The organism is Duodenibacillus massiliensis (genome assembly GCF_928721995.1).
GTDB classification, from domain to species: domain Bacteria; phylum Pseudomonadota; class Gammaproteobacteria; order Burkholderiales; family Burkholderiaceae_F; genus Duodenibacillus; species Duodenibacillus massiliensis.
The window spans coordinates 461,111-576,453 of record NZ_OV788642.1 but is presented as its reverse complement, the minus strand read 5'-3'; the positions used below and the strand labels follow the sequence as shown (position 1 = coordinate 576,453).

Annotated in this window: 91 protein-coding genes and 2 pseudogenes (2 of these 93 running past the window's edge); 54 read left to right on the top strand and 39 right to left on the bottom strand. The window is 56.5% G+C overall.

Annotated features, from left to right (window positions below; genetic code table 11):
* A protein-coding gene (locus NXF97_RS02535; RefSeq protein ID WP_274956359.1) for a heavy metal translocating P-type ATPase crosses the window boundary here: on the top strand, positions 1-480 show its 3' portion. It extends 2,310 nt beyond the left edge of the window; only the last 480 of its 2,790 coding nucleotides appear in the window; its start codon lies off the left edge, out of view; its stop codon occupies positions 478-480.
* Positions 481-496: 16 nt separating this feature from the next.
* On the opposite strand, the gene NXF97_RS02530 is transcribed toward NXF97_RS02535, so the two are convergent.
* The 8 genes from NXF97_RS02530 to NXF97_RS02495 all read right to left on the bottom strand — a co-directional run bounded on the left by NXF97_RS02530 (position 497) and on the right by NXF97_RS02495 (position 9,956).
* A complete protein-coding gene (locus NXF97_RS02530; RefSeq protein ID WP_274956358.1) occupies positions 497-1,330 on the bottom strand; it encodes a hypothetical protein in 834 nt (277 codons plus the stop codon).
* Between the two features lie 52 nt (positions 1,331-1,382).
* Positions 1,383-1,931 carry a putative toxin-antitoxin system toxin component, PIN family gene (locus NXF97_RS02525; RefSeq protein WP_274956357.1) on the bottom strand — a complete coding sequence of 183 codons (549 nt, stop codon included), beginning with the start codon at positions 1,929-1,931 and terminating at the stop codon, positions 1,383-1,385.
* Positions 1,932-1,938: 7 nt separating this feature from the next.
* The gene (gene acnA / locus NXF97_RS02520) at positions 1,939-4,641 is read right to left on the bottom strand and encodes an aconitate hydratase AcnA (protein WP_274956356.1); all 2,703 of its coding nucleotides are present in this window, start codon (positions 4,639-4,641) and stop codon (positions 1,939-1,941) included.
* Positions 4,642-4,786: 145 nt separating this feature from the next.
* Positions 4,787-5,875, bottom strand: coding sequence for a tetratricopeptide repeat protein (locus tag NXF97_RS02515; RefSeq protein ID WP_274956355.1), 1,089 nt, complete (start codon positions 5,873-5,875; stop codon positions 4,787-4,789).
* 3 nt (positions 5,876-5,878) lie between these two features.
* Positions 5,879-6,376 (bottom strand): hypothetical protein, encoded by a 498-nt coding sequence (locus NXF97_RS02510; protein WP_022373933.1) that lies wholly within the window; start codon positions 6,374-6,376, stop codon positions 5,879-5,881.
* An 87-nt stretch (positions 6,377-6,463) separates the two neighbouring features.
* Positions 6,464-6,646, bottom strand: coding sequence for a hypothetical protein (locus NXF97_RS02505; RefSeq protein ID WP_274956354.1), 183 nt, complete (start codon positions 6,644-6,646; stop codon positions 6,464-6,466).
* 52 nt (positions 6,647-6,698) lie between these two features.
* Complete coding sequence (locus tag NXF97_RS02500; protein WP_274956353.1) at positions 6,699-8,102, bottom strand: ISAs1 family transposase; 1,404 nt, start codon at positions 8,100-8,102, stop codon at positions 6,699-6,701.
* 462 nt (positions 8,103-8,564) lie between these two features.
* Positions 8,565-9,956 carry an alanine/glycine:cation symporter family protein gene (locus NXF97_RS02495; RefSeq protein ID WP_274956352.1) on the bottom strand — a complete coding sequence of 464 codons (1,392 nt, stop codon included), beginning with the start codon at positions 9,954-9,956 and terminating at the stop codon, positions 8,565-8,567.
* Positions 9,957-10,245: 289 nt separating this feature from the next.
* Here NXF97_RS02495 and NXF97_RS02490 point away from each other — a divergent pair, with 289 nt between their 5' ends.
* The 3 genes from NXF97_RS02490 to NXF97_RS02480 all read left to right on the top strand — a co-directional run bounded on the left by NXF97_RS02490 (position 10,246) and on the right by NXF97_RS02480 (position 11,964).
* Positions 10,246-10,728 (top strand): peroxiredoxin, encoded by a 483-nt coding sequence (locus NXF97_RS02490; protein WP_274956351.1) that lies wholly within the window; start codon positions 10,246-10,248, stop codon positions 10,726-10,728.
* A gap of 20 nt (positions 10,729-10,748) precedes the next feature.
* A complete protein-coding gene (locus NXF97_RS02485; RefSeq protein WP_274956350.1) occupies positions 10,749-11,201 on the top strand; it encodes a very short patch repair endonuclease in 453 nt (150 codons plus the stop codon).
* Positions 11,202-11,316: 115 nt separating this feature from the next.
* A complete protein-coding gene (locus NXF97_RS02480) occupies positions 11,317-11,964 on the top strand; it encodes an FABP family protein (RefSeq protein ID WP_022373938.1) in 648 nt (215 codons plus the stop codon).
* Positions 11,965-12,038: 74 nt separating this feature from the next.
* On the opposite strand, the gene NXF97_RS02475 is transcribed toward NXF97_RS02480, so the two are convergent.
* The 3 genes from NXF97_RS02475 to NXF97_RS02465 are packed head-to-tail and all read right to left on the bottom strand — an operon-like array spanning position 12,039 to position 15,492.
* Positions 12,039-12,980 (bottom strand): hydrogen peroxide-inducible genes activator, encoded by a 942-nt coding sequence (locus NXF97_RS02475; protein WP_074010008.1) that lies wholly within the window; start codon positions 12,978-12,980, stop codon positions 12,039-12,041.
* A gap of 24 nt (positions 12,981-13,004) precedes the next feature.
* The gene (gene recG, locus NXF97_RS02470; protein ID WP_274956349.1) at positions 13,005-15,095 is read right to left on the bottom strand and encodes an ATP-dependent DNA helicase RecG; all 2,091 of its coding nucleotides are present in this window, start codon (positions 15,093-15,095) and stop codon (positions 13,005-13,007) included.
* Positions 15,096-15,102: 7 nt separating this feature from the next.
* Positions 15,103-15,492: a Rid family detoxifying hydrolase gene (locus NXF97_RS02465; protein WP_274956348.1), complete on the bottom strand. Its 390-nt coding sequence runs from the start codon at positions 15,490-15,492 to the stop codon at positions 15,103-15,105.
* 758 nt (positions 15,493-16,250) lie between these two features.
* Between NXF97_RS02465 and NXF97_RS02460 the strand changes: the two genes are divergently transcribed.
* The 5 genes from NXF97_RS02460 (at position 16,251) to NXF97_RS02440 (ending at position 22,317) form a co-directional block, all read left to right on the top strand.
* The gene (locus NXF97_RS02460) at positions 16,251-18,233 is read left to right on the top strand and encodes a fumarate reductase flavoprotein subunit (RefSeq protein ID WP_022373942.1); all 1,983 of its coding nucleotides are present in this window, start codon (positions 16,251-16,253) and stop codon (positions 18,231-18,233) included.
* A 20-nt stretch (positions 18,234-18,253) separates the two neighbouring features.
* The gene (locus NXF97_RS02455) at positions 18,254-19,057 is read left to right on the top strand and encodes a fumarate reductase iron-sulfur subunit (RefSeq protein ID WP_022373943.1); all 804 of its coding nucleotides are present in this window, start codon (positions 18,254-18,256) and stop codon (positions 19,055-19,057) included.
* A gap of 228 nt (positions 19,058-19,285) precedes the next feature.
* Positions 19,286-19,735 (top strand): tripartite tricarboxylate transporter TctB family protein, encoded by a 450-nt coding sequence (locus NXF97_RS02450; RefSeq protein WP_022373944.1) that lies wholly within the window; start codon positions 19,286-19,288, stop codon positions 19,733-19,735.
* A 22-nt stretch (positions 19,736-19,757) separates the two neighbouring features.
* Positions 19,758-21,260 (top strand): tripartite tricarboxylate transporter permease, encoded by a 1,503-nt coding sequence (locus NXF97_RS02445; RefSeq protein WP_074010013.1) that lies wholly within the window; start codon positions 19,758-19,760, stop codon positions 21,258-21,260.
* 106 nt (positions 21,261-21,366) lie between these two features.
* Positions 21,367-22,317, top strand: a complete 951-nt coding sequence (locus NXF97_RS02440) for a Bug family tripartite tricarboxylate transporter substrate binding protein (protein ID WP_235836795.1) — start codon at positions 21,367-21,369, stop codon at positions 22,315-22,317.
* A gap of 22 nt (positions 22,318-22,339) precedes the next feature.
* On the opposite strand, the gene NXF97_RS02435 is transcribed toward NXF97_RS02440, so the two are convergent.
* The 3 genes from NXF97_RS02435 to NXF97_RS02425 are packed head-to-tail and all read right to left on the bottom strand — an operon-like array spanning position 22,340 to position 23,765.
* Complete coding sequence (locus tag NXF97_RS02435) at positions 22,340-22,804, bottom strand: hypothetical protein (protein WP_274956347.1); 465 nt, start codon at positions 22,802-22,804, stop codon at positions 22,340-22,342.
* The gene (locus NXF97_RS02430; protein ID WP_274956346.1) at positions 22,734-23,585 is read right to left on the bottom strand and encodes a hypothetical protein; all 852 of its coding nucleotides are present in this window, start codon (positions 23,583-23,585) and stop codon (positions 22,734-22,736) included. The genes NXF97_RS02435 and NXF97_RS02430 overlap by 71 nt, the downstream gene beginning before the upstream one ends.
* 15 nt (positions 23,586-23,600) lie before the next feature.
* Positions 23,601-23,765, bottom strand: a complete 165-nt coding sequence (locus tag NXF97_RS02425) for a hypothetical protein (protein WP_154666326.1) — start codon at positions 23,763-23,765, stop codon at positions 23,601-23,603.
* Positions 23,766-24,367: 602 nt separating this feature from the next.
* Between NXF97_RS02425 and NXF97_RS02420 the strand changes: the two genes are divergently transcribed.
* The 11 genes from NXF97_RS02420 to NXF97_RS02370 all read left to right on the top strand — a co-directional run bounded on the left by NXF97_RS02420 (position 24,368) and on the right by NXF97_RS02370 (position 35,504).
* Entirely contained in the window at positions 24,368-25,768 is a 1,401-nt protein-coding gene (locus NXF97_RS02420) for an aspartate ammonia-lyase (protein ID WP_022373887.1), read from the top strand.
* 240 nt (positions 25,769-26,008) lie between these two features.
* Positions 26,009-27,334: an anaerobic C4-dicarboxylate transporter gene (locus NXF97_RS02415; RefSeq protein ID WP_204207021.1), complete on the top strand. Its 1,326-nt coding sequence runs from the start codon at positions 26,009-26,011 to the stop codon at positions 27,332-27,334.
* 252 nt (positions 27,335-27,586) lie between these two features.
* Positions 27,587-28,249: a site-2 protease family protein gene (locus NXF97_RS02410; RefSeq protein WP_022373885.1), complete on the top strand. Its 663-nt coding sequence runs from the start codon at positions 27,587-27,589 to the stop codon at positions 28,247-28,249.
* A gap of 13 nt (positions 28,250-28,262) precedes the next feature.
* Positions 28,263-28,820: a class I SAM-dependent methyltransferase gene (locus tag NXF97_RS02405; protein WP_022373884.1), complete on the top strand. Its 558-nt coding sequence runs from the start codon at positions 28,263-28,265 to the stop codon at positions 28,818-28,820.
* Positions 28,821-28,835: 15 nt separating this feature from the next.
* A complete protein-coding gene (locus NXF97_RS02400) occupies positions 28,836-30,200 on the top strand; it encodes a bifunctional folylpolyglutamate synthase/dihydrofolate synthase (RefSeq protein ID WP_274956345.1) in 1,365 nt (454 codons plus the stop codon).
* A 30-nt stretch (positions 30,201-30,230) separates the two neighbouring features.
* Entirely contained in the window at positions 30,231-31,094 is an 864-nt protein-coding gene (locus NXF97_RS02395; protein WP_274956344.1) for an SPOR domain-containing protein, read from the top strand.
* A gap of 9 nt (positions 31,095-31,103) precedes the next feature.
* Positions 31,104-31,604, top strand: coding sequence for a CvpA family protein (locus NXF97_RS02390; RefSeq protein ID WP_274956343.1), 501 nt, complete (start codon positions 31,104-31,106; stop codon positions 31,602-31,604).
* A gap of 96 nt (positions 31,605-31,700) precedes the next feature.
* On the top strand, positions 31,701-33,197 hold the full coding sequence (gene purF / locus NXF97_RS02385) for an amidophosphoribosyltransferase (RefSeq protein ID WP_274956342.1): 1,497 nt from the start codon (positions 31,701-31,703) through the stop codon (positions 33,195-33,197).
* Between the two features lie 71 nt (positions 33,198-33,268).
* Positions 33,269-34,423 (top strand): MFS transporter, encoded by a 1,155-nt coding sequence (locus NXF97_RS02380; protein WP_274956341.1) that lies wholly within the window; start codon positions 33,269-33,271, stop codon positions 34,421-34,423.
* Positions 34,424-34,497: 74 nt separating this feature from the next.
* Entirely contained in the window at positions 34,498-35,175 is a 678-nt protein-coding gene (locus tag NXF97_RS02375; RefSeq protein WP_274956340.1) for a hypothetical protein, read from the top strand.
* Positions 35,175-35,504: a hypothetical protein gene (locus NXF97_RS02370; RefSeq protein WP_274956339.1), complete on the top strand. Its 330-nt coding sequence runs from the start codon at positions 35,175-35,177 to the stop codon at positions 35,502-35,504. Before NXF97_RS02375 ends, NXF97_RS02370 begins: the two co-directional genes overlap by 1 nt.
* A 51-nt stretch (positions 35,505-35,555) precedes the next feature.
* On the opposite strand, the gene NXF97_RS02365 is transcribed toward NXF97_RS02370, so the two are convergent.
* Entirely contained in the window at positions 35,556-36,284 is a 729-nt protein-coding gene (locus NXF97_RS02365; RefSeq protein ID WP_274956338.1) for a hypothetical protein, read from the bottom strand.
* 465 nt (positions 36,285-36,749) lie between these two features.
* Here NXF97_RS02365 and NXF97_RS02360 point away from each other — a divergent pair, with 465 nt between their 5' ends.
* Positions 36,750-41,519: an ESPR-type extended signal peptide-containing protein gene (locus NXF97_RS02360; RefSeq protein ID WP_274956337.1), complete on the top strand. Its 4,770-nt coding sequence runs from the start codon at positions 36,750-36,752 to the stop codon at positions 41,517-41,519.
* Between the two features lie 275 nt (positions 41,520-41,794).
* Positions 41,795-42,082, top strand: coding sequence for a hypothetical protein (locus NXF97_RS02355; protein ID WP_274956336.1), 288 nt, complete (start codon positions 41,795-41,797; stop codon positions 42,080-42,082).
* A gap of 178 nt (positions 42,083-42,260) precedes the next feature.
* Here NXF97_RS02355 and NXF97_RS02350 read toward each other — a convergent pair whose 3' ends face one another.
* The 3 genes from NXF97_RS02350 to NXF97_RS02340 form a co-directional block, all read right to left on the bottom strand.
* Entirely contained in the window at positions 42,261-43,154 is an 894-nt protein-coding gene (locus NXF97_RS02350; RefSeq protein ID WP_274956335.1) for an ABC transporter substrate-binding protein, read from the bottom strand.
* 10 nt (positions 43,155-43,164) lie between these two features.
* Positions 43,165-44,826 carry an ABC transporter ATP-binding protein/permease gene (locus NXF97_RS02345; protein WP_274956334.1) on the bottom strand — a complete coding sequence of 554 codons (1,662 nt, stop codon included), beginning with the start codon at positions 44,824-44,826 and terminating at the stop codon, positions 43,165-43,167.
* A gap of 73 nt (positions 44,827-44,899) precedes the next feature.
* The gene (locus NXF97_RS02340; RefSeq protein ID WP_274956333.1) at positions 44,900-46,927 is read right to left on the bottom strand and encodes a TonB-dependent receptor domain-containing protein; all 2,028 of its coding nucleotides are present in this window, start codon (positions 46,925-46,927) and stop codon (positions 44,900-44,902) included.
* A 439-nt stretch (positions 46,928-47,366) separates the two neighbouring features.
* Here NXF97_RS02340 and NXF97_RS02335 point away from each other — a divergent pair, with 439 nt between their 5' ends.
* The gene (locus tag NXF97_RS02335; protein ID WP_274956332.1) at positions 47,367-50,735 is read left to right on the top strand and encodes an autotransporter domain-containing protein; all 3,369 of its coding nucleotides are present in this window, start codon (positions 47,367-47,369) and stop codon (positions 50,733-50,735) included.
* Between the two features lie 383 nt (positions 50,736-51,118).
* Here the strand turns inward: NXF97_RS02335 and NXF97_RS02330 are convergent, their stop codons facing one another.
* Positions 51,119-52,546, bottom strand: coding sequence for an ammonia-forming cytochrome c nitrite reductase subunit c552 (locus NXF97_RS02330; protein WP_274956331.1), 1,428 nt, complete (start codon positions 52,544-52,546; stop codon positions 51,119-51,121).
* On the opposite strand from NXF97_RS02330, the gene NXF97_RS02325 reads away from it, so the two are divergent.
* Positions 52,521-53,006: a hypothetical protein gene (locus tag NXF97_RS02325; protein ID WP_274956330.1), complete on the top strand. Its 486-nt coding sequence runs from the start codon at positions 52,521-52,523 to the stop codon at positions 53,004-53,006. The two genes, NXF97_RS02330 and NXF97_RS02325, sit on opposite strands and share 26 nt — an antisense overlap.
* Before the next feature lie 76 nt (positions 53,007-53,082).
* Positions 53,083-54,197: pseudogene (locus NXF97_RS02320) on the top strand (IS256 family transposase).
* Between the two features lie 444 nt (positions 54,198-54,641).
* Here the strand turns inward: NXF97_RS02320 and NXF97_RS02310 are convergent.
* A complete protein-coding gene (locus NXF97_RS02310; protein ID WP_274956328.1) occupies positions 54,642-55,031 on the bottom strand; it encodes a hypothetical protein in 390 nt (129 codons plus the stop codon).
* 366 nt (positions 55,032-55,397) lie between these two features.
* Between NXF97_RS02310 and NXF97_RS02305 the strand changes: the two genes are divergently transcribed.
* The gene (locus tag NXF97_RS02305; protein ID WP_274956327.1) at positions 55,398-57,200 is read left to right on the top strand and encodes an FAD-dependent oxidoreductase; all 1,803 of its coding nucleotides are present in this window, start codon (positions 55,398-55,400) and stop codon (positions 57,198-57,200) included.
* Between the two features lie 315 nt (positions 57,201-57,515).
* On the top strand, positions 57,516-57,770 hold the full coding sequence (locus NXF97_RS02300; RefSeq protein WP_274956326.1) for a hypothetical protein: 255 nt from the start codon (positions 57,516-57,518) through the stop codon (positions 57,768-57,770).
* A 162-nt stretch (positions 57,771-57,932) separates the two neighbouring features.
* Here the strand turns inward: NXF97_RS02300 and hydG are convergent, their stop codons facing one another.
* Positions 57,933-59,357, bottom strand: a complete 1,425-nt coding sequence (gene hydG / locus NXF97_RS02295) for a [FeFe] hydrogenase H-cluster radical SAM maturase HydG (RefSeq protein WP_022372407.1) — start codon at positions 59,355-59,357, stop codon at positions 57,933-57,935.
* 203 nt (positions 59,358-59,560) lie between these two features.
* Positions 59,561-60,733: an MFS transporter gene (locus NXF97_RS02290; RefSeq protein WP_274956325.1), complete on the bottom strand. Its 1,173-nt coding sequence runs from the start codon at positions 60,731-60,733 to the stop codon at positions 59,561-59,563.
* 169 nt (positions 60,734-60,902) lie between these two features.
* Here NXF97_RS02290 and NXF97_RS02285 point away from each other — a divergent pair, with 169 nt between their 5' ends.
* Complete coding sequence (locus NXF97_RS02285) at positions 60,903-61,292, top strand: hypothetical protein (RefSeq protein WP_274956324.1); 390 nt, start codon at positions 60,903-60,905, stop codon at positions 61,290-61,292.
* Between the two features lie 37 nt (positions 61,293-61,329).
* Here NXF97_RS02285 and NXF97_RS02280 read toward each other — a convergent pair whose 3' ends face one another.
* From NXF97_RS02280 to NXF97_RS02245, 8 genes are all read right to left on the bottom strand, one after another.
* Positions 61,330-62,502, bottom strand: a complete 1,173-nt coding sequence (locus tag NXF97_RS02280; RefSeq protein ID WP_274956323.1) for an AI-2E family transporter — start codon at positions 62,500-62,502, stop codon at positions 61,330-61,332.
* A 27-nt stretch (positions 62,503-62,529) separates the two neighbouring features.
* On the bottom strand, positions 62,530-63,522 hold the full coding sequence (iscB, locus tag NXF97_RS02275; protein ID WP_274956322.1) for an RNA-guided endonuclease IscB: 993 nt from the start codon (positions 63,520-63,522) through the stop codon (positions 62,530-62,532).
* 431 nt (positions 63,523-63,953) lie between these two features.
* Complete coding sequence (locus NXF97_RS02270; RefSeq protein WP_274956321.1) at positions 63,954-64,952, bottom strand: ABC transporter substrate-binding protein; 999 nt, start codon at positions 64,950-64,952, stop codon at positions 63,954-63,956.
* A gap of 27 nt (positions 64,953-64,979) precedes the next feature.
* The gene (gene iscB / locus NXF97_RS02265; RefSeq protein ID WP_274956320.1) at positions 64,980-66,245 is read right to left on the bottom strand and encodes an RNA-guided endonuclease IscB; all 1,266 of its coding nucleotides are present in this window, start codon (positions 66,243-66,245) and stop codon (positions 64,980-64,982) included.
* Positions 66,246-66,547: 302 nt separating this feature from the next.
* Positions 66,548-67,498, bottom strand: coding sequence for a siderophore ABC transporter substrate-binding protein (locus tag NXF97_RS02260; RefSeq protein ID WP_274956319.1), 951 nt, complete (start codon positions 67,496-67,498; stop codon positions 66,548-66,550).
* A 19-nt stretch (positions 67,499-67,517) separates the two neighbouring features.
* The gene (locus NXF97_RS02255) at positions 67,518-68,273 is read right to left on the bottom strand and encodes an ABC transporter ATP-binding protein (protein ID WP_274956318.1); all 756 of its coding nucleotides are present in this window, start codon (positions 68,271-68,273) and stop codon (positions 67,518-67,520) included.
* A gap of 4 nt (positions 68,274-68,277) precedes the next feature.
* A complete protein-coding gene (locus NXF97_RS02250; protein WP_022372472.1) occupies positions 68,278-69,255 on the bottom strand; it encodes an iron chelate uptake ABC transporter family permease subunit in 978 nt (325 codons plus the stop codon).
* Positions 69,252-70,298 (bottom strand): ABC transporter permease, encoded by a 1,047-nt coding sequence (locus NXF97_RS02245; protein WP_274956317.1) that lies wholly within the window; start codon positions 70,296-70,298, stop codon positions 69,252-69,254. Before NXF97_RS02245 ends, NXF97_RS02250 begins: the two co-directional genes overlap by 4 nt.
* Positions 70,299-70,748: 450 nt before the next feature.
* Between NXF97_RS02245 and NXF97_RS02240 the strand changes: the two genes are divergently transcribed.
* The 11 genes from NXF97_RS02240 to NXF97_RS02190 all read left to right on the top strand — a co-directional run bounded on the left by NXF97_RS02240 (position 70,749) and on the right by NXF97_RS02190 (position 84,038).
* Positions 70,749-72,827, top strand: coding sequence for a TonB-dependent receptor domain-containing protein (locus tag NXF97_RS02240; protein WP_274956316.1), 2,079 nt, complete (start codon positions 70,749-70,751; stop codon positions 72,825-72,827).
* A 99-nt stretch (positions 72,828-72,926) separates the two neighbouring features.
* The gene (gene exbB, locus NXF97_RS02235; RefSeq protein ID WP_274956315.1) at positions 72,927-73,349 is read left to right on the top strand and encodes a TonB-system energizer ExbB; all 423 of its coding nucleotides are present in this window, start codon (positions 72,927-72,929) and stop codon (positions 73,347-73,349) included.
* 8 nt (positions 73,350-73,357) lie between these two features.
* Positions 73,358-73,750: a TonB system transport protein ExbD gene (gene exbD / locus NXF97_RS02230; RefSeq protein WP_074010152.1), complete on the top strand. Its 393-nt coding sequence runs from the start codon at positions 73,358-73,360 to the stop codon at positions 73,748-73,750.
* Positions 73,710-74,534, top strand: coding sequence for an energy transducer TonB (locus NXF97_RS02225; RefSeq protein ID WP_274956314.1), 825 nt, complete (start codon positions 73,710-73,712; stop codon positions 74,532-74,534). Before exbD ends, NXF97_RS02225 begins: the two co-directional genes overlap by 41 nt.
* A gap of 44 nt (positions 74,535-74,578) precedes the next feature.
* Positions 74,579-75,517 (top strand): ABC transporter substrate-binding protein, encoded by a 939-nt coding sequence (locus NXF97_RS02220; protein ID WP_274956313.1) that lies wholly within the window; start codon positions 74,579-74,581, stop codon positions 75,515-75,517.
* 108 nt (positions 75,518-75,625) lie between these two features.
* Positions 75,626-76,279 (top strand): carbonic anhydrase, encoded by a 654-nt coding sequence (locus NXF97_RS02215; protein WP_274956312.1) that lies wholly within the window; start codon positions 75,626-75,628, stop codon positions 76,277-76,279.
* A gap of 46 nt (positions 76,280-76,325) precedes the next feature.
* Positions 76,326-77,009: a hypothetical protein gene (locus NXF97_RS02210; RefSeq protein ID WP_274956311.1), complete on the top strand. Its 684-nt coding sequence runs from the start codon at positions 76,326-76,328 to the stop codon at positions 77,007-77,009.
* 267 nt (positions 77,010-77,276) lie between these two features.
* Positions 77,277-80,867, top strand: a complete 3,591-nt coding sequence (locus NXF97_RS02205; protein WP_274956310.1) for an autotransporter domain-containing protein — start codon at positions 77,277-77,279, stop codon at positions 80,865-80,867.
* A 343-nt stretch (positions 80,868-81,210) separates the two neighbouring features.
* Positions 81,211-81,624: an IS200/IS605 family transposase gene (gene tnpA, locus NXF97_RS02200; RefSeq protein ID WP_274956309.1), complete on the top strand. Its 414-nt coding sequence runs from the start codon at positions 81,211-81,213 to the stop codon at positions 81,622-81,624.
* Between the two features lie 109 nt (positions 81,625-81,733).
* Positions 81,734-82,801, top strand: coding sequence for an RNA-guided endonuclease InsQ/TnpB family protein (locus tag NXF97_RS02195; RefSeq protein WP_274956308.1), 1,068 nt, complete (start codon positions 81,734-81,736; stop codon positions 82,799-82,801).
* 346 nt (positions 82,802-83,147) lie between these two features.
* Positions 83,148-84,038, top strand: a complete 891-nt coding sequence (locus NXF97_RS02190) for a carcinine hydrolase/isopenicillin-N N-acyltransferase family protein (protein WP_274956307.1) — start codon at positions 83,148-83,150, stop codon at positions 84,036-84,038.
* Here the strand turns inward: NXF97_RS02190 and NXF97_RS02185 are convergent, their stop codons facing one another.
* The 3 genes from NXF97_RS02185 to dcuC all read right to left on the bottom strand — a co-directional run bounded on the left by NXF97_RS02185 (position 84,039) and on the right by dcuC (position 87,480).
* Positions 84,039-84,758: an aminotransferase class I/II-fold pyridoxal phosphate-dependent enzyme gene (locus NXF97_RS02185; RefSeq protein ID WP_274956306.1), complete on the bottom strand. Its 720-nt coding sequence runs from the start codon at positions 84,756-84,758 to the stop codon at positions 84,039-84,041.
* Between the two features lie 173 nt (positions 84,759-84,931).
* Positions 84,932-86,077, bottom strand: a complete 1,146-nt coding sequence (gene iadA, locus NXF97_RS02180; protein WP_274956305.1) for a beta-aspartyl-peptidase — start codon at positions 86,075-86,077, stop codon at positions 84,932-84,934.
* A gap of 23 nt (positions 86,078-86,100) precedes the next feature.
* Positions 86,101-87,480: a C4-dicarboxylate transporter DcuC gene (gene dcuC, locus NXF97_RS02175; RefSeq protein ID WP_274956304.1), complete on the bottom strand. Its 1,380-nt coding sequence runs from the start codon at positions 87,478-87,480 to the stop codon at positions 86,101-86,103.
* A 133-nt stretch (positions 87,481-87,613) separates the two neighbouring features.
* Between dcuC and NXF97_RS02170 the strand changes: the two genes are divergently transcribed.
* The 6 genes from NXF97_RS02170 to moaA all read left to right on the top strand — a co-directional run bounded on the left by NXF97_RS02170 (position 87,614) and on the right by moaA (position 93,591).
* Positions 87,614-87,799, top strand: a complete 186-nt coding sequence (locus NXF97_RS02170; RefSeq protein ID WP_274956303.1) for a hypothetical protein — start codon at positions 87,614-87,616, stop codon at positions 87,797-87,799.
* Between the two features lie 334 nt (positions 87,800-88,133).
* Positions 88,134-89,519, top strand: coding sequence for an MFS transporter (locus NXF97_RS02165; protein WP_274956302.1), 1,386 nt, complete (start codon positions 88,134-88,136; stop codon positions 89,517-89,519).
* A gap of 170 nt (positions 89,520-89,689) precedes the next feature.
* Complete coding sequence (fabZ, locus tag NXF97_RS02160) at positions 89,690-90,139, top strand: 3-hydroxyacyl-ACP dehydratase FabZ (RefSeq protein WP_022373165.1); 450 nt, start codon at positions 89,690-89,692, stop codon at positions 90,137-90,139.
* A gap of 115 nt (positions 90,140-90,254) precedes the next feature.
* Complete coding sequence (gene lpxA / locus NXF97_RS02155) at positions 90,255-91,046, top strand: acyl-ACP--UDP-N-acetylglucosamine O-acyltransferase (protein ID WP_022373164.1); 792 nt, start codon at positions 90,255-90,257, stop codon at positions 91,044-91,046.
* Positions 91,043-92,227, top strand: coding sequence for a lipid-A-disaccharide synthase (lpxB, locus tag NXF97_RS02150; protein ID WP_274956301.1), 1,185 nt, complete (start codon positions 91,043-91,045; stop codon positions 92,225-92,227). Before lpxA ends, lpxB begins: the two co-directional genes overlap by 4 nt.
* A 248-nt stretch (positions 92,228-92,475) precedes the next feature.
* Positions 92,476-93,591, top strand: a complete 1,116-nt coding sequence (gene moaA, locus NXF97_RS02145) for a GTP 3',8-cyclase MoaA (RefSeq protein ID WP_274956300.1) — start codon at positions 92,476-92,478, stop codon at positions 93,589-93,591.
* 68 nt (positions 93,592-93,659) lie between these two features.
* Here the strand turns inward: moaA and NXF97_RS02140 are convergent, their stop codons facing one another.
* Both NXF97_RS02140 and ppsR read right to left on the bottom strand, forming a co-directional pair.
* Positions 93,660-94,646 carry a malate dehydrogenase gene (locus NXF97_RS02140; protein WP_022373161.1) on the bottom strand — a complete coding sequence of 329 codons (987 nt, stop codon included), beginning with the start codon at positions 94,644-94,646 and terminating at the stop codon, positions 93,660-93,662.
* Positions 94,647-94,895: 249 nt separating this feature from the next.
* Positions 94,896-95,738 carry a posphoenolpyruvate synthetase regulatory kinase/phosphorylase PpsR gene (gene ppsR / locus NXF97_RS02135; protein ID WP_022373160.1) on the bottom strand — a complete coding sequence of 281 codons (843 nt, stop codon included), beginning with the start codon at positions 95,736-95,738 and terminating at the stop codon, positions 94,896-94,898.
* A gap of 256 nt (positions 95,739-95,994) precedes the next feature.
* On the opposite strand from ppsR, the gene ppsA reads away from it, so the two are divergent.
* Together ppsA and NXF97_RS02125 are read left to right on the top strand one after the other, a co-directional pair.
* The gene (gene ppsA / locus NXF97_RS02130) at positions 95,995-98,376 is read left to right on the top strand and encodes a phosphoenolpyruvate synthase (protein ID WP_074010063.1); all 2,382 of its coding nucleotides are present in this window, start codon (positions 95,995-95,997) and stop codon (positions 98,374-98,376) included.
* Between the two features lie 111 nt (positions 98,377-98,487).
* Positions 98,488-98,751: a hypothetical protein gene (locus NXF97_RS02125; protein WP_022373158.1), complete on the top strand. Its 264-nt coding sequence runs from the start codon at positions 98,488-98,490 to the stop codon at positions 98,749-98,751.
* On the opposite strand, the gene NXF97_RS02120 is transcribed toward NXF97_RS02125, so the two are convergent.
* The 3 genes and pseudogenes from NXF97_RS02120 to NXF97_RS02110 form a co-directional block, all read right to left on the bottom strand.
* Entirely contained in the window at positions 98,748-99,494 is a 747-nt protein-coding gene (locus NXF97_RS02120) for a TenA family protein (RefSeq protein ID WP_274956299.1), read from the bottom strand. The two genes, NXF97_RS02125 and NXF97_RS02120, sit on opposite strands and share 4 nt — an antisense overlap.
* A gap of 282 nt (positions 99,495-99,776) precedes the next feature.
* Positions 99,777-100,154: pseudogene (locus tag NXF97_RS02115) on the bottom strand (transposase); the annotation flags it as partial.
* A 286-nt stretch (positions 100,155-100,440) separates the two neighbouring features.
* Positions 100,441-101,649: an IS256 family transposase gene (locus NXF97_RS02110; protein WP_423767306.1), complete on the bottom strand. Its 1,209-nt coding sequence runs from the start codon at positions 101,647-101,649 to the stop codon at positions 100,441-100,443.
* 233 nt (positions 101,650-101,882) lie between these two features.
* On the opposite strand from NXF97_RS02110, the gene NXF97_RS02105 reads away from it, so the two are divergent.
* Both NXF97_RS02105 and NXF97_RS02100 read left to right on the top strand, forming a co-directional pair.
* Positions 101,883-103,484 carry a transposase gene (locus NXF97_RS02105; RefSeq protein WP_274956297.1) on the top strand — a complete coding sequence of 534 codons (1,602 nt, stop codon included), beginning with the start codon at positions 101,883-101,885 and terminating at the stop codon, positions 103,482-103,484.
* A gap of 206 nt (positions 103,485-103,690) precedes the next feature.
* Complete coding sequence (locus NXF97_RS02100) at positions 103,691-104,974, top strand: ATP-binding protein (protein WP_274956296.1); 1,284 nt, start codon at positions 103,691-103,693, stop codon at positions 104,972-104,974.
* A gap of 582 nt (positions 104,975-105,556) precedes the next feature.
* Here NXF97_RS02100 and NXF97_RS02095 read toward each other — a convergent pair.
* The gene (locus tag NXF97_RS02095; RefSeq protein ID WP_074010067.1) at positions 105,557-107,338 is read right to left on the bottom strand and encodes an AAA family ATPase; all 1,782 of its coding nucleotides are present in this window, start codon (positions 107,336-107,338) and stop codon (positions 105,557-105,559) included.
* 493 nt (positions 107,339-107,831) lie between these two features.
* Here NXF97_RS02095 and NXF97_RS02090 point away from each other — a divergent pair, with 493 nt between their 5' ends.
* The 5 genes from NXF97_RS02090 to NXF97_RS02070 form a co-directional block, all read left to right on the top strand.
* Positions 107,832-109,145: a putative bifunctional diguanylate cyclase/phosphodiesterase gene (locus tag NXF97_RS02090; RefSeq protein ID WP_274956295.1), complete on the top strand. Its 1,314-nt coding sequence runs from the start codon at positions 107,832-107,834 to the stop codon at positions 109,143-109,145.
* 112 nt (positions 109,146-109,257) lie between these two features.
* Complete coding sequence (locus NXF97_RS02085; protein ID WP_274956294.1) at positions 109,258-111,384, top strand: sensor domain-containing diguanylate cyclase; 2,127 nt, start codon at positions 109,258-109,260, stop codon at positions 111,382-111,384.
* Positions 111,385-111,744: 360 nt separating this feature from the next.
* A complete protein-coding gene (locus tag NXF97_RS02080; protein WP_274956293.1) occupies positions 111,745-112,923 on the top strand; it encodes an ISAs1 family transposase in 1,179 nt (392 codons plus the stop codon).
* A 319-nt stretch (positions 112,924-113,242) separates the two neighbouring features.
* Positions 113,243-114,973, top strand: coding sequence for a hypothetical protein (locus tag NXF97_RS02075; protein ID WP_274956292.1), 1,731 nt, complete (start codon positions 113,243-113,245; stop codon positions 114,971-114,973).
* Positions 114,973-115,343: the 5' portion of a hypothetical protein gene (locus NXF97_RS02070; protein WP_274956291.1), read on the top strand. The gene runs 181 nt beyond the window's last position; only the first 371 of its 552 coding nucleotides appear in the window; its start codon is at positions 114,973-114,975; the stop codon falls past the right edge of the window. Before NXF97_RS02075 ends, NXF97_RS02070 begins: the two co-directional genes overlap by 1 nt.

Below are 115,343 nucleotides of genomic sequence, written 5' to 3'. Positions count from 1 at the left end.
GAGCGCCCCGAACCGCAGAAAGAACAACAGCCCGAAACACCGTGCGATGCGAAGCTCATTGTGGAAGGCATGCACTGCCCGCACTGCTCGGGGCGCGTCGAAAAGGCGCTCGCAGCCACGGCCGGCGTCACAAAGGCCGAGGTGGATCTCGCAAAGAAAACCGCCTTGGTCTGGGGGAGCGCTTCGGCTGAAACGCTCAAAGCGGCTGTTGTTGCCGCGGGTTACACTGTTTCTTCAACTACAACCAAAAAGAAGGAAATCAAAATGACAACCTACGTTCTCACAGTTAACGGCATGCACTGTACCCACTGCAGCGGCAGTGTTCAGAAGGCGCTCTCGGCCGTGGCGGGCGTCACCAAAGCCGCGGTGGATCTTGAAAGCAAAAAGGCGACGGTCGAAGGCGAGGGTGTGAACCCTGAGGCGCTTAAAGCGGCCGTGACGGATGCGGGCTTTGAAGTTGCCGACATCCGCTCCGAATAAAGAAGAAAACGCTCAATCAGCTGCCCGTAAAAAGGCGGCTGATTTCTTCCGGGCGCGGCAGGGCGCTTGCTTCTTCCGCGCTTCTTAACCACTGGTGCACGGGCTTCAGAATTTCGAGCTTTACGCGGAAGCGGTCGGCTTCCGAGACCACAAGCCCCTTCTTTTTGAGGCTTGTCATGCTGCGCTCAAGCGCTGCGCTTGAACAGTTCACCACGTATCTGAGCGCTTCGCCGCGCAAAATGAGCGGCATATCCACCCAGGTTTCGCCGTCAATCTCGGTGAGCTTACCGTAAACGGATGCCCAGGACATAAAAAACGCGAGCACGCGCTCATCAATGTCGAGAAGGGTCTCTGCGGCAAAGCCCAGGCGGTCAGAGAGCGCCGCAAGCTCAAACTGTGCGGCAATCAAAAGGAGAAACTCCGTGTTTTTCTTCGCAAGGCTCATCACGAGTTCCTGCGGAACCGACACGACAACACTCGGCACCAGCGCAAAATAGCGGCCCACGCAGGGGCGGCCCGTGAAGAAATTGAGGTTGCCGCAGGCCAGGCGCCCGGGGAGCCCTATCGCAACCGACAGACGGCTTTGTGCAAAGGGTGAACTCACACAGCGCGCAGTGATGCCGGATTTGACCATCACAAGCTGATCGACGCGTTCAGAGGTACCCAAAACCGGGGCTTTGGGCGCAAGCGTCCGCTCAACGCCCCAGCGTTCGATAAGCGACTTGATTTCCGGGTGCAGCACGGGGTGAATCCAGGGCATCACCGGGGACTTGGGGCCGGATAACCCGTCCCAAGGGGCGTCGCGCGTATCGGCGATGTCCTTAAACCACTGTCCTGAAGGTGCCCGCATGGCCGCTGCTCCTCTCAATAAAACAAACCGCTCAGTCGAAAATTCGAAGTGACTACAGAATAGTGCCTGCCGCTGCGGGCGTCAATACGACGGTGCCGTTGCGTTTTGCGCGCTTGCCGGCCTTTAAAACGGCCTTATCCTTGGTGACAACAAAGTCGGCCTTCACAAAGTCCGCAAGCCGCAGAAACTTCACGTCATCGCGGTCCTTGCACCGGAGTGTTGTGGCGAAATCAGCAGGGATGGTGATTCCGAAAGAGAGGCTGTGCCAGAGCCTCAGAATCTCACACTGATTCGCCACCGTCAGTTCAAACTGAGGGCGTCGGATCACGTCGGCAAGTTCGTCCACCGTGTCGTCGCTTCGCACCGCCCAGAAGCGGTCGTAATAGAGCGCGTCTTTAACGGGGGCGGCAGTTTTGTCTTCCCAAAACCAAAAATCCAGAAGGACATTCGTGTCAATCACCGCCACGGGCCGCGTGCGCCGGCCAGGTGCCAAAGCGAGGTCGGCTTCAAGCGCCGCCCTGCGCTCCGGTGTCGGGTGGTGTTTTTGGCGCAGATCCAGGAGAAACTGCGCCGTGGGAAGCGTCGCGGCAAAGGGTGTCACCGGTGCCTCACGCGTTTTCGATGCGGCTGATCATGTAGGGCATGATGCCTCCCGCCTTCACGTAGGTGAGTTCTACGGGGGTGTCGATTCTCACCGTAAGCGGCACGCTCTTAACCGTGCCGTCCGGGTAGTGAATCGTGAGCGTCACGTCGCCCAAGGGTTTAATGGCGTCAACCCCTGTGATGTCAAAGGTTTCGCGGCCGGTAAGCCCCAGCGTCTGAGCGCTTGTGCCCGGCTTAAACTGCAGCGGCAGAACTCCCATACCGATGAGGTTGGAGCGGTGAATGCGCTCAAAGCTCTTCACAATGACGGCTTTGACCCCCAACAATTTCGTACCCTTGGCGGCCCAGTCGCGGCTTGAGCCCGTGCCGTATTCTTCACCGGCAAACACAACGACCGGGATGTGCTTGGCCTTGTAGTCGCAGGCCGCTTCAAAGATCGTGGTCTTTTTGCCTTCGGGCATCTCAAGCGTAAAGCCCCCTTCCACGGGTGTGCCGTCGGGGTTTGCGGGAACCATGAGGTTCTTGATGCGGGCGTTGGCAAATGTGCCGCGCATCATCACTTCGTGCTGGCCGCGCCGCGACCCGTAACTGTTGAAGTCGGCCTCCGCCACGCCCTTGCTTCTTAACCACTTTGCTGCCGGCGTGTCCGCGCTGATGCGGCCTGCGGGCGAAATGTGGTCGGTCGTCACGGAGTCACCGAAAATGCCGAGCGCGCGGGCGCCTTTGATGTCGCCCATCGTGTCGGTTGCTTCCATAAAGGGAGGCTCAGCAATGTAGGTCGAATCCGGCCAGTTGTAGCAGGGACCGGTGGTGCCGGTCACGGCCTGCCACAATGAACCCGGTTCCGTGCGGATCTTGAGGTAGGTCGAGCGGTAGGCTTCGGGCTGCTGAGCCGCGGGCAGCATCGCTTCGATTTCTTCCGGCGCGGGCCAGATGTCCCTGAGATAAACGGGCTTGCCGTCCTTGCCGGTTCCGAGCGGTTCTTCCGCAAGATCACGGCGCACGCTGCCCGCAATCGCGTAGGCGACCACCAAAGCGGGCGAGGCAAGGAAATTGGCCTTCACCGCCGGGTGAATACGGGCTTCAAAGTTGCGGTTTCCGGACAAAACGGCGGCCGTTACGAGGTTTTCGTCTTTGACGGCTTTCAAAATGTCGGGTGCGAGGTCACCGGCGTTGCCGATACAGGTGGTGCAGCCGTAGGCAGCGACATTAAAGCCGAGCTTATCAAGGTAGGGCAGGAGCCCGAGCTTTTCAAGGTAGGCCGTTACAACGCGGCTTCCCGGCGCGAGGCTCGTTTTGACGCGCGGCGCGGTCGTAAGCCCCGCTTCCACGGCCTTTTTCGCGAGAAGCCCTGCGGCAATCAGAACCGAGGGGTTGGAGGTGTTCGTGCAGGAGGTAATGGCCGCAATCACGATGTCGCCGTGATTGAGTTTCCTGCCGTCAGCCAAAGTGCCCGCGGCATGCGTGCGGTCTGCGGGCTGCGAAAAGCCGCCATCGGCAACGGGTGTCGTGAGAAGCTTTTCAAAGGTGGGGGTAAGCTCCGTGAGTTCAATTCTGTCCTGCGGACGGCGGGGGCCGGCCAAAGACGGCCGGACTTTGGCAAGATCGATTTCTACCGTGTCGGTGTAGTCGTGCACACCGGCCTCGGCAATGCCGAAAAGCCCCTGCGCCTTAAAGTAGGCTTCAATGCGGCTGCAGACCTCTTCAGTGCGCCCCGTTTCCTTAAAGAACGCAATCGTTTTGTCGTCCACGCCGAAGTAGCCCATCGTGGCGCCGTATTCGGGGGCCATGTTGGCAATCGTGGCGCGCTCGGGCACCGCCAGAGACCTTGCGCCGTCACCGAAAAATTCCACAAACTTGCCGACCACTTTCTTGGCGCGCAGCACCTGCGTGACGGTAAGCGCGAGATCCGTTGTCGTGCAGTCGGCGGGGAGTTTCCCCTTAAGGTGCACGCCCACGACGTCGGGGGTGAGCATGTAAATGGGGCGCCCGAGCATCGCGGCTTCGGCTTCGATGCCGCCCACGCCCCAGCCGATGACACCGAGCCCGTTTACCATCACCGTGTGGCTGTCGGTGCCCACAACGCTGTCGGGCCAGAGCGTGTTGTCCTTGCCGCAGAAGACACCGCGGGCAAGGTACTCGAGGTTGACCTGATGCACGATCCCGAATCCCGGCGGCACAATGCCGAAACTCTTAAAGGCCTGCATGCCCCACTTGAGAAAGCTGTAGCGCTCGCGGTTACGCTTGAATTCAACCGACATGTTGTCGGTGAGGGCCTTGGGGTTGCCGAAGTTATCGATCATCACCGAGTGGTCCACGACCATATCCACGGGAACGAGCGGCTCCACACGTTCGGGATCAAGCCCCCGGCGTGCGGCTTCGCTGCGCATGGCGGCCAAGTCCGCCAAGAGCGGAACACCGGTTAAGTCCTGCAGAATCACGCGGCTTACCACAAACGGCGTTTCTTCACGCGGGGCGTTGGCTTTCCAGCCCGCGAGCTTTTTCACGCTCTCGGCGTGAATCGTTTCTTCGTCGCAGTTTCTGAGAATGCTTTCAAGCACAATGCGGATCGTCACCGGGACGCGGGTGAGATCAACGCCGAGCTCTGCGGCGAGTTTGGGAAGGCTGTAGTAGCGGTAGTCCTTGCCGCCTGCGGTGAGCGTCGCAAGCGTGGAGGCGCGCAGGCTCTCTTTGGCGTTCTGGGTCATCTGGTTTTGTCTCCCGGGATGTGCGGGCGTGTGTCTCCCAGAATGGAGCCGCCCGGTCTTATGCAAAGTGGAATTGATTTTAGCCGCGCACCGCGCAGGCTAAGGCTTTCACGGGGTAAAAATATGTGAAATCTAGGCAGAACGTCTAGGAAAAAAGTGCCTCAGCGAGGATTTCGGGCGTTGCGTGCGCCTGCGCCATCCGTTTGGCGCGTTCAATTTCCGTCGCTGAGAGTTCGGCCGTGAGTTCATCACAGCGGATGCGGCACTGCGCGAGAAGCTCCGCCGTGTCTTTGCCGTCGCCGCGGGCATCACGGTCGGTCAGAACGCTTCTCACCTTCATCAGAAGCGCCAGGGCTTCAGCGGGCAGCCGCCCCGCGCGTGTTTCGCCCTCCGTGAGAAGCTTTGCCAGAAAAAGAAAAGCCGGGAGGTAGCTCTGCAGGGCACTGCGCCGGGCCCAGTCGCAGGCCGTGTCCGCGGACTTTCTGACGCCGTCACCCCGCCAGTGGAAAAACGCAAGCTGCAGCTGTGCGGCAGCGAGCCCCCCGCGGGCGGCTTCCGCGCACCAGTGAAGGGCTTCAGCGCTGTCGGCCTGCGGGTTGTCCGGTCTGAGGTTGAGTTCACTTAAGGCAAGTGCCGCTTTGGCGCTGCCCTTTAAGGCCGCACGTTTAAGCCGCTGCTGGGCCTGCCGCAGGTCCGTCGGACAGCCGCGGCCGGTGGCGTAGGCAATACCGGACTCGTATTCAGCCTCGGTGTGCCCCTGGGCTGCGGCAAGCCGAAACCAGGTGAGGGCCTCGGAGGGATTTTCTTCGCAGCCGAACCCCCAGAGGAGGGCTCGTCCGAGATCGTACTGGGCGTCTTTGTTGCCCATGACTGCGGCTTTGCGGAAAAGTTCCACGGCTTTTTCCGGATCGGGCCTCACCCCCTGACCGCGGGCAATCAGTAGTCCCAGCAGGTACTGCGAGGCCGTATGTTCTTTTTCCACGGCTTTTCTGAGCCACTTGACGGCCGCACGGTTGTCGGCGGAAATGACGGCGGTCTGCGCGAGCGTCCTCGCAAGCTCGTACTGCGCCTGCGGGGAGCCCTGGGCGGCTTCGCGCGTCCAGAGATCAACCTGAGTTTTTTCCGGCCGTGCCTGCGTTACGTCCCCCCGTAAGAGCGCAAGAACCCCGGCGGAAGCCGTATCAGCCCCCGTGCGTTTGGGAAGTTCAAAGCGCGTCTCAACGTTGGTGCGCATGGCTTACTGCTGCAGAATCGGAGCGTCCGCAGGCAGCGGATCAATCCCGGTTAAATGCAGGAAAAGAACAAGTGTCAGGGCAAAAGCGGTGTAAGCGACCCAGCCGAAGGCGCCGATCATGATTGCGCGGCCGAAAAATTTCCCTTTGTAGGCGATGCGGTTGCGGCGGATGTAGGTCACCTGGCGGATTCCCATGGAAAGCGTCCAGGAAATCCAGAAACCGATAAAAAGCGCAATCATGAGATAGCGGCAGACGGGAATGTCGCGGATAAAGGGTTCGGCAATCGTGTAGGCAACGAACGTGAAAAAGCTCACGCGCACCCAGGCCATGCTTTTTTCCGCGAGGACCGGTTCATTTAATGTCCGCCAGTTAAAGCCCTGCAGCAGTGCCCCGAACATCGGAGTGAAGATGAGTGTGAGAATAATGCACACCACGGGGTTATAAAGGCGCAGCGGCTCTTCAGCCGTTTGGACAGAGGGGTTCTGAATGGTTTCAGGCATTTCGTTGTCTGAGGGCGGCGCTTGCCGGCACGCCCTGAATTGAGGTTGAGCGAATTGTAGGTGGAAATCGGCGGAAACGCCCAAGGCTTAAACGGGCTGCGGCACTTGCAGCGCTTCTTCTAAACAACCCGCGCTTGAAAGCGCGGGGTTTCCTGACACGGTGCAGGCTTTCCCGCAAACAGCCAAGGTGTTTGAGGCCTTGTCTGCCCGGGCGTCCCCTGCGCCACAGGAACATTTAAAACGCAACCACTCTACGGGTTCGGGCTTCATCAGCTCGATCCGTTGGTTCCGGCGAAGGACCAGGGCTGACGATTACTCATCCTTATCGTTTGACGTGCCGGTATAGTTTTGCAAAAAGCTCCATGGCAGAGGCAGGCGTTGAAAGCCTGACTTTCCAGGACGGTTTGTGTGCGGCCTGGCGTCCGGTTTCTGCTTCTTGCCCGGACTGAGCCTTACTGATCAGGTTGAAGATAATTTTGCGGATTCCGGTTACTCCGGCCAAGAAATCGGCGTTTCTGCACTGGGTTCTGTCCTGGTTAAAAGTCACATCCAGCACCCAGTGCAACCCGTTTTCAATCATCCAGTGTCTGCGGATCACGCGCGCCAGCGTGGCAGCAATGTAGAGCTTGTCGAAATGCAGGCTCGTAATGAAGTAGCGCACTTCATCAGAGTTTTTCTCCGGTGCGTCTGCGAATTCGCGTTTGATTCTGGCCATGACGATGCACCCGTCTTCCAGTCCGGCCCATTTATCCAAAACATCCTGGGCAAATTCTTTCATGAGAGAGGCCGGCAACACGCTGATTTCCCGTGTTTCAGTGCGGCCGTGCCCCAGCTCAATACGGGCAAATTCTTTTGCAGCGCTTCGGCCTTGTTTGGTTTTAAACCAACCGCAAACCTGGCTGTGAAGTTCCTTGTGGTTGCCTTTGACGGCAAAGCAGTAGTCGCAGTGTTTTTCGTAAAGAAGAAACTCCGCCAGCTTTTTCTGCGTATTCATCGCATCGCAGGTGAAGATCGCACCGCTGAGATCCATGGACGTCACGATGTTGACGGCCTGAGTGATCTCGTTCTCTTTTTCCTCGATAAGTACCTGCTGAAGGCACATTTCATTGTCAGTATCGAAAAGGTTCAGCACATAGCGGCTGTGAGCCTTGTGCTCCAGGCTTGATGCGGCGCATACGGCCTGGCCGTCCAAGGCAACAATCCGCGTCTGGTACTTGGCCGGCAGAGGGATCGTGTACTGCTCAATGAGCTTGTTGACGTCACCTTTGCCAAGGATTCGGATGACATTGCGGACCGTATCGTGAGAAATATCCTGATCAGGGAAATCGGCAAACCATGCCTTAAATACAGGACGATGCAGTTTCCAGTACTCAGCAATCTGCCGGCAGGAAAGGAAGCCGCCAAGCCCGGCCAGGACGATAACCAGCAGGACAATATCGAGAGGATATTGAACAAGCGGTCCCTGACGGGAGTCTGTGATGACGGGAATTTCCCGGGCCAACGCGGCCTTTTTCTTCGGACCTCTTTTCCCGTCGCTGGGAATGAGCTTGCTGAGATCAGTTTCCCCAGGCGGAAGGATTCCTTTGGTCGTAGAGCTGATGACCTTGCTGTTTTTCGTCTTGGGGTCGTAGATGCTTCTGACCTCCTGCACATAGCGGGATCCGTCAGGACGCTTGCGCTTAACGATAGAGATGTGAATTTTTCCGTCGCTTCCGAGCTTTGGCATGACTGCCTCTTATCCGTGGTGTGTTATTAAAATTATATAACACACCACGATGAAATCAAGAAAAAAGCTGGAAATCAATCGACTTCCAGCAATATTTATGAATTAGTATGCGTCAGCCCTGCAGAATTGGAACCTTTTGGGATTATGTTCCTAAAAAAGCGTGAAATTTTGGGAATATAGTACCAAAATTTACCGAAAATGCCTGTCTAGGTGTTTGCAACCATGCAAACGTTCTCGAAATCGCAGGTTTGAGCGCCACATCCTGCCCAGCTAAACAACCCCGCGCTTTCAAGCGCGGGTTGTTTAGTGCAGGCAGACATCGGGTAAGCCCAGCCTTTGCGGCAGCCCTGCCGGAATCAGAAATCCGCAGCATCACGCCCGAAAACTTTTCGGAGACAATGAAAAACCCGGCATGTTGAATGAGCCTGCCGGGTTTTAGAGAATCCTCAGAAAGAGGTCGGCTTACTTCCCTGCCAGTTCCTTCTGCGTCTTTTCCACCATCGCGAGTTTGGCTTCAAAGTCGTTCAGAGAATTCACAACGACCTTGTTGAGAGCCAGAAGGGCAATGAGGTTAGGGATCACCATCAGGCCGTTAAAGAGGTCGGCCAGAGACCAGACGAGGTCAACCTTGAGTGTTGCGCCCAGGATGATGAAGGCGCACACCAAAAGGCGGTAGGGGAGAAGCCCGCGGCCCTTAAAGAGGAAGCGGACATTCTGTTCACCGAAGAAGTACCAGCCGATGATCGTGGAGAAGGCAAAGAAGAAGAGGCACACCGCCACAAAGCTCATGCCGATGCTGCCTAAGCCCACGTTGTAGGCATGCTGCGTGAGTTCGATGCCCGTTGTCTTGTAGTCAAGAACGCCGGTCACAAGAATCACAATACCCGTAAAGGTCACGATGATGAGGGTTGCAGCCACACCGAAGATGGCGACAAGGCCCTGTTCCACCGGGTGCTCAACCTTCGCTACGGCGTGCGCGTGGGGCGTCGAACCCATACCGGCTTCATTAGAAAAGAGCCCGCGGGCCACACCGAACTGCATCGCTTTGGCAACCGTGAGACCCAAAGCGCCGCCGGCGACAGCCTGGGGATTAAAGGCCGCTTCGATGATGAGTTCAAAGGCCGGAATAATCTGCGCGGCGTGCATGCAGATCACCCACGTGCCGCCCACGATGTAAATGGCAGCCATGGCGGGAACGATCTTTTCCGTGACGCTCGCAAGCCGCCCGATACCGCCGAAGAAGACGAAACCGGAAAGCACGGCAACCACAACGCCCGTGATCAGAAGCGGCATGTCAAAGGCCGTCTTCATGGCCATTGAAATAGAGTTGGACTGTACGGCGTTACCGATGCAGCCCAGGGCAATGATGATGGCAATGGAGAAAAAGACAGCCATCGGACGGAATTTTTCGCCCATACCCTTGGTGATGTAGTAGGCGGGGCCGCCCACGATGTGGCCGTTGGCGTCCTTGTCACGGTAGGTCTGGGCGAGCACGGCTTCCGCAAAGATCGTCGCCATACCGAAAAAGGCCGCTACCCAAAGCCAGAAAAGGGCACCGGGGCCGCCCGAAACGATGGCTGTGGCTGTACCAGCGACGTTACCGGTACCGACCTGAGCGGCAATGGCGGTCGCGAGAGCCTGAAACGAACTCATACCGGTCTTGTCGGCGCGCTTACCGAAGAGCGATGCGCCGCCGAAAAGGATCTTAAGCGCGAGGCCGAACTTTCTGACTTGAACGAAACGCAGACGGATCGTGTAGAAGATACCGGTACCGCACAGCAGGGGAATAAGACAGAAAACACCCCAAAGTACGCTGTTGACGTCGCCGACAAGGCTGTTTAGCCAGTCCATCATTTGGAAATCACCCTGTGAAAATTGGTCAAGGAGCGGATACGTCCTTCGTATCCTTTTGTAAGAATTCCGCGCAGAATGTTAGCGCGAGTGGCTGAGTCTATAGAAGCGCAGGCCCGATCTGTGCGGATTTGCGCCAAAAATTTTGATTTTAATCGTCGGACTATGACTTCCTGCGGGATCGGCTGAGCAATTTCCCGTAAGCGAGTCAAAGTGGCTGTAAGACAAAACAATTAGAGTCTCAAGCGAGCGGTCTTAACCGCAAAAAATAAAAAAACGAAAGGAAAGAAAGATGACTGACGGGCGGGACTTAAAGGCGGGCGACAAGGCGCCGGATTTTGAACTGATGACGGACGCCGGGGAGTCCGTGCGGTTGTCAGAGCTTCGCGGGCACAAGGTGATTCTTTACTTTTACCCGGAAGACAATACGCCGGGGTGCACCGCACAGGCACAGGATTTCCGCGACACGATCAAAGAGTTTAAGGCCCTGGGCTACAGCATCTACGGTGTCTCCAACGACAATCAGGCAAGCCACTGCGATTTTCGTGACCGCTATAAGCTCACGTTCCCGCTTTTGTGTGACACCGACCGCACGGTGAGCAACCTCTACGGCGTGATGACCGAGCAGATTAAAGACGGCAAGCCCCGCATCCGTATCGAGCGTTCGACTTTCGTGATCGACGAAAACGGTGTTCTCACGCACGTGCTGCGTAACGTCGTGGCGCGCGTGCATGTAGGAGAGCTCTTAAAGCTTCTCTCCGGCAAGGATGCCTGATTTTTTGCGGCTCCTGCGTCATGGACATCAAGTCGGCTTCTGAGCGAAGCGCCAATATGGCAGCGATCCGCTCGAAAAACACAAAGCCCGAAATCATTGTCCGAAAGGCGCTCACCGCCGCAGGCTGCCGCTACCGGTTAAACCGTAGCGACATTCCCGGAAAACCGGATATCGCCATGATCGGCCGCCGCATCGCGATCTTTGTGCACGGCTGTTTCTGGCACGCGCACGCGGGTTGCCCGAGAGCGTCGGTGCCGTCTGCGCACCACGCTTTCTGGGTTGAAAAGATTGCCCGCAACAAAGCACGCAACGCGGCCGTGCGCGATAAGCTGCTTGAGAGCGGCTGGCGTGTTCTCCGGGTCTGGGAGTGTGCTTTAAGGACCAAAGCCGAGCGGGACGCCCTCGGCCGCAAAATCCGGGCATGGATCGAAAGTGACGCGGGGTTTGGTAATATTGCCGGGAGCCGCCATTAAGCCCGTGTTGTTCCCTGTACAGATTGTTGCGAAATTATCCGAAAGTGCCCGACGGTTTGCGCGAAACCTTTTAGAGTGCGGTCAAGAAAAATTGTTTTCGAAAAGGAATTACACCATGGCCATGCATAAGGACATTTACACGGAAGCCCCGTCAAGCGCGGATACGCTTGCCAACCTCGGGCCTTTGGCGCGCCTTGCCGGCACCTGGTACGGCGATCAGGGCGTTGACACGCACCCGCAGGCTGACGGCCCGGAAACCGAGCCTTACATCGAGCGCATCGTGATGGAGCCGATTGACGCACAGAATAACGGTCCGCAGGTTCTCTACGGCCTTCGCTACCACGTGCATATCGTTAAGCCCGGGGAACTTGCCGGTTTCCACGATCAGGTGGGCTACTGGCTCTGGGAGCCCGCGACCGGCCGGATCACGCATACGCTTGCGATTCCGCGCGCGCAGGTGGCGATGGCAACGGGCGTTGCCAAACCGGGCGACAAGACGATTACGGTGAAGGCCGAGCGGGGGTCGCTCACAAACGGCATCATCTCCGGCCCCTTCCTCGAAGAAGCTTTTAAGACCGTTGAGTGGACGATGAGCATCACCTTTAACGACGACGGTACCTGGAGTTACGATCAGGTCACCAAGCTCATTGTTCCCGGTGTTGAAGGGGAGTTTCTGCACACCGATCACAACACCCTTCGCATGATCGAATACCCGCGTCCCAATCCGCGCGGTATTGACGAGGGTATTTTCCTGCGCCGTTAATTTTTAAACGGGCAGTAAAAAGCCTCCGTGCGTTTTTAAAGCGCCGGAGGCTTTTTTAACTGGCCGTCAGAGCTTTAGGCCGGAACCGCCGGGAGGCTTGTGAGCATGCGGCAGCCGTGAAGATTGCGGATGAGTTCCACGCCGTGCTGCACGGCCTGCACGGCGGGTACACGCGGGAAGGTCTTGCGCCAGGCAAGCACCACGCGGCGCTTGGGGACGCTCGGGCGCTCAAAAGGCACGATGCGGATCAGGGGGTTGTGATCGTAGAAGGGCACCGCGCTTGACGGGAGAATCGTGACGCCCAGGCCCTGCGCGACCATGTAGCAGATTGTCTGCAGCGAGCTGCCTTCGACGCTTTTTTTGGCGTTGGGGTCGCTTCGGAGCGTATCGGCACAGAAATCAAGTACCTGATCGCGGAAGCAGTGGCCGGACCCCAACAGAAGCATCGGTTCATTTTTGACGTCCTGGCGCGAAATCGCCGGCCGGTGCGCGAGCGGGTGGTTTGCCGGCACCACAGCCACAAATTCTTCGTCGTAGAGGGGCTGAATCATGATGCCCGGCTGATCAATCGGGAGCGACACGATCGCAGCGTCAAGCTGACCGCTTTTAAGCTGCTCAAGAAGGTTCGCGGTGAGGCCTTCCGTGAGAATAAGCGGCATGTTGGCAGCCACTTTGTGCATGCTGCTCACGAGATCCGGAATGAGGTAGGGGGCGATCGTGCAAATCGTTCCCAGGCGCAGCTCCCCGCTTAAGGGATCTTTACCCTGCTGGGCGCAGACGCGCAACAGGGCGGCGTCTTCCAAAACCCGCTGGGCGCGTTCAACGATCAGTTTGCCGATCGGCGTGACGGTGACGTCTGAGCTCTTACGCTCAAAAATCTTGACGCCCAGTTCCTCTTCGAGCTTACGCACGGCCACGGAAAGAGAAGGCTGGGAGACGCTGCAGCTTTCGGCCGCCCGTCCGAAATGGTGTTCCTGCGCAACGGCAAGGACATATTTGAGTTCAGTCAGTGTCATAGTAGGGACTCATTTGGGGTGTGCTTACGCTTGTAAAAAATTTCGGGCGGGATCAAACCACCGGCTGGCAAACTTTTCGGCTGCCGCCGCATCCTCACGCATCCAGTCTTCGGCCGAGCGCCGCGCCCACTCCAAAAGATCCTTGTCGTTTAAGGGATCGGCAAAGCGCATGGCGGGGCTGCCGGACTGGCGCGCACCTAAAAACTCACCCGGGCCGCGAAGCCTTAGGTCCTCGCGCGCCACGGCAAAACCGTCGGTCGTCTCGCGGATCACACGCAGACGTTCCTTGCCGACGTCACTTAATTCGGGGTCAAAAAGCATGAGGCAGGTACTTTTGGCGGTACCGCGCCCCACTCGGCCGCGCAACTGATGCAGCTGCGACAGGCCAAACCGCTCGGCGTGTTCAATCACCATCACCGAGGCGTTCGGAACATCCACACCCACCTCAATCACGGTGGTGGAGACGAGAATGTCAATTTCTCCCGCGGCAAAGCGCGCCATTACGGCTTCTTTTTCTTCTGCGGGGAGTTTGCTGTGCAGTAGCGCTGTTCTTAAGTCCGGTTCGCTTTCGCGGATCATGCGCTCGCGGTCGGTTGCGGCGGTTAGGTCCGCCTTTTCGCTTTCTTCAATGAGGGGACAGACCCAGTAGCACTGCCGCCCTTCGCGGATGTCGCCTGTGACGGCCTTTAAAACGTCCGCTGCCCGAGAAAGACTGATGAGCTTGGTGGTGACGGGCTGCCGTCCGGGCGGCATTTCGTCTAAGAAACTCACGTCGATGTCGGCAAGGTAACTCATCGCAAGCGTGCGAGGAATGGGTGTTGCGGTTAAAAGGAGCTGATGCGGCTGAACGCCTGCCTCAGTCAAAGCCAGCTTCATGCGCTGTGAAACGCCGAAGCGGTGCTGCTCGTCAATCACGGCAAGCCCGAGGTTTTTAAAGTGAACGCCTTCCTGAATGAGGGCGTGGGTGCCCACCGCAATCTGAGCGGTACCGTCGGCAATGCTTTTTAGCGCTGCTTTTTTGTCGGGCCCTGAGAGGCTTCCCGCAAGAAACACAATATTGACGCCCAAGGGCGTAAGCCACGCCGAGAGCTTTTTGTAATGCTGCTGCGCGAGAATTTCCGTGGGGGCCATGACCGCGGCCTGAAAGCCGTTTTCAACGGCGCGGACGGCGGCCAGCGCCGCAATCACGGTTTTACCCGAGCCGACGTCGCCCGCGACAAGCCGCTGCATGGGGCGCTTCGTTGCCATGTCAGCTTCAATTTCAGAGATGACGCGTTGTTGAGCTCCGGTAAGCGTAAAGGCAAGACTATCCAAAAACCGGGTTTTAAGGGCCCCTGACGTGTCCGTCATCGCGGGCGCGGCGGCAAGGGCCTTGGCGTCCCGGCTTTTCTTTAAAAAGATCTGCTGAGCAAGAAATTCGTCAAACACGAGGCGCTTGAATTCGGGCGCCGTGCGCTCGGAAAGCGCTTCAGCCGGTGTAAGGGGGCTCGGGTGGTGGATAAAGCGCACAGCCTCGGCAAACCCGGGAAGATTTAAGGCTTTCGTGTACTTGTCGGGAACGAGGTCCTTTAAATCGACGTCAAGGAGCGCTCTGTCAATGCGTTTGCGGATGACGGGCTGGGTGAGTGTGCCTGAAGCCGGATAAACGGGCGTAAGGGTTTTCGGAAGGTCCGAGACGTCCGCCACGGCCTTTTTAACGCGCGGCTGCCAGAGTTCCGGTTCACCGCTGTAGGCGAGTCTTACTTCACCGTAGGCACGGATGAGACTTCCCATCGTGAGAAGCTTTTTGTCACCGAACCGGAAAAGCCGCATGGCAGCTGACCCGCTCGCGTCCGTGATTCTGATAAAGGTAAAGGGAACAAAACCCGAGGTGCGTTTGGCAATGACTTCAGTAATGCGGCCCTGGACCTGGGCAAAGGTGCCGGGCGTGAGCGCCCTGCAGTCAGTGATCTGCGTTTCGTCTTCGTAACGGAGCGGCAGATGAAAGACAAAATCCCAGTCGCGCACGAGACCAAGACGCGCAAAGCGCTCAGACACCGTGAGCTTGTCTTCTTTTTTCGGTTTTTCAGCCTTTAAGGCTTTCTGCTTTTTGACCGGGACTTTGTCAATCGGCATAACACACTCAGAAGCTCATTTCCTTAATAACGGCAATGGCTTCCACTTCAAAAAGCGCACCCTTGGGGAGCGCGGAGACTTCCACGCAGCTGCGTGCGGGGTAGGGGTCCTTCACGTACTCCTTCATGACGGCGTTCACAAGGCCGAACTGCGTCATGTCGGTCACAAAAAGCGTGAACTTCACCACGTCGGAAAACGTGCCGCCTGCAGCGGAAACAACTTCCGTGAGGTTGGTGAAGGCCTGACGCACCTGGGCTTCAAGGCCCTCGGTAAGCTCTCCGGTTTCCGGCACAAGACCGATCTGACCGGAGCAGAAGACGACGTTTCCGGCTTTGACGGCCTGGTTGTACGGGCCGATCGCAGCAGGGGCCGTCTTGGTTGAAATAATCTCAGTCATATGCTTCAAAATCTCCCTTATCAGCGGAGAAAAAACGGCACAGGCGCTGTCTTCCCTCTCATTGAATAATTATATTATTAATTCTCATGAATTTAGGGAGCGTTTATTATAAATCATGAGTGTTTTTTACTAGGTATTTTATCTAAGAATACTCATGAAGGAGTATTGAAAGCGGGTTAAGACAATGTCCGTGGGTTTTATTCCGGCTGATTTATAAGTGCCCTGAAATACGAGGGCGAAAACGGGAATTCTCAGAAGGTTTGCTTAGGTCAAAGAAGCGGAGAAATTTGGGGTTATTACCTATAGTACTTAGGTAGTATGGCTCGTAAACTCGCGCTGACACATAAGGTCGGCTTAATTTAAGCCGCCTGCGGTGTTGTTTTTCTGAGGTGCGGGCCGGCTGCGGGAAACTGCGGCAGGGGCGCGCCGGGACGCTGTTGTGCGCGGCTTCTCCGGCTCTTTTTCAAGGGTCCGGGGTGTCTGAAGCGGTTGCGGTTCGGACGGCACGGCGGCACGGGCAAGAGTGTTGCGGAGTGTAAACGCCGGTCACTGTATTGCTCCAAATCATTGAGAGCCGACTGCAGGAATGACGTTGCCGGCAAAGAGGTTGACAATATCATCCCGAATGGGTAGGTCCCCTGGGACTTCCCACAAAAAAGAGCTTTTCTGACCCTGCCGGGTCATGCGGTGCGGTTTGTTGTGCTTGACGGACCGGATGAACCCAGGCGGATCCTCACGGATCAAGGAGACCATAAAAAATGAAGATTATCTACACCGACGTACTGGTGATCGGTGGCGGCCTGGCCGGTCTTCGCATGGCAGTTGCTGCCAAGCGTCGCGGTCACGACTCCATCGTCTTGTCGCTGGTGCCCCCGAAGCGTTCGCACTCCAAGGCGGCGCAGGGCGGCATGCAGGCCTCTCTCGGCAACGTGATTAAGGGCCTGGGGGACAATGAAGACGTCCACTTCGCCGATACCGTCCGCGGTTCCGACTGGGGTGCCGACCAGGACGTGGTGCGTATGTTCGTCAACACCAGCCCGAAGGCCGTGCGTGAACTCGCGGCCTGGGGCGTGCCCTGGAGCCGTATCACCCCGGGTGACCGCCAGGTCATCATCAACGGTGAAAAGGTCACGATTACCGAACGCAAGGAGGCCGCGGGCCTGATCGGCCAGCGTGACTTCGGCGGCACGAAGAAGTGGCGTACGTGCTTTGTGTCTGACGGCACGGGCCACGCGATGCTTAACGCCGTGAGCGACCGCGTCATCGCCGAACACGTTCCGGTTGTCGAACGTATCGAAGCTCTCTCTCTGATTCATGACGGCAAGCGCTGCTACGGCGCTGTCTGCCGCGATCTGATGACGGGCGAACTGATTGCCTACGTTGCAAAGGCTACGGCCATTGCCACGGGCGGCGCCGGCAAGCTCTTCCGCGTGACGACGAACGCTCAGATCTGCGAAGGCACGGGCCACGCTCTGGCTCTGGAATCCGGTGTTGCCACGCTCGGCAACATGGAAGCCATTCAGTTCCACCCGACCGGTATTTTCCCGGCCGGTATTCTCGTGACGGAAGGCTGCCGCGGTGACGGCGGTCTGCTTCGTGACGTTGACGGCCACCGCTTTATGCCGGACGTGGAACCGGAAAAGAAGGAACTCGCCTCCCGCGACGTCGTGAGCCGTCGTATGGAAGAACGTATTGCTCAGGGCAAGGGCGTGAAGAGCCGCTTCGGCGAACACCTCTGGCTCGACATCACGCTGTTGGGCGAACACCACATTAAGCACAACCTGCGTGAAGTTTACGAAATCTGCCACTACTTCCTGGGCGTTGACCCCACGAAGGAATGGATTCCGGTGCGTCCGGCCATGCACTACACGATGGGCGGCGTGCGCACGAACTACACGGGCGAATCCCGTCAGTTAAAGGGCCTCTTTGCCGCGGGCGAAGCAGCCTGCTGGGATATGCACGGCTTTAACCGCCTGGGCGGCAACTCCGTGGCTGAAACCGTTGTGGGCGGCATGATCGTCGGTGAATTCATCGCCGACTTCTGCGACCGTCCCGAAAACGGCATTGACATTCCGACCTCCCTCATTTATGACGCGGCCGCCAAGGTCAAGGCTGAATTGGACGGGTTCCTGAAGAATTCCGGCACGGAAGACATGGCCAAGATCCGTACCCGCATGCAGGAACTCATGACGAGCAAGATCGGTATTTTCCGTCGCGGCGACGTGATGGACAGCGCCGTCGAAGAACTCGAAGAGCTCTACAAGAAGACCTTCAAGGTCTCCTGCAAGGATCAGCTGGGCGCCAACGCCGAACTCACCTATGCCTACCGCACCCGCAAGATGCTCAAGGTGGCTCTCGCGATTGCCTGCGGCGCTACGGCCCGTAAGGAAAGCCGCGGTGCTCACTTCCGTGAAGACTTCCCGGTCCGCGACGACGCCAAGTGGTTGAAGCGCACCCTCTCTTCCTGGAAGGAAGGCGACACGATGCCGACGCTTACCTACGAAACGCTCGACATCAGCAAGATGGAACTCCCGCCGGGCTGGCGTGGTTACGGCGCCAAGAACTACATCGACAACCCCGAAACGCCCAAGCGTCAGGCCGAAGTCGATGCCATCCGCGCCAAGATGCAGGCCGAAGGTGCCGACCGCTTCCAGATTCAGGATGCGATCATGCCCTACCACAATCTGCTGCCCAAGCGTCTGCAGGGCCGCAATGAACGCATCGATGAACCCCTGCCGTAATTCCGAGGAGCTGAACTGAAATGAGTACTCAAGTTAAAAAGCAGCACCGTATGCTCAAGGTCAGCATCCTGCGCTACAACCCGGCTGACCCCAAGAGCGTCCCGCACATGCAGACCTACGAGATCGAAGAAAGCGACTCGATGACGCTCTACATTCTGCTGAACGAACTGCGTGACACGCAGGATCCGTCTCTGCAGTTTGACTTCGTCTGCCGCGCCGGTATCTGCGGTTCCTGCGCCATGATGATCAACGGTAAGCCCGGCCTTGCCTGCCGTACGCTCACCCGTGACCTTCCCACGGAATTCACGCTTGCTCCGTTGCCTGCGTTCGAACTGATCGGTGACCTCTCGGTCAATACCGGTAAGTGGATGCGCAACATGAGCGAACGCATGGAAACGTGGGTTCACATGAAGACCGAAGAGATCAATCTCTGCAAGAAGGAAGAACCGATGGATCCGCAGCTGGCGGAAGACATCTACCTTCTGGACCGCTGCGTGGAATGCGGCTGCTGTATCGCCGGTTGCGGTACGGTCCGCATCCGCCCGGACTTCGCCGGCGGCGTCGCGATCAACAAGATCGCCCGCTTCCGTCTGGATCCGCGCGACACCCGTAACGACGCCGATTTCTACGATGTGATCGGTGATGATTCCGGTGTGTTCGGCTGCATGTCGCTCTTGGCCTGCCACGACTTCTGCCCGAAGGATCTGCCGCTGAAGACCCAGATCGCGTTCATCCGCCGCAAGATGGCTGAACAGGGTATCAAGAACTACGACAAGGTCACGCCCACACCGCAGAAGAAGATCTACATCAAGCGTCTGCACTAAGACTGTCTGATGTGATCCGTATCTGACGGATAAGCCCGCTTCTGATTTCGTTCGGAAGCGGGTTTTTCGTGCCCTGCCTGATGTAAAAACCGAAGCGCTTTTGCATGAGTTTTGAGCAAAAGCATTGTCATCGTATTGTCGTGTAACTGTGTGTTGCGCGATAATTCACACAACTTTTCGGCATAAACCAAGCCGATCAGTCCGATTGCTTAAATTCATGCCTCCGCGATGAAGAAATCCGATACCGCAGTCACATTGGTGGTCTACGCAATCACCACATTGTTTTTGGTCATGACGCTTAAGCTTCCCCCGGAAGCGCAGACCTATCCCCTGGCGCTACTCACAGCGCTCTACGTGTTAAATACCCTCTACATTCTTTCAGCGTATCTGAAGTGGCGCGTTGAGCGGAAGATGCACGACGATTTGGCCGAGCACTTCAAAGGCTTTTTGCCGAAGCAGTTCATCGGGGTCATCATCGGCATCATCGTCTACGTGGTGCTTCTGGTCACTGCGGGCTACTACATCGCAACGATTGCGTATCTTGCGGGGGCTCTTCTTTTTCTCAAAGTCAAAAAGCAGTGGATTGTGCTCGTGATCGCGGTGCTTCTCGCGGTGATCTACCCGGTCTTTACGCTCTTTCTCAAAGTGCCTCTTCCCAAAGGCATGCTTTTTTCCTGATTCGTGCCGGAGGAAATGACAAATGCTTGAGACACTGAGTCTGATGGGGGCGGGGTTTGTAAACGCACTTTCCCCGATCAATATCGCCGCCATGTTTTTGTCGACGGCCCTGGGCGTCACGATCGGCTGCCTGCCAGGGCTTTCGGCCGCCATGGGCGTGGCGCTTTTGCTCCCGATTACCTTCGGCATGCCCCCGGCAACGGGCCTCATTGTTTTGGGGGGCATCTACTGCGGCGCCATTTTCGGGGGCTCCATTTCAGCGATTTTGATTCATACGCCGGGCACGCCCGCTTCTGCCGCAACCGCAATTGAGGGCTATCAGCTCACACTGAAGGGGCAGGCGGCAAAAGCGTTGACGGTTGCTTGCGTCGCGAGTTTCTGCGGCGGGCTTTTGTCCTGCATTTCGCTTTACTTCTTTTCGCCGGCACTCGCTCAGCTTGCGATGCAGTTTAAGAGCCCGGAATACTTCTGGCTTTCGCTTTTCGGGCTCACGGTGATTGCGGGTGTGTCCTCGAAGTCACTCTTAAAGGGCCTCATCTCGGGCTTTATGGGGCTTTTGATTTCCACAATCGGCATGGACCCGATGGAAGGCGTTGAGCGCTTCATGTTCGGACAGAGCACGCTTTATAACGGCGTGAACGTCACCTGTGCTCTGATCGGGCTTTTCTCCATGTCCCAGGTTTTGATTCTTGCGGAAAGCCGGATCGTCGAGCGCGCCAAAGCCAAAGCGATTACCGATAAGTTCCGTCTGACGCGCCCTGAGATGAAGCGCATCACGCCGCCCGTGCTGAGAAGCTGGATTATCGGCAACATCGTGGGGATTCTGCCCGGCGCGGGAGCCACGATTGCCTGCTTTATGGGTTACAACGAAGCCAAGCGCTTCAGTAAACACAAGGAAGAATTCGGTAAAGGGAGCATTGAAGGCGTTGCCGGCAGCGAATCGGCCAACAATGCGGTCACCGGGGGCTCGCTCATTCCGACTTTGACGCTCGGTATTCCCGGTGAGTCGGTGACGGCGGTGCTGATGGGGGGCCTTGTGATTCACGGCCTGCAGCCCGGGCCCGAACTTTTTACAACATACGCGGGCATGACCTACACCTTCTTTGCCGGTTTTGTGATCGTGCAGTTCATGATGCTGGCGATCGGCCTTTTGGGCTGCAAAGGTTTTGCCCAGATTTCGCGCGTCTCTGACGCCATTCTCATTCCGAGCATTGTGGTGCTCTGTGTTGTGGGTTCTTACGCGATTCACAACAACATCGTGGAAGTGGGGATCATGTTGATCTTCGGTGTCCTGGGGTATCTGATGCGTAAGTTTGACTTCAACGCCGCCGCGATGGTCTTGGGGCTCATTCTCGGCCCGATCGGGGAGAGGGGCTTGCGTCGGTCGCTGATGCTCTCGGACGGCGATCCGTCGGTGCTCTTTTCGACACCCTTGTGCTGGATGCTGATTGCGCTTTGCGTGATCGGTATTCTCTCGCCCCTTTTCATGAACCGCTGGGAAAAGCGGATGACGGAGCAGCAGTAGTGTTCATCAACCGGTGCCTTGGTTAATGGGGCATCGGTTTTTTATTTTCGGCGGTGCCGGTCACAGGAACCGAACATGTGCCGCAACAACCAAAGGAGACAGTAACGTGAAGAAGTTTTTGATCGCAACGGCAGTTCTCGGCGCTCTGGCCGCGGGCACAACGGCCTGGGCCTGGCAGCCCGACGGTGACGTCACGGTGATTGTGGCTTATAAGGCGGGTTCGGGCACCGACACCGGTGCGCGGCTTCTTTCCATGGAAGCCGAAAAGTATGTCGGCAAGACCCTCATCATCAATAACCTGCCGGGCGCTGACGGCAAGATCGGCTGGACGGAACTGGTGCGTGCCAAACCCGACGGCCGTACGATCGGCTTTATTAACCTTCCGACCTTTACGACGCTTGCGGCCCAGCCCGGTGCGCCCTTTAAGGTGAGCCAGATCACGCCGATCGCGAACCACCTCACCGAAACGAGCGTTGTGGTTGTGAAGGCGGACAGCCCCTGGAAGGACATCAAGAGCCTTGTGGCCGCGATGAAGGAAAAGGGAAATCTGCGCGCGTCAACGAACGGCGTGAAGGCCTCCAACCACACGGCCGCGCAGTTGTTCGCGAAGAGTGCCGGAGCCAAATATAAGGCCATCCCTTACGGCGGCACGGCCGATCAGCTTCTGGCACTGCGCCAGGGCGAAGTGCACTTTACCTGCGCGAAGGTTGCTGACGTTGCAAAACTCGTGACCGGTGCCAAGCCCGAGCTGCGCGTTCTGGCTGTTTTCGATAAGAAGCGTCTTGCTGAATTCCCGGATGTTCCGACGTTGGGCGAAGTGGGGCTCTATCCCGAATGGTACGGCTCTGCGCGCGCCGTGGTGGCCCCGGCGGGCACCCCAAAGGAAGTGATGGACTTCTATGCTGAGGCGTTTGCCAAGACCATGAAGGATCCGGAAGTCATTGAAGCCCACAAGAAGGCGGGGCTTAACCTTGACTACAAGGACGCTAAGGAACTCGGTGACCTCATCAAGGCCCAGGAAGTCTTTGCCAAGGATGTGGTGAACAAGCTCTACTAAACCACAACCGGTAGCGTTTTTACTAAACACCCCGCGCTTGAATGCGCGGGGTTTCCTGACACGGTGCAGGCTTTCCCGTAACAGGCAAGGTTTTTGAGGCCTTGTCTGCCCGGGCGTCCCCTGCACCACAGGAACATTTAAAACGCAACCGCTCTACGGGTACGGGCTTCATCAGCTCGATCCGTCGGTTCCGGCGAAGGACTGCTTCGTCTTGCCGATTCGCTGGTTTGTACTGCACTATCGGTCCGGCGTTCCCTGAGACTTGTTTGAGCCTCGCAAGCGCTGATTGCTCAGCCTTCAGATCGTAGCTGTCAGTGGCGGGATCCGCAAAATACAGGTTCATGGCGGCCGCAAGGTCGCGGTCCATGTACCAGTCCGTGTCTCCCAACTGATGACTTCTCTCCCAAAGAGCCTTCTTACGGTACGTTCCCGTTTCGGGATCGTGCTGACTCGGGCGCAGTTTTGCGGGGACTGACTTCCACCACACAACAGCCGGCGCTTTCAGCCTTACTTGTCATCCGGGTTATCAATCCTGCAATACCGCTTTTGCCCAAACTCTTGCCGTATCCGGCTCTCTGAAATGCTTTGTATGCGTTCTTCTCCACAATGACGGTGCCGGCCCTGCCGAACACCTGGTTAATCACTTCGCCGTGCAGGCAACGGCGGGTTTGCGCCTGGCGGCGGTACAGATCCGCAAGTTTTGCCTTTGTTGCCTTATAGGTCTTGGATTCCTTCCAGACAAGCTTTTTTCCGGCGGCTTTAACGGTGCCATCCGCGTTGTAGCACTCCCGATTCGTGTCTCTGTGGGAGCGGTCCATGGCACGTAAAAGACGCGCAATCTCCTTTTCCTGAGAGACAGTGTCCGCGCTCACCAAAATCTTCTGCTGCCACTCGGGGCTGTAAAAAGTCATGGTCCTCGGGCCCGGGTCAACAGCCACCTTGAGATCCTTGGGAGCATAAACGTGCTTGACGGGCGGTAAGCCTTCGACAATGAGCTGAACAAAGTAGCGAATACGGCCGCGGATCATCCGCTGGACAAGACGGCAGTATTTGACACGCTTAAAGCCGGACGGATCTGTTGCTGAAAGAAGAGCTTCTTTCTGCCAGGCACGTGTGGCAATTTTCTGCGCTTCGTTGATGCCGATGCGCTTTGTAAAGCCGCCCTTGGCACGATGCTCTTTCACGACATCATGCAGGGCATACTCGGAAAGGCGGGAGGACTTCTGAATTTCCTTAAGCCGCTTGTTGCGGTCTTTTCCCTTGGGCATCGCGGCCGTGAGCTTTCATGCTTCAGTGCTTTTCTTGGCGCGCACGCGTTTCTTTGCCGTTCCAAGAACAGCATTGAAGAGCTGGCGTGCATCGGAGAAGTAGGTCTCCAGCGCACTTTCCTGATCCTCTCCGGTTTTCAGGCCCAGCTCGATGACAAAGGACGGTGTGCGCGATTTCATAGCGGCTGAATATACCTTAAGCGAAAACTATGTACATGGTTTGGCTGCGTTTGCTCCAAGATTAAATAATTTCGAAAGCCCGCATTTCTCCCGGGGCTCAAGCCCCGGGAGAAATGCGGGAAATTCTGTGAAAGGCTCTGACGGAAAACCGCCGGAGCTTTTTTGGGCGGCGGGTTTTAAACAATCGCTGAGTCTTGACGAAAATCAAAAGCCGTAAAAATCATTGCATTTTTGAGGTTGAGCCGTAAAGACTCGGTGAAAGCCAGTAAAAAAATCCATGAAATCAGACGACTGAAACGGGCAGACTGAAAGTTATAAAAATAAGCCATTATGCTTATGGTGTTTTACCGAGGTTCTAATACCTAATTTGAGTAAAAACGACTTGCACCAATACAAAAATAGGGTGTAGTATGTGGCTCGAAAGGAAGGGATAGGCTGTTTTGCTTAGGTGTAAGACAGCAATTCTTCCGGCGTGACGGTCCGTCCGGACCACGGGCAGGGGAGGTCGAAACCCCGGCACGCAGACGGACTGAAGCATTTTTAACGGGCAGAGGGCGTGTTTTTGAAGCGCTTTGTCCTGAACGAAAGAGGAGCTATAAAAGATGTCTCGTATTGAAAACGATTTTCTGGGCGATCTGGAAGTACCTGATGATTGCTACTACGGCGTGCAGACGCTGCGCGGCAAGCAGAACTTCCACATCACGGAAATGCCGATGAGCCAGGAACCCTTCTTTGTCATCGCCTTCGGCTATGTCAAGAAGGCTGCCGCCATGGCCAACAAGGAACTCGGCACGATTCCGGCTGATGTCGCCGACGCTCTCATCTGGGCGTGCGATCAGCTGATCGCCGGCAAGTACCGTGATCAGTTTGTGACCGACTGGCTCCAGGGCGGTGCCGGTACGTCCACGAACATGAACTGCAACGAAGTGATCTGCAACCTCGCTGCTGAAAAGCTGGGTTCTGTGAAGGGCGACTACAAGCGCGTTTCCCCGAACGACCACGCCAACTTCGGTCAGTCCACCAACGACACGTATCCGACGGCTCTGCACCTTGCGCTGATGCTCCGGAGCAACGTGCTTCTGAAGTCTGTTGAAGACCTCGTTGCCGCCTTCTACAAGAAGAGCGAAGAATTCAAGGGTGTTCTGAAGATGGGCCGCACCCACCTGCAGGACGCTGTTCCGATGACCCTCGGCCAGGAATTCCACGGCTGGGGCTTCACGATCGCCGATGAAATCAAGACGATCCGCGAAGCGCAGGAACACCTGAAGGTCATCAACCTCGGCGCCACCGCCATCGGTACGACCGTGACGGCACATCCGGACTATCCGGCTCTGGCTTCGAAATACCTCGCTCAGCTCACCGGCATCGACTTCAAGAACAGCGAAGACCTCATCGCCGCCACGAGCGACTGCGGTGCCTACGTTGCGATTTCTTCCGCGATGAAGAGCCTCGCCATCAAGCTCACGAAGGTCTGCAACGACCTGCGTCTTCTCGCCTCCGGCCCCCGCTGCGGTCTTGCTGAAATCAATCTGCCGCAGCTGCAGCCCGGTTCCTCCATCATGCCGGGTAAGGTCAACCCCGTGATCCCCGAAGTCACCAACCAGGCTTCGTTCCTCGCGATCGGTCTTGACCAGACGGTGATGCTTGCCGCTTCGGCCGGCCAGCTCGAACTGAACGTTATGGAACCCGTGATCACGTTTGCTCTGTTCACCGGCCTGCGCGTTCTCTCCAACGCCTGCAACACGCTGCGCACGAAGTGCATTGACGGGGTGACCGCCAACGCCAAGCGCACCGAAGCAATGGTGATGAACTCCTGCGGTATCGTCACGCTTCTGAAACCCCACCTCGGCTACAAGACCTGCGCCGCCATGGCTCACGAATGCTATGAAACCGGCAAGTCGCTGCACCAGGTTGTGGTGGAAGAACGCAAGATGCTCACTCAGGAAGAGTGGGACAAGACGTTCAACCTGCAGAACCTTATTGCACCGAAGTTTGTGCAGTAATTGAAAGGGCGTGAAAACGCCTGAATAAAAAGCGCGCTCTGTTTTGAAGGCAGAGATGAAACGGAGGGCGGGCCTGTAGGGTCACCCTCCGTGCTGAAGTTTAAAGCCCCGTTCCCCGGGTGTGAGGACTTCAGACAATCTCAAGTATGGTTCCTTTCCTTTTGCCGTACTGTCAAAGCTTTCCGAAGCAGAGCAGCCGATAAGCACCAAACCTCCACCTGAGGAGATATCATGGACTTAATGGTCATCCTTCAAATTATTGTGCTTCTGGGCGCAATCTATATCGGTGTGCGCCTCGGCGGCATCGGTATCGGTTATGCCGGCGGCGCCGGCGTCCTGGTCCTCGGTCTGTGCCTCGGCATGAAGCCGGGTAACATTCCCTGGGACGTGATTCTGATCATCGCATCGGTGATCGCAGCCATCTCCGCCATGCAGCTTGCGGGCGGCCTTGACTACCTCGTTCAGATTGCCGAACGGATCCTGCGCAGCAATCCTAAGTACATCAACTACCTCGCCCCGATCGTCACCTATGTTCTGACGATCTTCGCCGGTACCGGCCACACCGCCTTCTCGATGATTCCGGTTATCGTTGAAGTCGCCAAGGGCCAGAAGATCCGCCCGGTCGTTCCGCTTTCGATCGCCGTGGTTTCTTCCCAGATCGCTATTACGGCGTCTCCGGTTTCCGCAGCCGTCATCTACATGTCCGGCGTTCTCGAAGGCTTCGGCTGGTCTTATCCGGCTCTCTTGGGGATCTGGATTGTGACGACCTTCATCGGCTGCATGATCACGTCCTTCGTGATGACGCTTTGCTCCAACATGGACCTCGACAGCGACCCGGTTTACAAGGATCGTCTCGCCAAGGGGCTCGTGAAGGCTGTTTCTGATGAAACCAAGACTCAACTCAAGCCCTACGCCAAGCGCTCCGTTCTCATCTTCCTGATCGGCGTTGTCTGCGTGGTTCTGTATGCCTCCGCGATTTCTCCGGCCGTGGGCCTCATCAAGCCCGTCGTCGTGCCGCGTGACGCAGCCATCATGAGCCTGATGCTCTTGGTCGGCACCCTGATCACGGTTCTGTGCAAGATCGAAATCGGTAAGATCGCTGACTGCTCCGTCTTCAAGAGCGGTATGGTTGCCTGCGTGTGCGTGCTGGGCGTTGCCTGGCTCGGTGACACGTTCGTTTCCGGCCACATCAACGAGATCAAGACGCTTGCTGCTTCCACGGTGACCGCTTACCCGGCTCTGCTTGCAGTCGTGTTCTTCATCGCCGCTATGCTCCTGTACTCTCAGGCTGCTACGGCTAAGGCCATCACCCCGGCTATCGTGGCGGCTCTCGGCATCACCGCCGCCAACCCCGGTGACAGCTACATGCTCGTTGCCTGCTTCGCCGCCGTGTCTGCCCTCTTTGTTCTGCCGACCTACCCGACGCTTCTGGGCGCCGTGCAGATGGACGACACCGGTACGACCCGCATCGGTAAGTGGGTGTTCAACCACGCCTTCTTCATGCCGGGGCTCCTCGCCATCGTCTTCAGCGTGGCTCTGGGCTTTGTGGCTGCGAAGATGTTCTAAGGTTTGAGACATCGTTTCGAATCTGCCTGGTTTAACGCCGGGCAGTGACGGAATCTAAGCCTCGGGCAGAATCTGTGGGTCCACGGATTCTGCCTTTCTTATTTTCGGCACCCGAAAAAATTCCCCGAGCGTTTGTATCGAGACGCTTCCGCCTGTTTGTCCGTGTGTTCTGCACGGCTACAATTCCGACACGTGTTTTGCATGCCGCCCGTTTGCGGCTTTCTGCGTTTTTGACGAGGACAGGCTCCCCTCATGACGGAAATTCTTCAAAGTATTCTGATTTACGCGGTGCCCGCGATTCTCGCAATTACCCTGCACGAGGCCGCGCACGGCTTTGTCGCCAAACGTTTGGGCGACAACACGGCCTGGATTCTCGGCCGCGTCACGATGAATCCCCTCAAACACATTGATCCCGTGGGAACGATCCTTGTGCCGGGGCTTTTGCTCGTGGGCTCCATGATTGCCGGGGGTGCCGGTTTTCTCTTCGGGTGGGCAAAACCCGTCCCCGTGAATTTCAGCAGGCTGTATAACCCCAAGCGCGACATGATCTGGGTGTCGCTTGCAGGTCCCGGGATGAACATTGCGCAGATGTTCTGCTGGCTCATTGTTTTAAAGATCATTGTGCTGGGTGAGCCTTCCGGCATGATCGGGCAGACGGCCGTTGATATCTGTCTTGCCGGTGTTTCGGTCAATATGATTTTGGCGGCCTTTAATCTCCTTCCGATTCTGCCGATGGACGGCGGACGGGTACTTGCGGGGCTTTTGCCCTGGCGGCAGGCCGTCGCCTATTCACGCCTTGAACCCTACGGGCTTCTCATTGTGATCATTTTGCTTGCCACCGGGATTCTTAACTATTTTCTGAGGCCCTTTATGCAGTTGGCGCAGACGTTCGTCGAATGGACCGTGATGCTTTAAGGAGCCCGTGACGATGCCCGTTGATATTTCGGTCGCCTCGGACCCTGCAAGCGCCTGGCTGATGCGCTTTGCCGGGCTCATAAAGCCCGAGGGCCGCGTGTTGGAGATTGCCTGCGGCAACGGCCGCAACACACGGTTTTTAAAGCTCTGTGGGTTCCACGTCACGGCAGTGGATGTGAACGTGCCCGCCGCGCACTTTCCGGAGGGCGTGGACTTCCGGCAGCTCGACCTTGAGCAGGAGGACTGGCCCCTGACGGGCCTTGCGTTTGACGCTGTGGTGGGGATTAACTACCTGTGGCGTGCGCACTGGGCGTCGCTTTGGAATAACCTCAGCGAGGGCGGTCTGTTTATTTATGAGACCTTTACCGGGCATCAGTTCAGGCGGGTTGGAAAACCGAGAAGCGCCGAACACCTCCTCGGGCCCAATGAACTCTTAAACCTCTGCCGCACCCGCGGCGAAGTGGTGGCCTATGAAGAGGGGCTCACGGACGCCGCGATGTCGCTTGCGCGCATCGTGGTGCGAAAGGGCAGGGGTGAGATGCCGGAAAGCCGCCTATATTGTCCGAGATAACGAATTCTGATTTGAGTGGTTGTTTTAAACACGATGACAACGAATGTGATGCGCCCGGCAGTAAACGACGGGCTTGATGCGTGGCTTACCTACGCCGAACACTTAAACGAAAAGCCCATTGACATGGGGCTCACACGCATGAAGGCCATGATTGAGCGGCTGGGCATTGCCTTCACCTGTCCGGTCTTTACCGTTGCGGGCACAAACGGCAAGGGCAGCACCTGCGCGATGCTCGAAAGCATTCTGCGTAACGCCGGCAACAAAGTCTGCATGCACACGTCGCCGCACCTGTTGCGCTTTAACGAGCGCGCGTTGATTGACGGCAAAGAAGCCGAAGACGCGGCGATTGTTGAGGCGCTTTCCGCGGTCGATGCCGCAAGAGGCGACATGCCGCTCACGTACTTCGAGATGACGGGGCTCGCGGTACTCCTGCTGTTCATGAAGGCAAAACCGGATGCCGTGATTCTTGAGATCGGTTTGGGCGGCAGGCTTGATGCCATGAACGCGATTGATACGTCCTGCGGCATTGTCTGCGCGATCGGCATTGACCACGTGGCGTTTTTGGGCAACACCCGGGAAAAGATTGCCTACGAAAAGTCCTGCATTTACCGTCAGGGGCGGCCCGCCGTTGTGACGGACCGGGATGTCCCGGCGACCCTTATTGACAATGCCCGTGCGATCGGCGCGGAACTTAACTGCTACGGGCGGGACTTTGAAACCAAGGTCAATGCCGACGGCACCTTTGACTTCTCGGTAAAGGGGCAAACGCTCTGGCAGACGCTTCCGCATCCCGCGCTTGCCGGTGACAACCAGATCATGAATGCCGCGGGCGTTCTGGCGGCCTTGTACCTTATGCGCGACAAACTGCCTGTAACGGAAGAAGCGGTCTGCAAGGGGTTGACGACCGTACGTATCACCGGGCGCTTTGAGACGGTGCAAAAAGGCGGAGAGGTTGAGCCAGAGATCATTTTTGACGTGGGGCACAACCCGCAGGCAGCGGCGTCACTCGCGGCAAACCTGAAACGCACGCGTGAGCCGGGGCGCAAAACCTTTGCGGTTTTGGGGATGCTTGCGGACAAAGATATGACGGGCGTGATCCGCACCGTGAGCCCAGAGGTCGATCACTGGTTTGTGACGGGCCTCGGGACAGCACGTGGGGCGTCTTTGGAGGTTTTGAAGAAGTCGCTCATGGAAGCGGGCCTGACCGCCGCCGACATCACAGAGTGCGCGAGCCCCGCTGCGGCGTTGTCTGAAGCCCAAAAAGCGGCCATGACCTGCGGTCATCCTGTTAGAATCATCGGATTCGGTTCTTTTGTCACGGTATCGGCTCTGATTGAAGCGCTTCGCAGTGACAAAAAGACGCTTGCGGTCTGGCCGTAAGCGTTTAACAGGGACGGCGCACCTTTTTCCATGATCGACAAATTTCAAAAGCTTTTCGGCCCCAATCCGCCGCGCGGCTCTGAAGCCGAGCCTCAGAGCGCCGGCGTGGAGCCGCTGCAGTTTGCCGATGCGCTAGGAGACGAAGCGCAGAAAAAGCGTATGCAGCGTATCAGAAACAAACGCCGCATTTTGGGGTTTGCCGCTTTTGTGCTTGCTTTTCTGATTGCCGCGCCCACTTTTTTTGAGCCCGACAATACCTACGCCGACCGTACGGCCAAAACGCTTATTCCGCCCCTGGAAGACGTGAAGCCCGCGGCGGTTGTGAAAATCAGTCAGACCGAAGAAGCCGCAAAGAATTTGCGGGAGCCTCCGGCTTCGCAGTCCGCGGTGGATTCCGCGGCGAAGTCGCTTTCGCGCGCCAACCCCGTGACGGCTTCCGCAAGCCTCGCGGCGGGCTCGGAAACGCCTGCATCCGCGGCGAAAAACGACGAGAAGCCCGTGCGTAAGGCGGGGGTTGTGAGCGAGGAGAAGCCCCGTGAGGCGGCTGCTAAAAAGACGGAACCCGTAAAGACCGCCAAGGCAGCCGACGCAAAGCCCGCGGCCGGCAAAAAGACGGTTGCCGGTCCCTACGGGATTACGGCCTCCGAGACCGGCCGCTACTACATTCAGATTATCGCGACCGCAAACCAGAAGTCTGCGCTTGAGAAGGTGAAGTACCTCAAGCGCCTGGGGCTGCCTGCCTACGCCGAAACCGTGAAGCGCCGCAATTCCGATCTCTGGCGCGTGAGGGTGGGGCGCTTTGCCACATTGGATGACGCCAAAGCCGCGCGCGACCTTCTGGCTCTTAACAGTGAATCCCACGGCGGCATCAGTCAGCTGCCCGCTAAGAAGTAAACGAACGCCATGAATGAAGCTGATTTTGTGATCTGTGCCGTGCTCCTTGTGTCCACCGTGGTGGGCGTCAGCCGCGGCGTGGTGCGCGAGATTCTCGCCATCGTCGGCTGGGCCGTGGCGATTTTTCTAGCGTTGAATTATTCGCCGGAATTGGCGCGCGTGATTCCTCTGGAAAGTCTCGGCATGGCTGTGAGAACGGCCTGCGCCGCGGTCATCATCGTGGTGCTCACGCTTTTTACCTGCGGGCTTTTCGGAAAAATCTGCTCAAGGCTTCTGGAGGCTGCGGAAATCACCTTTGAAGACCGCGCGATCGGTTCGGTGTTTGGTTTTGCAAGGGGCGTCGTTGTCGTGTGCCTTGCGGTGTTTCTTCTCGGGATGACCTCGGCCGTGAGAACCGGCCAGTGGCGCAATTCCGTGCTGATCGTTCCCTGCGAGCGCATCATCGACTTTACGATGCCCTATATGCCGGAAACCATCGTTGAGATGCGCAAGCGCTACAGTGTGCGTTAACATTTCGTCATAGAATTCCGAAACTTTTGCTTCAGAGAGGCTGAGCCCCTGAGGCACCTCCTTCTTTTTTCTTCATATAACCCGGGAAAACTCAACATGTGCGGTGTTGTCGGCTTGGTCAGTAAGGAACCTGTTAACCAGCGTCTCTATGATGCGCTGCTGCTTTTGCAGCACCGCGGTCAGGATGCCGCGGGGATCGGTACGTTGGACGGCCTCACGTTTCACTCCTATAAGGCGATGGGCCTGGTGCGCGACGTCTTCCGCACCCGCAACATGAGGGATCTCACCGGCAACATCGGTATCGGGCACGTCCGTTATCCCACGCAGGGCTGCGCCAGTTCCAACCAGGAAAGCCAGCCCTTTTATGTAAACGCTCCCTACGGCATCATGTTTGCCCATAACGGCAACCTCACCAACGCCGAAGAAGTGAAGGACAACCTCTGGAACGTTGACCGCCGTCACATCAACACCACCAGCGACTCCGAAGTCCTTTTAAACGTCCTTGCTGACGAACTCTCGCAGGCCGTCAAGCCCGGTGAGAAGTTTTCTCCTGAAGCCGCCTTTGAAGCCGTCAAGGGCGTGCACCGCCGGGTGAAGGGCTCTTACGCGGTCGTCGCCTTGATTGCCGGCAAGGGCCTTTTGGCATTCCGTGATCCGCACGGCATCCGGCCGCTTTGCTTCGGTACGCACGTAAACGCCGACGGCAGCAAGGATTACCTCGTGAGCTCCGAGTCCGTGACGATGGTGGGCCTTGAATTTCAGTTTGAACGCGATGTGGCCCCCGGTGAAGCGGTCTTTATCAGCCAGGACGGCGATTTTTCCTGCGCGCAGTGCGCGGAGCACCCGACGCTTAATCCCTGCGCCTTTGAGTTCGTTTACTTTGCCCGTCCCGACAGCGTGATTGACGGGATCAGCGTCTACGGCGCGCGCCTGCGTTTGGGTGAGTACCTCGCCAACGAAGTGGCTTCCCACATCAACTTGTCAGAAATCGACTGCGTGATGCCGATTCCGGACTCAAGTCGCCCGGCGGCGCAGCAGCTCGCGCAAAAGCTCAACATCCCGTACCGCGAAGGGTTCATCAAGAACCGCTACATCGGCCGCACCTTCATCATGCCGGGGCAGACCACCCGCAAAAAGAGCGTGCGTCAGAAGTTAAACGCGATGCCCGTGGAGTTTGAAGGGAAGAACATTCTTTTGGTCGACGACTCCATCGTGCGCGGCACGACGATGGAGCAGATTGTCCGCATGGCCCGTGAGTCTGGCGCGAAGAAAGTGTACGTGGCGTCTTCTGCGCCGCGCGTGATGTACCCGAACGTCTACGGGATTGACATGCCCACGCGCGCAGAATTGATCTGCGGCCACGGGGAGAGCGCCGAAGAGGTTGCCAAACGGATCGGCGCCGACGCCGTCGTGTATCAGACCGTAGAGGGCTTAAAGGATGCGTTGACGGACCTCAATCCCAGGGTCGAGCAGTTTGACTGCTCCTGCTTTGACGGCGTGTACGTCACGGGCGATATTACGAAGGAATACCTCGATAAGCTCGAAGCCGACCGCATGAAGCCCAAGGCGCCCGCGGCCGGTGACGATGAATAACTGAGTTTACGGGTTGACGAAGCGGGGTTTCCGGTGAAGGGAGATCCCGCTTTTTTAATGAATCGATACGCATGATGCAGTCCCCGCAGATGCCTTACCGCACGGCGCTATCCGCCTGCGCCGCTTTTTTTGCCGGTCCCGGGATTTTCTACGGGATGCTCACCTCCCGCATGCCCGCCTTAAAGGCGCAGGCCGGTGTTAGCGAGGGCGAGATCGGGTTGCTCCTTCTCTCACTCGGCCTTTCGGCCCTCGTGATGCTTTTAATGAGCAGCCTGCTGGTGACGAAATTCGGCAGCCGCCGGGTGCTGGGCTGGGGAAGCCTCGTCTGTATGGCGGGGATTCCGGTTGCTGCGTTTGCCGCGGACTTTTGGGTACTGTGGGGCGCTTTTATTCTCTTCGGGTTCGGCATGGGCCTCTGGGACGTTTCGATGAACGTGCAGGGGATGGGCGTTGAGCGGCGCTACGGCAAATCCTCGATGCTGATACTGCACGCAAGCTACAGTACGGGAAGCGTGATCGGTGCGGCCTCCGGCGCCTTTTTTGCGGCGGCGGAGCTTGCCGTCGTCCCTCATTTTCTCACCGTGTTTGTGGTGTACCTTGCGGTACGGACCTGGGCCAAAACAAAGCTCTATGAGGATCAGCCCGCAGGCGGCGCCGCAAAGAAAAGCGGCTCGATTTTCGGGCTGCCGCTCATCGTTTACGTGTTTGGCCTGATGGCTGCGTGCGCCTACGCCTCTGAAGGGTCGGCTGCGGAGTGGGGAAGTCTCCTGCTGCATTCCGTCAAGGGCGCGGACGAAGACATCGCGGCCTTGGCCTTTGCCGCGTTTTCCAGTGCCACGGTTGCCTGCCGCCTTTCGGGGGAACCAGTGCGGCAGAAGCTGGGGGACTTCCGGATGGCGTTTTTCGGGGCGCTCATTGCCACGTTTGCCGCGGCCGTCGTGCATTTCACGGAAAGCCCCTATTTGTGCCTTGCGGCGTATGCGCTTTTAGGCGCCGGATTGTCTCCGATTGTGCCGCTTTTGTTCAGCCGCGCGGGAAGTTTGTCTTCGGTGTCGCCGGCGGCCGCAAGTGCTTTGATTTCGGTGCTTGCCTACGGCGGGATGCTGATGGTGCCCCCGACTTTGGGGATTCTTGCCGAAGATTATGGGCTTAACAATGCGCTTCTTTTGGTGCCCTTTTTGTGCGGGCTCATTGCTTTGGGAAGCCTCGTGCTTCGGATCCGGTAGGTGATGGACGGATCAGAGCAAACGCCGCCTGCGGCTTCCTTTTCATCGGCCCCGCGCTTTTTTACGGGACCCTGATGGCGCGGATGCCGGCACTGAAGGCGCGGGCCGCTCTCTCAGAGTCTGAGATCGGGGGGCTTCTTTTGGCGCCCGGCATCTCTGCCGTTCTGATGATTGCGGCATCGTCCCGGCTTGTGGCGCGTTTCGGCAGCCGCCGGATTCTTGCGGCGGGTGTTCTTTCTGCTGCAGCCGGTCTGGTGACGGCAGCCGGTGACGCTGATTTTTGGTGCCTTGCTGCGGCCTTCGTGCTCTTTGGGCTCGGTGAGGGGCTTTGCGACGTGGCGGTGAACGTGCAGGCCATGAGCGGTCAAAGGCGATGGAATCTGCGCGTCATACTCATCATGCACGCGCTTTATAAGTGCCGGAAGTGTGATCGGTGCCGCCCGGACTTTACGGACTTTGTGCTTTTGGTGCTTACGCCGGGGTCATTGACGATGCAGCTGCGCATGCGGCAGAAGAGGGGGCCGAAAGACGTTTCAAGCTTGCGCCGGTTGTCTGGATTTTCGGGCTCATGGCGGCCTGCGCGTATGCAGCGGAAGGTGCATCGGCCGAGTGGGGGCGCCTTACTTCTGATGACAAAAGGTGCCGGGTTGGATGCGGCGGCACCGGCCTTTGCCGCCTTTGCGGCCGCTGCCGCGTTGTCTGCCGTCTCGTCGGCGAGCTCCTGCGGCGGCGCCTCACAGAGGGGGGGCTGATGACGGGCGGCAGTCTCACTGCGGCGGCCGCGGGCTTGATGCTCTGTTTTTGTGAAAATCCCGTTTTCTGCCTGGCGGCTTTTGCGCTTCCGGGAGCCGGGCTTTCGCCTGTTGTACCGCTTCTTTTAAGCCGCGCCGGACGTCTTGACGGCGTCAGTTCCGCCGCGGCGGCCTCGCTGATTTCCGTGCTTGCGTACGGAGGGCTGTTGGTGGTGCCGCCCGTGATCGGCCTCATTGCGGAGCAGGCAGGACTTGAAGCGGCGTTACTGACGGTGCCGGTTCTTTGTGCAGTGGTAGTTGCCGGAAGTTTGCTCTTCAGGCAAAAATAAAGCCGCAGGAAAGCGGTCTTTCCGTGCGGCTTCGGGCATTTCAGTCAGAAATTACTTCTTCGCAGGCTTCTTTGTGTCGGTCTTGGCTTCTGCTGCCGGTTTGGCCGGAAGCTTTTCAATGCCGTCAATACGCATCACAAAGTGCGCGGACTTACGGGGTTCGGCCGTGTTGAGTTCGAGCATTTCGATTTCGTCCCCCACCTGCCAGCCCACGTTATTGAGGTCGCTTGCCTGGGGTTGGGCGGTCTTCACGTCCGTGGCTTTGCCCGTATGGTCAAAGGTCTTTAATGCCGTGAGCGTGTAGCGGCAGGCGTTGTCCGGACAGGGTTTGCCGGTGCCTTCTTTGAGTGTCTTCCAGTAGGTGGTGCCGTTTTTGGTCCAGGTCTTGTCGGTATCGAGTTTGGCTGCCAGCTCGCGGTTGAACTTATCTTCTTCCGCAGCCTTTTGCTGCAGCACTTCAAGCCCGCGGTAAATCTGCTGCTTCGGGCCGGAGTAAACGCAGGTCAGACCCGCCTGATTCATCGCGACGGTGTATCGGAGATCACACCAGGCCGCGGCAAAGTCGACGGTCAACTGTTCGTTTTTCCAGTCTTCGGGTGCAAAGTAGATGGAGTCGCCCTTGGTGCAGCCTGCGGCTTCGGCGTAATTGCGCACAACGCAGAGCTTTTCAGAAATGGGCGCGGGTTTGACGGTTTGTTCGCCAGAGCCGCAGCCCGTGAGAGTCAGGGTGCCGATAACGGCGGCGGCAATGCCCGCAGCCGGAATGAAACGCGTGAACATAAGAAAATGAATTCTTGGGTTTATGGATCTTTAGCCGCGGATTTATAGCACGGTAGGGGCGAATCGGGGAGAGGGGATGCGTAATTTCGCTGCGGCCTTTTGCCTTTTCTTTTGAAAGAATCATGCGGCAGGTGAATTTTGGGGGCGGCAGAGGGGGGCTATTTTGAAAAACGGACTACGGAAATTAGTGGGTGTGTACCCGTCACCTGTAATTTGAAATTCTGAGCTGTCACTGCACACCTAATTTCATAAAGTTTTCGGGCGAGAAAAATTCAAAAGTGTTGGAAGAAAGAAACAGTATTTAAAACAGCCGAAAACGGCCGAAAAGCATTAGGGTATACCCCTCCCCCCCTGGCACAAATCCGTTGAATTTTTTATCCTGCGTTTGTACCTGCGTAAAAGGCAGGTGTGTACCCGGAAGTTTCGGGTACGACAAAAACGAAAAATTTTTCGGAGTTTTGATAAATGAATAAGTCTTTTAAGGTCGTCTTCTCCAAGGCGCGTTCTGCGCTGATGGTGGTTAACGAAGCGACTTCTTCCATTCAGGCCAAGGGCACGAAGACGGTGATCGCTGCGGCAGCGGCTGCGATGATTGCCGGCGGTGCTGTGGCTGCGACGACTTCGACGACTGTTATCGTCAATGGTGATAAGGAAGTGGCAAACCTGGCAGCTGGTACGGCTTACGACAGCTATACGATCGTCGGAGCCGGTGCTTTCGGTGCTCTGTCTGTCAGGAACACAGGTACAACTGTAAAAGATGTAGCAAATTTAAGCTTTACCAACAACACGACTTCGGGTAAGGCTGGTGCTCTGGCTTTGGATAAGGCCAGCCTCATGCTGACGGACGCTCAGTTCTCGAACAATTCGGCCGCCGGCTGGGGCGGTGCGGTTCGCCTATGGGCTCCGTCCGGTAGCAGTTCTGCTCTGACGCTGAAGACAAATCGCGATCTGACCTACGCAGGCAACAAGGCCGGCCAGGGTAAGACGGCCGAAAAGGACGGCTCTACGGCTCTCGGTGCCCGTTATGAAGACATGGGCGGTTTTGCCCACCTGCAGGGTAACTCCACGCTGACGCTTACTGCAGCTGCCAACACCACCCTTACGATCGGCGAAACGGGTGCTGCTCAGACGGCAGGTCTTGATTCCATTACGACGTCCAACGGCGGTAACACACTGGTGATTGACGGTGCAGGCACGGTCAATCTGAACGGCTCTCTGGAAGGTTTTGTCGGTGGAATCACTGTTTCCAGCGGTACGGTCAATATGGCCACCGGTTTTGGTTCCATCGATAACGACACCCAAGCTAGTGTTAATTCTCAGACGGCCAATGCTTCCGGTGCAACAGCCGGCAATGTTCAGTCTGTTCTGACGGTTAAGAGCGGCGCCACTGTCAACATGGGGGCGCTCACGATCAACCGCAGCACGAAGGCCGATACCGTTGCTCAGGCCGGTACTCAGCTGAAAGTTGAAGATGGCGGCAAGCTTTATGTTGAGTCCATTACGCTGGGGACAAAAGAATACAAGGATAAGGCGCTGGGTACTACGCCTAATGAAAAGCTCGCAAGCGGTTCTCTGACCACGACCGGTTACGGTGCGGTGGATGTGGCCTCGGGCGCCGTTGCTGAAGTGAAGAAGGATGTGACGGTTGCTGCCGGCACGACCTTTGACAAGACCAATTCCGGTGCCTTTACGGTTCTCGGCAAGCTCAAGACCGAAGCGGCTGTTAAGGACGGTGCTAAGGAAGGTGCTAAGGAAGTTTCTCCTGCCGGTGTCTTCAATGTGAACGGCGGTTCCGTTGCCGTTAATACGGTTGCCAACGCCGGTACGACAACTGTCGCCTCGGGCGCTGTCTTCAGCGTGACCGGTACCGGTTCTACCAACAGCGGTGATATTTCTCTGCAGTCCGGCGCAAAGTTTGTAGTGAAAGCCGGTGCTGATCTGACCAATACCGGTGCTATTGCTGGTGCTAAGAACAATGCCGGTGCCTACACCTCTGTCGGCGACGTCACCGTTGCCGGTAAGCTCGTTAACGGCGGCAAAGGTCTGATTCAGACCGCAACGCTCACCGTTAAAGACGGCGGCTATGTCAGCACGAAGATTACCGATGCGTATGCCGTTAGTAAGACTACAGTGGAGAAGGGCGGTACCTTCAATCTCACCGAGCTCAATTCTCACTTGGACGGTACGGCTGAAGGTGCGTTTGACCAGCTGCTTTTGGCGGGTGGCGAGGTGGAACTTGCAGGCGGTGCCGTGACGGTTGCTGACAAGGCCTTTACGGGTAAAGTTCAGCTCGGTGTGAATATTTTAGACGAGAAGAATACCCCCACTTCGTATAGTAAGGCTACGCTGACGATCTCGGCCGGCGAATATGCGGCTGATACGTTCACTACGCTGCAGAACAAGATTAGTACTGATAAATCTACTCTGAACGTTACCGGCGGTCAGTACACCATCAAGACGCTGAATGCCAATGGCGGTGCGATCAACGTCGCAGGCACTGGTAAGCTCGTCATCGATACCAAACTGTCGACGGATAGTGGTTCTGCCTTCACGATCAGCCAGGGCGGTACGGTTGAAACTACTGCGGCTGCTCTTGGGCTCAAGATCGGTGCAACGGGTGTGACCGTCGATTCGGGTTCTACCTATAAGAAGACCATCACCAACAACGGCGAATTGGTTCTTTCGGATCTGACCGGTATTACCACGACGAAGACTTATCTTGGTGGCATTAAGGCTACCATTCAGGGTGACAGCACCGGTCTCCTGAATCTCGGTGCGCTGACCATTTCTGATGCAGTTACAGACGGCAAAGCTCTGTTCGCCGATGTGACTGGTTCCGGCGCATTGGCAGGTATTGCCAGCGATGCGCTCAGCCAGGCTACTGTTACCGGTGTGAACGGTAGCTTCACGAAAGCCGGTTCCTACGGCAAGCTGGAGGCTGCTACGGCCGACGCTGCCGCCACGGTTTCCGGCGCAGCTCTGACACTTAACGGTACCGGCGACCTCTTCACGTATGTGAGCGGTTCCACGACGACTGTTAAGGGTATTACTCTTGGCACCAGCGGTTCTCTCACGACCACGGGTTCTGCCAACGGCGGTGCAAAGATTGGTGCAGTTCTGAAGGGCGATGGGGCTACCGGCACCGCCCTCACTGTTGCTGATAACGGTGTTCTGACTGTTTCCCAGACGGATTGGGCTCCTAGTGATCAGGGGATTAAACTCGTCAATGTAGACACTCTGACCATTGGTAAGGGCGCTCAGCTTACCGCCGGCATTACGAAGGCTGCGGTTGCTGCTTCCGGTCAAACGCCTGCAACTCCGGCGACCTATGGTGATATTGAGGCTGGTACTCTGAACGTTGACGGCAAGCTTGATGCTTCCAACAGCACGGTGACCGTGACTTCCGGCGCAACCTTCACGGGTGATGTTGCTTCTACGGTCAAGACTCTGAGCCTCCAATCCGGTGCAACTGTCAGTGTCGGCACGAATACTGCTGCAGGTAAGCTGGTCGTTAACAATGTTTCCGGCAATGGTACGATCTTCGCGGATCCTGCCTTTGTGAAGGGTGTTTCTCAGTCGCACAGCACGGTAGCTGTTGAAACGGTTTCTGCTGACAGCACCGTTGTTGCAGGTCAGAACTCTGTTGTCGCTGTCGGCTTTAAGGACACCGCAGCAGCTGATGCAGCGTTTGCCAAGACCGGCTTTGTGCTTGCTGACACGACAGCTGAAAACGCGCCTGCCAATGCCGTGAACTCTGTCCTCTATGTTCAGGGGACAAAGGATGCCAACGGCGGCCATGTCTCTGCTACCGGTAAGTTCGCTGCGACTAATGAAACCAGCCCCACTCAGTACGAACAGGGTGTTCGGATCGATAAGGGTTCTCTGCTCGTCGTTGATGCATCTACAGTTGATGCAACCTACGGCAATACAGCAGTGTTCAGCGGCATTGTGAACGTTGAGAAGGGTGCCAAGGTTTACTTGGCCAACGTTGTTAACGGCAACACGATCAAGCTTAGTGCAAACGAAGACGCGCAGTTGAACGGTGATGTGTACTTTGAAGGTGATCTGCTTCTCAATGAACAGATGTCCGGTTCGACGGTGACCATTAAGTCGGCTGATCTGAAGACGCTCAAGAGCGAATTCGGTGACGTGGCCGGTATTGATGCGGCCTGGGGTATGTTTGACGAAGGTGCCAACCTCAACAACAACTCCAAGTCTGCTGCGTTCAATAAGTGGCTGTACACAAGCACGAGCTCTGCCGGTGTTGCGTCTGGTGATCGGGTCGATACGGTTCGCTTAAACAAGATCGCTGCCGATGTTGCCTCTCTCGGCGCCACGACCGGTGTTCAGACGATGACGATGGACGCTGTGAACCAGATGGGCGAAACGGTTGCTGACCGTGTGTCGCTCCTCACCCAGCGTGCTGCCGGTGTGAACGTTTGGGCTGCCGCCAACGGCGGTATGTTCGAAGCCAAGTCGCTCTTTGACGGCGCAGGCTACGAAAGCGACATCTACTCCGGTGTTCTCGGTGTTGACTACCAGTTCGCCTGCAACGCCGTTTTGGGCGCCGCTCTGACGATCGGTACGGCCGACACGGACAACAAGAACTCCGGTGTGAAGGCGAGCACGGATTCCGACTTGGTCGGCTTCTCCGTCTACACCAGCAAGACCTTTGCAGACGTTCTCGGTGTGTCTGCTGACATCGGTTATCTGACCGCTTCCAACGACGTGACCGCCAACGGTTACGGCCAGAGCTGGAAGTTCAGCCAGGATACCGACGCCTTCACGATCGGGCTGCGTACCGAAGTCCTCGCGGAAGTCGGCGCTGTGAAGTTGGTGCCGCATATCGGCATCCGCTACACGGCTCTGTCTACCGACGGCTTTGAAGCCGGTTACAAGACCGAAATCGACGATCAGAACATCTTCCAGATGCCGGTTGGTGTCACCGTCTCCGGTGACTTCCAGACGGGTGACTGGACGGTTGCTCCGAAGTTCGATCTCTCGTTTGTCCCGACCTTCGGCGACAAGGATGCTGACCTCAAACTCGGCATCACCGGTGTGAACGCCACTGACGACCTCGCGGTCCGTGTGATTGACTCCAACCCGGTTCAGGCTACGTTGGGCGTCAACGCCACCAACGGCGCCTGGGGCTTTGGTCTCAACTACAAGCTCGGCGTGGGCAGCGACGACCGTATGAACAACACGTTCAACGTCAACGTCCGCTACGCGTTCTAACCGAACGGGCAATAAACCTCAGTTGTGAAAACAGCTGAGTCGGCATCGCCTAAAGCGGTAACGCCACGGCGGTGCCGAAAAGCTTTACCGCTGCCTCAGAAGTTTCAGCAAAGGCTTCCGGGGCAGCCTTCCGGTTTTGCTTGAGCCGGTTCGGTCGTGCTGAGTGCTGATGCGGTCAGTGCGGCTGCAAAACTCCATGTCAGGCATTTTGTAAGCCCGTTTCTCTTTTTGCAGTGGAAACGGGCTCTTTTTTTACCTACACCGCGGGTTAAGAAATGGACAAAGGAAAAGGCGAAAGAAAGCGCCCGGACTTTCCCAGTGACGATAAGCGCCGCGTTGCGGCGGAATTGTGCGCGCACGGCATCTCTCGTGCCTCCTTTGCCTATCGTGATCATCTTCGTGACGCCACGAAAATGATCGCACGGCTCAAATCCCGTGGACCCGGTACTGCCCGGACGATAAAACCTGAATATCCCTACTACTTATATGTACAAAAAACCTGTGTCCAAATCACCGTGGGGGTACTTCTAGCAAATGACTACTTTTATGCGACCGAAATGTAAACGCTGATCGCGTCCTTTAACATTAGTTTTTACTGCACCTGCTGTGTCTCTTTTTATCAGACAGACGGCATCATTTTTTAACGCACTTCTGTATCTGCTATTGACGCCCTTTTGCATCATTTTTAAGCGCACGTGCGTATCAGCTTTTAACGCCCATTTACCGTCAGAACTGACACAGTTAACGCACCAACTGTGTCAATTCCTCACGCTCCATAACAGCCTCTTTCCACACCTGCAGAATCAGCGGTTCGCGCCAGGCAAGTGCTCCGCAGTAAAAGGGCAGGGGCCAGACGCGGTGATTCACAAGTGCCGGTATGGTTTTAAGTGCCGGCTGTTTTTTGACGGCCTTCTCGATGGCCACCGCTCCGGCTGTGCCGTCTCCGGTGAGGGCAACGGCTTCGGGCTGTTTTGCGAGAAGCTCGCTGAGGCTTTCTGCGTTGAGTTCCGTTAGGCCCGGGATCTGTTCCTTTTCGGGATCAGAGACCGTCACGTTGGCGCAGCCAAATTCGCGTGCCACGGCCTGGCTCAGTTCGTGAGAGTCCGTCACCGCAAAAAGAAAGGTTTCGAGCGTCACGGGCTGCCGGATTGACAGCAGAATCAGCAGTTTCTGTGGCTTTGTTGCTTGCGGCGCTTCCCGCAGCAGTCTGAAGCGCTCCTCGTAATCGCGGATCACGCGCTCGGCCTGCTTGTCCGCATCAAACATGGCGCCCGCGCGGCGCAGCACTTCCGGGACGGTACCGGTTACGTCTAAAACCTTCACGGGCACCCCAGCTGCTTCCAGTCCCTCTTTCATTGAGGCGGGGTTAAGTTCCGCGCGGTGGTTGTCTTCAAGGAGCACATAGTCCGCAGGGATTTTGGTAAGTGCGCTTTTTAAAACCTGCGGTTTGTTGTGCATGGCGCAGGCCACACACTCAAGGGGCTTCTCCTGCGGGTGCAGCAGTTCCATTGAGGGCACTTCGCCGCCCACAAGGGCGTAAGCGTAAATCTTGAGTGCCGCAAGGTATTCGGTTGCGGTGTCGCCGATAAAAACCGCCCGTTCGTAGCGGGGATAAGGGACGAAATTGTTGAGCATGGTGGTTTCCTTAAGTGAGTGTCAGCACCGTATCGGCCCTGCTGATGAGTCCGCTCTGGTGGGTAATGAGCAAAACGGCGGTATCGGGCAGTGCGCGCCGTACGAGCGTGAGCAGGGCTTCTGCCGCCGTGTCGTCCAGCCCCGAGAGGCTTTCGTCCAACAGCAACACCTTGGGTTTGACGGCAAGGCACCGGATAAGACACAGGCGCTGCTGTTCTCCGCCCGAAAGCCGTACGGACCAGTCCTGCTGCGTATCAAGTTCCGGCAGGAGGCTCTCGAGCCCCACGGCGGTGAGGCGCTCTTGGGCCTCACGGTCGGTGAGCGTCTCGGGGCGCCGGGGGTAGGCGAGATTGGCGCGCAGGGTACCGGTGAAGATGTAACCCCTCTGCGGAATCCAATAGACGCCGTCCGGGATCGTGAGCAGTCCTTCAAAGCCCGCATAAAACCCTGCGAGCGTCTTCATGAGCGTGCTTTTGCCGATACCCGAGGTACCTGTGAGAAGCGTAAGCGTGCCGGGTTTGAGCGTCAGTTTCACGGAAAGCTTTCGGGCCGCGTCTGAGGAGTGCCCGGGAACCGTGAGCTGCAGGTCGGCTGTGAGGTTTTGCCCTGCACCGGATTGGACAGGTAAGAGCCGCTTTCTGAGGGTTTCGGCTTCGGTGAGCCCGGCTTCCAGGCGCTTTAGGCGGGCGTAGGCGGCGGAAAGTTTTGCGAGATCGTCGTAGCAGAAAATAATCCAGGAAAGTGACCGCGCGACGTCCCCGAACGCGCCTCTGATTTGCATGAGGCCCCCGAGCTGAATATGGCCTGCCAAAAACGCGGGAAGCGAAAAGAAAATGGGTGCGAGGTGCGTGAACTGCCCCAGGCCCACCGTGAAGAAATCGAGGTCACGCTGCTTTTTCACGAGGTTTATGAGCATATCCATGAGGCTGCCGAACTTCTCGTGCAGCCCCATGGCTTCCGTAGCTTCACCCCGGGCGCCGGCAATGGCATCGGCGTGGCGGCGCTTTTCCATGAGCGCCGCTCTGAGATCCGCTTCCTTATGCTGTACCCCGATGTTGTAGGTCTTAAGTTTCCTGCCGATGACGTGCGTGAGCCACGTGGAAAAGGCGGTATAGATAAGGCACACCCAGAACATGTAGCCCGGCACGGTGATGCCGAAGACTTCGGCGCTCCCCGAAAGTGTCCAGAGAATGACCGAGAAACTCCCGATCGTGAGAAGCGAATCAAAAAGACTCACCGAGAGGTTAAGCGAGAGGGAGACGAGGTTTTTGACGTCCTCACTCATACGCTGATCGGGATTGTCGGGTTCTTTGCCGCTTTCGCGCAGCAGGTAGTGGGCACTCGCAGGCGACAGCCACCGGTCAAAAAATACGTAGGTGATATCGCGTCTGAGGGCAATGATGACCCGGTCCTTGAGGTAACCCGCGGATACGAGAAGCGTAATGATGACGGCCGCAAGGCCGATGAAAAAGACGAGCTCCCGGTAAATGGCGTCTTTGTCCACCCGCTGCAGCGCGTCGTAAAAACGCCCGTTCCAGTCGTTTAATTCCACCGCGAGTTTGATGTTGACCGTGTAGGCCGCAAGGAGCACGGCAAAAAGCGCCCAGAACCACAGGCGTTTCCGGTGGAAAAGATAAGCGCCCAACAGTCGGGCCAGACCGCTTCGCGTCATGCGTATGTTCCGGAGTGCGGCAAGGCGGCCGGAGGTTTAATCCCGACCGCCTGCCGGTTAAGTCTTACGGGCTTCAGAACTGCGCGGAGAGCCAGACGCGGGCGGCGCGGCCGTAGCCGTAGCTGCCGTTAAGAATCCGGTACTCCTTGTCAAAGAGGTTCGTGAGTGCGGCACCCGCCGTGAGGGTGACAAAGCCCTCGACCTTCGGGGACCACTCCACACCCACGGCGTGGGTCATGAAGCGTGCGTAGTGCTTGTAGACGCCGCTGCCGTAGTCGGTTTCCTCAGCGCTCTTGCCGCCCTTACTCCACCGGGCGCGGTACCAGACGTCAAGGGCCTGCGCGGGGAACGTATAGCCGAGGCGGAGGTTCGCGGACTGCGGTGTCACGCCAGGCACGCGCTCGTCGGTCGTCTTATCCGTGGCGTGCACGAGGCCGTAATTGGCGCGCACGCTGAAGTTACCGATGGCGTAGCCAGCGGACACTTCAATCCCCTTACGGACCACGTGACCATGGTTTTTCGTGGAGAAGTACATGGTGCCCGGAACGTTCGGATCCCTCCAGGAGGTGGAGCCGATGAAGTCCTTCACGTCGTCGTAGAAGAACGTGAACTTGGCGTTGAGCTTATCGTCTTCAGCCAACAGTCCCTTGAAGTTAAGGTTGGTGCCTGTTTCCCAGTTTGTGGACTTTTCGGGTTTGAGGTCGGGGTTGGCAACGACAACGGCGTTATCGATCACACCCGGATAGACCATCGTAAAGTAGAGTTCATCCAAAATCGGCGGACGGTAGCCGGTATTCACGGATGCCCAGATTTCGGTGGAGGTGTGCGGTTTCAGGGTCACCGTCACCCCGGGTGTCACCTTGTTGTCCGACATTGAGGCGTAGCCCCTGTTGGATTCACGCTTGTAGTAGTTCCAGCGCACAACAGGGCTCACGGAAAGCCATCCGGTGATGTCGTAAATGTCCTGAATGAAAAGGCCGGCATCCAGGGCGTCCGAATCCGGACGTCCCGTGGCGTCAACCCACTGGTTGCCTTCAAGGTCTTTGCCGCTTTGGCTCTTTTTGTAGATGTCGCCCCCGAACGTGAGCTCATGGCCGCCGAGAATCTTAAATTCACTGGTGTTCTGAACATTGGCGCCAATCGAATCAAACTTGATCTCGGATTCGCGTGCGCCGGTATCAAAGGCGTATTCAGAGCTCACGTACTGCACGGCCGAGCGGATGTTGACGAGTTTGCTTGCCTCATACTCCCACTTGCCGGTGAGACGGTGCTGTTCGTTTTTGTACGTCTGACGGCCATAGCTTGAACTGTCCCAGTCGTCGTGGGCAATGTCGTAGTTGTAGGCAAGGCTCACGAGCATGTCGTCGTTGGGAAAAGCGGAGACTTTCGCGAGCACCGCCGTCTGGTCAAAGTCGCGGTTGTTCTCCGAGCGCTTGCCTGTTGAGCTCTTTGTCTCCCCGGCATCCTGGCGGTTGACGCCCACCACGGCGTCCCAGATGCCGTGACGGCCGAAGACGAAGGCGCTCTTCTGCCAGTTTTCCGTATCGGACGCATAGCCGGTTTTGACCTTGACGCCCCAGTCCTTGTCGGTGCCCGCCAGAAAGTCTGCGGCGTCCTTGGTGGTGACCGCGACCGTGCCGCCGATGCCGCCGTTACCGTAAAGGGAGCTGCCGCCGCCGCGGCGTACTTCGACCTGCTTCACCATTTCCGGATCAATGAAAAGGCCCACGGGCTGGTTGCCGCCGATTGTTGTGTCCTCCTGACGCATGCCGTCAATGAGGTAGGTGATTTGGTTGGCGTCAGAGCCGCGGATGCTCACGCGGTTAAACATGACGCTCTCCGAACTCGTGACGTCAACGTTCGGCACATCAAGGAGCGTTTCCGCAAAGGTCTGCGGGACGTTTTCCTCAATGGTTTTGGCCGTAATTACGCTGATCGAAGCTGCGGCTTCAGATAAGGGTTCGGCAACGCGCGTGGCGGTCACGACGACCGGATCCTCAAGAACAATGGTTGTCTGCGCGGAGACGGCGGGCGCAAAAACGCCTGCAACAGCAACGGACAAAAGGGAGAGACGGGTGCTGCGGGAAAGGGAGGTGGTCATGGTATGTGTGAGGCAAGCGAAGCGCTTTCTTACAGCTTGAACTGTCTTCGCTCACAACAAATAAGAATGAGAACGAGAATGATTCCCATTCTATCTGTTAGCAAGTATAAGTTTTGAAAAATTTAGAAAGATAAGGGTAAGTAAGTATGCTTATTCGGAGGATTTCATTTTTGAAGGGATTGAGGAGGTTGAGGTCTTGTCTTACAAGGTGATGAGGGACAAGCTCAGAGAAGCTGTGCAACTAAGGTAAATGTTGTATTAATACAACACAAAGTCTTCCGGCGCATGATATGAAATCGAATTTCCTCAGTGTTTTCTCTTAACCCATGACACTTCGTTGAGATAAATCAATCGGGGGGGTAATCCCTTAAATTGCCCCATCAAGGCCCGTACCTTTTCCCCGGCGCGGTCCGTCAACCCCATCAAAGGATTTTTCGCAATGAACCGTACATTCAAAACGTTGTGGAATGACGTTCGCCGCTCTTTCGTGGCAGTGAACGAAACACAGAATTCGCACGGCAAGCCCTCCAAGACTGTTGTGGCGCTGACTGCTGCTGCGGTTATTCTCGGAGCAACGGCTGCTTCCGCTGCTTATGTGGAACAGGGCCGCTTGGGCAGCACCTCGTCCTGGGAATCGGCTGAATACGGCAGCGACGGCTACATCAGTCAGAAGAAGAACCAGCACGGGCTTGTGCACGTGAACGCTTCCACGGCATACGCGGAAGGCTACACCGGTAAAGGTGTGCTGATCGGCGTTGTGGACTCCGGTGCCCTTCTTTCCCACTCCGAACTCTCGGGCGGCCGCATTTTCGGCGTCACGGCGTCCGGTGAGTACTCTCACACGGGTACGCGCTATCCCTTCTATGACCTCAAACAGGGCGGTCCGAAGCTGCCTGACGGTACGATGGCCAAGGGCGATTACACCAAGGGTGAAGCTTTTAATGTGAACGGCGACTGGATTCTCGGTGTGAACGATGCGCACGGCACGCACGTCACCAGCGTTGTGGCCGGTAGCCGCGACGGACAGAATTCCCACGGCGTCGCGTTTGATGCTGATATTGCTGTCGGCAACACGGGCGGCAGCGACAACATGAACTACGGTCCTTATCAGGACTACGGCTACTTCTATGCCGTGTGGGATGCGGTCGGAGCGACCGGTGCCAAGGTGATCAACAACTCCTGGGGTACCAACATCCGCATTAATGACAGCACAAGTGAACACTATGATGTGGGTAAACACTTTGGCAGCTATGACGGCAGTCAAGAACCGACACTTGGAAATCGCATTAGACCAGAAGGGTCCGAGAAGGAATACTTCCTCTTCATGAAGGATGCCGAAGCCAACGGCGGCAAGAATTTCATGGATGCGGCTTATGAAGTCGCTGCGAAGTACGGCCTCGTGCAGATCTTCACGAACGGTAACCGTCAGTTCCAGAACCCGTACTACCGTGCGGCCTATGCCTACTACAACCCGGAAGCGGAAAAGTACTGGATTGCCGCGGGCGGCGTTGATGTCGATGAGCAGGGTAATGAACAGGTAATGGGCTGGGGCAAAACATGGACCGGTACAGGTGCGGTTTCTGAAGCAGAGGGTAAGACCAATGCCTACAACCGCTCCGGTATCGCCAAGTGGTGGGGTATTGCTTCTGCTACAAATGTTTTGGGCGCAAACGTGAATTCCACGACGGGCGAAGCTTCCAACCGCCAGGCGGGCGGTACCTCGAACGCCGCTCCTCATATTGCCGGTGCCATGGCAGTGCTTCTCCAGCGTTTCGGAACGTACATGGACGTGACCCAAGTGCGTGACGTGATGTTCACGACAGCACGGCAGCATCAGCTCAATGATCCGACGAAGCTTCTTCCCGGCATCAGCCAAGAGGAAGCAGGAGCACCGGAAGATGACTATGGCTGGGGTATTGTTGATCTCGGTAAGGCTATCTACGGTCCCGGCCAGTTCTTTGGTACGTTTGACGTCACGATGAACGGCATTGCCGATCAGTGGGATAACGACATCACGGATCAGGCAATTCAGCTTCGGGGCAAGGAAGACGCTCTTGAAAAGGCTGAGCTGGAAACCCGGATCGCACAACTCAAGGCCCCCACCAAGCAAACAGACGAAGTGCGTTGGGAACTCGGCTATAAGCAGAAGCGTCTCGCGGCTATCGCCGAACGTGAACGCCAGGGCTACACGGGTAAGCTCATCAAGCGCGGCAACGGTCTGCTCACGATGACCGGTGTCAATACCTACACGGGCGGCACGGAAATTTACGGCGGCACGGTTGCGGGTCTCACCGAATCCTTCGGCTCCGGTAATGTTGTCGTGAAGAAGGGGGCGACGGTTGAACTGCACAAGTCCTTTGACGTGACTCACGCCGGCAAGATTGACTGGGAAACAACGACCGTGACCGGTACGGCTGCTGACAATACGGACGATGCCAAGATTGTGCTTGAAGCCGGCTCAACACTGGCTCTTGCAGGGGAAAATATCAGTATCAACTCCCTGACAACCAACGGCAAGGCTTCCGTTAAGGCCTCCGGCTTTACGAAGGATCAGCTCGCAGGTCTCTGGAGCGGTGCCACCAAGCAACTCGCTGTTTCCGCCGCTGTGGTGAATATCGATCCGAATGTTGCAACAAACCTCACTGCCGGTACGAGCGACTACGCGCTCTTTGAGACGACAGACGTGAAGGTTGAACAAAACTCCGTGACCGCACAGCTCACGAAGTCCGATAAGACCGTTGCTTCCTTCGGCGCGGACGCCAACAGCGCCGCCGTGGGTGCCGCGATTGAATCGGTTGCCGACAGTGCCGTCATGAGCGAGCTCGTTGCCGCTTCCGCGGGCGAAATCTCGCAGACGCTTACCTCGTTGAGCAACGACCTGCACCTCGCGGCTCAGAACGCGACGCTTCTTAACAGTGCGCTTGTGGCCCGTACGATCAAGGATCAGGCCTCTGCCTACGGTGAAGCCCGCCGTGCCGACTTTGAAAACGGCGCAACTCTCTGGGCAACCGGTATGGGTTCCTGGGGCTCTGTTGATGCGGGCGGTGCCTCCGTTGATATGGATGTTGACACCTATGCCGGCTTCATCGGCGGCGAAATGCCCTACGGTGACGGCAACAAGGTCGGTGTCTTCTTCGGTTACGGCTCCACGGACTTTGACGCGAGCAGTGACGGCAAGATCGAAAGTGATGATCTGCACTTCGGCGTGTACGGTGAAAACACCTTCAATGCCGTCGGTGTGACTTACGGCCTCGCTTACACGCAGCAGGACCGTGATGCCAAGCGCACGCTCGTGCTCGGTCAGTCTGTTGCCGGAAGCGCGCTCTCTTACGACGCTGATGTACTGCAGGTCTTCGGTGAAGTGAGCTACAAGGGCTTCAGTACCGACACCTTCCAGGTTGAACCCTACGCCGGCGTGAGCTTTATCCGCGCCTCGGCCGATGATCTCTCCGAAAAAGTGGGCGGCCACGCCGTGAAGACCGAACTTGAGGACCAGAACCTCGGTCTCTTCAATATCGGTGTGCGCGGTGCGATGCCCTTTACGGCAGGCACGGTCGCCATGAAGGTGAAGGGCGATGTCGGCTACATGCAGTTTGTGGGTGACAACGAAGCCGAAGCCAAGATGACGATCGGCGACGCGGGTACCGCCAAACTCACAGGCGAGAAGCTTTCGGGCCTTGCCACGGTGGGTTTCGGTATTGACGCGGCTGTCGGCCAGAACGTCACGCTCGGTGTGAGCTACACCGGCGCGTTCGGCAGCGACATCAAGTCGCACGGCATCGGCGCCAACATCCGCATCCGCTTCTAAGCGGCCGGACCTCTGCAGCCGGACTGTTTTCACGCGGTCCGGCTGCAGGACAGACTCCGTTTTGTTCGCTTTTCCGGAACAGAATTTCCCCGCACACCTTTGGCCTGCGGGGTTTTTTTAAAGAAAGAGCAGGGGGGCATCTGCCTTTTGAAAAAAGGCAGCCGGATGCCGCTTCGCCTTCAGCACTACAGGCACGGGGATGACTGCCGGCGGTACTTTCCAGGTGAACCGCAGGCAGTGGGAAACATCCTCGTGCCTGCTGCCGTCCCCGTGTGCCTCTCAGAGTTGGAAACAGTCGGACTGAGGCCAGAGATTAAATTGGCTGGATGTTTCAAGAGCATCCGGCCGTTTGTACTCAGTATCTGTAAGGCTGCAGCAGAAGCTTACTCATAGCGGCTGCACTCGCGCGTGTGCCAGTTCTCGATCTGATCGGGCGCCACGTAGTTCTTGTCGTACGTGCCGTTTTTCTCTGCGGGCTCCGTCCAGCGGACGAGATCCTTCTTGTTGGAGAGGCACTTGGCTTTGATGTAGGCCTCACGTTCGGAGAGGTTTAAGAGCGCGAGCACCTTGTCTTTGGTGTCAAAGGCGGGAGCTTCCCAGTCGCCGGCACCGTGCCTGGCAAGAATTTTTCTCAATTCCACGCGGGCCTGCTGTGCGTAACGGATGGCGTTTGCGAACTCCGTGAAGGTTTCCTGTGATGCATGAAAGTAGGCGGCGCGCTGCAGGGAATTAAAGCGCCAGTAAGAGGCGCGGATCGCCTGCAGCACCGGCTGCATCTCGGCTTCAGAAGCACCGGCCGCCCAGGCTTTGCCCGCTTCCAGATGGGCTTTCGCGAGCAACGTGCCCGATTCAATCCGCAGCTCTGCGACACGGGCTTTGCGCTGCGCGACGTAGGAAAGGATCTTGTCCTTATTTTTAACATCGTGGCACCCGGAGCAGGACGCCTCAAATGTTTTAAGCGGTCGCCCGATGTTGTGACTCGTGTAGGTCTGACCATTTTTCGTCACCTTGGGCATGTGACAGGTCGTGCATGAGAGCCCCATCTGTCCGTGAATGCCGGTTTTAAATAGTTCGTAGTCCGAGTGAATGCTCCAGATGAGCGGTGCTATTGAGATCGGATGGATCAGATCAGTGCGGGGCTTGCCGTCGGGGAAGTTTTTCCCGTCGTTGAGCCACGCTTCCTGTGCGGCAATGGAAAAGCCGCCTGGCCACGCTGTTTTGGCAACCGTCATCCTGCGCTCTTTGCCGGAGGCGTCGGTCCATTTCTGTTTGACGGTAAAGCCTTCGTAGTGGCACTGCGCGCAAATGAGTGACTTTTGTTCGGCGGCGGAAGACTTTTCAAAGGCGGGCTTGCCGGCTGCTTTGAGTTCATCGTTAAACCAGGAGAGCGACACCTTGAGCTGCATCGTTTCCGGATCATGGCAGTTCATGCAGCCCACGGAGTGGGCGCCGAGTTCCGAAAATTTGCTGACCGGGCTCGACAAAAATTCTTTTTCCCCGTACCGGCGGATGATTTCAGGGGCCGCTGAGCTGTGGCAGGCAAGACAACGGGCTGAGGTTTTCTCATTGGCACTGCCGTCGGGAATGCCCGCGTCGGTCAGCGTCATGAAGTCAAGCCACCCGTAGTAGTGGCCTCGGAGGCCGAGCAGCACCGGACCGCCTTCGCCGCCCGTACCGGCACGGAGAATGGCAAGAAACGGATATTTGGCGATGTAGTCGGCGGTTTCGTTTTCCTCTTTGGAGGCAATCCAGCTTTCATACTGCAGCGGAAAGAGTTTGGCGAAATTGGGGCTGACAAATACCGATCTCACGCTCGGCGGTACGTCCGTTACGACGATCGGGGCTGGTGACGGCGTAGGCGCGTTTGGTCGTCTGACTGTTGCAGACAATGCACAGGTCACCGTTGACGGCGGGAAGCTGTACGCCGGAGCGAAGATCACCGATACTGACTCAGAAGGTATTGAGATTGCCGGAGGCGTCGTAACGCTCAAAGGCGATAAGACCAACAATGCGGTTATTGCGACAAGCGGTACTTCGGGAGTAGCCTCGGTTACTCAGAAGGGCGGCAGCATCGCTGTGACCGGAGTCGGTGTAATCGGCGTGGAAGAGACCGGAACGGATACCAAGACGTACGGTGGTACGTTTGACCAGCAGGGCGGTACGCTTTCCATTGCGAAGGGCGCATTCTTGACGGTGAAGGCTAAGACATGGAATATTGCCGGAGCTCAGGTTGTCAATAACGGTTTCGTGACATTTGACGGGGGGATGTAATGTTTTTTGTGTCCAGGCGATAACAGCGCTCCCGTAGGGCGCGAAAGGAATCACCGTGGCACACCGTACACCCAAAATAAACGACACCGTAAAATTTACCGACCAGCAGCAGGCCATTCTGAACGATGCCGTAGAGCAACTGATGGAAGCCGGCGGCTTAACGGCCTTAACGCAGGCTCATTTCAACGAAGCGATGAAGATCGTAGCCCAACGCTTCATCAACGCCGCCCTGCAAGGGGAACTGAAGCACCATTTGACACAGGAAGAGGAAAATCTCAACGAAGAGGAATCATCGGCTGAGCGCGTTGAAAACAAACGCAATGGGTACAGCAAGAAAACGCTTCACGGCAATAAAGGCGATTTAGAAATCCAGGTTCCCCGGGATCGCAAGGGGACTTATGTTCCCCGCCTGGTACCCAAGCACTCACGGCATTTCAATGACTTCGATGACGCCATCATCGATTTATATGGACGCGGATTGTCTACCCGTGAAATCACTGAGTTCATCAGAAGTCAGTACCACGTTGAAGTGAGTGCCGAATTCATCAGCACCGTGACGGAAAAGGTAAATGACGACGTACGGCAATGGCAAGGCCGTCCGTTGGATTCGGTCTACCCGGTGGTGTTCTTTGACGCTTTGCGCATCAATATCCGTAAGGACGGCGTCATCAAGAAGATGGCGGTTCATTTGGCTCTCGGCGTACGTTGTGACGGCCGACGCGATGTGCTCGGCATGTGGGTTCATGAAAACGAAGGCGCGGCTTTCTGGACGTCGGTATTTACGGAATTGAAAAACCGAGGCGTAGAGGACATCCTGATCGCCGTCACAGACGGCCTCAAGGGTATGACGCAAGCCATTGAAGCCGTATTTCCCCAGGCGTAACATCAAACCTGCATGTAGCGCAGAGTTGGCGCTCTGCCTGGGCACAGGTGATACCCTTCTTCAACTTTCCCCGGTCGATTCGGAAGTTGTTGTATACGACCAACAGTATTGAGGCTCTCAACCGTGGCGTTCGGAAGGTAATCAAAACTCGAACCATGTTTCCGCATGAAGAATCCGCCAAGATGCTGATTTACTTGGCACTTCAGCGCATTATGGAAAAATGGAAGCTACCTGTTCGTGCTTGGAATGAAGCCATGCCGGTGTTTGCAGCCATGTACGGTGAGCGATTTGCCGCTGGGCAGGCTTAATTGCCGCGGAGTACTGAAACAGTGTTTCAGCATAGCAGTTGCAGTGTTACAACTTAAGGAGACGAAACTGCGATTTTTCCGGTAGCGGCGCGCCGCTGCATAGTCGCCCCCATGGGGGCGGCTATGCAGCCCTCCCATGCCGCCGTCGTACCCTGAATCATCGCATTACCACTGATGGAAAAAATGGGGCTTGACAGCCCCGAAGTACCAGGGGTTAAATACCCCTGTTAGCGAGCCAACAAGCTCAACCGTAAACCCGCGCTAGACACAAAAATCTACACACACCCAGCTGATTATTCGGAAAGTCTACGGGTTTCGTAATGTTGAAAATCTCAAGGCACTGGTGCTTTTATGCTGCTCAAATTTGGTGATCCCTTTGCCAAACCATGCTGTCTCCGGAAAGCCCGCTAAACAACAGCCTTCCGGTGTAGTTGCTTGATTTTTTTACCCACAACTATGCACGAAGAGCCAAAAACCTTGGCTGTTACGGGAAAGCCTGCACCGTGTCAGGAAACCCCGCGCTTTCAAGCGCGGGTTGTTTAGGCGCAGAGAAAGCCCCGGCACTGTCCGCAGGTGAAGGTCCCACACCACCTTGCCGATCACGGACGCAAGGTTGACCGACTGACTGCGGTCGGATTTTCCTATGGCGTAGGAGCGTACGCGGTTTAAAACGTCCTTGGCACACTGTGCCTGGCGGGTAATGCGCGCAATGACGCAGAGGTCTGCCTCGGTGACGGCTTTGGGTGCGGGGCGCTGCGGGACGCTGTTGGTGAGACTTTCCGTAAAGCAGACAAGTGCATTTAAGGGTTGTCCGAGTTCATAGAATTTCATCATGGCGGAAAGCCTGCAGTAAGTGAGTCATACGGGAGCTGCCGAAGGCAAGCTGACTGAAATGAACTGCTTTTCAGACAAGCGGAATTTTCTGCAGATATGCACGCGCGTAATCTGACAAAAACACAAAGACACTGCTTTTGCGCCGTCGATCGCAGTGCCCCCGGCGGGCGGCGCGAAAAATGTTCGGCTTCCATGACTTTCATCGCCTTCTGCCTTGCGTCGACACGGCTAAGTTATTTCCCTTAAATCCCTTAACGTGGTCGGCCTTTTTCATCCGTATATTCACCGAGGGTTTACCCGCCGCGCCTCCCACCGCACGGCGGGCAACACATACGCCAAGTTTTAAAAAAGTTGGAGAAGTACAAAATGAGAAGGATGTTCATGTTGTCGGCGGCCGCTGCCGCAGCCATGGTTCTGTCTGTGGGCGCTCAGGCTGCCGTCAAAGACGGTACGTTTGAAGGTACCGGCGCCGGCCGCGGCGGCCCCGTCACAGTGGCCGTCACCTTTGAAAAGGGCCGAATTGCCGATGTGAAGGTTGTGAAGCAGACCGAAACCGTGGGTGTTTCCGACCCGGCGCTTAAGCGCGTTCCCGCCGCCGTTGTTAAGGCCAACAGCGTCAACGTTGATGCGGTAAGCGGCGCCACGATGACCCGCAAGGGGATTCTCGAAGGTGTTGCAGCCGCCATCGTTGCCGCGGGCGGCAAGGTTGCGGACTTTAATAAGCGGGCACCCAAGGCAGCTGCTCCCAAGGGCGTTGAAAAGGTTACGACCGACGTTCTCGTTGTGGGCGGCGGTGCGGGCGGCCTTGCAGCCGCCGTGCGTGCCGCAACGCAGGGCGCGCATGTCATCCTTATTGAAAAGCGTCCCAACATCGGCGGCGCCACACAGCTTAACGCCGGTACGTTGGTTGCCACGGGCTCACGTTATCAGCGTGAAGTCATGAAGGAAACCAAGGACAGCCCTGAGCTTCTCGCCAAAGACATCTTCCGCGCCGGTGAAAACAAGAACGATCCGGTTCTCGTGAAGATGGTCGGAGAAAAAGCGGGCGGTGTGGTTGACTGGCTCATTTATGACCTCAAGATCCCCTACGGTCCCGCTGCCACGCAGTATCCGGATCATTCCGCCAACCGCCAGCTGGGCGTCACCGGGCGTTCTGTCAATTGGCTCAAACTTATGAGCCAGAAATTGAACGAAAACGGCGGCAAGATCATGACCGATACCCGCGCTCAGGAATTTATCCGCGATAAGGCGGGTAACGTCGTGGGCGTCAAAGCCACAATGACCAACGGCCAGAAGATCGACTTCTCCGCCAAATCCGTGGTTCTGGCTTCGGGCGGCTACGGCGCCAACCGCGCGATGCTGCCGAAGAAAGTGACTTCCTACCTCTTTTACGGCCTTGACAGCGAAACCGGTGACGGCCTCGCGATGGGTAAGAAGATCGGTGCGGGCACCATTAACCTCGACCTTGTGAAGCAGTATCCGCAGGGCGTTGAAACGCTGCCGCATCACGCGCTTGCTGCCACCGCGTCTTCAACCGACACCATGAAGAAGTCCGGCGCCATTTACGTGAACCGTGACGGTAAGCGTATTGTCGATGAACTCGCGGGCTTGGGGACGCTTACCAAGATCACCGAAGCCCAGAAAGACTCCATCATGTACATTGTGATGGATAAGGCCGCTTGGAAGCAGTATGTCGCCAAGAGCCTTGAAGACAAGCTCGTTGCGGCTCCCTCGGACCTTGATAAGTGGGTCAAGATCGTCAATAACGGCTACCCCGTAATGGCAACCTCGGCGAAACTTGCCGATGCCGCCAAGACTATGGGCATTAACGCCAAGGGCCTGCAGGCAACGATCGCCCGCTGGAACGGTTTTGTGAAGGCCGGTGCCGACAAGGACTTCGGCCGTAAGGTCCTGATGCCCTTTGGTGAAGGCCCGTACTACATCGTTGAACAGAAGCCGCGCTTCCAGACAACGCTCGGAGGCCTCAAGGCCAACGCCGACATGCAGATTCTCAACAAGAAAGGTCAGCCCATCGGCAACCTCTTCGGTGCGGGCTGCGTTGTGGGCGGCGCCAACGGCTCTGACAGCCTGACGGCCATGATGAACTCCTGGGCCATTATCTCGGGTGTTGTGGCCGGTGACAGTGCGGTGAAGAACCTGAAGAAGTAATCGGGTTCTGCCACTGACGGAACCGGTGCAGCTCTTCTGTGGCGCCGGGTTCTCTGAAAAGGCTCCGTAGGGTATGTTTCGCTCTGCGGGGCTTTTTGCGGCTGCACGCCTTCGAAAATCGCGTGCAATGTCGATAAGGCAGGTAAACTCGCCGGCAATCGTCCCAGGAGAACCGTATGCCGCAAATGCCACGGCTCACAGTAAACCTCAGAAGAAGGCCCTGCCTTCAGAGCGACGGAAGACAGCTACGATCTGAAGGCTGAGCAATCAGCGCTTGCGAGGCTCAAACAAGTCTCAGGGAACGCCGGATCGATAGTGCAGTACAAACCAGCGAATCGGCAAGACGAAGCAGTCCTTCGCCGGAACCGACGGATCGAGCTGATGAAGCCCGTACCCGTAGAGCGGTTGCGTTTTAAATGTTCCTGTGGTGCAGGGGACGCCCGGGCAGACAAGGTCTCAAAAACCTTGGCTGTTTGCGGGAAAGCCTGCACCGTGTCAGGAAACCCCGCGCCTTCAAGCGCGGGTTGTTTAGTGCAAAGCCGACCGGATCCCGAGACAAAACTGCCTTGAGGCAAAGATTCAGGCAATACGCCCGGAGACGCTGCACGGCCGTGTCGGTTTCGGCGCGCACCTCGGGAAGGAAAAATTCTGAAGCCTCGGCTTTAAAGAGCCTGCGAAAAGCCCCGTGAGGCGCCAACCGCACGGGGCTTCAACCAAGCGCTCAAACCCGCGTCAGAAGCGGAAATCGCGTTCGCCTTCTTCGATGCGTTCAAGGCGTTTCACGCAGGCCTTGTGAATCTTCTCGTTTTCGATCTTGGGGAGTTCCGACGCAATGAGAATGTCGCCCGCTTTCTTCGTGGACGGACACGCATAGTCGCACATGTACTCCTTGATCGTCATGATGGCGTTGGCCTGACAGTAAGCGGCGATGCTTCCGTCCTTGGCAAACTCCATGAAGCGGTCACCGGTGCGGCCGGCGCGGTAGCAGGCCGTGCAAAATGAGGGCAGATACCCGTTTTCCATGAGCCAATGCACGATTTCGTCGAGCGAGCGGCGGTCATTGGTTTCAAACTGCGCGGTGTGCTCATCGTCCTGCGCTTCAATCTTGATCGTGTAGCCCCCGACCGACGTTCTGGAGCCCCCGGAAATCTGCGAGATCCCGAGCTTTAAGGCTTCCGTGCGGATGCGCGCGCTTTCCCGCGTACTCATGATCATGCCGGTGTAGGGGACCGCGAGACGAATCAAAGCCACGATCTTTAAAAACACATCGTCCGGAACGGCGTTACTGAAGGTCTTCGGATCAATGTCGTCAGCCGGGCAGATGCGCGGCACCGAAATCGTGTGCGGCCCCACGCCGAAAACGGCTTCCAAGTGTTCGGCGTGCATGAGAATCCCTACGAAGTCGTAGCGGTAGAGATTGAGCCCAAAGAGCACCCCTAAACCCACGTCGTCAATACCGCCTTCCATCGCGCGGTCGTGCGCTTCGGTGTGGTAGCAGTAGTCGGCCTTCGGTCCCTTCGGATGCATCTCCTCGTAGGCTTTGCGGTTGTATGTCTCCTGAAAGAGCTGGTAGGTGCCGATCTGCGCTTCGTGCAGTTTACGGTAGTTTTCAACGGTCGTCGCCGCGATGTTGATGTTCACGCGCCGGATCGCACCGTTTTTGTGCTTGATCGAGTAAATCGTCTTGATGGACTCAAGGATGTACTCAATCGGGTTGTACTTGGGGTGCTCGCCGGCTTCCAAAAGAAGCCGCTTGTGGCCCAAGTCCTGCAGCGCAATCACCTCACGGCGGATATCGTCCTGGGTGAGCTTCTTGCGGATGATGTTCTTGTTTTTGGCGTGGTACGGGCAGTATGTGCAGGTGTTGATGCAGTAGTTGGAGAGGTACAGGGGCGCGAAAAGAACGATGCGCTTACCGTAGATGTGTTCCTTCACCTTAATTGCGGCCTGCATGATTTTTTCATTGCAGTCGGGAAGGTCGCAGGCCAGAAGCACCGCCGCTTCGCGGTGGGTGAGACCCTTAAAGGTGAGGGACTTATTGATGAGCGATTCAATCAACGCTCTGTCGGACTTATGTTCTTCGGCGTACGCAAGCGTGTCCTCAATCTCCTGATGGTTGATGAAGTCATCGGCCTGACGCGATTTGGGATCGTACATGGTGATTTAAGCGCAACAAGCGCTGTGAGTTAAAAAACCGGAAACGGCGTTTTGTCTTCTCTTTCTTCTTCTTTTTCGTGAGAAGCAACTGACGCCGAAAGTGCGGCCGAGTCTATAACGATTTCACCTTAATTCCAACTATACAGAAGGCCGTTTTGATCAAACAGGCTTAAGAAAAATGAGCGTTACACTTTTGCGCGTACTCAAGAGCGGGCCGCCTCGTGAGCGTCGGCAACCGCCACCTGGATCCGCCAGACGAGAAAGAGGAGAATAAATCCCGCGCACGCAAGAAGCGCCCCCGGAAACGCGCTCATGTACGCAGGCATCCCTTCTTCAATAGGAAGGCCTCCCACCCACGCGCCCATGGCGTTACCGAAGTTAAAGGCGACCTGGCCCAGAGCGGCCGCCAAAAGTTGTCCGTCACCGGCCCCTTTCAAAATCAAAATCTGCTCCGGGCCCGAAATGAAAAAGACGCAGCCCGCGGCAACGACGGCTGCGGCAAGCACTGCCAGAGGAAAGTCGGAAGCCGCCATCACGATAACAAGCGAGAGGCAGAGCACCGCCTGCCCGGCAAACGCAAGTTCCGCGTCCGTAAAGTGCTTCGACAGCCGCGCGGAAATGAGGTTCCCGGCCACCATTGCAAAGCCGCAGAAACCCACGACAAAACTCATGAGGTGCTCAGGCACATGCGCCGTTTCGTGCGCCACGGGATTGATGTAGGAAAAGAACGCAAAAAAGCCGCCGTTACCGAGGCCTATTGCGGCAATCACAAGCCACGGTTTGATTTCCCCCAGGAAATGAAACTGTGCAAGAAACCCCTTGTCAGGCAAAGCGGGAAGCTTCGGCACGAAAACAAGGAGCGAGATAAAAAGGAGAGCCGCCGTTGCGCTGATCACAATGTAGGTTGACTGCCACCCGAGCGCCCACGTGAGAAAGCTCGCCCCCGGCACACCCGCCATATTGGCAACCGTCATTCCGGCGACCATGAGGCACACGTCTCTTTGGGCGCAGCCGGGTTTGGCGAGCTGCGTTGCCACAATCGCACCCACCCCGAAGTACGCCCCGTGCGGCAAACCCGCGATAAAGCGGGCGGCAAGCATTGTGAAGTAGCTGTCCGCAAAGATTGTGAGCGAGTTACCCGCAAAGATAAGGCCCGCAAGAACAAGAAGAAAGGTCTTAAGCGGGAGTTTCCGGCCGAAAAGGACCATGAGAACAACGCCCGCGCAGACGCCTGAGGCGTAACTGGAAATAAAGTGACCGGCTTCGGCGATGGTGACGCCCAGGGACTGCGCCAGGGGCGTAAGAATCGCCATCATGCCGAATTCGGCAATCCCGAGCGCGAGTGTCCCGAGACTTAATGCAATGAGGTGCTTCACGGCGGGAAACCTTGAAGTTAAGAGGCCCGACGGGAAAATCGGAGGCCTGAAAATACTGATGTTGGCGGCACTCTAACCGAGGTGTGTTCCTGTCGTCTGCGGAAAACTGCTTACATAACCGTACAAAACCCAAAGAGCTTCTCCATAATGAGTGAAAAGGAGGCAAAAAATGGCCACGGACTCCCTCAGACTCACACGGCGCCTGATGCTGTCGGCACTGGTCTTCACGCCGGCCGTTTTTGCCGCCGACCGCTTTTATGACGAAATGGGGCGCTATACCGGTCAGAACCGGGGCGGCAGACGCTATGACGCCAAGGGCCGCTACACGGGACGCGAGGATTCTGCAGGGCGCCGCTACGACGAGAAGGGGCGCTACACCGGCAGGACGGATTCGGCCGGCAGGCGTTATGACGCGCAGGGGCGCTATACGGGGCGCACGGACGCCACGGGCCGCAACTACGACGAAAAAGGCCGCTTCACGGGGCGGCGTGACAGTTCAGGGCGCTGCTATGACGCCGAGGGCCGCTACATCGGGCGCTGCGATGACGCGGGCTTTTAAAAACGAAACCGGCCCGAAAACGGGCCGGCAGTCCACATCAGTTCTGAGGTTGTGAGGATTCGTCTTTGAGCGCTTTGTGATGTCCGCCTTTGGCGGCTTCGTCAGGATCCTCTGTCGTTTCCGTGAGATCTTTCTTCAGACGCCCCACGCGGGCAATTGCCTTATCAATGCGGATCGGATTCTTTGTCCACTCCTTAAAAAGCGCAAGCGTTGCGGCCAGAAGCACCGGCCCCAAAACCAATCCCAGGAACCCGAAGGACATAATGCCGCCGAAAACCCCGAGGAACACAAGCGCCAAGGGCATCGACGTGCCGCGGCTGATGAGAATGGGCTTAATGAAGTTATCGACGGAACTTACGGCCAAAGTGCCCCAGAGCACCATAAAAACGGCCATCCCGACGTTACCCGTAGCGTAGAGCCAGAGCGCCACCGGGCCCCAGACGAGAGGGGGGCCCACCGGCACGATCGAGAGCACGCATACCGTAAAGGAAAGAATCACAACGCCCGGAACCCCGGCGATGATGAATCCCACGGCAGCGACCAGCCCCTGGCCGATTGCGGTACCGATCACGCCGAAGACAACCGAGCGCGTGGTGTTTACGAGAATCGCCGTGAATTCGGTGGCAAGGCCCCCGGAAATACGGTTAATAAACATCCCGGTTTTTTTCGAAAGACTCGGGCCGTCGCGGTAGAAGAAAAAGACGATGAAGGCAACGAGCGCGAGCTGGAAAAGGCCGTTACCGATACCCCAGGAAACGGAGATCACGGATTTTGTGAGGGGGTCCGCGGCCTTTTCAATAAAGGTTCTCACCTGTTCGGGGTCAATGCCGTACTTAAAGGCGTCCGAGATGCTCTGACCGAGGTAGGGGATGGAAAGAAGCCAGTTTGGAAGCGGCATCCCCGCGTGAATCCAGTCGCGCACCCAGTAGACGACGTCCGGAATCTGACGCGCAAGGACCATGCACACCAGCGTCAACGGAATCAGGATCGTGACGATGATGAGAAGCACCATCACGCTTGAAGCAAGGGTTGAGTGCCCGTTAAAGCGGTCGTTTAACCACTCAAAGAAAGGCCAGGAGACGACAGCCAGAATCGCCGCGAGAAGAATGGAGGTGATAAAGGGGGAGATGACAAAGTAGCATCCCACCAGAATCAGCACGCCGAAAGCAACACGCAGCAACAGATCGACGCGGTCGCGCAGATTGATCATAGAAATTCCGCGAGGAAACCCGCGTCTTCAGACGCGGGAGGAATCGCGGCCCTCCTTTCTCAGTTCAGTTAAAAACATCTTTCGCTTCTCAAGAAGCGAAAGTTTCTTGTAGGAAATACCGGCAGAAATCTTTGTACCGTCCAGACGGCGCACATCGAATGCACCCGAGGAGCGTCTGCCAAAAATAAAGCCGACTTCCCCTTTGCACAGCACCTTGTCAAAGAGCCTGAAGCCGTGCACTAGGTACGGAGCCTGATGGCGCTTGTGTTTGGTCAGATACCCGTAGGTATTCGTGACAGGCAATTCGGGATGGCGCTCGCGCAGCGTGATGAGGTTGCCCGGCGCGTCGCCTCCCGTTTTCCGACTCTCAATGTGATGCACGTTGAGAATCAGATCTTTCGATCTGCCTTTGCAGGCTTGGCAAACGTGACCGTCGCGGAACAGCACATATTCGCGCACGTTCCAAAAGCCAAGCTGCTCGCCCTGCTGATAGCCTTCGCCTTCAATCTCTGGGTTTTTGATCTTCTGAATGTCGAAGGATGCGGTTTCAATCACGATTTTGGTGATCGGAAGCACTCGGCAAACCGCTTCAATGCGCGATATGTGCGCCTGAATGCGGTTCTCCACGGACGGCGCAAGCCAGCCCTTGTGCTTTGATCGAACGCGATTATCAAAACGCGGCGCACGGTAGCGCATCTTGCGGTTGCGTCGGGCGCGGCGAGGTGCCAAGCGATTCGAGAGCAAGCCCGTCACGTCCTGCCGCAGTTCGACCTCGGAAGCCAACAACTCTTCCTTGGCGGTCGTTGCGCTCAGGCCGACGTGCTTGTAGCCCGCATCCACACCCAAGGTGATCGGCTGCTTGGTTTCGCCCGTCGGCACCGTCAGTTGAATCACAAAGGGCGTTCGGCGCACAGGCACGGCCTTCCCGGCCCGAAGGAGCTTACGCGCCTTGGGCGGGGAGCACGGCATGAGCACTTGCCCGCGCATATTCAACACAAAAACTTTCAAAGTGTTCTCCATTGACGGATACCTCACGGGCTCCGTCTGCTCGACCCTGCGGTCGGTGGTGATCCTTCGCCAATGTTGGAAGGGGTTTGTTGTCTGAAGCACCGCTCCTACCTCTCAGAGCTTTTAACCGCAGACCGCAGAGCGCGGGACTAGGATCGACATCCCGCGGTGCCTGTTTGCGTCCCGTCTTGCGACGGAACGGATTCCCAACCAGCGGAGTCCGTCCGAAAACGGACTGAGGCTAGTCAACCAAGACTTGTTGCCAAGCCTCTGACTTCAGTCAGGGGTAGTTGACGTTCTTGTCTGAGTAAAGAAGTTCCGAGCGTTTGCGGAACCGAGGTCTTTATCGTAACAGAAACGGCGAAACGCGAAACGGTTGCAAAGAATAAGCCCGTACCGGGGAAGACCGATACGGGCCTGAAGATTCTTCGGACCGTCCGAAATTACAGTCCGAGCGCCTTTTCAACGTCGGTGAGCATCCGGTCCATCGAATAGACGCCCCCTTCACCCAAGTACCACGCGGGGCCTGTGAGCTCGGTGACGCGTCCGGCCTTCACGGCCGCGGTGCCCGCCCAGTCCTTCTGCCCTGCCGTGATCGCTTCCAGAAGCTTCGGTTCTTTTGCGCCCACCGCAAGGTCCTTGTTTAAGACAAAGACACGGTCAGGGTTGGTCTCTTTGAGTTTGGCAAAGGTCTTGGCGTTTCCTGCCGCAATTTCAGCCGCGGTCGGCGCCTTACGCGGAGCCGCACCCTTTGTCGGCGCAGCGCCCGTTCTCGCAGGCATGACGTTGGTGAATCCCAGGGCTTCAGTGAGAAGCGAGCAGCGGCCCTCGGGCGGCAAAAGCCCCGCGCGGCCTCCGACGCACATCATGACGGCGATGCGCTCGCCCGCGGCTTTCGCGCGGATTGCATCGATGCGCTTTTGAAACCCTGCGACAGCCGCGGCGGCTTCATTTTCTTTCCCGAAAATGCGGGCAAGCGTTGTGATGTTTTCCTTAAAGCTTGCCCAGGCGCCCTTCTTGTAGTCAGGCACGAGCACGAGCGTCGCCGCCACGCTGTTAAAGGCGTCGTAGGCGAGGGCAATACGGCCCGAAATAAAGATGAGGTCGGGATTGACGGCCTTGACGGGCGCGGTTTCAGCCGACTTAAGGCTTTTTACGAGCGCCACACCGTCACCGGGCTTTTTGATCCAGGTAAGCGTCGTGGGCGACACCGCCGCGACCATCCTGTCCGTGAGCCCCCAGGCCTGAAGGTTTTCCATCACGGAAAAGTCAAGAACCGCGAGGCGCTTGGGATCAAAGGGGACGGTCACATCGCGCAGGGTTCCTGCGGCGGTGTTTTGAATTTCAAGCATTGCGGGGCGCCGTGCGCAGCCCAGGGTCACCCCCGAAAGAAAGAGGGCGGAGGTGCCGGCCGCCAGAAGCGAGCGTCGGGAAAAAGTCATAGAAATTCCGCGAGGAAACCCGCGTCTTCAGACGCGGGAGGAATCGCGGTCCTCCTTTCTCAGTTCGGTTAAAAACGTCTTTCGCTTCTCAAGAAGCGAAAGTTTCTTGTACGAAATACCGGCAGAAATCTTTGTACCGTTCAGACGGCGCACATCGAATGCACCCGAGGAGCGTCTGCCAAAAATAAAGCCGACTTCCCCTTTGCACAGCACCTTGTCAAAGAGCCTGAAGCCGTGCACGAGGTACGGAGCCTGATGGCGCTTGCGCACACCGCCTTTGAGAATCGTCAGCTTGTGGATTTGGCGATTGTGGCGGCGCGTCTGTTTCTGAAACAGGTATTCGCCCCGACGTTTTGCGTCGAGGACGCCAGCAATGCAGAAAGCGTCCGCGCAATGCGTCTTCGGCAAGCCCGCGACGATGCGCTTGTGTTTGGTCAGATACCCGTAGGTATTCGTGACAGGTAATTCGGGATGGCGCTCGCGCAGGCGGTTGAGCACCGTCCAACGCATGATGCCCATGAAAGTCTCTGCCCTGAAAGAAGCGCCGCGCCGGGGACTGAACTGCTTCAACTTGCCTGCGTGATACGCCTTGTGGCACGCCTCGCAGAGCGTAATGAGGTTGCCCGGCGCGTCGCCTCCCGTTTTCCGACTCTCAATGTGATGCACGTTGAGAATCAGATCTTTCGATCTGCCTTTGCAGGCTTGGCAAACGTGACCATCGCGGAACAGCACATATTCGCGCACGTTCCAAAAGCCAAGCTGCTCGCCCTGCTGATAGCCTTCGCCTTCAATCTCCGGGTTTTTGATCTTCTGCATATCGAACGCCGCCGTTTCTACGGTAACGGAGGTGACGGGCAGAAGACGCAAAACAGCCTCGATGCGCGAAAGATGGGCACGGATGCGGTTTTCAACGGACGGCGCAAGCCAACCCTTGTGCTTTGATCGAATGCGATTATCAAAACGCGGCGCACGGTAGCGGGTCTTGCGGTTGCGTCGGGCGCGGCGAAGTGCCAAGCGATCCGAGAGCAAGCCCGTCACGTCCTGCCGCAGTTCGACCTCGGAAGCCAACAACTCTTCCTTGGCGGTCGTTGCGCTCAGACCGACGTGCTTGTAGCCCGCATCCACACCCAAGGTGATCGGCTGCTTGGTTTCGCCCGTCGGCACCGTCAGTTGAATCACAAAGGGCGTTCGGCGCACAGGCACGGCCTTCCCGGCCCGAAGGAGCTTACGTGCCTTGGGCGGGGAGCACGGCATGAGCGGTTGCCCGCGCATGTTCAAAACAAATACTTTCAAAGTGTTCTCCTTTGACGGATACCTTGATACCTCACAGGTTCCGTCTTCTCGACCTTGCGGTCGGTGGTGATCCTTCGCCAATGTTGGAAGGGGTTTGTTGTCTGAAGCACCGCTCCTACCTCTCAGAGCTTTTAACCGCAGACCGCAGAGCGCAGGACTAGGATCGACATCCCGCAGTGCCTGTTTGCGTCCCGTCTTGCGACAGAACGGATTCCCAACCAACGGAGTCCGTCCGAAAACGGACAGAGGCTAGTCAACCAAGGCTTGTTGCCAAGCCTCTGACTTTAGTCAGGGGTAGTTGACTACTTTGCAAGGACCGCTTTCTCAACGTCGCTGAACATGATGTTCATGGCCGTGTAGCCGCCTTCGGCGAGATACCAGGCCGAGGGCGTGAGGTAGACGATGTGTCCGTTTTGCGCGGCCTTCGTTTTGTTCACAAGTTCGTTGTTCAAAATGTCCTTCGCGAGTTTGGCGCCGGGGCGAGCGATGGCGGAGTCGCGGTCAAGAACGAAGAAGTAGTCGGGATTGAGTTTCAGCAGAAGCTCAAAGGAGGCTTCGTTGCCGTGGTTGGCGTTGGCTTTCTGAGCCACGTTTTTAAAGCCGAATTCGTTACCGATGATCGAACAGCGGGCGGCGTTGCCGAGAAGGTTCACGTGGCTTGCGGTCACCAGGCCCACGAGCGCGGTTTTGCCCTCAGAGGCGGCTTTGAGTTTTTCAATGCGCCCTTCAAAGTGAGAGATGTCGGCCCTGGCCTCATTTTCTTTACCGAAAATGGCGGCAAGGTTCATGTGGTTCGCGGCGAAACTTGCGAAACTTCCCTTCGTGCGGTCGGTGGTCATGTAAACCACCGGCGCGATTTTCGTGAGTTCGTCGTACTTTTTCGCAAGACGCCCGGAAATAAAGATCACGTCGGGTTCGGATTCCATCAGTCCCTCAAAGTCGATTTCCTTCAAGGTGCCGATGTTCTTTACCTTTGCGCTCTTTTTAAAGTACTGCGGGAGGTATGCCAGAGGCGTCGTCTGGGTCAGAGCCACAATGCGGTCGGTGAGCTTCCAATGGTCGAGCGTATCCAAAACCGCATAGTCCGCGACGGCAATGCGCTTGGGATTTGCGGGAACCGTGATGTCAATGAGCTGGTTTTTACCGTTAAGCGTTTTCACCGTGACGGTTTTGTCCGCCGCAAAAGCGGGAAGGGAAACCGTGAGGGCAGCAGCGGCGGCCGCAGAGAGCATAAGTCGGCGCGAAAGCGTCATGAGATTGTCCTTTAAAGTGTCAGTGAAAAATGGCAAGGGGCTTACCGTCAATGCGGTGAATCTGAAAGGGCACCCCGTAAATTTTTTCGAGCGTCGCAGGGGTCATCACGTCTTCGACGCTTCCTGCCGCAGCGATCCGCCCGTTTTTAAAGGCGCAGATAAAGTCGGAGTAAAACGCGGCGAGGTTGATCTCGTGCAAGACGAGAATCACTGTTTTCCCGAGCTCATCGCAGAGCCTTCGCACAAGCTTCATCATCTGCGCGGAGTGGTAGATGTCGAGGTTGTTCGTGGGTTCGTCCAACAGGATGTACTCGGTATCCTGCGCCAAGACCATCGCAATAAAGGCGCGCTGCCGCTGGCCGCCTGACATCTCATCGATAAAGCGGTCGGCGAAGTCTTCGAGCTCCATGTAGCGGATGCTTTTTTCGACGACGGCTTCGTCTTCTGCGGTAAGAGCGGAACCGCTGTGCGGAAAACGGCCGAACGCAACGAGTTCGCGCACTGTGAGCTTCATCTGCACGTTGTTGGTCTGCGTGAGAATCGCCAGGTGCTTTGCAAGTTCCCGGCTCTCCCACTGCTGCACGTCCTTTCCTTTGAATTCCACGAGGCCTGAGGAGCGGGCAATGAGCCTTGAAATCATCCCGAGCACAGTGGACTTACCCGCACCGTTGGGCCCGATCATGGAAACAACTTTGCCGTGCGCAATGTCAAGCGTCACGTCGTCCACAACGGTCGTGTCCTCGTAGGACTTTACGAGATTCTGGATTTTGAGCATGGCGTTACCTTTTGCCGGCCGTTAAAACGAGATAGAGAAAGTAGATGCCGCCCCCGATCGTCACAAAGACGCTCACCGGTACGGCGTAGACCATGACGTGTTCGACCACAAACTGGCCTGCCGTGAGAATGAGCATGCCGACGCAGGCGCTCCCGGCAATGAGCCACGTGTGGCGGTAGGTGGTGAAAAGCTGGCGCGCGACGTTGGCGGTAATGAGACCAAGGAAGGAAAGCGGTCCCACAAGCGCCGTGGCAACGGCGATATAAAGCGCGACGCCCACCATCAGGCGCCTCAGGGTCCTTTCGTAGTCAACGCCGAGCGACACCGCCTGTTCGCGGCCGAGGCTGATGACGTCAAGGATGGCGAGGTCTTTTCTGAGCCACCAGGCAATCGCGGCCAAAAGGAGCGCCCCCGGGATGATGCAGGCGGCGTTGACGTTCGTAAAGCTTGCCGTCAGGGTGTTTAAAAGCGCATCGTATTCGTTGGGATCCATGATGCGTGTGAGCGAATTCTGCATGCTCGAAAAGAAGGTCGAGAGCACCGTGCCGATCAAAAGCACGTAAAGGACATTGCCGCCCGTTTTCTGAAAGATCGTGTAGTAAATAAAGCCCGCAACGAACCCCATGACGATGACGTCCGCGGCAAAGGCGTAGACGGGGTTCACCGCAAAAAGGCTGCCGGAACCCAGAAAAAACACGACTGCCGTGTGAATGAGAAGGTAAAGCGAATTCATGCCCAAGAGGCACGGTGTCACAATCGTGTTGCGGATGATCGTCTGAAAGACAATGGCGGCCGCTGAAATCGCAAAGCCGGCGATAAGAATGACCGCAAGCCGCGGGAGTCTTAAGCCCATCGCGTAGGCGAAAAACTTCGGGTTCACGAACGCAAACTGATAGAGCCCGATAAACAACAGGACGAGCCCGGCCAGCACCACCATGGAGGTCTTAAGGCGCCGCCGCTGTGCAAGTCTGACAGTATTCATTTGATCACCGCGGGGTTGCAGCAGCCCGGACGCGCTCTGCGGGTCAGGCCGAAAAGTTCCAGGAGCCTGTCTTTCGTGAGACTTCTGCGGCCGAATCTGAGCCGGTAAAAGATAAGGACGATGAAAAGGAGGCTACCGACGGTACCGATGATGAGTTCAATCGGAAGTTCATACGGCATGATGATGAGGCGGCCGATCACGTCGCAGATGAGCACAAAAAGCGCACCGAAAAGGGCGGTATCCGGCAGCGTCGCCCGTAAGTCATCGCCCTTAAAGATCGCAACGAGGTTGGGGACGATGAGCCCGATGTAGGAGATGCTTCCCACGACCGTCACAACGGAGGCCGTAATCATCGCGGCGATCGAGAGCCCGGCAAAGAGAACGAGGGAGTAGTTGACGCCCAGGTTTTTGGAAAACTCCTTTCCCATCCCGACGATGTTGAACCACTTGGCGTAGATCCAGGCCGTGGCAATTAAGGGGACCACAAGATAAACGAGCTCGTAGTTGCCGCGGAGAACCAACGAAAAGTGCCCCACAAGCCACGTGGAAAGGGCCTGCGTCATGTCAAAGCGAAACGCGAGAAAACTCGTGATCCCGCCGATGACGTTGCCGAACATGATGCCGATTAAGGGCACCATCACAGGGTCCTTCATGGGGATCCGCAAAATAAACCACACAAAAACCCAGGTACCGGCAATCGCCGCGAGAAACGCAAACGCCGCGCGCGACCAGAGGCTTGAGTCCGGGAAAAAGAGCAGCGCTATGAGGATTCCCAACTGCGCCGAAGAAATTGTCGCGCCCGTTGTGGGGGAGACGAATTTATTGGCGCAGAGCTGCTGCATGATGAGCCCGGCAATGCTCATTCCGACGCCCGTGCACAGAACTGCCGCCAGCCGCGGCAGGCGCGAGGCAAGGAGCACGTGCAGCGCTTCGGCGTCGCCCGTGAGGACGGCCGCAAGCGAAATGTCGGCCGCGCCCGCCGTGAGTGACGCAAGGCCCGCAGCGAGCGTGAGTGCAAGAAGGATCCAGGTGGATTTGGTCATGCCTGTCAGGAAAAAAATCGACGGGTTGTGTGAAAAACGGAAGGACTTTAACCGAGCCAGTAAATGAGAATCGTTCCAATTCAATAATTGTTACAAATTTGGAAGAAAAGTTAACGGAAGTTCATCGGGGTTGGTTCAGTAAATGTTGCAACCATCTGAAGTTAAATGAAATAGTGCAGTATCTGAGGGCGGTGTCGGTGTTTTCCGACATATTGCAGAGAAAATATGTGTTAACACTCTGTTAACGACGGTAAAGCCTTGTTTTGTATGGTTTCGGGGGTGTGTTTTACGCCGGCTGGCTGAATTTGGTCCGAAGTTGTTGAAAATGCTTGAGAACAATTCTCATTTGCACGCATTTCAGTAGTATTCACGGACTTTAACGCGAAGGGCCGCTACGCATTGCGGCCTGACGACACGACCGGGGAACCGGGGAGAAATTTTCCTACTGCCATGAAAACAACCAACAAAACCCTCTTTGTCGTGCTGCCGCTGGCAGCCGCTGTGAACGCCGCCTGGGCTCAGGCTGCCTCGGATGAATACACCACGCTGGATACGTCCGTCGTTTCAGCCTCGGGCTACTCGCAGGACGTGCGCGAAGCGCCCGCGAGCGTCTCGGTGATCCCCGCCCAAGAACTGCGGACAAAACCCGTGCGTGACTTGGGTACCGCGATCGGGGACATTCCGGGTGTGGATCTCGATTCCACAAAGATGGGTAATTCCACGATTTCGATCCGCGGATTTGACGCGGGCTATACGTTGATACTGCAGGACGGGCGGCGCCAGAATTTCAGCTCCGCGATTCAAGCCAACGGCTTTGATCCGACGACCGCCTTTATTGCGCCCGTGGGAATGATTGAACGCATCGAAGTGCTGCGCGGCCCGGCTTCCACCGTCTGGGGAACCGATGCCGTCGGAGGCGTGGTCAACGTCATTACGAAAAAACACGTGAAGGAACTTACGGGATCGGTGACCGCTGAAGGCACTTTCCAGGAACACAGAAAGAGCTACGGCAACAGCGGTGCGGGGAGCTTTTTCTTCGGTATTCCTCTGGTTGACGAGTCGCTTTCTCTGATGCTGCGCGGCCGCTACTACCGGCACGAAGACACGGGCATCATGAACCCGAAGGGCGCCTACGCCGGACACTCGCCGAGCGAAAGTTACACGAGCAATGTGGGCGCACGTCTGAACTGGAGCGTCAATCCCCAAAACTTCACCTTTGCCGATTTTGACTTCACGCGCTTTTCCGGCGGCTCCATGAATACGAGCAGCCGCTCCATCAAGGCCCAGCAGTGGTACCACAAATACAACCTCGCCCTCGGACACGAAGGCAAGTACGGGTTCGGGCGCACCGAAAGCTATCTGATGTGGAACAACCTCTCGCAGATGAAGACAAAGACCACGCTCACGCCGCATTCCTCGGCCAAGGCGCGGGCTTCTGAAAACCACGGTTCATTCTCGGACCCCTTAAAGCAGACGAATACCTATACCTTTGCCACCAAGGCGATCATGCCCTTTGACTTCGACCGCTTCGGCAGCATGAGTCTCACGGCGGGCGTGGAAGCCAACTACGAAGACTACGAAAATCCGTCGACTTCGACGGCTTCGCAAAAGGGGCCCTTTGATCAGACAACGCTTGCCGTCTTTGCCGAAGGCGAGTACTTCATCAACGACGAGTTAAACGCCACGGTCGGTGCCCGCTACCAGTGGAGCGACATGTTTGACGCAAATGTTTCGCCCCGCGCTTACCTCGTTTATAAGCCTGCACAGTGGCTGAGCTTTAAGGGCGGCGTGGCCGCGGGCTACAAAACGCCCAACGTCAAGCAGGTTGTGGACGGCTATTACGACGGCAGTGAGCCCGGCGACCGCTCCTGGGGCAACCCGAACTTAAAGCCCGAAGAAAGCTGGAGCTATGAACTGTCCACGACCGTGGATCTCGGGCGGGCCGCACAGGTGACGCTCGGGGGCTTTTACACGGACTTTAAAAACCTGATTGCCTCGGAAGAAAGAACGGAAGCGGGCTACTGCAACGCCGACGGCAGCGCCTGCGACAAGCGCCTCATCAACTACGGCAAGGTCCGTGCCAAGGGCATTGAAGTGCTCTTTAAGACCGCGAAGTTTGCCGGTTTCTCCTTTACCGGCGGCTATACGCTCACTGACGCCAAGATCACCGCTGGCGCCGACAGCGGCAAGCGTCCAAACGAACTGCCGCGTCACAGCCTGCAGCTGCGTGCCGACTATCAGCAGGGACCGTTCTCGGCCTACGTCAAATCCACCTCCAAGTGGGACATGATCTGCAACAACAGAAGGACCGGCATCGGACTGGACAACAAATACAAGGACTACACGATTGTTGACGTGGGTGCGACCTACGTTGTGGCGAAGAACCACCGCTTCTCCGTGGCTGTGAACAACGTCCTTGATAAGGACACGGTCGAGTGGACGGAAACGTCGCAGGGCCGCTACGGCAACCTCTACCGCCAGTACCTGGACGGCCGCAATTTCTGGGTTTCCTACACCTATGACTTCTAAACGTCCGTCATAAGACAAGAGCCCCGGGGGCCGCAGCGGCATTGACTGCGCTGCGGCTTTCGGGGTTTAACCCGTTTAAACGGACAGGATTTTTCTGCCATGGAACTCATCAAAGACAGTGTTGACTACATCATCTTCGCGATCCTCGGCCTCATGGGGTTTGTGACCGTGTGGCTGACGATTGAGCGCCTTTTGTTTCTGCGGTCTGTGAAGCCCTCCGGCTACGCGGATAAAGACAGCTACGACAAGGCCCTCACCGACAACCTCACGACCCTTTACATCATTTATTCGAACGCCCCCTACGTCGGACTTTTGGGGACCGTGATCGGCATCATGATCACCTTTTACGACATGGGGCAGAGCGGCAACATCAATGCTTCCGACATCATGACGGGGTTGTCCCTTGCGCTTAAAGCCACGGCGCTGGGGCTCGCGGTCGCCATCCCCACGCTTGTGATTTACAACGGCCTGCAGCGCAGAATCAACGTGCTTTCCGCCCAATGGAAAGACGCCGCCAAGTGAGTTGCGCCATGATTGAGATTCCCAAGAAGGAACCGTTAAACATCGTTCCTTTCATCGACATCATGCTGGTGCTGCTGGCGATGGTGCTCTCAATTTCGACCTTTATCGCCAAGGGTGAGATCAAGATTAATCTCCCGGCTTCAAAAACGGCGTCTCAGGCTGAAAACGTGAAGGACCCGTTACTCGTGCAGGTCGATGCAGCCGGTGACTTTTTCCGCGACGGCACACGGGTGTCGTTTGAAGAACTCGCCGAGGCGATTGCCGGAATCCCGCGGGATAAACCCGTGCTTCTCAGAATGGACCGGGAGTCCAAGTTTGAGCACTTCATCCGCGTGATCGACCTTTTAAAAGAACATCAGCATGAAAACTTCCGAATCGCCACAGAACGTAAAGACGGCTAGACGCCGCTCAGCGGTGTCTTTTGCGGCGGCGGTGGCGCTCTATCTGCCGGTGATTGCCTTTGTCTTTTATGCCGCGCCGGTTTTGACCTACAAAGCCGCGGGCAACCAGGCGTCCGTGGCTCTTTCCTTTGCGCAGGTCGCAGGGGGTGCCGTTTCTGAAGCCCGGGCCGAGCCCGTGCCGCCGGAACCGGAGCCTGAGCCCGAACCCGTGAAGCAACCGGAACCCGAACCGGAAGTGAAAACGCCGGACCCCGAGCCCGTGCCGGTGGTCAAACCCAAGCCCGTCGTAAAGAAGGTTGTTGAAAAGCCTAAACCCAAGCCTAGGATCAAGCCCAGACCCGAGAAAACGAAAGCCGTCAAAACCGTTCAGCCCAAACCGGCTGAAACCGTGAAAAAAGCGGAAAAACCCGCTGAGGAAAAACAGACAGCTGCGGTGGCCGCACCGCTGGCCGGAGCGCAGACTGCCTCCGACGCCGGCGGCATCTCAACGCTGGTGTACGGCAAAACCGACGATCCATTTCTTGCGCGCGTCAAACGCGCCGTGGAAAGCGTGCTGCATTATCCGCGCAAGGCCCGCGTGATGAGGCTTCAGGGCGTGACCGTCGTGCAGTTTGTGATTGCCGCGGACGGCAGTCTCACGGAACTTGAACTCTTTGAGACAAGTCCCCACGGCATTCTCGACAAGGCGGCCTTACGTGCCGTGAAGGAAGCCCAAGGCGCATGGGGCAGCCCCGCCAAAACCGTGCGTCTGAGGTTTCCCATCCGCTTTGAACTCAGAGGCTGAGTTTCGGTTATAGTCCCGAAAACTCAGAATTTCGGGACTTAACCATGAGAATCTTCCGACTGGCGGCCGCGGCGCTCGCCCTGTGCCTCACAACGGCCCTTCACGCCGAAACACTCCGGATCGGGGTGCTCCCCGCTGCGGACTCCATTGTCCTTGAGGCGGCCGTCGATGAAGGGCTCTTTAAAAAGGAAGGGCTTGACGTGGTCACGGTCCCCTTTAGGAGCGCGCTCGAAGTCGGAGCCGCGATGCGCGCGGGGCAGTTGGCGGGGCACTTCGGGGACCTCATGAACGTCATCACCCAAAACGCAACGGGTGCGGCCCAGAAAGTCATTCTCACGACAACGCACACAGCAGCCTCGCAGCGCGCGTTCGGGTTTGTGGTGTCGCCCAAAGCCGCTGACCGCATTCAGAGCCTTTCGGACCTGAAGGGCACAGCTACCGCAATGAGTGCGGCAACGATCATTGATTACCTCCTTGACCGCATGAAGATGGAGGAAAAGCTCCCGGCGGGGGCCGTCAAAAACGTCGAAATCCGTCAGATTCCGATCCGGCTTCAGATGCTTCTGGCGGGCAAAGTCGAGACGGCGCTCTTGCCTGAGCCCCTCGTGACGGTGGTTGAAAAGAAGGGCGGCCGCGTGATCTGGGACGATGCGGGGCTAAACGAAGCGCTTGCGGTTGTGGCTTTGCGTAAAGAGAAGCTTGACACCAAAACCGTCACCGGGTTTCGTAAGGCTGTGGCAGAGGCCGCCCGTTTGATCGAAGCCGATCCCGGAAAATACCGCGCGGTGATGGTGAAGAAAAGACTCATCCCGGCGCCCGTCGCGGCGGGTTACAAGATGGTGCGCTTTTCGCTTTTCGGGACCGCCGACGGCCTTCCGCCCTTACCTACGGAAAGTGATGTGAAGCGCGTGGGAGCGTGGATGCTCGACCACAAAATGGTTAAAAGCGTGCCTTCGCACAAGGACATCGTCTGGACACCGTAACGGGCGGCAGCCTTCTTTTGCTTAATCCATGTGAGCATTTCGGCTTATTGTCCGGGCGCGGCGCGCCCACTAAACTCCTGCCACCATTTGTTTTTCGGAGCGGCAAGCATGTCCGCTAATTTCCACGATCTCATTCACGGGTTCCACCGCTTCAAGGAATCCTACTTTATGAAGGAGCGCGAATTCTTTGACGCGCTCGCGCACGGCCAGAGTCCCAAGACTCTGGTCATTGCCTGCTGTGATTCGCGCGCGGATCCCGCGCTTCTGATGGGCTGTAAGCCCGGTGACCTGTTTGTGATCCGCAGCGTAGCGGCGATTGTCCCGAGCAAGGACGAGGCCGCTCACGCCGACGCCGTCATTGCCGCCGCGGAATACGCGGTCAAACACCTTGAAGTGAAGCACATCATCGTGATGGGGCACTCAGGCTGCGGCGGCATTCACGGGCTCATGTTTCCGGAAAAAATCGCGGGAGAACCCTATATCTCCCGCTGGGTGTCGCTGGCAAACCCGGTGCTTGCGGAACTTAAGGCTGAAAACCCCATGGAGGACGCGGTCCTGCGTACCCGGCGCTGTGAAGAGGGGGCGGTGCTTTTATCGCTTGAAAACCTTTTGTCGTATGACTGGATTCACGACAAGGCCGATGCGGGGGAACTTTCCCTGCACGCGCTTTACTACGACATGAAGGCGGGGAGCCTTAATATCTGGAACGCCGACATTGAGGACTTTGAGCCCTCTCACGCGCTTTTTGCGCCGCGCGGGTAATATCCCGCAGGAAGGCCTTTGCGGGCTGTAAGCGGATTAATTGGCCATGCACGATATTGAACAACCGGATCTCTTCGGACTTACGGACGCGGAAAAAGACCGCGCCCGTCGCCGCGTGCGTAAGCCTTATCCCAAAAAGAAGGATAAGCCCGTGAAGTCCGCGGCCCCGGGCCGGACAAAAGCCGCTTCAGAGGCCGAAGACGTTTCTGCCGCCGATGAACTCATTGACGGCGTCCCGCAGCACGTCAACACTTACCATCCCGACTGGATGGATGAAATCGGGCGGGCAAAAAACGAGCGGCTTGCTGCGGTTTTGAGAACGCTTGCCGCTGAAGGCGCGAAGCCCACGAGCGAGGTGACCGCTGAAGATTCTGAGTCGGAAGCTGAGGCTCCCGAGGATACCCCTGTCAGCAAAGAGGCGCCTGCGGGTGCACATGCGTCCCGGGGTGCTGCAACGGACAAAACCAAGTACGATGCGCGTACCACGGCGACTCGCTATTCGCGCGGGATCAAGATCAGGGCCTACATCTTCTTTACCCGCGGCTGGGGTTACAAAGCCACGGCCGGGTTTCTTAATCTCTCAGGCTACACCGTGCGCGAGTGGAAGCGGCGGTTTCAGCAGGGGACGTTTTTACCCGATCTCACCGACGCCGAGCGCGCACGCATCGTGCAGGAGACGTCGGGTAATGACCAAAAGCCCTTGACGGAAAAACTCAGCAGGATCGGCTGAGTTTGGTTTGTCAAACCTGTTGTAGACGTACAACGCGGTTTTTCTCTGTATTGATACAGCAAAATTAAATATTATAAATAAGATCAGCGGCTTGGCATTTCCCGGAGGATTTTGCTGTCGCGTTAACCCTGAGAGGGTTTTTCTTAGAAAAAGAAAAAACTCGAAAAAAAGGTCATTTTTTTCCTTGCGGGGGGGGGATTTTTCTGCAATTATGTTCATTGAGTCCCAAAGAAATTCTGCTATTTAGCCAGTAGGAGATCAGAAAAAATGAACAAATCATTCAAGGTCATTTTCAGCAAGACCCGGGGGGCGCTTGTTGCTGTGAATGAAGCGGCAAAAACCACATCCAGGGCTTCGGTGAAGACAGCGGTGGCTGGTGTCTGTGCGGCATTACTTTCAGTGCCAGCGATGGCGGCGGAGTTTGCCGACGACTACTGTAAGGACGGTGTTAATTGTGTTGTCGCCGACAAGACGGTCGAGGGTACCGGTTCAGTCGTGCGTCTTGACAAAAAAGACGGAATTCAATCCATCACAATTAAAAACAGCACGATCTCCAACACGCCTTTCGAGCTGTGCGGGTCGCAGAATATTTCTGTGTCCGATACGGTTTTTACCGGGCTGGTGTCTGGAACAAAGAGGAGCTTCTGGATTTATGCTCACAACGGATACAAAACTGATGTGGCGACCGAGAAGGCGACCGAGGTTGAACTTAATAATGTGACCTTTAAGGACAACACGGTTTCTTACGGCAGTCTTTTTGTCTACGACAAAACCAAGCTTCATATGAAGGGTGGTGCGTTTGTCAAAAACGTGACAACAGACATCGGCGGCGGCGCCATGATCAAGTCCGGCACCATCGTCTTTGAAGATGTTTTGTTTCAGGACAATGTGGCAAAGAATGAATCCAAAACAACATACGCGGCAGGCGGAGCTGTCTACGTTGACATCACGACCGGCATTAAACAAAACGGTAAAGATTCGGTCGGAGATGTGACATTTAAACTCACCAAGGATATGGCTTATACCGGTAATAGGATTGACTCGCCTTTCGAGGGGACAGCAGACACCTATGATTGGTACGCCTACCCGAGCGGCGGGTTCCTTTTCCTTGACCGTTCTTCTAAAGGGGCCTTTGATATTGCCGATGGGGTAACGCTTACGATCGGAACGGCCTCCGCAACCGGAGAGGATGATTCGATTGCGAGCGCTCTGCCCGACACATCGGCTCAGAAACCCGGGTACTCCACTCTTGTGAAGAAAGGTGCTGGTACGGTCGTCATGTACGGCTCAATGGATAAGTATTTCGGAGACTTCACTGTTGAAGCCGGTACCTTTGATGTCCGTAAGGCTTGGAAGAGCCTCGGCAACACGACAGTGACGGGCGGCGTTTTGTCGGCTTCCAACGGTATCACCCTTGATACGATGACAGCCGGTACCAATTCGACATTCACCCAGAGCGGCAAGCTGACAGTTTCCGGTGAAGGCACGGTTACTGTAACGTCTTTAAAGCTTGCAAATTCAGCTAATGCTGAATCCGGACTTCCCTTGGTCCAGATTGAAAAGGGTGGTACGCTCAGGGCCGATACGATCGATGTGGCTGCCAATGCCGGAACGGTAACGCTTGCCGGCGGTACCCTTGAAACCGGTTCAGCTCAGGTTTACGACCTCGCCACGAAGAGCGTTATCAATGCTGATGCATCCAAGGTTTCTTCAGAGAACGATCTGAACGGGCTTGCCCTTAAAGCCGGTATTACAGCCACGAGCGGCACGCTTGCCCTTACCGACAAGGGCTACTACACGACCGCGTCTCTGAAGGCGATGTCTGGTGCGCTTAAAGCCGGCTCGGCCTCCCTCTCGTTCCTTAACTCCAAACTTTATAAAGCGGCAGGAGAAACAGCGGAACTCGTGGACTCCGTGATTCAGTCCACGGAACAGGTGACGGCTTCTTCGGAAGTGAAAACGAATGCTGACGGCAAGGCGACCGCACAGGTGACCGTGAAGAATTCCGGTGCGCAAACCGTTGTGGTGAAAGACAGTGCTCAAAAGGATGCCAAGGCGGTCGATCAGGTGACCTTTACTGCGCTTGAACCCTCAGGTGAAATGACGCTTGTGGGTTCCGCTGCGGGCGGGCATCTCGTTCAGAACACTGCCGGCAAAGCCGTTGACGTGGAGGTTGCGCCAGGCCTTACGCTTAACCTCGGCCAGACGGAACTTCCCGAGCAAACCACGGGTACGCTTTCTAATCTCACGCTTTCAGCCGGCACGACCGGCACGACCGACATGCCCGTCAAGGCAGCAGGCCTGACTGTCGCGAATATCGTTGCCGCGGTGGAAAAACTGGTCGCTGCCGGCAATAACCTCGTGACGGTCGGTAACGAGCGTAAGCGCGGTGTTCTCAAGATCGGTACGCTTGATCTTGGTGCCGATTCCAAGGTGTTCGTTGATCCTGCCTGGCAGAATGATGCGGCGCTCAATACGATCGGGAACGCCTCGCACCTTGAAATCGCACAGGTGGAAAGCCTCCGGGGAAGCCTTATTGCCGGTCAGAACTCGCTGATCACAATCGGCGCGACGGCAGCGCAGGCAGAGGCAGCCTTTAATCAGGCCGGCCTGAACTGGGGTAAAGAAGCGGTGTCTGCAGCTCTTTACCTTGGCACATCGGTGAACCCTGAGGGCGGCATCCTCGTTAACGGCAGTCTGACTGATGCCGGTGCAACGGCCGAAAGTGGAACGGTCACTCTCGCTGCCGGTTCCCTCCTGATGGTTGACGCGGCCGCTGTCGGCGAGAAGACAGTGACAGGTACCGTCAGCGCGGCCGATGGCGCCAAGGTAGCGCTGGTCAACGCCGCGGAAGGCACGTTTAAGTTGGCTGACACCGTCACAGGCCTCACATCCGCATCGTTCGTGTCCGACAACCTCTTTACGACGACGGCTCTCAATGGCTCCGACGTCTCCACCACGGTGGACAAGAACGCTTTAGGGGGCGCCGTCGCTTCGATGGGCCTGCAGTCCATGATCCGCCGTGCCGACAGTGTTTTGGCTGCGACGGTTGCCGACCGCACGTCGATTGATCAGGAGCTCGGAGCCGGCGCCAACCTTTGGGTTGACGTGGGCGGCGAAAGCTACGAGGCCGATGGCTTTGACAACAACGCAAGATTTAAGAGCGACATGGGCTACGGTGTCTTTGGTGCCGATGTGGCGGTTTCTGACGACATCACCCTGGGCGCGGCACTGCAGTACGGCACGGGCTCTGCGCGAAGCAGCAATTTCGGCATGAAAAACGAAATTGACACCTGGGGTCTGACGGCCTACAGCGTTTATAAGACAGGTGACGCCCGTTTTGTCGGTGAAGTCGCGTATGTGAAGGCCAAAAACGACATCTCAGCGTCCGCTGCTTCGAAACTGAGCCAAAGCGTTGACACCGAAATGCTTTCGGCCGGCATGAGCGCGCACTATCAGTTTGACGCCGGTGCCGTGACGGTCACGCCGAGCCTTGGGATTCGCCTCTCGCAGCTGAAGACCGATGCCCTCAAAGTGGGCGCCATCCGGATTGCCGATGATGAGATGACGGTTTTCCAGGTTCCGGTTGCGGTGCGTGTCGGCATGAAGCCCGTGGAGGCTTCCGGCTGGAACATTGCGCCTGCGGTGAAGCTTGCCTATGTGCCGACCTTCGGTGACGATGAAACCGATATCCTGGGGTACCAGCAGAAGGTTCTCGACACGAGCCCGGTGCAGGCCGATATCGGCGTTGAAGCCCGTAAGGGCAACTTTATGGTCAACGTGAACTTCCTTGCCGGTACCGGCAGCGAAGGCGCGAAGGCCGTGGGCGGTAAGGTGGGCGTGAAGTACCTCTTCTGAGGCTTGACGCGGTAACCCGTCTGCCGTGCGCACTGACTCCGAAGCGCACGGCAGACGAAAATACAAACGGGAAAGGCTTTGCGGCTTTTCCCGTTTTTTCAAAGACATTTGTAACGAATCAATGCTTTGACTCGTACCACATCAGGAAGATTGTCGCGATGGTGACAACCGACCGATCAGCAAAGTAAGCAGCCATACATTCATCTGAAAAACTTCTCCTTACAGTAAACAACTGCAAAAAGGACCTGCTGATTTCATAGAAATTCCGCGAGGAAACCCGCGTCTTCAGACGCGGGAGGAATCGCGGCTGTTTTTATTTTAAAAAATTGGTACCATACGCACTATGCTAAACATCGTTCACAGCAGAAACTGCGTCTATCAGATAGCTTACCATATGGTATGGTGCCCCCAGCTCAGGAAATCCGTTCTCAGGGGTGGTGTTGCGCAGTCTCTGCGTGAGTTGCTTGAAAGCATATGCGCTGAAAGAAAGTATGAGATACTTTCTTTGGAAATTCAGCCGGATCACTTGCACCTGTTTGTCAGTTTTCCGCCGTCCGTCAGCATTGCCGACGCGGTGAGAGTATTGAAGGGTGCCAGTGCAAGGATGCTGCTGATGCGGCATCCGGAACTCAAAAATGAACTTTGGGCAGGCCATCTTTGGTCGCCTTCTTACTACGTCGGAACAGCAGGCAGTGTCAGTGCGGAAACGATCAAAAGCTACATCGAAAGGACTGAACACATCCGCAGACGGCGTTAGACGCGTTGAGGGGAGCGGCAAGTGTGTCCGCACAGCCTGCGTTCGGCTGGAACTACTCGATCCGGCAGCACACGAAAAGCTCGCAGCGACGCAGAGACTCTATGCGCAGGTGTGTAACTTTGTAGTTCCGACAGTAGCGGCGGACCGCACGAAGAGGCTCTGGCAGCGTTTCACGCTGCATCACGCAGTTTATGACAAGATCAAGGCAAAATTTCCGGATCTCGGCAGCCAGTATGCCTGTAACGTCATCCGCTCGGTGTCGGCAGCCTACAAGACGGAGCTTGCCAAGCATCTGGCACCGCTCAAAAGTGAGGACAAGAAGCTCAAGACGCTGGTGTTCAGGCACCCCTCGGTTCACGTCGACAAGAACACGCTGACATTTTTCCCTGACGGCACTGTTTCAATTTCAACCATCAGCGGTCGGATTCGGGCACGTCTGTGCCCCGGCCCTTTTCAAAAAGAGTTGCTGGCTTCGGGAAAGCGTAAGGAGTGCAACCTTGTTCTGCATCCCCGGAGAGGCCGGAAAGAAGCGTTTTGGGAGCTTCACATCGCAGTGGAGTCCCAAGGTTGTTCGGGCGAAGAGCATTTAAAGAATCTGAAAGCCGACGAGATCATGGGTATTGATGTCGGCGAGAACAATATTGCGGCCGTCAGCACGGGCCGTATTTGGAAAGCAGGAGCATTAAAGGATAAAAGAGACCGATATATGAGTCAGAGAAAGCGTCTTCAGCGCAACGGCTCTCAGAGTGCCAGACAGCACCTGAAAAAAGCCTCAGGCCGAGAAAGACGCCATGTGACGCATGTCAATAACGTTGTAAGCAAAGAGATTGTGCAGGAAGCCGCAAAGCGGGGTATCAAGTTAATCGCCCTGGAAGACCTGACGCATATCCGGGATCACATCAAGGCCGGGAAACGCATCAGAAGCCGACTGCACCGCTGGTCTTTCCGTGAGTTGCAGGAGATGATTGTTTACAAAGCGGCAGCCGCTGGAATCCGGTGTGTTTTCCTGGATCCGCGTTATACAAGCCAGACATGCTCACAGTGCGGGGCACCGGGCAAACGCCATAAGCACGGGTTCCGCTGCAGCCAATGTGGTCACCTTGCGCACAGCGACTTGAATGCGAGCCGCAACCTGCAGGGTCTGTGCCGACAGCTGTCAGCACAGGGGCTGATGTAAACCAGCCTTATGTTGGGCCGTGTGATGCGGTTACAATAAAGCCCCCGTCTTCAGACGGGGGATTGTTTACTTTGTTTCTCAACATTTGCGCAATCCGTCAATGTTGCGATTTGACATGTTTAAGGTTGCATTGGCCGGACTCTTAAATGAGGTGTGTTTGTGGTGGGTGTTTTCGGGGATGCCGTCATCATGTTGTCCTTGTGCGTCATCGGACTGCTCGCGGCGGCCTATACACTTTGGGAGAAAATGCACGGCAGGTGACTGGTTTGCCGAAACTGTTCCGTGCGGTCTTTCTGCTCGCGTCCTGCGTCGTCAGCAGAAAACTTTCCTTGAGTACCTTTGAATCATGTCCCTTGCCAAATTTTCCCTCACCGCCTTTGCGGGCCTCATGCTTCTCACAGCCCAACCGTCTTTCGCCTGTACGCTTTTCGGCGCTGCGGGTGAGGGCGTTGTTGAAGGCGGCGGCACGATCCTTGCGAAAACACGTGACGAGCATCCCGGACGGCAGTTCTTTGACATCGTGCGGCCCTCGGACGGTTATGCCTACATGGGGCTTTTCACGGGCCGCAAGGGGCACTTCAATATGGGTGTCAACGAAAAGGGCCTTGTTGTCGCACGCTCCGCATCAGGCGGCATCCCCAAAGAGAAGCGCCTTACCTACGCGCGCTTTGAAAAGGAGGGGCTGCGTGCCCCGGAGTGGATCGCCCGGCATTACGCCACGGTCGATGAGGTGCTCGCTCACCCGGAAATCTTTAAGGAGCCTGTGAATTACATCCTTGCCGACAAAACAAAAGTCGTGGTGGTTGAGGTGATGCCGGGCGGCAAAACCACGGTAAGGGTGACGGAAAAAGGCACGGCCGCACACACCAATCACTTTATCGAACCAGAATCCAAAGCTCTGAACGAAAAGGTGGGGCAGAGCAGCCGCATAAGGCTCGAGAGAATATGCTCGCTTCTTTCTGAAAAAGAGAAGCCTTTTACAACGGACACCTTTATCGCCATGACCCGCGACCGCAACGCGGGGCCGGTAAACAGCATCTGGCGCACGGGCACAAAGCCCGAGGGCTTTCAGACGCTCGCGGCAATGGTGGTAAAGACCCCCAAGGCCGGTCCCCTTGAGGTTTACTTTACGTGGCGAACCCGCGCCATGGATCCCGATTCCCTGCAGACTGTCCGCCGCACGGTGACGCTGGCGGACTTTAGGAAAACGACAGCGGACTTTTTGGCCGGAAAGTGATCAGGCGGTCTTAAGGCGTTTAAGGCCCGCTTCAATGAGCTTTAATCCTTCCGTGAGGCGGCTTCTCGGGCAGGCGATGTTGATTCTGAGGTAGTGGCGCCCCGCATCCTCGCCGTAATTCATGCCGGTGTTAAGCCACACCTTTTCGTGCTCCTTAAGTGAGGCCTGCACCGTGCGGGAGTCTGCACCGAGGGCTGAAATGTCGACCCACTCAAGATAGGTGCCTTCCAAAGACATCACGGGAAAGTCAGGAAGGTGTCCGGCAAAAAACGCCCGAAGCGTCCTGTCGTTTTCCTCGATGTAGGCAATGAGCGCGTCAAGCCAGGCTTCTCCTTCGTTATAGGCGGCAACGGCGGCCGCGGGCCCGAAGGGATTGACGTCGCAGACTTCGTTCACGTTAACGGCACGTTCGATTTTGGCGCGAAGCGCGGGGTCGGCGGTGATGATTGAGGCGATCTGAAGCCCGGCGGTGTTAAAGCTCTTGGATGTGCTCGTGTGCATCACGCCCTCTCTGAGGGAATTGCCGTGTGCTGCGGCAAAGGGCGTGTAGCGGCGGCCTTTAAACACAAATTCCCCGTGGATTTCGTCTGAAATCACCGTGACCCCGTACGAGATCGTTGATTTGCCGATCGAGTACTGCTCCACGGCTTCAGAGATGCTGAGCTCCTTGCTCAGCAGGCACGCTACGACGTTGTCTTTGAACTCCTGCGAATATCGCATGTTTTGCCACTCCATGAAAGGTTGAAGGGGTGGCGAAAGGTAGCATGACATCTAATGGTACGTAACTGCTGCTCTAGACAAAAGCGGACGAAAAAGAAGGTCTGGAGACCCGCCAAAACAAAACCCGCGCCGGGACCAGGCCTGACGCGGGTTTGGACTCAGAAGATACGCAGTTACTCTTCAAACGTACCCTTCACGACGATTTCCCCATCACGCATCATCTGCTGACCCAGGGCAAAAACGTGGCGAAGGTTCATGTTCTCGTCAAAGAGGCAGAGGTCGGCGGAACTCCCGGCGGCGACTTCGCCCTTACCTTTGAGTTCCAGCGCCTTTGCAACGTTGCGCGTCAAAAGCGCAAGCGCCGTCTCCATCGGGACGTTGAGCTCTCCGATGAGGCGCTTAAAGTCGCGCAGGTTACTTGCAACGCCGCCCACACCCAAGCCCACCATTTCGCCCTTTTCGTTAAAGCGCGGGACCGAGCCGTGGCCGTCCGAGCTCATCGTGAGATGATCGGCCGGAACGCCTGCTTTGAGCGCTTCAAATGCCGCGTGCGCCGGAGTGGCAAAAGCGCAGGACCCGCCGGTCGTTACGTCCATGTAGCCGCCCGCAACCGCAAACTTCACAGCGCCCTCAAAGACCGCCTTGTCGCGCGCGCAGTGCGTCGGACGGATGTGGCGGATCGGAAAGCCGCGCTTCACGATATCCCCGAAAATTTCAAAGGGCCCGGGGATGTTCCCGAGGTGAATGTGCAGAACCCCGAGTTTTCCTGCCACCATCGCGCCCACGCGGATCTGCGTGAGAAGCCGCAGGACTTCGTCTTCGCTCGGGAAGCTTGAGCGGTGGTCCCCCATCGCGATCTTCACACCCACAACTTCCGGCACGAAAAAGAGGTCGTCGCGCACGCAAGTCGTTAAGGTTGTCGGAGGATAGGCGTAATTACTCGTGTACATCCACGCAGAAACCCCTTCGGCTTTAAGCGCCCGGATCTTCGCAAGAAGATTCGGAATGGAGCGGGAGGTGCCGTCAGTACCGGAAACACCCACGACGCTTGTGGTGCCGCAGGCGATGAGTTCGGAGAGAACAAGTTCGGGCGTGCGGGTCTTGGGCCCGCCTTCGCCGCCACCACCGGTGACGTGGATGTGCTGATCAATAAAGCCCGGCGTGAGGATGAGGCCTTTGGCGTCGAGTGTTGCCAGATCCGGCATCGTGACGGTGAGGTTGTCCTCAACGGCCGCCACGCGGTCGTTGACGATGAGGACATCCTTGATGCCGGCGTCAGCCGGCGTATAGACATGAGCGTTTTTAATGAGAAGTGCCATTTGTGTTCACCTTACAAAACGGATCAGAGGAAAAGAAGGGAAGCCGCGACGTTTACGATGATGCCGATGATCATCACCGGAATCGTGCGCCGTATGAGTTCAATGGGCGTGATGCCGGAAATGCCGGACACGGCAATCACAACACCCGCAATCGGACTCATGGCGCGGGAAAGCCCGGCCGCCAACTGCACGGGAACGACCAGGGCAATGGTGTTGTAGCCAACGCTTGCCGCAGCTTCAGGCAGCAAGGGCGAAAACGCGAAGAACGCGGAGTTCCCTGACCCCGTTACAACGGTCGCGATGATCATGATCGCGAGCATGATAAAGAGCATCAGGAAAAGTCCCGAGCCTTCCTGGCTTGCCGCCAACTGAATGAGCGTGCTGATGCCGCCGAGCTTGGTGAGCCCCAGGGCAAAGAGTTCAGCGCAGCAGATAAGGCTCACGGTGGACGTGAAGACCTTACCCATGCCTTCGAAAATCGACTGGCTGTCCTTGCAGCTCGTCTTAAAGGACCGGCGCGTGATGAGATCCACCGCGAAGGCAATCAGAACCGAGACGATGATCGCGGTCACAAGGGAGAGTTTTACCGCGCTGTAGACCATCGGAGAAAAGACGATCAGAAGGAAAAGCGGCAGGATCGGGAGAATCGCATAGTGCACGGGACCGGCACCCTCGAAGGCGTCTTTCGTTTTATCCGACGTGTCACCGGCGGGCGTGTCGTCAATGCCTTTGGCGGCTTCGCGGCGGTCAAACCAGCGCTGCACAAGGAAGTGTCCGGCGGCAACGGCAATCATCACGCAGATAGCCACTGGAATCTGGCCCTGCACAAAGTAGGTGACGACATCGGTGTTGATGAGGTCGGCGGCACGCATGGCGTTTGAGGAACCCGGTCCCAGGTCAAGGCAGCACGTGGACGCAATCACCGCAGCGGCTGCGGCACGCCGCACACCGAGCGATACGAGCAGGGGGTAGATCGAGGCCATCAACAGAAGCCCCAGACCCACGGCAGAGTTAATAAACAGCGCCATGAGCTGCCCCACGATGTAGGTGACGGCTAAGAGCAGGTAGGGCGAGCGGATTGCCGCAAGCGGCTTGATGCAGAGCTTTACCAGCGCTTTTGAAGCCCCGATTTTGTTCATGTAAAACGAAAAACCGGCAATCGCCATAATGTTGAGGCCCAGCCCCGGCAGGCGGCTTTTCATCAGATCCGTGAAGGCCTGCGCGAGGTCAAAGCCGAAAAAGTGGGTGCTCGTTTTGGCGCCCACGGGCGGGGTGCCTGTGAGGCCGGCAATCAAGAGCAGAATGAGACCGATGATCAGAAGGATGATCGGCGGGTAGTAGTTTTTAATGACGAAGTACGCAATCGCCGCAACGGCAGCGAGCGTAATGATGACGCCCAGCATGGGAAATGCTCCTTTGGGTTTGTAGAAATTTTTATGATTGAAATTTTAGGTTCTGGTCCGCTCTGATTCAAGATTCTGCCCTTTGTTTCACGTCTAAGTAAGGGTTTTTACGTACATTTCCCGATAAAATTTTATGGAACGTCTTGCGGCATCGTTGACGCAGCCTGCGCCAAGCGTGCAGCCGTGCGGTTTTGCCGTTGATTTTCAAACTTTCGTCCATGTGCAACCATTGAAATCAAATGAAATAATGAAAAATCAACGGTATCGATACGGTGAAGTTTTCCACAAAACCTGTGAACAACCCGCCGCGCAAAAATGAAACGCTCTGAAATATCAGTAACTTTTATCAGTGCTTAATTTTTAGGCACGGCAAAAGCTGTTTTTGCCGTACGTTTTCGGCTTGGTTTGTGTAAACGGGAAGCGGGACGAAAATCGAAAATTAGGCAACTCGCCTTAAGCGGCATTGGCTAACCGCCTCGTCTTTAATTAAGAAAGTCCGAAAGAAAGGGGGCAAAGCCCTAACAATCCTGCGGAAATACAGGTTCGCGCGCGTAGACTCACCCGAATTCTGATGATGGGGTAAAAGAAGACGCACGAAAGGAAGTGTCTTACTCATCTTTTGTTTCACTTGTTTTTGTTGGAGCAGTGCAACTATGAGCACCGATGCATCTGGAACGCTCAATAAGCAGGAGTGGAAAACACTCGGGCTTTCTTCGTTGGGCGGGGTTTTGGAGTTTTACGACTTCATTATCGTTTTCTTCTTCGCCAAGATTATTTCGGAACACTTCTTCCCGGCGGGCATCGGCGAGTTCTGGGCACTACTCAACACCTACGGCACTTTTGCCGCAGGGTACCTCGCACGTCCTCTCGGGGGCGTCGTGATGGCGCACTTCGGTGATCGCTTCGGCCGCAAGAACATGTTCATGCTCTCGATTGTGCTGATGGTCATCCCGACCTTTTCTCTGGCGATCGTGCCGACCTATGAAACGATCGGCTACGCGGCGCCCCTGCTGCTCATCCTTGTGCGTATCTGCCAGGGTATTGCAATCGGCGGGGAACTCCCGGGGGCCTGGGTCTTTATTCATGAGCACGCGCCCGCGGGCCAGAAGAACACGTATCTCGGCATCCTGACGGGCTCCGTGACGGCCGGCATTTTGTTGGGCAGCGTTGTGACCCTTGCGATGAACTTTATCTACACGCAGCCGGAACTCCATGACTGGGCCTGGCGTGTTCCCTTTGTCCTGGGCGGTATCTTCGGTCTGATTTCGATCTACCTGCGCCGGTTCCTGCAGGAAACCCCGGTCTTTCAGAAGATGCGCTCGAGCAAGGTTCTTGCCCGCTTCCCCTTAAAGGAAGTGCTTCAGACCTCGCGCTACGGCATCTGGATTTCGATGTTTATTACCTGGGTGCTCACAACCTGTATCGTGATCTTCATTCTGCTGATGCCCACCTTTGCGGGCGGCGTCATGAAGCTCAACCCCTTTGACACGGTGTACTTCCAGCTCTCCGGGCTTGTGTGCATTGTCGCGAGCTGCATGATCACCGGTAAATTGTCGGATCACTTCCGTCCGAGCTCGGTGTGCATTCTCTTTAGTGCCGGGTTTGCTCTCTGCGGGTTCCTCTTCCTCATGGAGCTTTACTCCGGGGCGGTGAACAACACCACGGCCTGGATTCTTTACATGGCGACCTGTTTCTTTGGCGGCATCATGAATTTCTGCCCGATCTTCATGAGCGACGTCTTTGAACCGCGCATCCGCTTCTCGGGTATTTCCTTTGCTTACAACATCGCCTACGCCATCTCGGGCGCCGTGACGCCGCAGCTTGCGTTTGCACTGCACACCTACGGTAAGACGCACCCCGATACGTTCGGTGCGATGGGGCTCGGGTTCTACATCGTTGCGGTGGGGGTGCTCTCCATTCTTACCGCCATGTCGATGGCCAAGGTTTACAGCGGCCGCCGCAAGATTCACGGTATGCGTGAAGCAAGCGCTTATGAACTCAATTCCGTGGCTGTCCGCGCCGATGAGAGCCGCCGCTAAAGCGCCTCATTAATTCGGATGAGAGGGAAAATCCCCGTCACGGTTTTACGACTGCGGCGGGGTTTTTTCATGCCGCGCGGCTCCCTACGGTTTATCATGCGCTGGCGTTGCGGAAAAGTTTTCCGCACCCCTCATTTCCTTTCGTAAAGCCTGAAGCTGATTTCAGCACTATGACCACCAATATCAATGACATCATGCGGATGCTTCCGCACCGCTATCCGTTTCTGCTGATTGACCGTGTGCTCGAAATCAGCGAGGATCTGACGACCTGCAAGGTTCTGAAAAACGTTACCGCCAACGAACCGCAGTTCACGGGACACTTCCCGGAATTCCCGGTGATGCCCGGTGTGTTGATCATCGAAGCCATGGCGCAGGCCTGTGCGGTGCTTGCGATGTCGCGTTTGACCGAAGAGCAGAAAAAAGAGAAGGCGCTCTTTTACTTTGCCGGTATTGATGAAGCGCGCTTTAAGCGCGTGGTGATCCCCGGAGACCAGCTCATTTTTGAGTGCAAGTACATCAAGGACCGTGCCGGTATCGGCTGGTACGAAGCCGTTGCAACCGTTGACGGCCACGTTGCCGCCACCGCCAAGATGATGTGCGCCCGCCGTCCGGTGGAATAACGCACGGATAAATCTGTCCCCAATCTGTTGAGCCGCGCAAGATTTTTTCTCAAACTCTTGCGCGGTTTCGTTTTTGTGAGGACAATACCGTACAAACTTCTGCGGAGATAAAACTATGCCGGTCATTCATCCGTCAAGCCTTGTGGATCCGAAGGCTGAGCTCGATGAGAGCGTTGTCGTAGGTCCCTTCTGTATCGTTGAAGGCAAGGTGAAAATCGGAGCGGGTACTGTTCTCATGAGTCACGTGACCGTGAGGGGCTCTACGACCGTCGGCAAGGGTAACCGCATCTTTCAGGGCGCTGCGATCGGCTGCGAACCCCAGGACAAAAAGTACGCCGGTGAAGACACCGTCCTCATTGTCGGAGACAATAACGTCATCCGCGAAAACTGCACGCTTTCCATCGGCACCGTCCAGGACGAGGGGATTACGCGGGTGGGAAGCGGAAACCTTCTGATGGCCAACGTCCACGTTGCGCACGACTGCAAGGTGGGCGACAACACGATTATTGCCAATAACTGCGCTTTAGCCGGCCATGTCACCGTCGAAGACTACGCCGTGATCGGGGGCCAGACGGGCCTGCATCAGTTCACGCGCGTCGGGCGCCGGGCCATGGTCGGGGGCGCCTCCGGCATTTTGCGTGATGTGCCCCCCTTTATGATCTGCTCGGGTAACCCTGCGCAGCCCCACGGCCTCAACCTCGTGGGTCTGCGCCGCGCCGGGTTTTCGGCCGAACTCTTAAAGCTTCTCAAAGACTGCTATCACGCGATTTACCGGGAAGGAAACCTTGTTTCCGATGCCGTCGCCGAAATGCAGACGATTATTGACGGGGCTCCGGAAGAATACCGTGCGGAACTCACGCACCTGAAGGACTTCGTTCAAAACAGCCCCCGCGGCATCATCCGATGACGGGTGCAGTGACGGCCCTGGTGCCCGCGGTGTCGCGCTCCCCTTCAAGCGGCGTTGCCTGGCTTGCGGGTGAGGCAAGCGGCGACTTTCTCGCCAGCCTCGTTCTCCCGGAACTTGAGCGCCGCATGGGAGGGGCCCTGCAGTTCGGTATCGGCGGCGAAAAGATGCTTGAAGCCGGGCTTTTTCCCTGGTATACGAGTGACCGCCTCTCGGTGATGGGGTACGTCGAGGTTTTAAAGAAACTCCCGTCCCTTTTGTGGCTCAGAAGCCGCATGATCAGCCGCATCAAGACCCTGCACCCCCGCGCCTTTATCGGCGTGGATGCGCCTGACTTCAACCTCGGCATTGAAACGGCCCTAAGGCGTGAAGGGATCCCCACGGTGCATTTTGTCTCGCCCTCGATTTGGGCGTGGCGGCCCGAGCGCATTGAAAAGATCCGGCGGGCTGCGGACCACGTGCTTCTCATCTTTCCCTTTGAAAAGACGATCTACGATCAGGCGGGGATTCCGGCAACCTACGTGGGGCACCCTTTGGCGGGCATCATTCCGATGAAGCCCGACCCCGCGGCCGCGCGCGCGGAACTCGGTCTGGATACAAAGGGGGAGCCCCTTTTTGCGGTTCTGCCCGGGTCGCGCGTGAGTGAAGTCTCCGGGTGCGCCCCCATTTTCTTTCAGGCGTGCGAGCGGCTGCTTGAGAGGCTTGGGGCCGGATGCTTTGTGATTCCGGCGGTCGATGACGCCCGCCGCGCGCAGATTGAAAACGCGGTGAAAAAGTATCCGCGGATCGCGGAGAGAACCACCGTCATTACCGGTAAAAGCCACCGGGTGCTTGAAGCCAGTGACGCCGTGATGACGGCTTCGGGTACCGCAGCCCTTGAAGCGGCGCTCTATAAAAAGCCGATGGTCGTGGGGTACGTCATGCCGGGGTTGACGGCCATGATGTTTCGTAAAAAAGGGCTCATCCCGTACGTGAGCCTGCCGAACATCCTGCTGCAAAGCGTGGTGGTGCCGGAGTTTCTGCAGTACTTCTGTACGCCTGACGCCCTCGCGTGCGGCCTCATTCATGAGATGCGGCCCTCCCGCGCCGCGGAACTCGCCGAGCGCTTTACGGCGCTGCATGAGTCGCTTCTTCGGCCGACTGCGGATCTCGCTGTCGACGCGATTATGTCGGTTTTCCGGTAGCAGGCAGAGCGCAAAGCGGACACCGCGACGGGGCTGCCTGCGGGCCGCTGATGCGTTTTAATTTCTGATAATTAATATGTTTTTTAATATCAGTTATCTGTTTTTCTTAACGCGGTTAAGCTTAACGGCGTTAAGAGATTCGTAACCGTTTAAAGTGCTGCCGGCCTAATTCCTTCGGAGACTGACGGGAGGGTGCCCTGGGCCGCTACAATGAGGGCTTCGTCCCCTTCGAACTTTCCGCCTGTTTCATGTCCGCTGCTGTTATTCCCGTCATTGACCGTGAGCACGCACGCGCTGCGGTTTTGTCGCTGCCGGTGCCCGTCACGGGGGCCGTGCGCGAAGAAGGCGGACGCATCATCGACACGCGGGGGCGGCCTTTGAGAGACCTCAGAATTTCGGTCACCGATGCCTGCAATTTCCGCTGCCGCTACTGCATGCCCAAGGAAAAGTTTCCGAGCCGCCATCAGTTTCTCGCGCACACGGAGCTTCTCACCTTTGAAGAAATCGAGCGGCTCGTGAGAATCTTTGTAAAGCTCGGAATCGAAAAGGTGCGGCTGACCGGGGGAGAGCCGCTGTTGCGCAAGAACGTCGATGTGCTCGTTCATAAACTAAAAGGCATCCGCACGCGGCAGGGGCAGCCCCTTGACGTTGCGATGACCACGAACGCAACGCTTCTGGCGCGCATGGCAGGCAAACTCAAGGCCGCGGGCCTAAACCGCGTCACGGTGAGTCTGGACGCTCTGTCAGAACCCCTTTTTCAGTCGATTAACGACGTGGGATTTCCGGCCGCCAAGGTTCTGGAAGGCATTGACGCGGCACGCGCCGCGGGCTTAAGCGTTAAGGTTAATACCGTTGTGAAGCGCGGCATGAACGAAGGTGAAGTCCTCCCTTTGTGTGAGCACTTCAGAAACACCGGCATTGTGCTGCGCTTCATTGAATACATGGATGCGGGGACAGCCAACGGCTGGCGCATGGACGAGGTGGTGCCCTCAAGCGAGCTCGTTCAGAAGATTTCCGCAAAGTGGCCCTTAAAACCGGTTGATGCCTGTTACCGCGGGGAGGTGGCCTCGCGCTGGGCCTACGCCGACGGCGCGGGCGAAGTGGGCTTTATCAGTTCGGTGACGCAGGCTTTCTGCCGGGACTGCACCCGGGCAAGGCTCTCGGTCGAAGGCGGGCTTTTTCTGTGCCTTTTTGCCGACCGGGGCTATGACATCCGCACGATGCTTCGGGGCGGCGCCACCGACGAAGAAATTCTCGAGGCGGTGGCGCGCATCTGGACCAACCGCGACAACCACTATTCCGAAATCCGCACGGAGGCAACGGCGGGATTAAGGCGCGTAGAAATGCAGTACATCGGCGGCTAATCCGTTGTTGTTAAAAGAAAAGCCGGTTCCCCGAGTGAGGAAACCGGCTTTGCCGTTAAACGGTCAGATTACTTGAAAAGAGGGGCGACGAGCTCGGCTTCGTGGGCGAGTTCGGCGACGGTCTTGTCCAACCGCGCCTTGGCTTCACCTTCAAAGTTAAGGCCCTTCACGATTTCATAGTTACCCTTGCCGTCACAGGTGCAGGGCATACCGCAGATGAGGCCTTCGGGGATGCCGTAGGAGCCGTCGCTCGGAACACCCATCGTGACCCAGCCGCCGTTGCTGCCCAGGAACCAGTCGTGCATGTGATCAATCGCCGCAGCAGCTGCGGAAGCCGCAGAGCTTGCGCCGCGGGCTTCAATAATCGCCGCGCCGCGCGTGCTCACCGTCGGGATGAAGTCCTTTTCGTACCATTCGGCGTCAACGAGGTCCGCGGCCTTCTTGCCTGCAATTTCGCAGTTGCGGATATCCGGGTACATGGTGTTGGAGTGATTGCCCCAGACGGCCATGCGGCGGATTTCAGCTACGGGCGTCCCTGTCTTGGCGGAAAGCTGAGCCAAGGAGCGATTGTGGTCAAGGCGCAGCATCGCATTAAAGCAGGTTGCAGACAACGAGGGCGCCGACTTCATGGCGATGTAGGCGTTCGTGTTGCAGGGGTTGCCGACAACGAGAACCTTCACGTCGCGGGCGGCGACTTCGTCAAGGGCCTTACCCTGAACGGTGAAGATTGCGCCGTTCGCGGACAAGAGTTCACTTCTGTCCATGCCCTTGGTACGCGGGCGGGCGCCAACGAGGAGCGCAGCCTGCGCGTCACGGAAAGCGACCTTCGGGTCGCTCGTGGCGATCATGTCGGCTACCAGTGGGAAGGCGCAGTCGGAGAGTTCCATCATCACGCCCTTTAACCGCTGGGCGCTTTCCGGCGTGTCGCGTTCAAGCAGCTGCAGGATCACGGGCTGGTCCGGGCCGAGCATGTCGCCCGCGGCAATGCGGAAAAGCAGGGAATAACCGATCTGGCCGGCAGGGCCGGTCACGGCAACGCGAATAGGCTTCTTCATTTTTTGTGATCCTAAAGTTGACTGGAAGTGCCGCGCGTGTCTGATAGGAGGGCACTGACGGCTGAGGTCTCGTGATTCTACATTTTCAAAGAACGGGTTTTTTCGTGATGCCGTTCCTGAAATATGTTCAGAGCGATATTTTCGGACGACTCTATAGGAAGCAAACTATAGAGTGCAAGAAGATTTATCAGAAATCGGAAAGGGGAGGACGCTGCCGGGGCTTTAGAGTGCCCCCGGCAGCGCAGGGACTTACGCGTTGCGCGTTTTTTCGAGGTGAAGTTTCGCGATGATGGTCGCAGCGATCTCTTCAATGGACTTGGTGGTGGAATTGAGCCATTCGATACCGTTTGCGTGCATCAGGTTTTCGGCGGCTTCAATTTCGGAGCGGCAGTTTTCAATGCTCGCGTACCGGGATCCCGGACGGCGCTCGTTGCGGATTTCGCTTAGGCGCTCGGGCTTAATGGAAAGTCCGAAGAGTTTGCTGTGAAGCGGCTCAAGGGCTTCGGGGAGCGTCCCGCGGTCAAAGTCCTCGGGAATTAAGGGGTAGTTGGCGACCTTAATGCCGAACTGCATCGCAAGAAAGAGGCTCGTGGGCGTTTTGCCTGAGCGCGAGACGCCCACCAAAATGACGTCGGCCTGATCCAGGCCCCGGTTTGTCTGACCGTCGTCGTGCGTAAGCGTGTAGTCGATCGCGGCAATACGCTGGTTGTAGCGCTCTTCGTTCTGAATCTTGTGCGTTGCGCCCACGGTGTGGGTGCTTTTCATGCCGAGCTCACGCTCCATCGGGCCCACAAACGAACGGAAGAGCTCGACCTGAAAGCCCGGCGCTTGCTTTAGGAAGGCCTGCGAAATCGTGGGGTCCACAAACGTGGAGAAAACGAGGGGACGCACGCCGGTTTCAGCCTGCACGCGGCTGATGCGCTCAGCAACCTGATGGGCTTTTTCCACGGAATCCACAAACGGGATGCGGTGCTGCTCGTAGACCAAATCCGGGAACTGGGTCATCACGGAGTGCGCGAGGGTTTCGGCCGTGATGGCGGTGCCGTCGCTCACGATGAAAACAGGACGCCAATTTTTGTTTTGCTCAGCCATTTTGTGTGAAGAAAGCTGGTTGTCGGAGGTGGCGGCATTGTATCAGCCGTATGACAGACGCATGACAGAGCGGGGAGGACGGGCGGCGGCGTCGCCGGCTGAATCCTTTCTCTTAGATCAACCTTCTTCTTAATCCTGTGCTCCTTTGTGACAGGCCCGTTACAAAAGGGGCTTTGCGCGCGGCGTTTGGGCCGCGAAGCGGCTACAATGGCGGCACGTTTTAAAACCCCCTTGCGTTTTTCTAAACGAGGATCAAATGGTTCAAGGCCGTTACGTATTCCCTTTCAGCCAGCTTCGCATGACCGACGTTGACCGCGTCGGCGGCAAAAATGCCTCCCTGGGCGAACTTTTAAGTCAGCTTACCGATGCGGGCATCCGTGTTCCGGACGGCTTTGCCACCACGGCCGAAGCCTTCCGACTCTTTATTAAGGAAAGCGGCCTTGAGGACCGTATCGCTAAGCGCCTCGCGGCTCTTGACGTGGAGGATGTGAAGGCGCTCGCCGAAGCCGGCGCCGAAATCCGCCGCTGGATTGAAGAGGCGCCGTTTCCTGCGGAACTCGAAAAGGAAATCCGCGCGTTTTACGAGTGGCTCAAAGACGGCCAGGACGAAATTTCCGTGGCGGTGCGCTCTTCGGCAACCGCTGAAGACCTCCCGGACGCCTCCTTTGCCGGCCAGCAGGAAACGTACCTCAACGTCGTCGGGATCGATCAGGTCCTTTCCCGCATGAAGGAAGTGTTCGCGTCGCTTTATAACGACCGCGCGATCAGCTACCGCGTCCACAAGGGCTTTACCCACATGGAAGTGGCGCTTTCCGCGGGCGTGCAGAGAATGTGCCGCTCGGATAAAGGTGCCGCAGGCGTCATGTTTACGCTTGACACCGAAAGCGGCTTTGATCAGGTTGTTTTTGTGACCGCGAGCTACGGCCTGGGTGAAACCGTCGTTCAGGGTGCCGTGAACCCCGACGAATTCTTCGTGCATAAGCCGAGCCTTGCCGCGGGCAAGTACCCGATCGTGCGCCGCACTTTGGGCAGTAAGCTCATCAAGATGGAGTTTGATCCGGAAAAAGCCTCCGGGCGCTCGGTTCGCACGGTTGACGTGGAACCCGAAGACCGCCGCCGCTTTGCGCTCACCGACGACGACGTCATTGAACTTGCGAAATTTGCCTGCATCATTGAAAAGCACTACGGCCGTCCCATGGATATTGAATGGGGTAAAGACGGCATCGACGGCAAGATCTACATTCTGCAGGCGCGGCCTGAGACCGTGAAGAGCCGTCAGAACACCGCCGACGTGCAGCAGAAATTTACTCTCAAGAGCCGCGGCAAGGTCCTTGCCGAAGGCCGCGCCATCGGTCAGAAGATCGGTGCGGGTCCGGTGAGAATCGTTGCTGACGCCAGCGAAATGGACCGTGTGCAAAAGGGTGATGTGCTTGTCACCGACATGACCGACCCCAACTGGGAACCGGTGATGAAGAAGGCGAGCGCCATTGTCACGAACCGCGGCGGCCGTACCTGCCACGCGGCCATCATTGCCCGCGAACTCGGTATTCCGGCGGTTGTGGGGTGCGGTGACGCGACCGAATCGCTCACCGAAAACGAACCCGTCACGGTGAGCTGCGCCGAAGGCGACACCGGTTACATCTACGGCGGCATTCAGGACTTTGCCGTTGAAGAAGTGCGCCGCGGGGCGCTTCCCGAGATCCCCGTGAAGGTCATGATGAACATCGGCAACCCGCAGCTTGCCTTTGACTTCTGCCAGATTCCGAATAAGGGCGTGGGCCTTGCGCGTCTGGAATTCATCATCAACAACAATATCGGCGTGCATCCCAAGCTCTGCCTTGATTACCCGAATATTCCGAGTGAACTCCGCGACAAGCTTGAACGCATCTCCGCGGGCTACAAGTCGCCCCTGGACTTCTTCGTGAGTAAGCTCGCCGAAGGTGTGGCAACGATTGCCTGCGCCTTCTGGCCCAAGAAGGTGATCGTGCGTCTGTCGGACTTTAAGAGCAACGAGTACCGTAAGTTGACGGGCGGCGCTCTGTACGAACCGGAAGAAGAAAACCCCATGCTGGGTTTCCGCGGTGCAAGCCGCTACATCGCCCACAGCTTTGCGGACTGCTTCGAACTCGAATGCCGTGCCATGAAGCGCGTGCGCGACGAAATGGGGCTCACCAACGTCGAACTCATGGTGCCCTTTGTCCGTACCATCGATGAAATCAAGGAAACCGTGGCGGTTCTTGAAAAGAACGGCTTAAAGCGCGGTGAAAACGGTCTGCGCCTCAACATGATGTGCGAAATTCCGTCCAACGCCCTTTTGGCAGACGAATTCCTTGACTACGTCGACGGCTTCTCGATTGGTTCCAACGACCTCACGCAGTTGACGCTCGGCCTTGACCGTGACTCGGGCCTGGTCGCCAAGAGCTTTGACGAGCGCAACGCCGCTGTGAAGAAGCTCCTTTCGATGGCGATTAAGACCTGCCGTGCACGCGGCAAGTACGTGGGTATCTGCGGTCAGGGGCCGTCCGATCACGCCGACTTTGCGGCCTGGCTCATGGAAGAGGGGATTGAGTCCATTTCTCTGAACCCCGACACCGTGGTCGATACGTGGCGTAAGCTCGCCAAGATCGGTAAGGCTTAACCGGTCAGTTTCCGGGACAGCGACTGCTACCGGAAACGCACACCCGGCCGCGGACATGAGAGAATTGTCGGGCCGGGTTTTCTTTTTTCTTAAGATAGGAAGTCAACGGCCATGGGTGATATTGACCGTCGGGACGTGGATTTGGTGATGCAGGCGTTGCCGCCTCAGGCGAGGATTGCCCTCGATGCGCTCTCTGAACTTCAGAAGCGCCCCGCCGAAGATGTTTTACGGGACGAAATCGCCAAGTACATTGCGGGCAGGCTCCCTGCAATCGACATTGATTCGGCACTCTCTGCCCTGCAGCAGACGGCCTACCAGGCCGGTTACCTCATCGGGCGGCTGCGCCGGATGTCGCGGGAATTCGGTGAAGACTAAAAGGGCCACCCTTTAAGCCGCCAGGCGGCGTCCCAGAAAATCCATTCAAGCCGGCAGGACGTGAGGTAGTTTTCCGTCATCCGTGCGCGGTTTTCTGCGGTTTCTCTAGCTGCGAGCCGGTCCGCGAGCCCCACAGCTTTTTTAACGGTCTCTGAATACGCCGGATCGCCGTAGGCACCGAGCCACGCCTGGTAGGGATTGCCGGGCGCCACGTTTGCGGCAATCATTTTTCCCACGGTTTTATAAAGCGTAAAGCAGGGCAAAAGTGCCGCCCAGGCGGCGCCGACTGAGCTGTCAAGCGTGGCCTTGGCTTCCCAGCTTACATAAAAAAGGGTTGAGGGTTTGACGCGCGTGAGTGCTGTGATGTCGCGGCCGTCTCTGAGTTTTTCAATCAGTTCAAGAATCCAGACTTCGGTCTGCGACGTTTCTTTAATCCATTGCGTAAGAAGCCGGTGGTCGGCGGCGTCGGTGAGACGCTTTTCAACGCGCGTGAGGCTCTCACCGTAACCCTTGAGGTAAATGACGTTTTGTGCGAGATACCAGAGGACCTTTTCACGGGCGATGGTGCCTGAGGCGAGTTCCTGCAGGAAAGGATGGGCGAGAACGGCGTCGGTTACGGAGCGCGTGCGGGCGAAGGCCTCAGCTGACCACGAAGCGGCAGCGGGGACTGTGAACGGGATGCCTGCAGCGGCGAGGGCGGCCGTCTGCGTTAAAAAGGAGCGGCGGGAGAGAAGAGCTGACATAACGGAGCTTGAAGTACAGAGAAACCGTATTTTGCACGTGTCAGCCAAGAATGGAGAAGGACCGGGGCAATCGTAAGCCAGGGCTTTGAAAATCCATGGATTTTCGGTGATATTTTCCTTTCGGAGCAGATATGGTTCTGCTGCGGCCGCCTTCGTCCTCGGGATGGAAGGCCACCAAAGTGGCAGAACTCAGACCAGTTTCGCCTGGCCGGCCGAAGGCGTTGCTTCCGCGTCAGAAAACGGTGGAAGGGAGCTTGCCTCGAGAAAGAAAATAGATTTTGGACACTGACTTCTGATGTACTCAGTGATTTCACGGGCGGACAATCCGCGTCCATATAAATCGATGATGGCGTCATCGAAGTCATTGAAATGCCGTGAGTGCTTGGGTACCAGGCGTGGAACATAAGTCCCCTTGCGATCGTGGGGAACCTGGATTTCTAAATCGCCTTTATTGCCGTGAAGCGTTTTCTTGCTGTACCCATTGCGTTTGTTTTCAACGCGCTCAGCCGACGATTCCTCTTCGTTGAGATTTTCGTCTTCCTGTGTCAAATGGTGCTGCAGTTCCCCTTGCAGGGCGGCGTTGATGAAGCGTTGGGCTACGATCTTCATCGCTTCGTTGAAATGAGCCTGCGTTAAGGCCGTTAAGCCGCCGGCTTCCATGGGTGTGTGTAGATTTTTGTGTCTAGCGCGGGTTTACGGTTGAGCTTGTTGGCTCGCTAACAGGGGTATTTAACCCCAGGTACTTCGGGGCTGTCAAGCCCCAATTTTTCCATCAGTGGTAATGCGATGATTCAGGGTACGACGGCGGCATGGGAGGGCTGCATGGCCGCCCCCATGGGGGCGGCCATGCAGCGGCGCGCCGCTACCGGAATATCCCAGTTTCGTCTCCTTAAGTTGTAACACTGCAACTGCTATGCTGAAACACTGTTTCAGTACTCCGCGGCAATTAAGCCTGCCCAGCGGCAAATCGCTCACCGTACATGGCTGCAAACACCGGCATGGCTTCACTCCAAGCACGAACAGGCAGCTTCCATTTTTCCATAATGCGCTGAAGTGCCAAGTAAATCAGCTTCTTGGCGGATTCTTCATGCGGAAACATGGTTCGAGTTTTGATTACCTTCCGAACGCCACGGTTGAGAGCCTCAATACTGTTGGTCGTATACAACAACTTCCGAATCGACCGGGGAAAGTTGAAGAAGGGTATCACCTGTGCCCAGGCAGAGCGCCAACTCTGCGCTACATATGGGTAACGTTTGCCCATAGGGCTATTTTCAAAGGCAACCAAGGCCGCCAACGCTTCTTCGGGGGTATTGGCCTGGTAAATGGGCTTTAAGCCGGCCATTACAGCCTTTCGATCCTTGTGGCTGACGAAGGCTGTAGAGGCACGGATGAGATGGACAATGCAGGTTTGATGTTGCGCCTGGGGAAATACGGCTTCAATGGCTTGCGTCATACCCTTGAGGCCGTCTGTGACGGCGATCAGGATGTCCTCTACGCCACGGTTTTTCAATTCCGTAAATACCGACGTCCAGAAAGCCGCGCCTTCGTTTTCATGAACCCACATGCCGAGCACATCGCGTCGGCCGTCACAACGTACGCCGAGAGCCAAATGAACCGCCATCTTCTTGATGACGCCGTCCTTACGGATATTGATGCGCAAAGCGTCAAAGAACACCACCGGGTAGACCGAATCCAACGGACGGCCTTGCCATTGCCGTACGTCGTCATTTACCTTTTCCGTCACGGTGCTGATGAATTCGGCACTCACTTCAACGTGGCACTGAGTTCTGATGAACTCAGCGATTTCACGGGTAGACAATCCGCGTCCATATAAATCGATGATGGCGTCATCGAAGTCATTGAAATGCCGTGAGTGCTTGGGTACCAGGCGGGGAACATAAGTCCCCTTGCGATCGCGGGGAACCTGGATTTCTATATCGCCTTGATTGCCGTGAAGCGTTTTCTTGCTGTACCCATTGCGTTTGTTTTCAACGCGCTCAGCCGACGATTCCTCTTCGTTGAGATTTTCGTCTTCCTGTGTCAAATGGTGCTCCAGTTCCCCTTGCAGGGCGGCGTTGATGAAGCGTTGGGCTACGATCTTCATCGCCTCGTTGAAATGAGCCTGCGTTAAGGCCGTTAAGCCGCCGGCTTCCATCAGTTGCTCTACGGCATCGTTCAGAATGGCCTGCTGTTGGTCGGTAAATTTTACGGTGTCGTTTATTTTGGGTGTACTCTAAGAGAGCAAAAAACACCATTCTCACAGAATTTCCCGCATTCCTCCCGGGGCTTGAGCCCCGGGAGGAATGCGGGCTTTCGAAATTTTTTAATTTTGGCCCAAACGCAGCCAAACCATGCACATAGTTTTCGCTTAAGGTATATTCAGCCGCTATGAAATCGCGCACACCGTCCTTTGTCATCGAGCTGGGCCTGAAAACCGGAGAGGATCAGGAAAGTGCACTGGAGACCTACTTCTCCGATGCATGCCAGCTCTTCAATGCTGTTCTTGGAACAGCAAAGAAACGCGTGCGCGCCATGAAAAGCACTGAAGCATGGAAGCTGACGGCCGCGATGCCCAAGGGCAAAGACCGTAACAAGCGGTTTAAGGAAATTCAGAAGTCCGCCCTCCTTTCCGAGTATGCCCTGCATGATGTCGTGAAAGAGCACCGTGCCAAGGGCGGCTTTACAAAGCGCATCGGCATCAACGAAGCGCAGAAAATTGCCACACGTGTCTGGCAGGGCATTGAGCGCTGGCTGCTTCATCAGGGCGGTCAGCCGCGGTTTAAGAGTGCTAAACGGGGCTTGCACAGCGTTGAGGGAAAATCAAACAAAACAGGGTTGCGTTGGAAGGCCAAGACGTGGACGCTCGAGGTTCTGGATCTGGTGATAAAGGCTGAAGCGCCGGATGCCTGGCAGAAAGAAGCTCTTCTTTCAGCAACAGATCCGTCCGGCTTTAAGCGTGTCAAATACTGCCGTCTTGTCCGGCGGATGATCCGCGGCCGTATGCGCTACTTTGTTCAGCTCATTGTCGAAGGCGTACCGCCCGTCAAGCACGTTTATGCTCCCAAGGATCTCAAGGTGGCTGTTGACCCGGGCCCGAGGACCATGACTTTTTACAGCCCCGAGTGGCAGCAAAAGATTTTGGTGAGCGCGGGCACTGTCTCTCAGGAAAAGGAGATTGCGCGTCTTTTACGTGCCATGGACCGCTCCCGCAGAGACACAAATCGGGAGTGCTACAACGCGGACGGCACCGTTAAAGCCGCCGGAAAAAAGATTGTCTGGAAGAAATCCAAGACCTATAAGGCAACAAAGGCAAAACTTGCGGATCTGTACCGCCGCCAGGCGCAAACCCGCCGTTGCCTGCACGGCGAAGTGATTAACCAGGTGTTCGGCCGGGCCGGCACCGTCATTGTGGAGAAGAACTCATACAAAGCATTTCAGAGAGCCGGATACGGCAAGAGTTTGGGCAAAAGCGGTATTGCAGGATTGATAACCCGGATGACAAGTAAGGCTGAAAGCGCCGGCTGTTGTGTGGTGAAAGTCAGTCCCCGGAAACTGCGCCCGAGTCAGCACGATCCCGAAACGGGAACGTACCGTAAGAAGGCTCTTTGGGAGAGAAGTCATCAGTTGGGAGATACGGGCTGGTACATGGACCGCGACCTTGCGGCCGCCATGAACCTGTATTTTGCGGATCCCGCCACTGACAGCTACGATCTGAAGGCTGAGCAATCAGCGCTTGCGAGGCACAAACAAGTCTCAGGGAACGCCGGATCGATAGTGCAGTACAAACCAGCGAATCGGCAAGACGAAGCAGTCCTTCGCCGGAACCGACGGATCGAGCTGATGAAGCCCGTACCCGTAGAGCGGTTGCGTTTTAAATGTTCCTGTGGTGCAGGGGACGCCCGGGCAGACAAGGCCTCAAAAACCTTGGCTGTTACGGGAAAGCCTGCACCGTGTCAGGAAACCCCGCGCTTTCAAGCGCGGGTTGTTTAGGCGGTAGAACACACGGTTCCAGAAGGTATTTTCCCACTTCTTTAGCCACAAAAAGCCAATCAACCAATGTTACTGTCGTACAGTGCTTTTCTATCTCTAGTTTAGACTTTCTCCATAAGATAGTTTATAGTTTTGCCATATCCTAGTTTAGAAAAAAACCAAGTGATAGTTTAGTATTTATCCATCTCAAACTTTAGAGTTTCTCCATGGCAGGCTCTCCTAGGATCATCCCGCGTTGGGCAACGCACGAACTTCTGGCCCAATTGGAAACGCATCGTGTGGTTTCCGTGGTTGGGTGTCGCCAATCCGGCAAAACCACGATACTCCTAAAAACTCCGCTGCCCCACGTCAAGTTTCAATCTCTTGACGTGCAGGCAAACTTTTCCGCAGCCGTAGCCGATCCCAGTTATTTCGTTCGGCGCAGGGCTCCTGATATTTTGGTCATCGATGAAATTCAGAAGGTTCCCCAGCTGATCGGAGAAATCAAGTTCCAGGTCGACCGGAATCCGGAAAAAGGGCAATACATCATCTCCGGGTTGTCGGACTACCGAAAGCTTCCTCAAGCCAATGAGTCATTGGCCGGTCGTGCCGGCCTGGTTCGTGTTCGAACATTTTCCGAAGCCGAACAACGCAGCATGCAGCCTGGTTTTTTACAAGCATTGTTCGACGGGCTCCTTCCGCTCTCCCTCAGGTTTGATTGCAGCAAAGAAATGGTGCTAGAAACCGTCATCCGTGGCGGATATCCCGAAATACTCTCGATCAAGACCCAGGCAGGAAGAAGCCGATGGTACGCGTCCTATTTGCAAAACCAGGTTCTTCTGGACATGAGGGCACAATGGGATACGCGCAAAATGCCCATCTGCGAGAAGGTCATGGAATGTGCCGCCATCTTCTCCGGCCGTGAGTTAAAGAAATCCGCCTTGGCCAATCAATTTGCCATTTCCTGGCAGACGCTAGACAAATATTGGTCCGCAATTGAAGCCATGTTTCTCGTTGACATGGTCGACGGTTGGACTAAAAAAGATTACGACCGCCCTGGATCAAGCCCCAAAGGCTTTATGACGGATAGCGGCCTAATGGCTCACTACCTACACATTCTCAATCCAGCAATGATTCTAGAAAGTAGTGAAAAATCTCAAAATGAAGGTGGAAAGCTTGTTGAAACATGGGTCTACAACCAACTTATGCCGGAAGTTGACCTCAACCCAACCTGGCAGCTGAATTACTTCCGTTCTCGCAGCCATGAAATCGATTTTCTAATCACCAACGAGACAGGGCATATTGTCGGTATTGAGGTGAAGGCTAGCGAAAGCGTCAGCTCCGATGACTTCAGGCATTTGAAATGGTTCCAGGATCTCGTCGGCAAAGACAACTTCAACGGGATCATTCTCTACGCCGGCAACGAAGTGCGATCCGGTGGAAATGGACTCTTCGCCCTTCCCATGTCTGCTCTGTGGTCGAACTTCTCAAAGTGGGAGAAGCTATCGTGACTGCTCCCCGTCCGATTTGAAAACAAATCGGGCGAGTCCTTTGATTCAGGTTGCCCCGGAACTGTCAGTCTCGCCACGAAATCCTTGCTGACGCAGTCCTTGTACGGTTAGGGATGGAATCCCATGCCGTCGGAATCTCCTGAACTCGCGCTCAGTGGTCCCTTCTCGGACTTGATATTGGAGGACGACACCGGCGTCAAGCCAGGCTGCTACTCCGGCTAGAACGGCCTCACGGATCCGCTCCGGGTCGTACTTGTGCTTTTTGATGTCTGCGTACAACAGGTTCAGACAGGCTGCCGCATCGCGATCAATCCAGCGATCGTCGGCACTGTCGCCCAATCGGACGCGGCGCTCCCAAAGTTCATGTCTGACAAATTTGTCCGTCAGCAGATTGTGCTGAGTGGGCTTGAGCTTCCTTGGCGATACAACCGTTACCTGCAAACCGGCGCTTTCAGCCTTGCTTGTCAGTTGAGTGTACGGTGTGCCACGGTGATTCCTTTCGCGCCCTACGGGAGCGCTGTTGTCGCCTGGACACAAAAAAACTTGCATCCCAGAGAAGCGAAATCCATCGCACCCGAGTCCTCACGGTTTTATTACGCCTCCGGAGATCGCGCAATCTTTGCGGCAGAAGGCAATGCCGTAGGTGTACTGCTTGCTGCAGCGAAGCCGATCCAAATAGGCGGTATAGCGCTTGTCTTTAATCTGCTCAAGCGCAGCATCGGCAAGGTCATACATATCTTCCGGTTTTTCACACCGTTTGATTTCGATGATGACCCCTGCGCGCTTGGATCCCACGCCGTGGTTAAAAATGATGTCGGCGAAACCGTCGCCGGCCTCAACGTTGGATCGCAGATCATTGGCACAGGAGCCGGCGCAACTGAGCAGAGCTGTCAGAAAACCGTGGTAATAGTTTTCCGCGGGTGCTTTCGTCGCGGTGTCTCGAATGGAAATATAGTTGTTCAACAAGGGAACCAGAACCTCGGCCATCTTATCGAGATCACCGGCTAAGGCCGCTTTTGCAAAGTCCTGCCCGTACGTCACGAATTCATTATTCGCATCCGAGAAACGCGTCTTGATGTTGTTGACAAAGGAGTCTCGAATCTCTGCGTTTGGGATGCGGACGCGGTACGCATTGGGAGCGCTCAACTGCCCTTCGACGGTCAGGTATCCGCAATAGAGCAGCAAAGTCCAGAAGTCCTGGGACTTGTGCTGAACGAAGTCACCGTAAGTGAGCTTTTCATTGAGCGTCAGATCGATTGACTTGCCGTCGATAAGATCCTGCATCCGATCGGCATCATCGCTTGCGATAAAACCGAGGAATTCATCAATGACTTCATTTCCGCTCGTTTTGTCCCAGAAATTTTCCGGCGCATAGCCGGCAATATCACCGCTTGCGAGGGCTTTGGAGGCAAAATTGATCACATCCCACGGACAGTAAATTTCACTGCGGTAAAAGCGATAGCCGTCATACCAATAACGGACGTCCTCAAAACGGGACTCCATCCCATAGTAATTCAGCAGTGTTTCGACCTCTTTTGGTGTGAAACCAATAACATCACTCAACTCTTGGTCTTGAGAACACACCGTGTTGACGTCGAAATTATTAACACCGGTAAAGATGCTTTCTTTACTGACGCGCAAACATCCGGTTAGTACTGATTTCTTAAGATAAGGAGCGGCATCAAATTTAAGGTTGGGTTGAGGCTTGAGTACTTTGCCCAACAATTGTCGGATGAACTCCAACATTTGATCATAATGGTCCTTGTGCGAGGACTTCGCAAGCGGAACGTCGTACTCGTCAATCAACAAAACAACCTGGCGGCCGAAATGCTTGGACAGGAATTGCACCATGTCCGCTAAAAAAGACTGTGCCTCGGTTTGGTGCACAATGTCTTTCAAGTAATCGAAAGAGCGATACCGATTAAAGGCTGCTTTCTCCTCTGGAAGGAGATTAGGACTGTCCGACAAAAATGAGCAACTTTGGGCCAGATTGCTGGCGGTCTTGGCAAATTCAATGTAAGCGCGTTCAAAGGTACCGCCGAATGTGTCCTTAAACGATAGAAAAAGGACAGGGTACTGGCCCATGAAATCGTGGCAGAAGTCGGAATGCTTCAGGATGTTCAGACCGGCAAACAGTTTTTCGTGTTGGGCTGTGGCCCCCGGCTGATCAAAATCAATCTGCAGAAAGCTCTTGAGCGTGTCCATGAAAAGCGTCTTGCCGAAACGGCGCGGCCGAGTGATCAGCAACACGCGGCTTTCCGACTCCATCAGCGTCTTGATGAAATCCGTCTTATCAACGTAATAACAATTGTTCCGGATCATGTCCGGAAAATTTTCATTGCCGACGGCCAATTTTTTCAGCATGGCGGGAGTCTCTTTGAAAAGAACAGCACTTAAATTTTAACGGTACTTCCGTTATCAATGGAAGGACTCGACGGGCAAGCTAAACAACCCGCGCTTGAAAGCGCGGGTTGTTTAGAAGGGGTATAACTTCTCTCAGGTAATGTCTACGGATGGGCATGGGGGGATGGCATCGCGCATTTGCGTGTGGTGACGGTTTTAAATGCGCGGCGTCCCTGGTTGACTGTGCTACTGCCGCAAGGCGAAGAGCGATTCGAACCTGTCGTGCCGTTCGGTTGGAAATTGTTGACAAAAAACCGAAATTGATTTGTGCGGGAGTTGATGTTTTTTTAATTTTTGTACTGCCGGATCTTAGTCATCTTGTTAGAATGCCAACGTTAGTGGGATAAGCTCCCGATCTTTGTGTTTGGTGGAGATGCCGGGATTCGAACCACTGACAACCTTTATCAGGGACTAGCGCCGCCGCCTTCAACGCACAGGCGCCGGACAACACAAGATGTACGCAAACAATACGACGCTCAATTCCGGCCAGTTCAGCGGCCGAAGATCTTGGTTTGTCGAGAAGACTGAAGCTCGTCTCGCCGAAGGAGCGTATGACTTCGCCATCGTTTCAATCGACGTTTGCGATTTCAAAGTCGTCAATTTGATTTTCGGGCACGATGCCGGCGACCGAATGCTCGGTTGCATCTACAACGCCATTCTGGCTTGCCTCGGTGATGATGAAGTCGTCGTGCGCGATACGGCCGACGTTTTCTACGCGCTCTTTCATTCAAACGACAAGCAGGAGATTCTTGATCGTCTTGCTAAGATTCGCCGCAACCTCGATGCACTCGTGCTGGTCGACAAGGCATATGCGCCGTATCTGGAAGCGCGCTTCGGCGTTTATCTGCCCACCGGCGATGAAGAGTCCGTCCAGCAGATGCTTGAGTGCGCCAATATGGCCCGCAAGTATTCCGACCGCGAGCTTCTTTTGAGCGAGGCCTGCTTCTACAATCCCGATCGCGCTTTTGAAAAGCTTCAGGAAAAGGAGCGCATTTCGCACCTCTTCGAGGCGCTTGAAAAGCGTCAGTTTGTTGTTTACCTTCAGCCCAAGGTTTCTCTGAAGACGCAAAAAATCATCGGCGCCGAGGCTCTTATTCGCTGGAATCGTCCGGGCGTCGGGATTGTTTCGCCGGGCGAATTCATTCCGCTTCTTGAGCGCTATCGTCTGGTGCACCATATCGACGTATTCGTCTTTGAAGAGGTCTGCAGGATTCTGGCAGAGTGGAAGCACCGGAATATGCCGAATCTTCCGATTTCGCTCAACCTGTCGCGCCAGACGATTGAGATTCCGAATCTGCTGCCGCACTTTCAGAGCGTCTGCAAGTCCCTCGACGTGGATCCCGGCCTCATCGAGCTTGAGATCACGGAAACCTCTGCAATCAAGAGCTACGACAGGGTTCGAGAATTCATCGGCCAGCTCAAGAATTTCGGCTTCAAGTGCTCCATCGACGACTTCGGCTCCGGCTATTCGTCGCTTGGCTGCCTGAGCGAATTGAAGGTCGATTCGGTGAAGCTCGACAGAAGCTTCTTTGTCAATCATGACCGCAACAAGGCCGGGATCATCGTCAATGCGGTCGCGGATCTGGCTGCAATGCTCGGATACCAGACGGTTGCCGAGGGGATTGAAACAGAGGAGCAGCTGACGGATCTCAAGCAGACGAGCTGCAATGCCGTCCAAGGCTTCTATTTCTTCCGCCCGATGCCTGTTGAGGATTTCGAACATCAGGCTGAGTCAGAATCCGATGCGGTGAAAGTTGCGAAGGATTGACAGATACTTATTTGCCAGTGAAAATACATTGGGGATCCTTGAGCTCCCCGATGCTTGTCTGCGTGTGAACACTCGACTGCCGGACACGTACAACCCGGCCTAGAACCTCTAAATGACCAATTTCAATCAAAAAGACATGCTTGACGACTCAATCTACAAGGAGGCCGGTGATTTGCTGGCGGTGGGCGGCTGGATGATTGAAATGCCGAAGGACGGCTCGCATCCCCGCTTGTACGGCAATCGTCAGATGCATGCGATATTCGAGGCGCCGGAGGATCTTTCTCCGGAGGCGCTCTTTGACTTCTGGTTTGATCGGATCATTTTGACCTTCAGGGAGTCGCGCGAGATGATTCGGCAGGCGCTTGCCAAAGGGCAGGTCGGTCGAAATTCCTGCTATGCCTGGCAGCACCCCTCGAAAGGCTGCGTTTTTATCCGTGCGCGCGGAGCCAGAGGCGTATCCGAGAACGGGAATACGTGGCTCAAGGGGTTGGTAGAGGTAGCCGAGACTGAATTTCAGTTTCGCATGCCGGAAGGAAAGCCCTTCAAGGTTCTTGAGGCAAGAAAGCTTCAGATATACGCGCCGTATTTCCTGGAGACGTATGAAGAGATTCACGAAATCGACCCTGTGACTCTTCGTGTGACCCCTCTGAGCTATCGTCAAGATCACTATGACCCCAGACCGAAGGATGCAGACCTTTACGAGCTTCACAGGCTTGATCTTCATCCGGAGGATTTCGGACGCGTAAAAGCTGCTTTGGACAAGAAGACGCTCGAAGGGATCATCCGTGACGGGAAGGAGCTGACTCTGCAGTTTCGTGTTGCCGACAAGCTGCTGGGGTGGCGCTGGGTTGAGGCGAAGTATTTCGCCGTAGAGTACTGGGCCACCCCGAAGATTCTCGTCAAAACGGTTGATGTCGAAGCCAGGCGCCGTGTACGGACGCTTGAGCTCGAGAAGCGTGATCTGGTCGAGGCAATGTTCAACATTTATTCGTCCGTGATGGAGGTGGACTTGACGGCCGGCATGGCGAAGTTCCTCAAGAGCATGGATCGGGATCCCCAGGATATGCCTGAAAGCCTTCCGATTGATCGGCTTATCGGCAAGGTTGTTCCGAGAATCGTGCTTGCTTCGGAACGCGATAATTTTCAGTCATACTTGGATCTTGATAATTTGAGGCGTGCCGCCGCTTGTCACGATCACGGAGACTGCACGATTCGCATGCGCAGCTTTCTGAAGGATGCGGAGTACGCCACTGTACGCATCAGCCGTCTCTACATTGAGAACCGCCTGGACAAGCTCTATATCGTCACTACTCGCGAAAAGTTCGATCCGAGGTCCAACGAGGTTGCCGACAACCTGGCGAGCCAGACCTGCGACTGCCTCTACTATGTTGATTTGACGACGGGGTACTTCCGCTGCATCTTCGCGAAGGATGAGGTGGTGGCCGGGTTCGAGGGCGATGGCTATTGGATGAACCTTCTTAAGATGGCCGAACGCTATATCGTGCCGGAGGATCGAGAAATGGTTCTTCGCATGCTGTCGGGGAACGTGGTCAAGGCAGAGCTTGAGGCAAACGGCGAATACGTCTTCAGCTTCGGAATGGTTTACGACAACCGCGAATTCCGCAGGAAGGAGATCATCGTTCGCTACGCCGACAGAAAGCACTGCATTGCGATGATTCAGCGCAATGACGTTACGGAAGCATACGAGGCGGCTCGTCGCCAGGAGCTCCGGCTCGCAGTCATGGAGCATGAGGCTTCCATGGACGGACTCACGTCATGCTTCAACCGCAGTGCGGGCATCAAGCGCATCGACGAGCATCTGATTGCTTCGAGCGGGACTGACGCTCTTTTGCTTCTTGACCTTGACAACTTCAAGGACATCAACGACACGTTCGGCCACATGATGGGCGACGAAGTGCTCAAGCACTTCGCTGAAACGCTCAAAAAGAGCGTACGTACGTCGGATCTTGTCGTGCGCATCGGCGGCGACGAGTTCATCGTCTTTCTCAAGGACGCCGGCTCGCGAGAAAACGTGACGAACTGCGTCAAGAAGATCGTCAAGCGCATCATGACCGAGCATTACGGCGCGAATGATGACCTCGACGTCGACGCCTCCATAGGCGTGGCCGTTTCGCCCGACGACGGCGGTTCGTTCGAGGAGCTTTACGAAAAGGCCGACGAAGCCCTCTACCGCGTCAAGCGCGGCGGCAAGAACGGCTACGCATACTTCAAGAACTGAGCCTTCGTCCAAATCAGGGCTGACGCATACTAATTCATAAATATTGCTGGAAGTCGATTGATTTCCAGCTTTTTTCTTGATTCTATCGTGGTGTGTTATATAATTTTAATAACACACCACGGATAAGAGGCAGTCATGCCAAAGCTCGGAAGCGACGGAAAAATTCACATCTCTATCGTTAAGCGCAAGCGTCCTGACGGATCCCGCTATGTGCAGGAGGTCAGAAGCATCTACGACCCCAAGACGAAAAACAGCAAGGTCATCAGCTCTACGACCAAAGGAATCCTTCCGCCTGGGGAAACTGATCTCAGCAAGCTCATTCCCAGCGACGGGAAAAGAGGTCCGAAGAAAAAGGCCGCGTTGGCCCGGGAAATTCCTGTCATCACAGACTCCCGTCAGGGACCGCTTGTTCAATATCCTCTCGATATTGTTCTGCTGGTTATCGTCCTGGCCGGGCTTGGCGGCTTCCTTTCCTGCCGGCAGATTGCTGAGTACTGGAAACTGCATCGTCCTGTATTTAAGGCATGGTTTGCCGATTTCCCTGAACAGGATATTTCTCACGATACGGTCCGCAATGTCATCCGAATCCTTGGCAAAGGTGACGTCAACAAGCTCATTGAGCAGTACACGATCCCTCTGCCGGCCAAGTACCAGACGCGGATTGTTGCCTTGGACGGTCAGGCCGTATGTGCCGCATCAAGCCTGGAGCACAAGGCTCACAGCCGCTATGTGCTGAACCTTTTCGATACTGACAATGAAATGTGCCTTCAGCAGGTACTTATCGAGGAAAAAGAGAACGAGATCACTCAGGCCGTCAACATCGTGACGTCCATGGATCTCAGCGGTGCGATCTTCACCTGCGATGCGATGAATACGCAGAAAAAGCTGGCGGAGTTTCTTCTTTACGAAAAACACTGCGACTACTGCTTTGCCGTCAAAGGCAACCACAAAGAACTTCACAGCCAGGTTTGCGGTTGGTTTAAAACCAAACAAGGCCGGAGCGCTGCAAAAGAATTTGCCCGTATTGAGCTGGGGCACGGCCGCACTGAAACACGGGAAATCAGCGTGTTGCCGGCCTCTCTCATGAAAGAATTTGCCCAGGATGTTTTGGATAAATGGGCCGGACTGGAAGACGGGTGCATCGTCATGGCCAGAACCAAACGCGAATTCGCAGACGCACCGGAGAAAAACTCTGATGAAGTGCGCTACTTCATTACGAGCCTGCATTTCGACAAGCTCTACATTGCTGCCACGCTGGCGCGCGTGATCCGCAGACACTGGATGATTGAAAACGGGTTGCACTGGGTGCTGGATGTGACTTTTAACCAGGACAGAACCCAGTGCAGAAACGCCGATTTCTTGGCCGGAGTAACCGGAATCCGCAAAATTATCTTCAACCTGATCAGTAAGGCTCAGTCCGTGCAAGAAGCAGAAACCGGACGCCAGGCCGCACACAAACCGTCATGGAAAGTCAGGCTTTCAACGCCTGCCTCTGCCATGGAGCTTTTTGCAAAACTATACCGGCACGTCAAACGATAAGGATGAGTAATCGTCAGCCCTGTCTGCACGCTGCGGCCGAACCCATCAGTTGTTGCTGTTCGAGTAAAACTCATGGAATGGTCTTTTGTTTTTTGGTGATGGAAAATATTAACAAAAAAGACATTTTTTCTTTATTAAAATCAGAATTTAAGCCATGAAAAGCGCGCTGTTTTTTTTTTCAGCGCTCATGCAAAATTCAGGTTAGAATTTGTTACAGAATTGTCCGGATGAATTCCTGAACGCTGTTGCGGAAGCATCAATTTCAATCGAGCCAGCCGTGTAGCACGCAGGCGACAAAAAAAGAACACAAGCTCACTCAATGACTAACAGTACTGACAAGGCTGCCGCATCCGCCGCCATCCGAATCGCTCCGAGAAGCGGCCGGGTAAAGGCTGGCGTTGTGCTTGACCGAGACGGCGTGACTGTTGTTCAGAGCCGCGAGGGAATCGACGCAATTGAAAGGGCGGCCTATGTGGCCTATCCCGCCGATTGCGGCAATGCCCCCGAAGACAGGGCCGGATTCGCTGCCAGGGTGATCCGCAGCGTTGTCGACAAGCCCAACGACTGCGATGTCTGGGCGAACCTCTCCGAATCCGTCGTTTACGTCCTGACGCTTCCCGTCGTCAAGGATGCCGATCTTGACGCCGTTGCGCTTTTGAACGCGAGCCGCGTCTCTCCGATCAATCCCGACGAAACCAATTTCGACTACCGCCTTCTCGGCCGCACGGCAGGCACGGACGTGCCCTCGTTGCGCGCGATCGCCGTGAGCGCATCTCAGGAAGGCTGCGAAGTCTGGCGTTCCGCCTTTGAAAAGGCCGGCATCAAGCTTGCGGGCTTGAGCTCTCAGGAGCTCGTGCCGGCGCTTCTCGCCTGCCGCACGCCCGTCGACGAAAGCTGGACGACCTACGCCTACATGACGGTCGACGCGGGCGAGAGCGTGCTCACCATCATCGAAAACGGCCGCGTCGCGCTTCAGCGCAACTTCAACTTCGGCATGGACCAGTTGCTTGCCGACGCCGTCGAGCGCCTGTCCGTCACGGAAGAATACGATCCGAACGAATCGCCCGACGATCGCCGCGCGCGCCTGATGCTTCGCGTCAAGCAGATCTTCGCCGACGAAGAGCTTCTGAAGACGCACGGCGACATGCTCGCATCGAGCCTCGACGCAGGCGTCGACCGCTGCATCAAGTACCTTGAACGCACCTTCAGCTACTACGAGCGCGTCGAGCACGGCGCCGCTCCGATGGGTCTTTGCCTCACGGCCGACCACGGCTTTGCCCAGGTGCTCGCCCGCAGTCTGGAAAGCAAGCTCGGCATCCCGTGCAAGGTTCGCCTGCCCAACGCCTACCTCGTTGAAGGCGCGGAAGATCGCGTTCACGGCATTCCGGAAAATTTCAAGTGCGTGGCGGCTTTTGAAGCGCTGGGCCTCGCCTGCAGCAACGAGACGACGCCCAACCTGCTGGATCTGCCGGCCGAGCGCCGCATGCGCGCCAGGATGCGCCGCCTCGTGCGCGCCGGCATGGTTGCGCTCGGCGCCGCCACGGTCTGCATGCTCGGCATTGCCGCCTGGTGCGGTCTTGCCTGGGTTGAGGACGGCCAAGCGCTTGATCAAAGCCGCCGCCAGCTCGTGGCCATCGGCACGCCGCTCACCGCCCGTGCCGTCGACAGCGAAATGCAGCGCCTTGAAGCGCTTGAAAGCCGAGGCGTGGCCGTTCTCGAGCGCCGCCGCTTCGCCGGTCTGCTCGGCGAGCTTGCGGCCGTGCGCGGCGATGATGTCTACATTCGATCCATCGAGCTCGTGCCGGCCGGTGAAGCTGTTTCTGAAGACAAGAAGAAGTCTTCCCGCAATGAGCGGAACGAAAAGGCACGGCAGACGCTGGTCGTCGTGAACGTGAGCCTCTACGGCAGCGCGCAGGAGCGCGAGGCTTCCTTTGCGGAATTCATCAATCGTCTTGAAGGACTCAACCGCGGCGGTACGATGACCGTTGTGACGGAAGATTCCGTGGACAACGGCGTGGCCTACGCCATTCGCATGAGCGGAGGCTTCTGATGAAGGACGTGTTCAAGAATATGCGCGGTGCGGGTCTGGGCGGCCTGCTTCTGATGGCCGTCGTCTTTGCCGTGTCCGTCGTGCTCGCGGGCGGCCTCTACTTTGCCAAGATTTCCCGCGGCATGGAGCTTAACGAACTCAACGATGAGATCTCCGCTCACCGCACGATTGCGCCGGTTGTGGCAAGCCTCAAGGCGCGCCGCGTCGAGACGGAAAAGCTTCTTACGCCTGCTGCTGTTTACGACATGCCCAAGGATGTGCGCGGTCTTTTGAAGACGCTTCGCGTCGTGGCGCAGGATGCGGGCCTTCACAACACGCAGTTCCTGCCGGACGCCATCTCCGTCGTAGGCAAGAGCGACATTCGCCTCAA

Bases quoted from the DNA above. Each gene is read 5' to 3' on its own strand.
- NXF97_RS02530 (WP_274956358.1), bottom strand. From the start codon at position 1,330: ATGCGGGCACCTTCAGGACAGTGGTTTAAGGACATCGCCGATACGCGC.
- acnA (WP_274956356.1), bottom strand. From the start codon at position 4,641: ATGACCCAGAACGCCAAAGAGAGCCTGCGCGCCTCCACGCTTGCGACG.
- NXF97_RS02515 (WP_274956355.1), bottom strand. From the start codon at position 5,875: ATGCGCACCAACGTTGAGACGCGCTTTGAACTTCCCAAACGCACGGGG.
- NXF97_RS02510 (WP_022373933.1), bottom strand. From the start codon at position 6,376: ATGCCTGAAACCATTCAGAACCCCTCTGTCCAAACGGCTGAAGAGCCG.
- NXF97_RS02505 (WP_274956354.1), bottom strand. From the start codon at position 6,646: ATGAAGCCCGAACCCGTAGAGTGGTTGCGTTTTAAATGTTCCTGTGGC.
- NXF97_RS02500 (WP_274956353.1), bottom strand. From the start codon at position 8,102: ATGCCAAAGCTCGGAAGCGACGGAAAAATTCACATCTCTATCGTTAAG.
- NXF97_RS02495 (WP_274956352.1), bottom strand. From the start codon at position 9,956: ATGATGGACTGGCTAAACAGCCTTGTCGGCGACGTCAACAGCGTACTT.
- NXF97_RS02490 (WP_274956351.1), top strand. From the start codon at position 10,246: ATGACTGACGGGCGGGACTTAAAGGCGGGCGACAAGGCGCCGGATTTT.
- NXF97_RS02485 (WP_274956350.1), top strand. From the start codon at position 10,749: ATGGACATCAAGTCGGCTTCTGAGCGAAGCGCCAATATGGCAGCGATC.
- NXF97_RS02480 (WP_022373938.1), top strand. From the start codon at position 11,317: ATGGCCATGCATAAGGACATTTACACGGAAGCCCCGTCAAGCGCGGAT.
- NXF97_RS02475 (WP_074010008.1), bottom strand. From the start codon at position 12,980: ATGACACTGACTGAACTCAAATATGTCCTTGCCGTTGCGCAGGAACAC.
- recG (WP_274956349.1), bottom strand. From the start codon at position 15,095: ATGCCGATTGACAAAGTCCCGGTCAAAAAGCAGAAAGCCTTAAAGGCT.
- NXF97_RS02465 (WP_274956348.1), bottom strand. From the start codon at position 15,492: ATGACTGAGATTATTTCAACCAAGACGGCCCCTGCTGCGATCGGCCCG.
- NXF97_RS02460 (WP_022373942.1), top strand. From the start codon at position 16,251: ATGAAGATTATCTACACCGACGTACTGGTGATCGGTGGCGGCCTGGCC.
- NXF97_RS02455 (WP_022373943.1), top strand. From the start codon at position 18,254: ATGAGTACTCAAGTTAAAAAGCAGCACCGTATGCTCAAGGTCAGCATC.
- NXF97_RS02450 (WP_022373944.1), top strand. From the start codon at position 19,286: ATGAAGAAATCCGATACCGCAGTCACATTGGTGGTCTACGCAATCACC.
- NXF97_RS02445 (WP_074010013.1), top strand. From the start codon at position 19,758: ATGCTTGAGACACTGAGTCTGATGGGGGCGGGGTTTGTAAACGCACTT.
- NXF97_RS02430 (WP_274956346.1), bottom strand. From the start codon at position 23,585: ATGCCCAAGGGAAAAGACCGCAACAAGCGGCTTAAGGAAATTCAGAAG.
- NXF97_RS02425 (WP_154666326.1), bottom strand. From the start codon at position 23,765: ATGAAATCGCGCACACCGTCCTTTGTCATCGAGCTGGGCCTGAAAACC.
- NXF97_RS02420 (WP_022373887.1), top strand. From the start codon at position 24,368: ATGTCTCGTATTGAAAACGATTTTCTGGGCGATCTGGAAGTACCTGAT.
- NXF97_RS02415 (WP_204207021.1), top strand. From the start codon at position 26,009: ATGGTCATCCTTCAAATTATTGTGCTTCTGGGCGCAATCTATATCGGT.
- NXF97_RS02410 (WP_022373885.1), top strand. From the start codon at position 27,587: ATGACGGAAATTCTTCAAAGTATTCTGATTTACGCGGTGCCCGCGATT.
- NXF97_RS02405 (WP_022373884.1), top strand. From the start codon at position 28,263: ATGCCCGTTGATATTTCGGTCGCCTCGGACCCTGCAAGCGCCTGGCTG.
- NXF97_RS02395 (WP_274956344.1), top strand. From the start codon at position 30,231: ATGATCGACAAATTTCAAAAGCTTTTCGGCCCCAATCCGCCGCGCGGC.
- NXF97_RS02390 (WP_274956343.1), top strand. From the start codon at position 31,104: ATGAATGAAGCTGATTTTGTGATCTGTGCCGTGCTCCTTGTGTCCACC.
- purF (WP_274956342.1), top strand. From the start codon at position 31,701: ATGTGCGGTGTTGTCGGCTTGGTCAGTAAGGAACCTGTTAACCAGCGT.
- NXF97_RS02380 (WP_274956341.1), top strand. From the start codon at position 33,269: ATGATGCAGTCCCCGCAGATGCCTTACCGCACGGCGCTATCCGCCTGC.
- NXF97_RS02375 (WP_274956340.1), top strand. From the start codon at position 34,498: ATGGCGCGGATGCCGGCACTGAAGGCGCGGGCCGCTCTCTCAGAGTCT.
- NXF97_RS02370 (WP_274956339.1), top strand. From the start codon at position 35,175: ATGACGGGCGGCAGTCTCACTGCGGCGGCCGCGGGCTTGATGCTCTGT.
- NXF97_RS02365 (WP_274956338.1), bottom strand. From the start codon at position 36,284: ATGTTCACGCGTTTCATTCCGGCTGCGGGCATTGCCGCCGCCGTTATC.
- NXF97_RS02360 (WP_274956337.1), top strand. From the start codon at position 36,750: ATGAATAAGTCTTTTAAGGTCGTCTTCTCCAAGGCGCGTTCTGCGCTG.
- NXF97_RS02355 (WP_274956336.1), top strand. From the start codon at position 41,795: ATGGACAAAGGAAAAGGCGAAAGAAAGCGCCCGGACTTTCCCAGTGAC.
- NXF97_RS02350 (WP_274956335.1), bottom strand. From the start codon at position 43,154: ATGCTCAACAATTTCGTCCCTTATCCCCGCTACGAACGGGCGGTTTTT.
- NXF97_RS02345 (WP_274956334.1), bottom strand. From the start codon at position 44,826: ATGACGCGAAGCGGTCTGGCCCGACTGTTGGGCGCTTATCTTTTCCAC.
- NXF97_RS02340 (WP_274956333.1), bottom strand. From the start codon at position 46,927: ATGACCACCTCCCTTTCCCGCAGCACCCGTCTCTCCCTTTTGTCCGTT.
- NXF97_RS02335 (WP_274956332.1), top strand. From the start codon at position 47,367: ATGAACCGTACATTCAAAACGTTGTGGAATGACGTTCGCCGCTCTTTC.
- NXF97_RS02310 (WP_274956328.1), bottom strand. From the start codon at position 55,031: ATGATGAAATTCTATGAACTCGGACAACCCTTAAATGCACTTGTCTGC.
- NXF97_RS02305 (WP_274956327.1), top strand. From the start codon at position 55,398: ATGAGAAGGATGTTCATGTTGTCGGCGGCCGCTGCCGCAGCCATGGTT.
- hydG (WP_022372407.1), bottom strand. From the start codon at position 59,357: ATGTACGATCCCAAATCGCGTCAGGCCGATGACTTCATCAACCATCAG.
- NXF97_RS02285 (WP_274956324.1), top strand. From the start codon at position 60,903: ATGGCCACGGACTCCCTCAGACTCACACGGCGCCTGATGCTGTCGGCA.
- NXF97_RS02280 (WP_274956323.1), bottom strand. From the start codon at position 62,502: ATGATCAATCTGCGCGACCGCGTCGATCTGTTGCTGCGTGTTGCTTTC.
- iscB (WP_274956322.1), bottom strand. From the start codon at position 63,522: ATGGAGAACACTTTGAAAGTTTTTGTGTTGAATATGCGCGGGCAAGTG.
- NXF97_RS02270 (WP_274956321.1), bottom strand. From the start codon at position 64,952: ATGACTTTTTCCCGACGCTCGCTTCTGGCGGCCGGCACCTCCGCCCTC.
- NXF97_RS02260 (WP_274956319.1), bottom strand. From the start codon at position 67,498: ATGACGCTTTCGCGCCGACTTATGCTCTCTGCGGCCGCCGCTGCTGCC.
- NXF97_RS02255 (WP_274956318.1), bottom strand. From the start codon at position 68,273: ATGCTCAAAATCCAGAATCTCGTAAAGTCCTACGAGGACACGACCGTT.
- NXF97_RS02250 (WP_022372472.1), bottom strand. From the start codon at position 69,255: ATGAATACTGTCAGACTTGCACAGCGGCGGCGCCTTAAGACCTCCATG.
- NXF97_RS02245 (WP_274956317.1), bottom strand. From the start codon at position 70,298: ATGACCAAATCCACCTGGATCCTTCTTGCACTCACGCTCGCTGCGGGC.
- NXF97_RS02240 (WP_274956316.1), top strand. From the start codon at position 70,749: ATGAAAACAACCAACAAAACCCTCTTTGTCGTGCTGCCGCTGGCAGCC.
- exbB (WP_274956315.1), top strand. From the start codon at position 72,927: ATGGAACTCATCAAAGACAGTGTTGACTACATCATCTTCGCGATCCTC.
- exbD (WP_074010152.1), top strand. From the start codon at position 73,358: ATGATTGAGATTCCCAAGAAGGAACCGTTAAACATCGTTCCTTTCATC.
- NXF97_RS02225 (WP_274956314.1), top strand. From the start codon at position 73,710: ATGAAAACTTCCGAATCGCCACAGAACGTAAAGACGGCTAGACGCCGC.
- NXF97_RS02220 (WP_274956313.1), top strand. From the start codon at position 74,579: ATGAGAATCTTCCGACTGGCGGCCGCGGCGCTCGCCCTGTGCCTCACA.
- NXF97_RS02215 (WP_274956312.1), top strand. From the start codon at position 75,626: ATGTCCGCTAATTTCCACGATCTCATTCACGGGTTCCACCGCTTCAAG.
- NXF97_RS02210 (WP_274956311.1), top strand. From the start codon at position 76,326: ATGCACGATATTGAACAACCGGATCTCTTCGGACTTACGGACGCGGAA.
- NXF97_RS02205 (WP_274956310.1), top strand. From the start codon at position 77,277: ATGAACAAATCATTCAAGGTCATTTTCAGCAAGACCCGGGGGGCGCTT.
- tnpA (WP_274956309.1), top strand. From the start codon at position 81,211: ATGCTAAACATCGTTCACAGCAGAAACTGCGTCTATCAGATAGCTTAC.
- NXF97_RS02190 (WP_274956307.1), top strand. From the start codon at position 83,148: ATGTCCCTTGCCAAATTTTCCCTCACCGCCTTTGCGGGCCTCATGCTT.
- NXF97_RS02185 (WP_274956306.1), bottom strand. From the start codon at position 84,758: ATGCGATATTCGCAGGAGTTCAAAGACAACGTCGTAGCGTGCCTGCTG.
- iadA (WP_274956305.1), bottom strand. From the start codon at position 86,077: ATGGCACTTCTCATTAAAAACGCTCATGTCTATACGCCGGCTGACGCC.
- dcuC (WP_274956304.1), bottom strand. From the start codon at position 87,480: ATGCTGGGCGTCATCATTACGCTCGCTGCCGTTGCGGCGATTGCGTAC.
- NXF97_RS02170 (WP_274956303.1), top strand. From the start codon at position 87,614: ATGGAACGTCTTGCGGCATCGTTGACGCAGCCTGCGCCAAGCGTGCAG.
- NXF97_RS02165 (WP_274956302.1), top strand. From the start codon at position 88,134: ATGAGCACCGATGCATCTGGAACGCTCAATAAGCAGGAGTGGAAAACA.
- fabZ (WP_022373165.1), top strand. From the start codon at position 89,690: ATGACCACCAATATCAATGACATCATGCGGATGCTTCCGCACCGCTAT.
- lpxA (WP_022373164.1), top strand. From the start codon at position 90,255: ATGCCGGTCATTCATCCGTCAAGCCTTGTGGATCCGAAGGCTGAGCTC.
- lpxB (WP_274956301.1), top strand. From the start codon at position 91,043: ATGACGGGTGCAGTGACGGCCCTGGTGCCCGCGGTGTCGCGCTCCCCT.
- moaA (WP_274956300.1), top strand. From the start codon at position 92,476: ATGTCCGCTGCTGTTATTCCCGTCATTGACCGTGAGCACGCACGCGCT.
- NXF97_RS02140 (WP_022373161.1), bottom strand. From the start codon at position 94,646: ATGAAGAAGCCTATTCGCGTTGCCGTGACCGGCCCTGCCGGCCAGATC.
- ppsR (WP_022373160.1), bottom strand. From the start codon at position 95,738: ATGGCTGAGCAAAACAAAAATTGGCGTCCTGTTTTCATCGTGAGCGAC.
- ppsA (WP_074010063.1), top strand. From the start codon at position 95,995: ATGGTTCAAGGCCGTTACGTATTCCCTTTCAGCCAGCTTCGCATGACC.
- NXF97_RS02125 (WP_022373158.1), top strand. From the start codon at position 98,488: ATGGGTGATATTGACCGTCGGGACGTGGATTTGGTGATGCAGGCGTTG.
- NXF97_RS02120 (WP_274956299.1), bottom strand. From the start codon at position 99,494: ATGTCAGCTCTTCTCTCCCGCCGCTCCTTTTTAACGCAGACGGCCGCC.
- NXF97_RS02110 (WP_423767306.1), bottom strand. From the start codon at position 101,649: ATGGAAGCCGGCGGCTTAACGGCCTTAACGCAGGCTCATTTCAACGAG.
- NXF97_RS02105 (WP_274956297.1), top strand. From the start codon at position 101,883: ATGAAATCGCGCACACCGTCCTTTGTCATCGAGCTGGGCCTGAAAACC.
- NXF97_RS02100 (WP_274956296.1), top strand. From the start codon at position 103,691: ATGGCAGGCTCTCCTAGGATCATCCCGCGTTGGGCAACGCACGAACTT.
- NXF97_RS02095 (WP_074010067.1), bottom strand. From the start codon at position 107,338: ATGCTGAAAAAATTGGCCGTCGGCAATGAAAATTTTCCGGACATGATC.
- NXF97_RS02090 (WP_274956295.1), top strand. From the start codon at position 107,832: ATGTACGCAAACAATACGACGCTCAATTCCGGCCAGTTCAGCGGCCGA.
- NXF97_RS02085 (WP_274956294.1), top strand. From the start codon at position 109,258: ATGACCAATTTCAATCAAAAAGACATGCTTGACGACTCAATCTACAAG.
- NXF97_RS02075 (WP_274956292.1), top strand. From the start codon at position 113,243: ATGACTAACAGTACTGACAAGGCTGCCGCATCCGCCGCCATCCGAATC.